93 protein-coding genes, 1 tRNA gene and 4 pseudogenes (1 of these 98 running past the window's edge) are annotated in these 94,210 nt (G+C 73.2%); 41 read left to right on the plus strand and 57 right to left on the minus strand.

Features of this window, described 5'->3' with window-relative positions:
• On the plus strand, nt 1-727 hold the 3' portion of the coding sequence (locus ACVCAH_RS13780; protein ID WP_447136501.1) for an aldo/keto reductase. The gene continues 260 nt to the left of window position 1, outside the view; only the last 727 of its 987 coding nucleotides appear in the window; its start codon lies beyond the left edge, outside the window; its stop codon occupies nt 725-727.
• Between the two features lie 7 nt (nt 728-734).
• On the opposite strand, the gene thpR is transcribed toward ACVCAH_RS13780, so the two are convergent.
• From thpR to ACVCAH_RS13805, 5 genes are all read right to left on the minus strand, one after another.
• Nucleotides 735-1,313: an RNA 2',3'-cyclic phosphodiesterase gene (gene thpR / locus ACVCAH_RS13785; protein ID WP_447136502.1), complete on the minus strand. Its 579-nt coding sequence runs from the start codon at nt 1,311-1,313 to the stop codon at nt 735-737.
• 7 nt (nt 1,314-1,320) lie between these two features.
• Nucleotides 1,321-1,830 (minus strand): hypothetical protein, encoded by a 510-nt coding sequence (locus tag ACVCAH_RS13790; RefSeq protein ID WP_447136503.1) that lies wholly within the window; start codon nt 1,828-1,830, stop codon nt 1,321-1,323.
• Nucleotides 1,831-1,952: 122 nt separating this feature from the next.
• Nucleotides 1,953-3,236 (minus strand): MFS transporter, encoded by a 1,284-nt coding sequence (locus ACVCAH_RS13795; protein WP_447136504.1) that lies wholly within the window; start codon nt 3,234-3,236, stop codon nt 1,953-1,955.
• Nucleotides 3,237-3,310: 74 nt separating this feature from the next.
• Entirely contained in the window at nt 3,311-3,760 is a 450-nt protein-coding gene (locus ACVCAH_RS13800; RefSeq protein WP_447136505.1) for a MarR family winged helix-turn-helix transcriptional regulator, read from the minus strand.
• A 117-nt stretch (nt 3,761-3,877) separates the two neighbouring features.
• A complete protein-coding gene (locus ACVCAH_RS13805) occupies nt 3,878-5,356 on the minus strand; it encodes an NCS2 family permease (RefSeq protein WP_447136506.1) in 1,479 nt (492 codons plus the stop codon).
• A gap of 88 nt (nt 5,357-5,444) precedes the next feature.
• On the opposite strand from ACVCAH_RS13805, the gene ACVCAH_RS13810 reads away from it, so the two are divergent.
• A complete protein-coding gene (locus ACVCAH_RS13810) occupies nt 5,445-5,696 on the plus strand; it encodes a DUF2530 domain-containing protein (protein WP_447136507.1) in 252 nt (83 codons plus the stop codon).
• 22 nt (nt 5,697-5,718) lie between these two features.
• Here ACVCAH_RS13810 and ACVCAH_RS13815 read toward each other — a convergent pair whose 3' ends face one another.
• Nucleotides 5,719-6,558, minus strand: a complete 840-nt coding sequence (locus ACVCAH_RS13815; RefSeq protein WP_447136508.1) for a DUF3027 domain-containing protein — start codon at nt 6,556-6,558, stop codon at nt 5,719-5,721.
• An 86-nt stretch (nt 6,559-6,644) separates the two neighbouring features.
• Between ACVCAH_RS13815 and ACVCAH_RS13820 the strand changes: the two genes are divergently transcribed.
• Together ACVCAH_RS13820 and ACVCAH_RS13825 are read left to right on the plus strand one after the other, a co-directional pair.
• Nucleotides 6,645-8,258, plus strand: coding sequence for an MFS transporter (locus ACVCAH_RS13820; protein ID WP_447136509.1), 1,614 nt, complete (start codon nt 6,645-6,647; stop codon nt 8,256-8,258).
• Entirely contained in the window at nt 8,255-8,905 is a 651-nt protein-coding gene (locus tag ACVCAH_RS13825; protein WP_447136510.1) for a futalosine hydrolase, read from the plus strand. Before ACVCAH_RS13820 ends, ACVCAH_RS13825 begins: the two co-directional genes overlap by 4 nt.
• Before the next feature lie 19 nt (nt 8,906-8,924).
• On the opposite strand, the gene ACVCAH_RS13830 is transcribed toward ACVCAH_RS13825, so the two are convergent.
• A complete protein-coding gene (locus tag ACVCAH_RS13830; protein WP_447136511.1) occupies nt 8,925-9,767 on the minus strand; it encodes a helix-turn-helix domain-containing protein in 843 nt (280 codons plus the stop codon).
• Between the two features lie 514 nt (nt 9,768-10,281).
• Between ACVCAH_RS13830 and ACVCAH_RS13835 the strand changes: the two genes are divergently transcribed.
• Complete coding sequence (locus tag ACVCAH_RS13835) at nt 10,282-11,130, plus strand: 1,4-dihydroxy-6-naphthoate synthase (RefSeq protein ID WP_447136512.1); 849 nt, start codon at nt 10,282-10,284, stop codon at nt 11,128-11,130.
• Here ACVCAH_RS13835 and ACVCAH_RS13840 read toward each other — a convergent pair.
• Together ACVCAH_RS13840 and ACVCAH_RS13845 are read right to left on the minus strand one after the other, a co-directional pair.
• On the minus strand, nt 11,091-11,477 hold the full coding sequence (locus ACVCAH_RS13840) for a cold-shock protein (RefSeq protein ID WP_446218034.1): 387 nt from the start codon (nt 11,475-11,477) through the stop codon (nt 11,091-11,093). The two genes, ACVCAH_RS13835 and ACVCAH_RS13840, sit on opposite strands and share 40 nt — an antisense overlap.
• Nucleotides 11,478-11,505: 28 nt before the next feature.
• Nucleotides 11,506-12,129 carry an HAD family hydrolase gene (locus ACVCAH_RS13845; protein ID WP_447136513.1) on the minus strand — a complete coding sequence of 208 codons (624 nt, stop codon included), beginning with the start codon at nt 12,127-12,129 and terminating at the stop codon, nt 11,506-11,508.
• An 83-nt stretch (nt 12,130-12,212) separates the two neighbouring features.
• Between ACVCAH_RS13845 and ACVCAH_RS13850 the strand changes: the two genes are divergently transcribed.
• The gene (locus tag ACVCAH_RS13850) at nt 12,213-14,690 is read left to right on the plus strand and encodes a helicase-associated domain-containing protein (protein WP_447136514.1); all 2,478 of its coding nucleotides are present in this window, start codon (nt 12,213-12,215) and stop codon (nt 14,688-14,690) included.
• A gap of 7 nt (nt 14,691-14,697) precedes the next feature.
• Here the strand turns inward: ACVCAH_RS13850 and ACVCAH_RS13855 are convergent, their stop codons facing one another.
• Both ACVCAH_RS13855 and ACVCAH_RS13860 read right to left on the minus strand, forming a co-directional pair.
• Complete coding sequence (locus ACVCAH_RS13855) at nt 14,698-14,934, minus strand: hypothetical protein (protein WP_447136515.1); 237 nt, start codon at nt 14,932-14,934, stop codon at nt 14,698-14,700.
• Nucleotides 14,935-15,062: 128 nt separating this feature from the next.
• Nucleotides 15,063-15,941 carry a L,D-transpeptidase family protein gene (locus ACVCAH_RS13860; RefSeq protein WP_447136516.1) on the minus strand — a complete coding sequence of 293 codons (879 nt, stop codon included), beginning with the start codon at nt 15,939-15,941 and terminating at the stop codon, nt 15,063-15,065.
• Between the two features lie 176 nt (nt 15,942-16,117).
• Between ACVCAH_RS13860 and ACVCAH_RS13865 the strand changes: the two genes are divergently transcribed.
• Nucleotides 16,118-17,797, plus strand: a complete 1,680-nt coding sequence (locus ACVCAH_RS13865; RefSeq protein ID WP_447136517.1) for a DNA repair helicase XPB — start codon at nt 16,118-16,120, stop codon at nt 17,795-17,797.
• Between the two features lie 92 nt (nt 17,798-17,889).
• Here the strand turns inward: ACVCAH_RS13865 and ACVCAH_RS13870 are convergent, their stop codons facing one another.
• The 4 genes from ACVCAH_RS13870 to ACVCAH_RS13885 all read right to left on the minus strand — a co-directional run bounded on the left by ACVCAH_RS13870 (nt 17,890) and on the right by ACVCAH_RS13885 (nt 22,886).
• Nucleotides 17,890-20,796, minus strand: a complete 2,907-nt coding sequence (locus ACVCAH_RS13870; protein ID WP_447136518.1) for a hypothetical protein — start codon at nt 20,794-20,796, stop codon at nt 17,890-17,892.
• A 153-nt stretch (nt 20,797-20,949) separates the two neighbouring features.
• On the minus strand, nt 20,950-21,294 hold the full coding sequence (locus tag ACVCAH_RS13875) for a type II toxin-antitoxin system HicB family antitoxin (RefSeq protein ID WP_447136589.1): 345 nt from the start codon (nt 21,292-21,294) through the stop codon (nt 20,950-20,952).
• Complete coding sequence (locus tag ACVCAH_RS13880; RefSeq protein WP_447136519.1) at nt 21,294-21,560, minus strand: toxin HicA; 267 nt, start codon at nt 21,558-21,560, stop codon at nt 21,294-21,296. Before ACVCAH_RS13880 ends, ACVCAH_RS13875 begins: the two co-directional genes overlap by 1 nt.
• Before the next feature lie 366 nt (nt 21,561-21,926).
• Entirely contained in the window at nt 21,927-22,886 is a 960-nt protein-coding gene (locus tag ACVCAH_RS13885; RefSeq protein ID WP_447136520.1) for a zinc metalloprotease, read from the minus strand.
• Between the two features lie 292 nt (nt 22,887-23,178).
• Here ACVCAH_RS13885 and ACVCAH_RS13890 point away from each other — a divergent pair, with 292 nt between their 5' ends.
• On the plus strand, nt 23,179-23,406 hold the full coding sequence (locus tag ACVCAH_RS13890; RefSeq protein WP_447136521.1) for a hypothetical protein: 228 nt from the start codon (nt 23,179-23,181) through the stop codon (nt 23,404-23,406).
• Nucleotides 23,407-23,432: 26 nt separating this feature from the next.
• Here the strand turns inward: ACVCAH_RS13890 and ACVCAH_RS13895 are convergent, their stop codons facing one another.
• From ACVCAH_RS13895 to ligD (ACVCAH_RS13920), 6 genes are all read right to left on the minus strand, one after another.
• Nucleotides 23,433-24,188, minus strand: a complete 756-nt coding sequence (locus ACVCAH_RS13895; protein ID WP_447136522.1) for a TIGR03089 family protein — start codon at nt 24,186-24,188, stop codon at nt 23,433-23,435.
• Between the two features lie 125 nt (nt 24,189-24,313).
• Nucleotides 24,314-25,198 (minus strand): hypothetical protein, encoded by an 885-nt coding sequence (locus ACVCAH_RS13900; RefSeq protein WP_447136523.1) that lies wholly within the window; start codon nt 25,196-25,198, stop codon nt 24,314-24,316.
• A gap of 6 nt (nt 25,199-25,204) precedes the next feature.
• Nucleotides 25,205-25,723 (minus strand): SigE family RNA polymerase sigma factor, encoded by a 519-nt coding sequence (locus tag ACVCAH_RS13905; protein WP_447136524.1) that lies wholly within the window; start codon nt 25,721-25,723, stop codon nt 25,205-25,207.
• A 53-nt stretch (nt 25,724-25,776) separates the two neighbouring features.
• Complete coding sequence (locus ACVCAH_RS13910; protein WP_447136525.1) at nt 25,777-26,646, minus strand: GNAT family N-acetyltransferase; 870 nt, start codon at nt 26,644-26,646, stop codon at nt 25,777-25,779.
• A gap of 79 nt (nt 26,647-26,725) precedes the next feature.
• Nucleotides 26,726-27,643: a non-homologous end-joining DNA ligase gene (ligD, locus tag ACVCAH_RS13915; RefSeq protein WP_447136526.1), complete on the minus strand. Its 918-nt coding sequence runs from the start codon at nt 27,641-27,643 to the stop codon at nt 26,726-26,728.
• The gene (ligD, locus tag ACVCAH_RS13920; RefSeq protein WP_447136590.1) at nt 27,633-28,574 is read right to left on the minus strand and encodes a non-homologous end-joining DNA ligase; all 942 of its coding nucleotides are present in this window, start codon (nt 28,572-28,574) and stop codon (nt 27,633-27,635) included. Before ligD (ACVCAH_RS13920) ends, ligD (ACVCAH_RS13915) begins: the two co-directional genes overlap by 11 nt.
• A gap of 84 nt (nt 28,575-28,658) precedes the next feature.
• On the opposite strand from ligD (ACVCAH_RS13920), the gene ku reads away from it, so the two are divergent.
• The gene (ku, locus tag ACVCAH_RS13925) at nt 28,659-29,675 is read left to right on the plus strand and encodes a non-homologous end joining protein Ku (protein ID WP_447136527.1); all 1,017 of its coding nucleotides are present in this window, start codon (nt 28,659-28,661) and stop codon (nt 29,673-29,675) included.
• Between the two features lie 17 nt (nt 29,676-29,692).
• On the opposite strand, the gene ACVCAH_RS13930 is transcribed toward ku, so the two are convergent.
• Nucleotides 29,693-30,085 carry a PPOX class F420-dependent oxidoreductase gene (locus ACVCAH_RS13930; protein WP_447136528.1) on the minus strand — a complete coding sequence of 131 codons (393 nt, stop codon included), beginning with the start codon at nt 30,083-30,085 and terminating at the stop codon, nt 29,693-29,695.
• Between the two features lie 108 nt (nt 30,086-30,193).
• Between ACVCAH_RS13930 and ACVCAH_RS13935 the strand changes: the two genes are divergently transcribed.
• The 8 genes from ACVCAH_RS13935 (at nt 30,194) to ACVCAH_RS13970 (ending at nt 35,668) form a co-directional block, all read left to right on the plus strand.
• Entirely contained in the window at nt 30,194-30,586 is a 393-nt protein-coding gene (locus tag ACVCAH_RS13935) for a MerR family transcriptional regulator (protein WP_447136529.1), read from the plus strand.
• Nucleotides 30,556-30,906 carry a thioredoxin gene (trxA, locus tag ACVCAH_RS13940; protein WP_447136530.1) on the plus strand — a complete coding sequence of 117 codons (351 nt, stop codon included), beginning with the start codon at nt 30,556-30,558 and terminating at the stop codon, nt 30,904-30,906. Before ACVCAH_RS13935 ends, trxA begins: the two co-directional genes overlap by 31 nt.
• A gap of 63 nt (nt 30,907-30,969) precedes the next feature.
• Complete coding sequence (locus ACVCAH_RS13945) at nt 30,970-31,614, plus strand: DUF4241 domain-containing protein (protein WP_447136531.1); 645 nt, start codon at nt 30,970-30,972, stop codon at nt 31,612-31,614.
• Nucleotides 31,615-31,797: 183 nt separating this feature from the next.
• On the plus strand, nt 31,798-32,439 hold the full coding sequence (locus ACVCAH_RS13950; RefSeq protein WP_447136532.1) for an FKBP-type peptidyl-prolyl cis-trans isomerase: 642 nt from the start codon (nt 31,798-31,800) through the stop codon (nt 32,437-32,439).
• Between the two features lie 185 nt (nt 32,440-32,624).
• The gene (locus ACVCAH_RS13955; RefSeq protein ID WP_447136591.1) at nt 32,625-33,449 is read left to right on the plus strand and encodes an SCO6745 family protein; all 825 of its coding nucleotides are present in this window, start codon (nt 32,625-32,627) and stop codon (nt 33,447-33,449) included.
• A 128-nt stretch (nt 33,450-33,577) separates the two neighbouring features.
• Complete coding sequence (locus ACVCAH_RS13960) at nt 33,578-33,838, plus strand: YciI family protein (protein ID WP_447136533.1); 261 nt, start codon at nt 33,578-33,580, stop codon at nt 33,836-33,838.
• A 27-nt stretch (nt 33,839-33,865) separates the two neighbouring features.
• On the plus strand, nt 33,866-34,519 hold the full coding sequence (locus ACVCAH_RS13965; RefSeq protein ID WP_447136534.1) for an HAD family hydrolase: 654 nt from the start codon (nt 33,866-33,868) through the stop codon (nt 34,517-34,519).
• 135 nt (nt 34,520-34,654) lie between these two features.
• A complete protein-coding gene (locus ACVCAH_RS13970; protein ID WP_447136535.1) occupies nt 34,655-35,668 on the plus strand; it encodes an NADPH:quinone reductase in 1,014 nt (337 codons plus the stop codon).
• A gap of 51 nt (nt 35,669-35,719) precedes the next feature.
• On the opposite strand, the gene ACVCAH_RS13975 is transcribed toward ACVCAH_RS13970, so the two are convergent.
• Both ACVCAH_RS13975 and ACVCAH_RS13980 read right to left on the minus strand, forming a co-directional pair.
• A complete protein-coding gene (locus ACVCAH_RS13975; protein ID WP_447136536.1) occupies nt 35,720-36,142 on the minus strand; it encodes a DUF1801 domain-containing protein in 423 nt (140 codons plus the stop codon).
• A gap of 290 nt (nt 36,143-36,432) precedes the next feature.
• On the minus strand, nt 36,433-38,082 hold the full coding sequence (locus ACVCAH_RS13980) for a fatty acid--CoA ligase (RefSeq protein WP_447136537.1): 1,650 nt from the start codon (nt 38,080-38,082) through the stop codon (nt 36,433-36,435).
• An 83-nt stretch (nt 38,083-38,165) separates the two neighbouring features.
• Between ACVCAH_RS13980 and ACVCAH_RS13985 the strand changes: the two genes are divergently transcribed.
• The gene (locus ACVCAH_RS13985) at nt 38,166-38,657 is read left to right on the plus strand and encodes an NUDIX domain-containing protein (RefSeq protein WP_447136538.1); all 492 of its coding nucleotides are present in this window, start codon (nt 38,166-38,168) and stop codon (nt 38,655-38,657) included.
• 141 nt (nt 38,658-38,798) lie between these two features.
• Here the strand turns inward: ACVCAH_RS13985 and ACVCAH_RS13990 are convergent, their stop codons facing one another.
• Nucleotides 38,799-40,475 carry an MDR family MFS transporter gene (locus ACVCAH_RS13990; protein ID WP_447136539.1) on the minus strand — a complete coding sequence of 559 codons (1,677 nt, stop codon included), beginning with the start codon at nt 40,473-40,475 and terminating at the stop codon, nt 38,799-38,801.
• 123 nt (nt 40,476-40,598) lie between these two features.
• Nucleotides 40,599-41,147, minus strand: a complete 549-nt coding sequence (locus ACVCAH_RS13995; protein WP_447136540.1) for a type 1 glutamine amidotransferase domain-containing protein — start codon at nt 41,145-41,147, stop codon at nt 40,599-40,601.
• Between the two features lie 154 nt (nt 41,148-41,301).
• Between ACVCAH_RS13995 and rfaE2 the strand changes: the two genes are divergently transcribed.
• Both rfaE2 and ACVCAH_RS14005 read left to right on the plus strand, forming a co-directional pair.
• Entirely contained in the window at nt 41,302-43,107 is a 1,806-nt protein-coding gene (rfaE2, locus tag ACVCAH_RS14000; RefSeq protein WP_447136541.1) for a D-glycero-beta-D-manno-heptose 1-phosphate adenylyltransferase, read from the plus strand.
• Nucleotides 43,104-43,982: a glycosyltransferase family 2 protein gene (locus ACVCAH_RS14005; protein ID WP_447136542.1), complete on the plus strand. Its 879-nt coding sequence runs from the start codon at nt 43,104-43,106 to the stop codon at nt 43,980-43,982. Before rfaE2 ends, ACVCAH_RS14005 begins: the two co-directional genes overlap by 4 nt.
• 22 nt (nt 43,983-44,004) lie before the next feature.
• On the opposite strand, the gene ACVCAH_RS14010 is transcribed toward ACVCAH_RS14005, so the two are convergent.
• The 3 genes from ACVCAH_RS14010 to ACVCAH_RS14020 are packed head-to-tail and all read right to left on the minus strand — an operon-like array spanning nt 44,005 to nt 46,178.
• The gene (locus tag ACVCAH_RS14010) at nt 44,005-45,126 is read right to left on the minus strand and encodes a glycosyltransferase family 9 protein (protein WP_447136543.1); all 1,122 of its coding nucleotides are present in this window, start codon (nt 45,124-45,126) and stop codon (nt 44,005-44,007) included.
• A gap of 9 nt (nt 45,127-45,135) precedes the next feature.
• The gene (locus tag ACVCAH_RS14015) at nt 45,136-45,675 is read right to left on the minus strand and encodes an Hsp20/alpha crystallin family protein (RefSeq protein WP_447136544.1); all 540 of its coding nucleotides are present in this window, start codon (nt 45,673-45,675) and stop codon (nt 45,136-45,138) included.
• Nucleotides 45,672-46,178, minus strand: coding sequence for a DUF2231 domain-containing protein (locus ACVCAH_RS14020; protein ID WP_447136545.1), 507 nt, complete (start codon nt 46,176-46,178; stop codon nt 45,672-45,674). The genes ACVCAH_RS14015 and ACVCAH_RS14020 overlap by 4 nt, the downstream gene beginning before the upstream one ends.
• Before the next feature lie 182 nt (nt 46,179-46,360).
• Between ACVCAH_RS14020 and ACVCAH_RS14025 the strand changes: the two genes are divergently transcribed.
• The 4 genes from ACVCAH_RS14025 (at nt 46,361) to ACVCAH_RS14040 (ending at nt 50,039) form a co-directional block, all read left to right on the plus strand.
• The gene (locus tag ACVCAH_RS14025; protein ID WP_447136546.1) at nt 46,361-46,978 is read left to right on the plus strand and encodes a pyridoxamine 5'-phosphate oxidase family protein; all 618 of its coding nucleotides are present in this window, start codon (nt 46,361-46,363) and stop codon (nt 46,976-46,978) included.
• Nucleotides 46,979-47,066: 88 nt separating this feature from the next.
• Nucleotides 47,067-47,771, plus strand: a complete 705-nt coding sequence (locus ACVCAH_RS14030) for a winged helix-turn-helix domain-containing protein (protein ID WP_447136547.1) — start codon at nt 47,067-47,069, stop codon at nt 47,769-47,771.
• Nucleotides 47,768-49,075 carry an MFS transporter gene (locus ACVCAH_RS14035; RefSeq protein ID WP_447136548.1) on the plus strand — a complete coding sequence of 436 codons (1,308 nt, stop codon included), beginning with the start codon at nt 47,768-47,770 and terminating at the stop codon, nt 49,073-49,075. The genes ACVCAH_RS14030 and ACVCAH_RS14035 overlap by 4 nt, the downstream gene beginning before the upstream one ends.
• 43 nt (nt 49,076-49,118) lie before the next feature.
• Nucleotides 49,119-50,039 carry an alpha/beta fold hydrolase gene (locus ACVCAH_RS14040; protein WP_447136549.1) on the plus strand — a complete coding sequence of 307 codons (921 nt, stop codon included), beginning with the start codon at nt 49,119-49,121 and terminating at the stop codon, nt 50,037-50,039.
• On the opposite strand, the gene ACVCAH_RS14045 is transcribed toward ACVCAH_RS14040, so the two are convergent.
• Nucleotides 49,978-50,550 (minus strand): CGNR zinc finger domain-containing protein, encoded by a 573-nt coding sequence (locus ACVCAH_RS14045; protein WP_447136550.1) that lies wholly within the window; start codon nt 50,548-50,550, stop codon nt 49,978-49,980. The genes ACVCAH_RS14040 and ACVCAH_RS14045 overlap by 62 nt on opposite strands.
• Before the next feature lie 111 nt (nt 50,551-50,661).
• Between ACVCAH_RS14045 and ACVCAH_RS14050 the strand changes: the two genes are divergently transcribed.
• The 5 genes from ACVCAH_RS14050 (at nt 50,662) to ACVCAH_RS14070 (ending at nt 54,754) form a co-directional block, all read left to right on the plus strand.
• Nucleotides 50,662-51,705, plus strand: a complete 1,044-nt coding sequence (locus tag ACVCAH_RS14050) for a LacI family DNA-binding transcriptional regulator (protein WP_447136551.1) — start codon at nt 50,662-50,664, stop codon at nt 51,703-51,705.
• A 115-nt stretch (nt 51,706-51,820) separates the two neighbouring features.
• On the plus strand, nt 51,821-52,330 hold the full coding sequence (locus ACVCAH_RS14055; protein WP_447136552.1) for a SigE family RNA polymerase sigma factor: 510 nt from the start codon (nt 51,821-51,823) through the stop codon (nt 52,328-52,330).
• Nucleotides 52,327-53,163, plus strand: a complete 837-nt coding sequence (locus ACVCAH_RS14060; protein WP_447136553.1) for a hypothetical protein — start codon at nt 52,327-52,329, stop codon at nt 53,161-53,163. The genes ACVCAH_RS14055 and ACVCAH_RS14060 overlap by 4 nt, the downstream gene beginning before the upstream one ends.
• A 68-nt stretch (nt 53,164-53,231) precedes the next feature.
• Nucleotides 53,232-53,966 carry a hypothetical protein gene (locus ACVCAH_RS14065; protein ID WP_447136554.1) on the plus strand — a complete coding sequence of 245 codons (735 nt, stop codon included), beginning with the start codon at nt 53,232-53,234 and terminating at the stop codon, nt 53,964-53,966.
• Nucleotides 53,967-54,049: 83 nt separating this feature from the next.
• Nucleotides 54,050-54,754 carry a permease-like cell division protein FtsX gene (locus ACVCAH_RS14070; RefSeq protein WP_447136555.1) on the plus strand — a complete coding sequence of 235 codons (705 nt, stop codon included), beginning with the start codon at nt 54,050-54,052 and terminating at the stop codon, nt 54,752-54,754.
• 60 nt (nt 54,755-54,814) lie between these two features.
• On the opposite strand, the gene ACVCAH_RS14075 is transcribed toward ACVCAH_RS14070, so the two are convergent.
• The gene (locus tag ACVCAH_RS14075) at nt 54,815-55,378 is read right to left on the minus strand and encodes a winged helix-turn-helix transcriptional regulator (RefSeq protein ID WP_447136556.1); all 564 of its coding nucleotides are present in this window, start codon (nt 55,376-55,378) and stop codon (nt 54,815-54,817) included.
• Between the two features lie 88 nt (nt 55,379-55,466).
• Between ACVCAH_RS14075 and ACVCAH_RS14080 the strand changes: the two genes are divergently transcribed.
• Entirely contained in the window at nt 55,467-55,970 is a 504-nt protein-coding gene (locus ACVCAH_RS14080; protein WP_447136557.1) for a dihydrofolate reductase family protein, read from the plus strand.
• A 952-nt stretch (nt 55,971-56,922) separates the two neighbouring features.
• Nucleotides 56,923-57,139: pseudogene (locus ACVCAH_RS14085) on the plus strand (helix-turn-helix domain-containing protein); the annotation flags it as partial.
• Nucleotides 57,140-57,157: 18 nt separating this feature from the next.
• Here ACVCAH_RS14085 and ACVCAH_RS14090 read toward each other — a convergent pair.
• The gene (locus tag ACVCAH_RS14090) at nt 57,158-57,562 is read right to left on the minus strand and encodes a hypothetical protein (RefSeq protein WP_447136558.1); all 405 of its coding nucleotides are present in this window, start codon (nt 57,560-57,562) and stop codon (nt 57,158-57,160) included.
• Between the two features lie 385 nt (nt 57,563-57,947).
• Nucleotides 57,948-58,373, minus strand: coding sequence for a VOC family protein (locus ACVCAH_RS14095; RefSeq protein ID WP_447136559.1), 426 nt, complete (start codon nt 58,371-58,373; stop codon nt 57,948-57,950).
• 190 nt (nt 58,374-58,563) lie between these two features.
• Between ACVCAH_RS14095 and ACVCAH_RS14100 the strand changes: the two are divergent.
• A pseudogene (locus ACVCAH_RS14100) lies at nt 58,564-58,767 on the plus strand (tyrosine-type recombinase/integrase); the annotation flags it as partial.
• 94 nt (nt 58,768-58,861) lie between these two features.
• On the opposite strand, the gene ACVCAH_RS14105 reads toward ACVCAH_RS14100, so the two are convergent.
• Nucleotides 58,862-58,938, minus strand: a tRNA-Thr gene (locus ACVCAH_RS14105).
• A gap of 135 nt (nt 58,939-59,073) precedes the next feature.
• On the opposite strand from ACVCAH_RS14105, the gene ACVCAH_RS14110 reads away from it, so the two are divergent.
• The gene (locus tag ACVCAH_RS14110; protein WP_447136560.1) at nt 59,074-60,807 is read left to right on the plus strand and encodes a metallophosphoesterase family protein; all 1,734 of its coding nucleotides are present in this window, start codon (nt 59,074-59,076) and stop codon (nt 60,805-60,807) included.
• A gap of 116 nt (nt 60,808-60,923) precedes the next feature.
• Here ACVCAH_RS14110 and ACVCAH_RS14115 read toward each other — a convergent pair whose 3' ends face one another.
• The 6 genes from ACVCAH_RS14115 to tmk all read right to left on the minus strand — a co-directional run bounded on the left by ACVCAH_RS14115 (nt 60,924) and on the right by tmk (nt 67,098).
• Nucleotides 60,924-61,763, minus strand: coding sequence for a PSP1 domain-containing protein (locus ACVCAH_RS14115; RefSeq protein ID WP_447136592.1), 840 nt, complete (start codon nt 61,761-61,763; stop codon nt 60,924-60,926).
• A gap of 393 nt (nt 61,764-62,156) precedes the next feature.
• Nucleotides 62,157-62,840, minus strand: coding sequence for a hypothetical protein (locus tag ACVCAH_RS14120; protein ID WP_447136561.1), 684 nt, complete (start codon nt 62,838-62,840; stop codon nt 62,157-62,159).
• A complete protein-coding gene (locus ACVCAH_RS14125; protein ID WP_447136562.1) occupies nt 62,840-63,145 on the minus strand; it encodes a hypothetical protein in 306 nt (101 codons plus the stop codon). Before ACVCAH_RS14125 ends, ACVCAH_RS14120 begins: the two co-directional genes overlap by 1 nt.
• Nucleotide 63,146: 1 nt before the next feature.
• A complete protein-coding gene (locus ACVCAH_RS14130; RefSeq protein WP_447136563.1) occupies nt 63,147-63,476 on the minus strand; it encodes a YbaB/EbfC family nucleoid-associated protein in 330 nt (109 codons plus the stop codon).
• Nucleotides 63,477-63,637: 161 nt separating this feature from the next.
• Entirely contained in the window at nt 63,638-64,852 is a 1,215-nt protein-coding gene (locus tag ACVCAH_RS14135) for a DNA polymerase III subunit delta' (RefSeq protein ID WP_447136564.1), read from the minus strand.
• Nucleotides 64,852-67,098, minus strand: a complete 2,247-nt coding sequence (gene tmk / locus ACVCAH_RS14140; protein WP_447136565.1) for a dTMP kinase — start codon at nt 67,096-67,098, stop codon at nt 64,852-64,854. The genes ACVCAH_RS14135 and tmk overlap by 1 nt, the downstream gene beginning before the upstream one ends.
• A 148-nt stretch (nt 67,099-67,246) precedes the next feature.
• On the opposite strand from tmk, the gene ACVCAH_RS14145 reads away from it, so the two are divergent.
• Entirely contained in the window at nt 67,247-68,452 is a 1,206-nt protein-coding gene (locus ACVCAH_RS14145) for an amino acid deaminase/aldolase (protein WP_447136566.1), read from the plus strand.
• Nucleotides 68,453-68,623: 171 nt separating this feature from the next.
• Here ACVCAH_RS14145 and ACVCAH_RS14150 read toward each other — a convergent pair whose 3' ends face one another.
• Nucleotides 68,624-69,199, minus strand: coding sequence for a TetR family transcriptional regulator (locus ACVCAH_RS14150; protein WP_447136593.1), 576 nt, complete (start codon nt 69,197-69,199; stop codon nt 68,624-68,626).
• Nucleotides 69,200-69,424: 225 nt separating this feature from the next.
• Between ACVCAH_RS14150 and ACVCAH_RS14155 the strand changes: the two genes are divergently transcribed.
• Both ACVCAH_RS14155 and ACVCAH_RS14160 read left to right on the plus strand, forming a co-directional pair.
• Nucleotides 69,425-70,741 (plus strand): D-arabinono-1,4-lactone oxidase, encoded by a 1,317-nt coding sequence (locus ACVCAH_RS14155; protein ID WP_447136567.1) that lies wholly within the window; start codon nt 69,425-69,427, stop codon nt 70,739-70,741.
• Nucleotides 70,742-70,856: 115 nt separating this feature from the next.
• A complete protein-coding gene (locus ACVCAH_RS14160; protein WP_447136568.1) occupies nt 70,857-71,825 on the plus strand; it encodes a DUF559 domain-containing protein in 969 nt (322 codons plus the stop codon).
• A 79-nt stretch (nt 71,826-71,904) separates the two neighbouring features.
• Here the strand turns inward: ACVCAH_RS14160 and topA are convergent, their stop codons facing one another.
• The 6 genes from topA to ACVCAH_RS14190 all read right to left on the minus strand — a co-directional run bounded on the left by topA (nt 71,905) and on the right by ACVCAH_RS14190 (nt 80,078).
• Nucleotides 71,905-74,715: a type I DNA topoisomerase gene (topA, locus tag ACVCAH_RS14165; RefSeq protein ID WP_447136569.1), complete on the minus strand. Its 2,811-nt coding sequence runs from the start codon at nt 74,713-74,715 to the stop codon at nt 71,905-71,907.
• Nucleotides 74,716-75,077: 362 nt separating this feature from the next.
• Nucleotides 75,078-75,917 (minus strand): hypothetical protein, encoded by an 840-nt coding sequence (locus ACVCAH_RS14170; protein ID WP_447136570.1) that lies wholly within the window; start codon nt 75,915-75,917, stop codon nt 75,078-75,080.
• The gene (locus ACVCAH_RS14175; protein WP_447136571.1) at nt 75,908-76,450 is read right to left on the minus strand and encodes a hypothetical protein; all 543 of its coding nucleotides are present in this window, start codon (nt 76,448-76,450) and stop codon (nt 75,908-75,910) included. The genes ACVCAH_RS14170 and ACVCAH_RS14175 overlap by 10 nt, the downstream gene beginning before the upstream one ends.
• A gap of 147 nt (nt 76,451-76,597) precedes the next feature.
• Nucleotides 76,598-78,970, minus strand: coding sequence for a sodium-translocating pyrophosphatase (locus tag ACVCAH_RS14180; protein ID WP_447136572.1), 2,373 nt, complete (start codon nt 78,968-78,970; stop codon nt 76,598-76,600).
• Nucleotides 78,971-79,287: 317 nt separating this feature from the next.
• Nucleotides 79,288-79,725 carry an ATP-binding protein gene (locus tag ACVCAH_RS14185; protein ID WP_447136573.1) on the minus strand — a complete coding sequence of 146 codons (438 nt, stop codon included), beginning with the start codon at nt 79,723-79,725 and terminating at the stop codon, nt 79,288-79,290.
• Complete coding sequence (locus ACVCAH_RS14190) at nt 79,722-80,078, minus strand: STAS domain-containing protein (protein ID WP_447136574.1); 357 nt, start codon at nt 80,076-80,078, stop codon at nt 79,722-79,724. Before ACVCAH_RS14190 ends, ACVCAH_RS14185 begins: the two co-directional genes overlap by 4 nt.
• Nucleotides 80,079-80,220: 142 nt before the next feature.
• Here ACVCAH_RS14190 and ACVCAH_RS14195 point away from each other — a divergent pair, with 142 nt between their 5' ends.
• From ACVCAH_RS14195 to ACVCAH_RS14205, 3 genes are all read left to right on the plus strand, one after another.
• Nucleotides 80,221-82,560: a DEAD/DEAH box helicase gene (locus tag ACVCAH_RS14195; RefSeq protein ID WP_447136575.1), complete on the plus strand. Its 2,340-nt coding sequence runs from the start codon at nt 80,221-80,223 to the stop codon at nt 82,558-82,560.
• 141 nt (nt 82,561-82,701) lie between these two features.
• On the plus strand, nt 82,702-82,908 hold the full coding sequence (locus ACVCAH_RS14200; protein ID WP_447136576.1) for a hypothetical protein: 207 nt from the start codon (nt 82,702-82,704) through the stop codon (nt 82,906-82,908).
• A 136-nt stretch (nt 82,909-83,044) separates the two neighbouring features.
• The gene (locus tag ACVCAH_RS14205) at nt 83,045-83,623 is read left to right on the plus strand and encodes a hypothetical protein (protein WP_447136577.1); all 579 of its coding nucleotides are present in this window, start codon (nt 83,045-83,047) and stop codon (nt 83,621-83,623) included.
• Between the two features lie 177 nt (nt 83,624-83,800).
• On the opposite strand, the gene ACVCAH_RS14210 is transcribed toward ACVCAH_RS14205, so the two are convergent.
• The 7 genes and pseudogenes from ACVCAH_RS14210 to ssd all read right to left on the minus strand — a co-directional run bounded on the left by ACVCAH_RS14210 (nt 83,801) and on the right by ssd (nt 89,348).
• Nucleotides 83,801-84,241 carry an Rv3654c family TadE-like protein gene (locus tag ACVCAH_RS14210; RefSeq protein ID WP_447136578.1) on the minus strand — a complete coding sequence of 147 codons (441 nt, stop codon included), beginning with the start codon at nt 84,239-84,241 and terminating at the stop codon, nt 83,801-83,803.
• The gene (locus tag ACVCAH_RS14215) at nt 84,238-84,594 is read right to left on the minus strand and encodes a TadE family type IV pilus minor pilin (RefSeq protein ID WP_447136579.1); all 357 of its coding nucleotides are present in this window, start codon (nt 84,592-84,594) and stop codon (nt 84,238-84,240) included. The genes ACVCAH_RS14210 and ACVCAH_RS14215 overlap by 4 nt, the downstream gene beginning before the upstream one ends.
• On the minus strand, nt 84,591-84,719 hold the full coding sequence (locus ACVCAH_RS14220) for a DUF4244 domain-containing protein (RefSeq protein ID WP_208418639.1): 129 nt from the start codon (nt 84,717-84,719) through the stop codon (nt 84,591-84,593). Before ACVCAH_RS14220 ends, ACVCAH_RS14215 begins: the two co-directional genes overlap by 4 nt.
• 62 nt (nt 84,720-84,781) lie before the next feature.
• Nucleotides 84,782-85,565, minus strand: a pseudogene (locus tag ACVCAH_RS14225) (type II secretion system F family protein).
• Nucleotides 85,565-85,891: pseudogene (locus ACVCAH_RS14230) on the minus strand (hypothetical protein); the annotation flags it as partial. The pseudogenes ACVCAH_RS14225 and ACVCAH_RS14230, both read right to left, overlap by 1 nt.
• 1,145 nt (nt 85,892-87,036) lie before the next feature.
• The gene (locus ACVCAH_RS14235; RefSeq protein ID WP_447136580.1) at nt 87,037-88,248 is read right to left on the minus strand and encodes a TadA family conjugal transfer-associated ATPase; all 1,212 of its coding nucleotides are present in this window, start codon (nt 88,246-88,248) and stop codon (nt 87,037-87,039) included.
• Complete coding sequence (ssd, locus tag ACVCAH_RS14240) at nt 88,245-89,348, minus strand: septum site-determining protein Ssd (RefSeq protein ID WP_447136581.1); 1,104 nt, start codon at nt 89,346-89,348, stop codon at nt 88,245-88,247. Before ssd ends, ACVCAH_RS14235 begins: the two co-directional genes overlap by 4 nt.
• A gap of 213 nt (nt 89,349-89,561) precedes the next feature.
• On the opposite strand from ssd, the gene ACVCAH_RS14245 reads away from it, so the two are divergent.
• Nucleotides 89,562-90,041: a variant leucine-rich repeat-containing protein gene (locus ACVCAH_RS14245; protein ID WP_447136582.1), complete on the plus strand. Its 480-nt coding sequence runs from the start codon at nt 89,562-89,564 to the stop codon at nt 90,039-90,041.
• A gap of 47 nt (nt 90,042-90,088) precedes the next feature.
• Here the strand turns inward: ACVCAH_RS14245 and ACVCAH_RS14250 are convergent, their stop codons facing one another.
• The gene (locus tag ACVCAH_RS14250) at nt 90,089-91,114 is read right to left on the minus strand and encodes a DUF6461 domain-containing protein (protein WP_447136583.1); all 1,026 of its coding nucleotides are present in this window, start codon (nt 91,112-91,114) and stop codon (nt 90,089-90,091) included.
• A 1,007-nt stretch (nt 91,115-92,121) separates the two neighbouring features.
• On the opposite strand from ACVCAH_RS14250, the gene ACVCAH_RS14255 reads away from it, so the two are divergent.
• A complete protein-coding gene (locus ACVCAH_RS14255; RefSeq protein WP_447136584.1) occupies nt 92,122-92,925 on the plus strand; it encodes an HAD family hydrolase in 804 nt (267 codons plus the stop codon).
• A gap of 183 nt (nt 92,926-93,108) precedes the next feature.
• On the opposite strand, the gene ACVCAH_RS14260 is transcribed toward ACVCAH_RS14255, so the two are convergent.
• Together ACVCAH_RS14260 and ACVCAH_RS14265 are read right to left on the minus strand one after the other, a co-directional pair.
• Nucleotides 93,109-93,855: an oxidoreductase gene (locus tag ACVCAH_RS14260; RefSeq protein WP_447136585.1), complete on the minus strand. Its 747-nt coding sequence runs from the start codon at nt 93,853-93,855 to the stop codon at nt 93,109-93,111.
• Between the two features lie 61 nt (nt 93,856-93,916).
• Nucleotides 93,917-94,210, minus strand: a 294-nt coding sequence (locus tag ACVCAH_RS14265; protein WP_447136586.1) for a hypothetical protein, incomplete at its 5' end; no start/stop codon positions are given.

Consider the following 94,210-nt stretch of genomic DNA (forward strand, 5'->3'; position numbering starts at 1 on the left):
CGGCAAGATGGGCGACTGGCCCAACGAGCGGGGCCTCTCCGCCCGGCACATCGTCCGGGCCTGCGAGGACTCGCTGCGCCGGCTGCAGACCGAGACCATCGACCTCTACCAGATGCACCACATCTCGCGGAGCACGCCGTGGGAGGAGATCTGGCAGGCGATGGAGACCCTGGTCGCGCAGGGCAAGGTGGTCTACGTCGGATCGTCCAACTTCGCCGGTTGGCACATCTCGGTCGCCCAGGCGGCGGCCGCGCGGCGCAACTTCCTCGGCCTCGTCTCCGAGCAGTGCATCTACAACCTGCTCACCCGGCACGTCGAGCTGGAGGTGATCCCGGCCGCCGAGCACCACGGCCTCGGCATCATCCCGTGGTCGCCGCTGCACGGCGGGCTGCTCGCCGGGCTGCTGCGCAAGATGGCCGAGGGCGGCGCGGCGCGGGGCACCAGCGGCCGCTCGGCCGAGGCGCTGGCCGCGCACCGGCCCACCATCGAGGCGTACGAGAAGCTCTGCGCCGACCTCGGCCACGACCCGGCCGATGTGGCGCTGGGCTGGCTGCTCTCCCGGCCCGGGGTGACCGCCCCGATCATCGGTCCGCGCACCGTCGAGCAGCTCGACCGCTCCCTCGGGGCGCTCGACGTCCGGCTGGACGAGGCGACCCTGAACCGCCTCGACGAGCTCTTTCCCCCGCTCGGCAACGGCGGTCCCGGCCCCGAGGCCTGGGCCTGGTGAACCGGGGTCACAGCGGCCAGGCGGCCAGCCGGTCGTAGGTCGGCCGGGGGCCGGGGTGGCTGCGCATCAGCACCATCTCGGCCGCCGGCCAGGCCGGGCCCTGGTAGCCGTGCAGCGTCTCGACGTCGGCCGCGACGTCCTCCGCGGGCACCCGGTCGCCGGGGCGGGCGATGGTCAGGTGCGGGCGGAACGGTTTGTCGTCGTGCGGCAGGCGGGCGTTCCGCAGCCGGGAGCGGATCAGCCGGGCGAGCACCTGCAGCGCCTCGACCTCGCCCCGGACGTCCACCCAGAGCACGGTGAACCGGTTCTGCCCGAACCGGCCGCCGCCGCCCAGCCGGAGTCGCGGCGTCGCCGCGCGTCCGTCCCGGGACCATTCGGCGGCCAGCCCCAGCGAGCTCTCCACGTCGACCAGCCGGTCGGCCTCCACGTCGCCGAGGAAGGCGAGCGTGACGTGCGCCTGGGCCGGGTCGGCGAGCCGGACGTTGATTCCGGCGGCGGCCGCCGCGCCGACCCGCAACCGGGCCACCTGCCCGGTCAGGTGGTCGACCGCCTCGGGTGGCGGGTAGACCGCGACGAAGAGCCTCAACCGCCGCTCACCGGTGGCGCTGGCGGTTGTCGGCCCGGGCGGCCGGCAGCGTCAGCCCGGCGGCGTGCAGCAGGCCCTCCACCCGGACCCGCTCGATCTCCAGGTCGACGCCGGTCAACTCGGTGAGGTGCTCCGGGATGCCCAGCGCCCGGCAGGCCCGGCGGAGTCGGTCGTCGTAGGCCTGGAGCACCGCGCCGTGCCAGACCATCGAGCGGCCACCCACGCCGATCCGTTGGCGGCCGAGGCGGCGCAGGTCGGCGGCGAGTTGTTCCAGCGGACGGCGGTCGGTGCGGTCGAAATCGCTGAGGTCGATGTCGCGGGTGAGCGCGTCGGCCTCGATGGCCCGGTCCAGCCGGGCGATGGTGCGCCGCTCGCGCCGCCGTTCGCGCCACTCGGCGATGCCGCAGACCACCCGGTCGATGATCTCGTCGGCGCAGAAGAGCAGGGCGATCGCCGCCGGCAGGCTGGCCACCGCGAGGAACGCCAGCGCCAGCAGCAGCACGCGTCCTAGCTCCACACATAGACGCTAGGCCGCATCCTGCCGGCTCGCCACCGGTTTGGCGGCATTCGCGCCCCATCCGGAGAACGGGACGGATCGGCCGGGCCCCGTGGGCACGCGCCCACGGGACCCGGTCCGGCTCAGCAGTCGGCGGAGGTGACGTAGAACCGGGGCATCGGCAGCACCCGGAACCGGAGCCGGGCGCCGGAGCGACGCAGCTGCCAGGTCAGCGCGAGCAACGCGGTGGCCAGCGAGATCAGCCCGCCGATCCAGATGCTGGCGCCGGCGCCGTAGGTCTCCGCGACCCAGCCGATCACTGGTGCGCCGACCGGGTTGGTGCCGAGGAACACCAGCACCCAGAGCGCCATCACCCGGCCGCGGAAGGCGGCGTCGGTGCCGAGCTGGATCCGCTGGTTGGCGGCCTGGGCGAAGAACACCATGAAGAACCCGGTGGGCAGCAGCAGCGCCACGACCAGCCAGTACGCGGGCGCGAGCCCGACCAGGGTGCCGAAGGTGGAGCAGGCGACGGCGGCGCCCAGCACGAGCCAGACCGACGGCCGGCTGCGCCGTCCGGTGCCGGAGAGCGCCCCGGCGAGCGCGCCGATCGCCAGCGCGCTGCTGAACAGGCCGAACGAGGCCGCCCCGGTGTTGAAGACGGTCTTGGCCAGCGCGGCGAGGGTGAGCTGGAAGTTGAACAGCGAGGTCGCGATGATCGAGATCATCACCATCGGCAGCAGCAGGTCGGGGCGGCGCCGGACGTAGCGCAGCCCGTCGATCACCTTCGCCTGCGCCCGCTCGTCGCGGGGCAGGAGCGCCTCGCGGTGCAGCTCGGCCGGGCGCATCCGGACCACGTTGACCAGCGGGGCGATCGAGCTGAGCGCGGTGACCAGGAAGACCGGCCCGACGTCGAACGCGGCGATGGCCAGGCCGGCGACGGCCGGCCCGACGATCCGGGCCGAGTTGAAGGTGGCCGCGTTGAGCGAGAGCGCGTTCGGCAGCAGCGAGGTGCCGACCAGTTCGGAGACGAACGCCTGCCGGACCGGGGTCTCCACCGCGTTGGCCGTACCGAGCAGGGCGGCGAACGCGAAGACGTGCCAGAGCTCGACCAGGCCGGTGATGACGAGCAGGCTCATGGCGAGCGCCAGCACGGTCCAGAACGTGTTGGCGACGAAGAGCAGCATCCGCTTGTCGTAGCGGTCGGCGAGGCGCCCGGAGAGCAGGGTGAGCAGCAGCACCGGGGTGAACTGGAGTGCGGTCACCACGCCGAGCGCGGTGGCGGAGTTGTCGGAGAGCTCGAGGACGAGCCAGTCCTGGGCGATGAACATCATCCAGACGCCGATCAGTTTGATCAGCTGCCCGGACGCGAATAGCCGGTAGTTACGGACCTGTAGGGACTGGAACATCGTGCTCAGCTTCGCCTGCACTCTTGGTGCGCCTCCTCGCCGTGGTACGCGTCATCGACGTCGGACGGCGCGGGCGGCGGTGGCGCTGAGCGCGGTCAGCCGCGGGCGATCTGCTGGAGGATCTCCGCAGCCTGCTGCAGGGTGTCCCGTTCGGCCTCGGTGAGTTCGGCCAGCCGGTGGGCCAGCCACTCGTTACGGGCCCGCTCGAACTGGTCGAGCACCGCCCGTCCCCCCTCGGTCGCCGCCAGGATGACCTGCCGGCCGTCGGTCGGATGGGGGGTGCGCTGCACGAGGCCGCGCTCCTCCAACTTCGCGACGATCTTGGTCATCGTGGGCGGCTGCACCCGCTCGATGTCGGCCAGTTCCCGCGGCGTCAGCGCGCCCGCCAGCTTGAGGCTGGTGAGCGCGGAGAGCTGAGTGACCGTCAGGTCGCCGACCGGCCGGGCCTGGCGGACCCGTCGGTTGAGCCGGGTGATCGCATCACGCAGCTGCGGTGCCAGCTGCGCCGGTGGCACGCGTTTCGCCGTCACCGTCCGCTCCGTCACAATAGTTAGCCTAACTAATAAGCCTGGCTAACGACACCTGATATGACCACGCTCACGAGAAGTTCGCCCTGCTCCGAGCCGGGTGTCCCATCTGGTCACCCGGCCCGGAGCGGAGCCTCAGAGCAGCACGGACTCGATCGGCCCGCGCAGGAAGTACAGCACGAAGAGCGCGGCCACGGCGTACAGCAACGGGTGGATCTCCCGCGCCTTACCCTTGGCCAGCTTGACCACCACGTACGTGATCAGGCCGGCGCCGATGCCGTTGGAGATCGAGTACGTGAACGGCATCAGCACGATGGTGAGGAACGCCGGGATGGCGATCTCGTAGTCGGCCCAGTCGATGGTCCGGACCGCGGTCATCATCAGGAAGCCGACCACCACCAGCGCGGTGGACGCCGCCTCGAACGGCACCACCACCACCAGCGGCGCCAGGAACATGGCCAGCAGGAAGAGCCCGCCGGTGACCAGGTTGGCCACGCCGGTCCGCGCGCCCTCCGCCACACCGGCGGCGCTCTCGATGTACGAGGTGTTGCTGGAGGTGCTCGCCGCGCCGCCGGCCGCCGCCGCGATCGAGTCGACCAGCAGGATCTCCTTGGCCCGCGGCGGGGTCCCCCGCTCGTCGAGCATGCCGCCCTCCTGGCCGACCGCGACCATCGTGCCCATGGTGTCGAAGAAGTCGGTGATCAGCAGGGTGAAGACGAACATCAGCACGACCACCCAGCCGGCCCGACCCCACGAGTCGAGCACGTTGAAGTTGCCGAGCAGCGACAGGTCCGGCACGTCCACCACGGTCTTCGGCAGCTCCGGGACGTTCAGCGACCAGCCCTTCGGGTTCGGCTTGCCGTCGACGAAGGACGGGCCGATGTTCCCCACCGCCTCGACGATCAGCGCGAGCACGGTGGAGGCCAGGATGCCGATCAGGATGGCGCCCTTGACCCGGCGCACCACCAGCACCAGGGTCAGCAGCAGACCCAGCACGAAGACCAGCATCGGCCAGCTGACCAGCTTGCCGCCGATGCCCAGGCCGACCGGCACGGTGGTGTTCGCCTCGTCCGGGATCCGCCGGACGAAGCCGGCGTCGACCAGGCCGATGATGGTCAGGAAGAGGCCGATGCCGACGCCGATCGCGGTCTTCATCTGGGTCGGCACCGAGCGGAACACCGCGGTCCGCAGACCGGTCAGCACCAGCACCGCGATGATCACGCCCTCGATCACCACCAGGCCCATCGCGTCCGCCCAGGTCATCTCCGGGGCGATCTCGTACGCGACCAGCGCGTTGACGCCGAGGCCGGCGGCGAGCGCCAGCGGGAACCGGCCGACCACTCCCATCAGGATGGTCATCAGGCCGGCGACCAGTGCGGTCGCCGCGGCCAGCGCGGGAATCGGGAGGGACTTGCCGTCGCCGTCGACGGCACCACCGAGGATGAGCGGGTTCAGGACCACGATGTACGCCATCGTGAAGAAGGTCGCCAGGCCACCGCGTACCTCGCGGCTCATCGTCGAGCCACGGGCGGAGATCTCGAAGTACCGGTCGAAACCGTTACGCGGGTGAGCGGGGTCGGGTGGTGTGCCGTTCTCGGGCGGCTCTACTGCCATCAGGTCCTCGCAGGTGATCTTCCGTTTGTCGCGCGCATCGTCGCAGATCACCGGCGGGCAGGGAAAGCCGGTCGCGTACGCTGGCCGGGTGCCGAAGCAGCAGCCGCCGCGGCCGGAGCCGCTCGACCCGCCGATGGTGCCGTTCGCCCTCGCCGGGATGGCCGTCTGGGCGGTCGTCGGGCTGGTGCTGCTGATCTTCTTCCGCGACTGGCTCACCGAGCACGGGCGTCAGAACTGGCTCTGGATCTGCCTGGCCGGTTTTCTGTGGGGTATCCCCGGTCTCGCGGTGATGATGCGGCACGACGCGCACCGGCGCCGCCGCCGGGCCGCCGCCCGCTGAGCGGCGGCCGTCGCCGGACCCGTCAGGGGTGCCCGTACGGCTCCGCCGGCTCCGCCGCCTCGACCGAGCCGGGCGCCCGGCTGACCGACACCGTCTCCACCGCGCTGTCGTCGTAGACCGTGGGCATCTCGTCGACCGGGGTCTCGGCGGCCTCGATCAGGGTCTCCGAGTGCGCGCCGCAGCCGTGGTCGGCGCTGACCACCCGGCCGTCGTCCGGGGCGTAGAAGTTGCCGCAGACGCCGAAGCACCGCCGCAGGGCGCCGGCGAGCGGCAGGTAGAAACCGCAGGTCCCGCAGCGGGCCGCGGCCGGCGCGGCGGTGGAGATGGGCGCGGACGGGCCGTGGTCGCCCTCGTACCAGCGCTGGGCGGCCTCGGTGCGCCCCTCCCGGGACAGCACCCGGGCACGGCCGAGGCCGAGCTCCCACGCGGTCTCCTCGACCGCCGGGTCGTCAGAGAGGAGGTAGCCGGGCTGGAGCCGCTCGTCTTCGGGCGGCGTGGGGAGCAGGTCACCGGGGCCGAGGTCGCCCGGCTTGAGCCGCTCCTGCCAGGGCAGCCAGCCGGGGGCGAGCAGCGCGTCCGGGCCGGGCAGCAGCACCGTCTCGCAGACCGTCACGTGCCGGCTGCGGGGCACCCGGGTGACGGTGACCGCCCAGCGCCACCCCCGGTAGCCGTCGAGCCGGCACTCGAAGTAGTGCGTGACGAGCCGGTCGCCCTCGGCCACGGCCTGGAGGTGGTCGCCGACGTCGGCCGGCTCCACCTCGGTGATGGCGTCGCGCGCCAGCTCGACGGCGGCGGCGCAGACCTGGTCGAGACGGGCGGCACGGGCGGAGGCGGGCCTGGTCACCCCACCATTGTTCCCCATGGGCACGGCCGGCTGTCAGGCACTCCCCGAGGACGTTCTCGGCAGTGGTGCGGCGTGTGCCGGGCCGATGGGCGAGGATGGTGCACATGCCGCTGTTCTCCCGCTCCGAGCGGTCCCTCCTCGGGCGGACCGTCGGCACCGGCATCAAGGCCGTCCGCCTGCTGCTGCGCGGCTCGTTCAGCGGTGGACGCTGGATGACCCGGCGGGCCGGCCGGGCCCGGGCCCGGGGCGCCGGCGGCGAGGTCGGCATGGTCCGGCTCTTCGACCTGCACGCGATCTCCTGCGCCGGGGACACGCTGATCGCCATCGGCCTGGCCGGGACGATCTTCTTCAACGTCCCGCTCGGCGAGGCGCGCAGCAAGGTGGCGCTCTACCTGCTGGTGACCATGGTGCCGTTCGCCATGCTCGCCCCGGTGGTCGGGCCGCTGCTCGACCACTTCCGGCACGGCCGCCGGTACGCGCTGGCCGCCACCATGCTCGGCCGGGCGTTCCTGGCCTGGCTGATCTCCGACTACATCCACGGCTTCGGGCTCTACCCGGCGGCCTTCGGGGTGCTGGCGCTCTCCCGCGCGTACGGGGTGGCCCGCTCGGCGGCCGTGCCGCGACTGCTGCCGGAGGGGCTCGGCCTCTCCCAGGTGGGTGCCCGGGCCAGCGTCTACGGCACGGTCGCCGGGGCGCTGGTCGCCCCGATCGGGCTGGCCGCCTTCTGGTTCGGGCCGCAGTGGCCGCTCCGGGTCGCCTCGGTGATCTTCCTGGTCGGCATGGTGATCTCCCTGCGGCTGCCGCCGAAGGCAGACTCGGAACCGCCGGAGCGGGTGCCCCGCCCGCTACGGGCGCTGTACGGCCGCAACGGGGACCGCCCGCTGGGCCGGGGCCGGCCCGCCGGCCGGCTGGTGATCGCCACCCTGATCGGATCCGCGGGGCTGCGCGCGATCTACGGCTTCCTGCTGCTCTTCCTCGCCTTCGCCATCAAGGCCGGCGACCTGACCACCGTGGTGTTCGGCCGCGACCTGGGCGCCGAGGGCGCGCTGGGGCTGATCGGCGGGGCGCTGGCGGTGGGCACCTTCCTGGCCACCGCGGTCGGCACCCGGCTGCACATCCACCGCCCCACCGCCATCCAGTCCAGCGGCATGATCATCGTGGCCGGGGTGGCGGTCCTCGCCGCGCTCAAGTTCTCGCTGCCGATGGTGGCCCTGCTCTGCCTGGTCGCCGCCCTGATCAGCGGCATCGCCAAGCTGGCCGTGGACGCCTCGATCCAGGAGCGCATCCCGGAGCGGCTGCGGGCCAGCTCGTTCGCGCACTCGGAGACGGTGCTGATGCTCGCCTTCGTCGCCGGCGGCGGCCTGGGGCTGGTGCCGTTCGAGGGCCGGGTCGGGATCGCGGTCGCGGCCGGGGTGGGCGCGCTGGCCGCCGCCCGGGGCGTCGTGGTGGCCGGGCGGCTGCGCGCCGAGCGGCTGCACGGCCGGCCGCTCACCGCGGACGAGCTGACCGAGGACGAGTCCGACGCCGACGACCGGGACCGGGCCGGCCGCCCGGCGGACGCCGCTCCCACCTCGCCGGCCCCCACCCAGGGCGGCTTCCTGGACGACCCCGGGCTGGCCCCGCCCGGCTACCACATCTACCGCCCGTCGTCGGCGGTGGGCGGGCCGGGCGGGACCGACGACGAGACCCGGCGGGAACCACGGGGGCCGGTGTCGTGACCGGTCTGCTGGTGGTGACCGCGGTGCCGGCCGAGGCGGAGGCGGTCCGGGCCGGTCTGCCGGAGCCCGACGTGGCCGTGGTGCCGGTGGGCGTGGGCCCGGCCGTCGCCGGCGCGGCCACCGCCCGGCTGCTGGCGCTCGCCGAGGCCGCCGGGCGGCCGTACCAGGGCGTGGTCAGCGCCGGGGTGGCCGGGGGCTTCACCGGCCGGGTAGCGGTCGGTGGCACCGTGCTGGGCAGCCGCGCCGTCGCCGCCGACCTGGGCGCCGAGTCACCGACCGGGTTCATTCCGATCGACGAGCTCGGCATGCCGCCGGAGCTGCTCGGTGGCGGCATCGCGGTCGCCGCCGACCCGGGCCTGCTGGCCACCCTCCGGTCGGCCCTGCCCACGGCCACGGTGGGCGCGGTGCTGACGGTCAGCACGGTGACCGGCACCGCCGTGAGCACCGAGGAACTGCTCCGCCGGCACCCGGACGCGGTAGCCGAGGCCATGGAGGGGTACGGGGTGGCGGTCGCCGCCGCCCACGCCGGCCTGCCCTTCGTCGAGCTGCGTACCGTCTCGAACCCGATCGGCCCCCGCGACCGCGACGCCTGGCGGATGCGCGACGCCCTGGCCGCGCTCACCACCGCCGCCGCGGCCCTGGTCTGAGCTCGGCCGCAGCCGCCGGTCAGCGGCCGCGAGGCAGGTCGAATCGCAACGCCGACGGCCGGGAAGCCTCCAGCTGGTAGCCGCAGGCCAGCAGGAAGTCGACGCCGCACCACTCAGCCACCGTGCGTGCCGTCCGGATACCGGCCCGCCCCATCTCCTCGCCGAGCATCACGACGAGCCGGCGGCCGATGCCCAGGTACCGCAGCTGCGGCGCGACCACGACACCGTCCAGCACCATCACCCGCTCGTCTCCCAGGTCGTCACCGAGCCGCAGGTCCTCGCTCCGTTCGTGGGCCCGCAACTCGCCGACCAGATCACCACCGGGCAGTTCGGCGACGAGCCGCCAGCAGCCGGCCGGCACCTCCTCGGTCACCCGGCGGAACCCGACGACGTCGCGGGCTTGCTCCCGCAGGCGCCGCTCGTCGCGACGCCGCCGGTCGAGGTCGTACGTTCTCTCGGGCACCCGCACCGGCCACCGCTCCGGCGGCACGTACCAGTGCCGCCACCACGCGGCCGGCCAGTCCTTCAGCGTCCGGACCTCGCGCACGTCCAGGTGCGCCGGATACCGGCGACCCGCCTCGTCCCGGCACTCGTCGTGCGGCACCCCGCCGACCAGAGCCTCCGGCTGGTCCCAGACACCGGCGACATTCCGGGCACCCACCACCAGCTCCCCGCCGGCGGCTCGGACCAACCGCTCGACCGTCCGAAGCCGCGGATCCGCCCCCGGATCCGACTCGATGCGCGCCACCGTGCTCTTGGGCACGCCGGAGCGCCGGGCCAGTTCCCGCTGGCTCAGATCCGCCCGTCGCCGCAGCGCGCTCAGCGCGGCGCCCACGTCGATCGCCCCGGACCGTTTCGTCACCCCTCGATGGTTCCGGTCTGGAAAGCGGACTTCAACAGCCACCCGCCGACTGTGGAAAACCTTGTGGAAAACCGCCTCGCCGGTACCGGACGGGTCGTGGTCGGGACACTGTCGAGCTGCCCCATCCAGAGGACCGCGACCCGCCAGAGGACCCGGACCGGCCAAAGGACCAGGACCCGCCAAGACCGGAACCCGCCAGAAGACCCGAACCCACCAGAGAACCCGAACCCGCTCGGGCGACAGACGCAAGGGGGAGAGTGGTCGCCAGACCGTGCCCCATCTATGAGGACAGCTCGACAGGGGCCGAAATGACACCGGCAACTGCCCTCTACGTCACCGTTGCGACGCGGGCCACCTCGACGGCTGGCTTCGCACCACGCGACCGCACACCGCGGCACCCCACACCGCGGCACCCGACACCGCGCTACCGCACGGCGCGACGCAGCAGGGGGCGCGTCACAGTGGCGGGGACCGGGTGGGGCCGGGGCGGCGCGGGCGGGGCTACGGTGGGGGCGTGGCGCTCTCGCTGGCGATCTCGCCCTGCCCCAATGACACGTTCGTCTTCCACGCCCTGGTGCACGGTCAGGTGCCCGGCGCCCCGCCGGTCGAGGTGACCTACGCGGACGTGGACGTCACCAACACCGCCGCCGAACGCGGGGCGTTCGACCTGGTCAAGGTGAGCTACGCGGCGCTGCCCTGGCTGCTCGACGACTACCACCTGCTGCCGTGCGGCGGCGCGCTCGGGCGGGGCTGCGGGCCGCTGGTGCTCACCCGGGGCGACCGGGCCGGCGGCCCGGACCGCACCGACCTCACCGGCGCTACCGTGGCGGTGCCGGGTGACCGGACCACCGCGTACCTGCTCTTCCGGCTCTGGTCGGCCGGCCGGCCGCCGGCCCGGGTCGAGGTGGTGCCGTTCCACGAGATCATGCCGGGCGTCGCCGCCGGCCGGTACGACGCGGGCCTGGTCATCCACGAGGCCCGGTTCACCTACCCGCGGCACGGCCTGACCGCCCTGGTCGACCTGGGCGAGTGGTGGGAGGCCGACACCGGCCTCCCGATCCCGCTCGGCGCGATCCTGGCCCGGCGGGGCGCCGTCGACCCGGAGGCTGCCGCCGGGTGGATCCGCGACTCGGTACGCCGCGCCTGGGCCGACCCGGCGGCCAGCCGCGACTACGTGCTGGCGCACGCGCAGGAGATGGAGCCCGACGTGGTGGACCGGCACATCGGCCTCTACGTCAACGAGTTCACCGCCGACCTGGGGGACGCCGGGTTCGCCGCCGTCGAGGCGCTGCTGGGCCGGGCCGCCGACGCCGGGCTGGTGCCTCAGACCTCCAGCTCGCGGGCGACCGCGTGGACCAGCTGAGCGATCTTCTGCGAGGTCTTGCGGTCCGGGAAGCGGCCCCGGCGCAGGTCCGGCTGGACCTTCGCCTCCAGCACCTTGATCATGTCTTCGACCAGGCCGTGCAGCTCCTCCGCCGGCCGGCGGCGCAGCTCGGCCACCGAGGGCGGGGCCTCCAGCAGCTTGACCCCCATCGCCTGGGCGCCCCGGCGGCTGTCCACCACGCTGAAGTCGACCCGCTGACCACCCTTGAGGTCGGTGACGCCCGCCGGTAGCGCGCCCTTCGGCAGGAACACGTCGCCACCCTCGTCACTGGTGACGAATCCGTATCCCTTGGCCGCGTCGTACCACTTCACTCGACCCGTAGGCACCTGAGATCCCCTGCTTCGCTTGAACCGTCTACTGCTCCAAGGCTAGCCGGATCATGCCGTCGAGCGCCGCCGGGAATCCGGTGAGATCATCGAGCACCAGTTCGGCGCCGGCCGCGCGCAGCTCGTCGGGCGAGCACGGGCCGGTGGCGACGCCGATCCCGGGCACCTCCGCGGCCCGCGCGGCCACCATGTCGGCCACGTGGTCGCCGACGTAGTGGGTCGCCCCGTGCGCCCGCAAAGCGGTCGCCTTCTCCTCGGCGAACAGGTCGCCGGCAACCTCGTCCACCGCGATCCCCAGGTGGTCGAGGTGCAGCCGGGCCAGCCGGCCCAGCTTCGAGGTGACCACCAGGACCCGACCGCCGAGTCCGCGTACCGCCTCGACCGCGGCGAGCGCGCCGGGCAGCGGGACGGTGGGCGTGATCGCGTACGCCGGGTAGAGCTCGCGGTAGGTGTGGACGGCCGCGTCGACCTGCTCGGGCGGGAACCAGCGGGCGATCTCGGTGCGCAGCGGCGGGCCGAGCCGGGACACCGCCGCCTCGGCGTCCACCGGCACGCCAGTGCGGGCGGTCAGCGCGCGATAGGCGGCGGCGATGCCGGGGCGCGAGTCGACCAGGGTCATGTCGAGGTCGAAACCGACCGTTGGTGCGGGCATGCCGAGAACCTACCCGGTCAACCCGGCCGAGCCGGACGTCCGAGGGGCGCGACGGCCCCCCGCCGGGCTAGCGTGGAACGACGATGACCACCTCACTCGCCGACCACCTCCGGTCGCTGCCCGACGAGTCGCTCGCCGCCCTGCTCCAGCTGCGGCCGGACCTCGTCGTACCCGTGCCGGCCGACGTCTCCGCGCTCGCCATCCGGGCCCAGTCGCGGGTCTCGGTGGCCCGCGCCCTCGACGGGCTGGACCAGTTCACCCTGCAGATCCTGGACGCCGCCCGGCTGACCAGGGACCCGGCCGACGGCACCACCTCCACCGAGGCGGTGCTCGCCATGGCGACCGCCGGGCCGCACCCGCCCGCACCGACCGCCGTCCGGGCCGCGGTCAACCGGCTGCGCGCGCTCTTCCTGCTGTACGGCCCGGAGAGCGGCCTCCAGATCGTCGGCGGCATCGACGAGCTCTCGCCGTACCCGGCGGGGCTCGGCCGGCCGGCGGCGGACCTGGACCCGCGGACGGCGGCGCTCTGCGCGGACCCGGCGAAGCTGCGGCGCACGCTGCTGGCCGCGCCGCCCTCGGCCCGGGCGATCCTGGACCGGCTGGCCGCCGGCCCGCCGGTGGGCAGCGTGCCGCCCGGCGCGCTCCAGGCGCCGCCGGTCGGCGCGGAGGACGCGCTGCCGCCGGACCCGACCAACGGCGGGGCCCCGACCGGCTCGCCGGTGCGCTGGCTGGTCGACCACCGGCTGCTGGTCCGGGTCTCCGGCGGGGCGGGCGGCATCCCCGGCACGGTCGAGCTGCCCCGGGAGATCGGCCTGCTGCTGCGGCGGGACAGCGGCCCGCTCGGCCCGCTGCGCACCAGCCCGCCGCCGGTGGCCGCCGCGCCCCGCGAACCGAAGGCCGCCGACTCCGCCGGAGCCGGCCAGGCCATGGAGGTGGTACGCCTCGCCGAGGCGCTGCTGGAGCAGCTCGCCGCCGAGCCGGTGCCGGTGCTCCGCTCCGGCGGGCTGGGCGTCCGCGAGCTGAAGCGGCTGGCCCGTACCGGCGGGGTGGACGAGTCGACGGCGGCACTGCTGCTCGAAATGGCGTACGCGGCCGGTCTGATCGGCGAAGTCGAGCTGCCCGGCGCCACCACCGCCCGCTACGGCGCCGACCAGCAGGTGCTGCCGACGGCAGGCTACGAGGTGTGGCGGGCGAGTTCGCTGGCCCAGCGCTGGGAGCAGCTGGCCCGGGCCTGGCTGACCATGACCCGGCAGGCCGGGCTGGTCGGCCAGCGCGACGACCGGGACCGCCCGATCACGGTGCTCTCCGCCGAGGCGGAGCGGGTCGGCGCACCGGCCGCCCGGCGGGCGGTGCTCGGCGTCCTCGCCGACCTGGAGCCGGCCACCGCGCCGACCCCCGAGGAGGTGCTGGAGCTGCTGGACTGGCGGGCGCCGCGGCGCAGCCGGGGCCGGGAGGCCGCGCACCGCGAGGTGCTGGCCGAGGCCGCCACGCTCGGCGTCACCGGCCTCGGCGCGCTCACCTCGTACGGGCGGCTGCTGCTGTCCGACGTCACGGCGGGCGACGAGCGCGGCGCGGACGACCCGCTCGGGCTCCGCCTGGACGCCGAGGAGGGCGAGCCGTCCACCGCCGTACGGGCGCTGGACGCCCTGCTCCCCGCCCCGGTCGACCATTTCCTGGTGCAGGCCGACCTCTCCGTGGTGGTGCCCGGCCCGCCGGACCCGGCGCTCGCCGCCGAACTGGAGGTGGTGGCGGAGCTCGAGTCGGCCGGGGGCGCCAGCGTGCACCGGGTCACCACGGCGAGCGTGCGCCGCGCCCTGGACGCCGGCTACTCCGCCGACGACCTGCACGGGCTGTTCCGGCGGCGGTCCCGCACCCCGGTGCCGCAGGGGCTGACGTACCTCATCGACGACGTGGCCCGCAAGCACGGCGGGTTGCGGGTCGGCTCGGCCGGCGGGTACGTGCGCAGCGACGACGAGGCGCTGCTCGCCGAGGTGCTCGCCGACCGGCGGCTGGAGGCGCTGGCGCTGCGCCGGCTCGCGCCGACCGTGCTCGCCACCCCGTACCAGGTGGGCCGGATGCTGATCGCGCTCCGCGACGCCGGCTACGCCCCGGTGCCGGAGGACGCCAGCGGGGCGGCCGTGCTGTCCCGGCCCAAGACCCGCCGGGCACCGGCCCGGGTGTCGGTGGCCACCCGGACGCTGGACCCGCTGGCCACCCCGAAGCTGTCCATGCCCCGCCTGCTCGGGGTGGTGGAGCAGATCCGGCGCGGCGACGCGGCGGCCCGGGCGGCTCGGCGCGCGCCGGCCGTGGTGCGGGGCGCCGCGCCGACCGGTCCGGTGGCGGTGCCGAGTCACAGCGACGCCTTGGCGGTGCTGCAACAGGCGGTCCGGGACAAGGCGCTGGTCTGGGTCGGGTACGTCGACGCGCACGGGGCGACCGCGTCCCGGCTGGTCCGGCCGGTGTCGATCGGGGCCGGCTACCTGCGCGCCGAGGACGAGCGGACGGAGATGCTGCACACCTTCGCGCTGCACCGGATCACCGCGGCGGTGCTGGAGGACTGAGCCGGGGTCAGCGCCGGCTGCGCCGCACCGTCCCGACCACGGAGACGATCAGCAGCAGCGCGAAGCCGGCGCCGGCCGACTCGCCGACCGAGTCGACGAAGCCCTGCCGGAGCACCAGCCAGCCGAAGAGGAACCACCCGACGAGGATCACCGCGGCGACCACGTACGCGACCACGGTGGCCGTGGAGACCTCGTCGGCCGGCGCGTCGTCGTGCTGGGGGATCGCTTCACGGTCGACGGTCATCCTCCGCCCCTCCCCGTCAGGTCCGGCCCTGCCGTCCCAGCGTGGCACCAGGGTGGCCGGAGTGACAGGGGATAAATCCCCGATCGGACGGGTTGTGCGACCCCGACGACCTCAGGGGGCCGGGTGGCTCAGGTGCCGGGGCGGCGGCCGACCAGCACCACCCGGCTGCCGACCTTGCCGAGTTCCCAGTACCGGACCGCGTCGGCGTGCAGCAGGTTGACGCAGCCGTGCGAGCCGATCGACTTGTTGTGCAGGTAGGTGGTGGTCTCGTGGAAGCCCATCCCCTGGGTGAAGTGCTGCCAGTAGGGCAGCCAGACCTCGTACGGGTTGGACCACTCCTTGATGTTGCGGTAGTTGATCGTGAAGGTGCCGGCCGGGGTGCGGTAGCCGGGCATGCCCGTCCGGGTCACCGTGGGCTTGACGATCACCTTGCCGTTGCGCATCACCCAGGTGGTCTGCCGGGTCAGGTCGATGCAGAAGGTGGTGCCCGAGCCGGCCTTGCACCGGGCGGTGTCCGTGGTCGCCAGCCGCTTCGCCACGTCGTACGTCGTCGGCCCGGCGCGGCCCTCCGCCGGGCGGATGTCGTACCGCTTCTGGAACTTCTTGATGGCGGCGCAGTCGGCGGCGGACTGCCGGCCGTCCACGGTCAGGGTGCCGAAACCGCCCAGCCGGGCGAGGTAGGTCTCCACCGCGCGCTGGTGCTCGCCCTGCGGGCAGCCGGTGAAGGACGGCGACCGGGTGGCGGTGGGCTTCGGCGGGGTGCTCCGGGTGGGTTTCGCCGTAGGGGTCGGTTTCGCGGTCGGCTTCGGCGGCGCCGTGGTGGGCCGGACACGCTGGTCCGGCCCGGGCGCACCGCTCGCCCCCGTTACCTGTTCCGCCGCACCGGCCGGCACGGGCTCCCCGCCCCCGCCCCTGCCAGCCTGCGGATCGAACGCACACGCACCGACGCCGACCAGCGTGACCACTGCCAGGGCGACCAACCGGGTGGTGAACCGGACACGCTTCATGAGCCCTCCCCTGGACAGCCGTCCCCTTGATAGACGTTCGCGAGTGCCGCGACGGTTGCGTGCGGTGGGCATTTTTCTTCAGTCATCCGGGTGCGTGCAACACTGGATGGTCGGCCTGGGGCGGGTATGCACGTCTCCCATGGCGGCCGACGATCGGCCGGAGAGAGGACGCTGGCGTGAGCGGTGGACCACTGATCGTGCAGTCGGACAAGACCCTGCTGCTGGAGATCGACCACCCGGACGCGCAGGCCTGCCGGATGGCCATCGCGCCCTTCGCCGAGCTGGAGCGCTCCCCGGAGCACGTGCACACCTACCGGCTCACCCCGCTCGGGCTGTGGAACGCCCGAGCCGCCGGCCACGACGCCGAGAGCGTGGTCGACGCGCTGATCAAGTACTCCCGCTACCCGGTGCCGCACGCGCTGCTGGTCGACGTGGCCGAGACGATGGACCGGTACGGCCGGCTCCAGCTCGCCAACGACCCGGCGCACGGCCTGGTGCTGCGGGCGCTGGACCGGCTGGTGCTGGTCGAGGTGGCCAAGAGCAAGAAGCTCGCCGGGATGCTCGGCAACAAGATCGACGACGACACCATCCAGGTGCACCCGTCCGAGCGGGGCCGGCTCAAGCAGGCGCTGCTCAAGCTCGGCTGGCCGGCGGAGGACCTGGCCGGCTACGTCGACGGCGAGGCGCACCCGATCGAGCTGGCCGAGGCCGGCAAGGAGGGCCGCAAGCCGTGGACGCTGCGGTCGTACCAGCGGGAGGCGGTCGAGGCGTTCTGGGCCGGCGGCTCGGGCGTGGTGGTGCTCCCCTGCGGCGCCGGCAAGACGCTGGTCGGCGCGGCGGCGATGGCCGAGGCGAAGGCGACCACGCTGATCCTGGTCACCAACACGGTGGCCGGACGGCAGTGGAAGCGTGAGCTGATCGCCCGCACCTCGCTGACCGAGGAGGAGATCGGCGAGTACTCGGGTGAGCGCAAGGAGATCCGCCCGGTCACCATCGCCACGTACCAGGTGCTCACCTCGCGGCGCGGCGGCGCCTTCACCCACCTGGACCTGTTCGGCGCCCGCGACTGGGGCCTGGTCATCTACGACGAGGTGCACCTGCTGCCCGCGCCGATCTTCCGGTTCACCGCGGACCTCCAGGCCCGCCGCCGGCTCGGCCTGACAGCGACGCTGGTCCGCGAGGACGGCCGGGAGGGCGACGTGTTCAGCCTGATCGGCCCGAAGCGGTACGACGCGCCGTGGAAGGACATCGAGTCGCAGGGCTGGATCGCCCCGGCCGAGTGCATTGAGGTACGCGTGACGCTGACCGACGCGGAGCGGATGGCGTACGCGACGGCGGAGGCCGAGGAGCGCTACCGGATGGCGGCGACCGCCCGCACCAAGCTGCCCGTGGTCAAGGCGCTGGTCGACCGGCACCCGGGCGAGCAGACGCTGGTGATCGGCGCGTACATCGACCAGCTGCACCAGCTCGGCGAGTACCTCGACGCCCCGATCGTGCAGGGCTCGACCACCAACAAGGAGCGGGAGCGGCTCTTCGACGCGTTCCGCTCCGGCGAGCTGCGCACGCTGGTCATCTCCAAGGTCGGCAACTTCTCCATCGACCTGCCCGAGGCGGCGGTGGCGATCCAGGTGTCGGGGACGTTCGGGTCGCGGCAGGAGGAGGCGCAGCGGCTGGGGCGGGTGCTGCGGCCCAAGGCCGACGGCCGGCAGGCGCACTTCTACACGGTGGTCTCCCGGGACACCATCGACACCGAGTACGCGGCGCACCGGCAGAGGTTCCTGGCCGAGCAGGGGTACGCGTACACGATCGTCGACGCCGACGACGTCCTCGGCCCCAAGCTGCCAAGCGTGGACTGAGGCTGACTGCCAGGGTGCCCATGCCGAGGGCTGACGCCACTCGACGCGGTGGGCCGCCCCATCCGAGGACGGCCCACCGCGTCAACGCCTGGTCAGGAGAAGTCGACCAGGAAGTAGTAGTTCGTCGTGTCGGTCCAGACCCCGTCGGCCGTACGTCCGCGCACCCTCATGGTGTGCGAGCTCGTCGAGGTCGGCGTGTAGCTCGCGGTGGCGACCCCGTCGGCATTCGCCGGCACCAGCACCGGCTGCCCGCCGTTGACCGTGTACTCGAACTCCACCACGCCCGGACTGCCCTGGGTGAAGGTGAAGCCACCCGGCACGCCCACACCACCGGCCCACTGGCCGGCCGGGTAGGTACTCGACGACACCAGCGGCGCCGTGCCGACCAGGAACGGGTAGTCCGTCTGCGGCGTGTACTCGCCGGCCGCGGTTCGGCCCCGCACCGAGAAGACGTTCGCGCCGTTGCGATCCATGGTCACCGAGATGTCGGTCACCGACGCGTTGGGTGTCTTCGGCACGCTCTGCCAGGCGCCGCCGTTGAGCTGGTACTCGAAGGTAGTCACCTCGCTGATCTCGGTGTAGACCCCGAACCTGCCGACCGCGCCGATCCCGCCGCGGGGGGTGTACTCGTCGTACGCGCTACTGACGTTCACGCGCGGGTCACGTACGCGGAAGTAGTACCGCCGCTCCGCGCTGACCGTGCCATCGGCCGCCCGGCTGGTGACCGTCAACAGGGTGTACCCGGGATGCGTCGGCGTGATCTCGATCGTGGCCTTACCGTCCGTTCCAGCGGCTACCACCTGCTCTTCGCCGCTGTACTCCAGCACGTAGCGGTACTCCACCACTTCGGGGCGGCCCGGGTTGAAGGTGAACCTCCCCGGCTGGCCGGGCTGACCGGCGGCGTTGTTTTCGGGGTAATCGCTGGACGTCACCACCGGTGCGTCGCTGACCTCGAACGTGTAGGTCCGCGTCGATGAGAAGGACCCGTCCAGGAAACGCGTGCGCACCGTGAGCGTGTTGCTGCCGGAGCGGTCAGGCGTCAGCGTCACGTAAGCCCAGCTGTACTCCGGGTCGACGATCTGCTCGGGCCCGTCGTTGAGCCGGTAGAGGAAGGCGTCCACGTCCGGCATCGCGGTGTCGAAGGTGAACTCGCCGGGGATGCCCACGCCGCCCCACGCGCCGTACTCGTAGTACGTGCTGGAGTAGACGGTCGGCTTGATGTCGACAACGTTGAACTCGTACTGCTGGACCTCGGAGATCGTGCCGTCGGCGCTGATGCTCCGCACGTTCAGCACGTACCAGTTCGGCTCCGTCGGCGTCCAGCGCAGCACCGCAGTACCGTCCGCTGCCGCGTCAATGCGTTGCATCTCGTCGTAGAGGAACGCGTACTCGTACGCCACCACCCCGGTGCGGCCGGGTCGGAAGGTGAAGCTGCCGGGACGATCGACCACGCCGTCGTGGTCCGGGAAGGCGAAGTCGTTCGACTCCACGAACGGGGTGTCGCGAACCCACACGTCCTCGGTGTACGCGCCGACGAGCTCGTTTCCGACGTAGCTGCGCACCTGGACCTTGATCGCACCAGTCTGCGTGAACACCACCGGCACGTCGGTCGTGCCATCGGCGTCCGCCGGAACTCGGACCTCGTCGCCGTCACCGACCTTGTAGCCGAACTCGGTGACCCCCTCGACACTGTTCGAGATCGCCAGTTGGCTCGGCAGGCCGACACCACCCACTGTCACCCGCACTCCCGGTGCCGTAGATCGCACGAAGAAGCGGTACTCGGTCACCTCGGAGGAGTTCGAGGCGCTGTCCACGCTGCGCACGCTGAGGTACTCGACGAACGAGGTGGGCGTGTATTCGAGGGTGACGTCCGCGCCCGGCTCCGGCGCGGCGATGTAGTGGTGCGTCTCGCCGTAGCGGCCCCAGTAGTAGCCGACCACGTCCGGCGATCCGCTCGCCTTGAACGTGAACGTGCCCGGAACTCCCGCACCACCATGCGGCTCGCCGTCATTCGGGTACTTCGCCGAGGTGACCACGGGTGCGGCCGGCCGCTCCCCGTCCACCTTCACGTAGCACGGCTCGGCCCACGCCGAGTAGTCGTGACCGTCGTAGGCACGGGCGGTCCAGGCCACCACGGTCCCGTGCGGGTACTGCGACATGTCCCAGCCGACCTTGGAGAGGGCGCCCCCGTAACTCGATCCGAACTGCTCGGAACGCTGGTCCTCCTGGCCGACCGGCCAGGCGGCGAACTGCCCGTTGAAGTTGTGATCGTGGAGGTCGGCGTCCGCCCCCCGGACCATCAGGCTGTAGTAGCGCGCCCCCACGGGCTGCGGGTTTTCCTTGGTGCCGCAGGACCACGCCGGATAATCGAGCCCGATCTGGGCCACCGTCGGCGCGTGGTTGGCCACACTGCGGATCGCCGGGAACGGGCGGAGCTTGCGGCCGTGGGAGAGCTTGCCTTCGTAGCCGTGCGGCACGCGGATCTCGACGGTGAGGATCCGCTCGTCCTGGTTCGCCAGCTTCTGCAACGCGGGCATGATGTCCCACGCCAGATAGCCAGGGCAGGTGGCCGCGCCGCCGGCTTGGACGGTGCCGAGCAGCTCACGGTGGCGCGGCGTTGACTCCCAGCTCGTGGTCGCCGTGATCGGATCGGTGCGCCAGAGCTCGACCGGCTGGGCCGACGCGCAGTCAGCCGCCGATCGCTCCGCGATGACCAGGTCCGCCTTGTGGATGACGGCTCCACGGAAGCGCGAGATGTCGAAGGTGAAGTAGGACCGGGACTTATGCTTGTTGCCGTCCGCATCTGCCCACGCGCCGATCGGCGCGTCTCCAGAGGGGTTGAAGAACGACTGGTTCGGCAGGTGAGAGTCCGTGTAGGCCCAGCCGGACTTGCTCACATCCCAGTGCTCGTAAGCCTGTGCCGGCATGGCGGTGACGCTGACCAGGCCCGCACCAAGCATGATCCCGAGTGATGCGGCCAGCAATCTTCGTGCGCGCACGATCGATGCACCTCCCCCCGTAGGCGATGGCGCGCATCGCCATCGAGGGGCCAGAGGATATCGAGGTACAGCAAGCTTTCAGGTACCCGATTTCGCGTTGCCTCCGACCGTCAACCGACCCGCCCGCGCCGGCGTGGACTGGCCCGCGTTTGGTCAGGCAGCCTTGAGCTTCCGCAGGATGTACTGGTTGAGGCTCAAGCCATCCTCGGCGGCTTGGATGGCGAGCTCGCGGTGCAGGCTTTCACCGATGCGCAGGTTGAACTTGCCCGAGTAGCTGCGCTCAGCGAACGGCTGCGGTACCTGCTCGCCCTGCTCCTCCATGTCCGCGATCACCTCGCGCAGCAGGTCCTGGAGCCCTTGCAGAGCCTCGATTTGCGAGGACGCCAGCCACGAGAGAGACGGAAACTCGGCGCAGGTGGCGAGGAACTCCTTGTCCTGGGCCGACCAGGTAACGCGATAGGTGTAGTGGGACACGTCGGGGTAAGGATCGGTCTGCATCACATGGCCTCCTTCTTGTCGATCGCCTTGAGCACCTGCCGGACCTGGTACGCCTTCGCCTTGCCTTTGTCGTTCTGGATGTTGACGCGCGGGTCGCCCGCCCAGGGCATCTTGAACACCGCATGAGAGGTGCCGGCTTGCCGCGGCTTCCCGAAGTAGTGCTCGCACACCCGGTAGAGATCGTTGTAGGCGATGCTCTGCTGGTTCTTCCGCATCGCCGCAACGAGCTTGTCTATGGACGGCACGTCGTCAATAGTACCAAACACGGTACCATCGACGCCATGCTCAACTGGCCTGGTCCGACGGCCCACGCTGGTTCCGGGTCGAGCCGGGTGGGGTCACCGTCTCGGCCGAGGAGCAGCAGGGCGTACGCCACTGGGTCTTCTGCGACCGGCCGCTGCCCGGCGGCGCGCGGTGTGCCCTGCCGGTCGACCACACCGCGCCCTGCGCGCGCCGCGCCCGGAACCTCGTTCCCGGCTGGCGTCCCCGACGATGAAGGCTCGGGTCGCGATGTGGCGGTATCCCCGTCGCCCGGTTACCGCCATATCGGCGACATGGAGTGGATCAAGCGAGTCAGAAAGGGTTGACGGGCCGCTCAATGCGCGACCCGTCAACCCCCGGCAAAGATCGCGTTACCCGGCGCCGCCGGCGCGGAACGCCACCCAGGCGTCGCTCATCCGGTCCGCCTGTCCCGCGGTGAACATGTTCATGCAGGAATCCTGCGTGTAGTCCATGAAGTTGTGGATCGGGTCCAGCCCGGGTGCGGTGCAGGTGTCCGCGCCCACCGGGCAGTTGAACTGCGGGTGCGCCTCGCGCGGAGTGTCCTCCACGAAGTCGCCGGAGGCGGAGCAGCCGTGCGCGAAGGTGTGCTCCAGCATCAGCCAGTGCCCGACCTCGTGCGTCAGCGTGTCACCGAGGGCGTACTTGCCCGCCGTGCCGCCCGGCATCGACTCGTCGAGGATCACCACGCCGTCGATGAAGTCCCGGCCATTGTTGTAGCCCTTCGGGAAGTACGCCCAGCCGAGGAGCCCGCCGCCGATGTTCGCCGCGTACACGTTCAGGGTGCGGGAGTCGCCGGTGTACAGCGCCTTCTTCATGTCGCGCTCGTTCTTGCCGGGCACGACGGTGTACCAGTCGCTGTTCACCGTCCACGTGGTGTCGACCAGGTCGAACCGGAACGGCGTGTCGGAGGCGTTCGCCGCGGTGCGGCCCGCGAACGAGTCGTTGAGCACCTCCATCTGGTCGGCGATCAGGGTGTTCCACCTGGTCGTCTCGGCCGCGGTGAGCGGGTGGTCGGAGATCATGTGGAAGACCGTCGGCACGGTGACGCTGCCGTTGGCCAGGCGCGGCGAATCCTTGATCACGCCGTAGGCGTTCGCCTCGTTCTTGGAGTACAGCTCCGGCTCCTGGGCGGTGGCGCCCTCGGCGACCCGGGCCACGCTGTGCTCGTCGGCACCCGGCTCACACGCCGCGACGCCCGGGGAGACGGTCACGGGTGCCGCCGCCACCGCGCCGTAGGCGCCACCGGACGCCAGGAACGTCGCGGCGGAGGCGGTGAGGACTGCCAGTCGGAAGATCGGTCTCCTGTGCATCGGTGCACCTTTCGGAGGATGGAGGCGGTGCGGAATCGACGCGGGGTTGCCATTGATCAGGTCAATGACGTCGTCTTCCCGGTATAAGAGCACGTCGGCGACGCCGACAAAAGAGCTGTAACGGCAGGGGGCCGAGGGGCGCTGTTCATGGGCACCCGGACGAGCCACGTGACCGGACCGGTCAGGAATCGAGAAGCATCGGGCACCGAGCCGCACCTAGCGTGACCGGCATGGACATCCCGCCCGGCAGGTCGCCGGGGGCTGGGATTGCTCGTCTTCTCAGGAGGTCCCGATGAACTGGAACAAGTGGGTTCGGCAGATCCACCGCTGGCTGGCCATCGCCTTCACGGTGACCGTGATCGTCACCTTCATCGCCCTGGCACAGGAGGACCCGCTCATCTGGGTGTCCTACGTGCCGCTGCTCCCGCTCGCCCTGCTTCTCTTCACCGGTCTGTACCTGTTCGCGCTGCCGTATCTCACCAAGCGGCGCAGCGGACGAACTATCACCCGCGAGGGCTGACCCCGCGGCGGCGCTGACGAGAGACCTCAGAGGACCCGGGTGACCTGCTCGGCGGCGATCCGCGCGTCCCGCCGGGCCGGGTCGAGGTTGGCACAGACGACCACCGACGCGCCGACGCTCAGCGGGGCGAGCAGCCACTTCAGCGGCTGCTCGTGCTCGCCCGCGTCGACCAGCAGCCGGTCGCCGGCGCGCAGGTCGAGCTGGTCGGCCAGGGCCAGGGCGACCCGCCCCCACTCGTCGTAGCTGGTGCCGTCCGGGCTGGCCGGATCCGTCGCGCGGATGGCGGCGTGGTCGGGCGGGGCGTCGGTGTGCCGGAGCACCTCGGTGGACCAGTCGAGCCAGCCCACGGGCACCTCGGCCAGCCGGCCGGGCCCGGTGCCGACGAGGTAGCGGTGCGTACCGTCCGGCACGTCCTCCAGCCAGTCGTCGAGGCGTTCCGGGGTCACGAACACCGCGTCGTACGGCCGGTCGGCGCCCGGTTCGAGCACCGGCAGCCCGGCGGTGGCCCGCGGCCGGTACGACACCGCCAGCCCGACCGCCCAGGCGCCCAGCAGCACCGCGGCGGTACGCCAGTGCGGCGGCAGCAGCACCGCGACCCGGTCGCCGGGGCGCAGCCCGCAGCCGTCCCGCAGCAGGCCCGCGCAGCGCGCAGCCCAGTCGCCGAGCTGCGTCGCGGTCAGGTCGACCCGCTCGCCGGTCGCGTCGTCGCAGTAGCTGAGCAGCGGAACATCGGCCGTGCGCACCGCGTCGGCCGCGACGGTGACGGGCGTACTGGCAGCCATCGGGCGCTCCTCCCTGCCGGGTGCGTCCACCCTAACCACCGTCGGCCGTGCGGCCCGCCCCGGACCGTGACCGGAGGGTGCCCGCGACCGTCGGGCCGCGGGCACCTCGTCGCTCCGGTACGCGACTACTCCTTGACCATGACGACGTCGGTCGGGCGCTTCACCGTCACCTGCACGCCGTAGTCGAAGATTTCCAGCGTCGCGTTGGCCGTGCCGGTGTCCAGCCGGCCCTTGGCCGTGGACTGCCATGTGCTGCTGAGCACCACCTTGGCGATCCGGCCGTCTGCGTCGAGGGTGATGTCGCCGGACGTGCTGGTCGACCCGTCCCGGTACTGCGTGGCGTACTCGAAGTGCAGCGTGCCGTCCGGGTTCTCGCTGATCGTCGCGTTCGCACCCTTCATCGCCTTGAGCAGGGCCGCCGGGTCGGGTGCGGCGGCACGCAGGACGCCATTGAAGTCGTCGTACAGCGACAGCCGGTCGTACTTGCCCGGGTACTGCCCGTATCGGCCGTACGTCTCACCCGGGCCCTTGTCGGCCAGCAGCTTGCCCAGCGGCCGTTCCGCGCCCTCGTACCGGGTGCCGTTGATCAGCAACTCGGTCATGACCGAGTCGTCCTGTGGTGCACGGACGTACCCGGTCGCGGTCCTCGGGTCGAACGCGCCCTCGTACGTCAGCCCGCCGTCGGTGTAGGTCAGCCGCATCCGGTAGCTGATGTTCTCGCTGGCGGTGACCGCCGCGACCAGCTTCATCTGCGGCGAGGCCGGGGCCGGCCGCGGCGCTTCCTGGGCCGTGCCGGCCGGACGGCCCGACTCCGGCATCGTCGCCACTGTCGCCGCCGAGGCGACGCCCAGCGCCAGCAGCGCGCACGTCGCGCTGACCATCGTGGTGGTCCGGCGCCGGCGGGACCGTCGGCCGCGGTCGAGCAACGCCCCCACCGGGGGTACGGAGTCGGGTTCGCCGTCGACCATGTCGTGCAGTTGGTGGGCGAGTCGCTCATCGAGCGTGTCCATGGCTGATCACCTGCTTACCTGGTAGGTGGGTTCATCGAGAAGGTGGCGAAGCTTGGCCAGCGCCCGGGCGTTCTGGCTCTTGACCGTGCCCAGCGAGCAGCCCAACGCCTGGGCGACCTCGCGCTCGCTGAGATCCTCGTAATGGCGGAGCACCACGACCGCGCGCTGCTTCGCCGGTAGCGACATCAGCGCCCGGCGCAGGACGACGGCGTCCGGGCCGATGTCGCCGGACGGGGCGGCCCGGTCGGGGACCTCCCCGACGAGGCTCTCGCGGCGACGCCGCCGCCAACCGGACGTGTGGTTGTTGACCAGGGCGCGGCGCAGGTAGGCGTGCGGGTCGTCGAGCCGGGACAGCCGCCGCCACCGCTCGTACACCTTGACCAGGCTGTCCTGGAGCAGCTCCTCGGCCCGCCACCGGTCGCCGGTCAGCAGCATGGCCAGCCGGATATGTCGCTGCCAGGCCACCTCGACGAACGCGACGTACGACCGGTCCGCGGTGGAGAGCCGTTCTGTTTGGTCGGTCACGCCCCTAACACGTGGCGATGCCACGGAAGGTTGTCACCGGCCGCGGAACTTCCTCAGCGGCGGCGGAGCAGGTAGCGGGCGCGGCGGCCGGCCTCGGCGAAGCCCAGCCGGCGGTACAGCGCGCCGGCCGGGTTGTCGTCGTTGACGCAGAGCCAGGCTTCCCGCGCGCCCTCGGCGGCGAGCGACCGCAGTGCGGCGGCCACCAGGTACGCCCCGACCCGCCGCTTCCGCCAGCCGGGCACCACGCCGACCTGGTCGACCCAGGTGCCGATGACGTTGACGAAGCCGACCGGCTGCCCGTCCGGGCTGCGGGCCAGCAGCGACAGGTCCGGCCGGTACTCCTCGTCCTCGGCCAGGTCGCCGAGCCACTCGTCGGCCGTCGGCGCGGCGAAGCCGGGACGGTCCGCGAACGACGCGTGATAGGTCGCGAAGAGTTCCGGGCCGATCTGCGGGGTCACCGGTTCGGTCCGCACCCCGTCGGGCGGCGCGACGGCCGGGAGGGCGGCCAGGTCGTGCCGCAGCACCGACTCGGCGAAGGTCCGGTTCAGGCCGTGGGCGGTGAAGAGCCGGTCCGCGTCGGGGCTCCACGACTCGGTGGTCACCACCAGGTCGGCGTCGCCGGCCTGCTCGTCCGCCCAGCTCAGCAGCCGGGTGCCGAGGCCGCGCCCCCGCCAGTCCGGGTGCACCATCCCCGTGGCGGTGGCCGGCTCGCCGCCGGTGCCCACGCCGACCGCCGCGACCAGGCGGTCCCCGTGCCAGGCGGCGAGGGTACGGGTCTGCAGCAGGCGCGCCCGCAGCAGCGGCGGCCGGGCGAACAACGGCAGTCCCCCGTCGGCGGCGAGGCACGCCTCGGCCAGCACGGTCAGCGCCGGGAGGTGCTCCTCGCCGAACTCGTGCCAGCTGAGCGTATCGATCTGATCCACCGTCGCTCTTCCTCGTCCCTGCCGCGGCCGTACCGGCCACCCGTCGGTGGCCCAGTAGGCGCCGGGACCGGCGACGGTGTCAACCGGATTCGGGCAGCTCCGGGCCGCCGTCCAGCAGCGGGGCGAGCAGGTCGCCGGACTTCTCCACCCGCGTGAGCACCTCACCGGCGGTGTACGGCTTGCTCGCCGGCCGCTTGCCCGCCGCACCCGCCTCGACCTCGTCCCAGGTCAGCGGGGTGGACACCGACGGCACCGACTGGGCCCGCAGCGAGTACGGCGCCACCGTGGTCTTCGCCGCGTTGTTCTGGCTCCAGTCGATGAAGACCTTCCCGGGCCGCAGGTTCTTCGCCATCTTCGACACGATCAGCTTCGGGTGCGCCCGCTCCAGCTCCTGGGCGATCCGCTTGGCGTAACCGGAAACGAGGTCGGAGTCCTGCGTGCCGGCGATCGGGCAGCAGAGCTGCATGCCCTTCTTGCCGGAGGTCTTCGGGTAGCTGTCGATGCCGTCGTCGGCCAGCCGGTCGCGCATCAGCAGCGCCACCTGGCAGCACTGTTTCAGCGCCGCCGGCGCGCCCGGGTCCAGGTCGACGACCATCATGTCCGGGTGTTCGCCGACCTTCCACTGCGGCGTGTGCAGCTCCAGCGCGGCGAGGTTGGCCAGCCAGACCAGGGTGGGCAGGTCGTCGGCGACCACGTAGTCGATGGTCTCCCGGCCCTTGGTCGACCCGGGGGCGGGCAGCGTCTCGACCCGCACCCAGTCGGGGGTCGAGGCGGGCTTGTTCTTCTCGAAGAAGGACTTGTCGTCCACCCCGTTCGGGAAGCGGATCCGGGTCAGCGCCCGGTCGCGCAGGTGCGGCAGGAGCACCGGGGCGATCCGGGTGTAGTAGTCGATCACCTCGCCCTTGGTGAACCCGGCCGCCGGATAGAGCACCTTGTCCATGTTGGACAGCTCGAGCGGGCGTCCCTCGACGTCCACCCGGAGCCGGTCAGCCGGCATCCTCGACCTCCTCGGCGGGCTTGTCCGGTCGCAGCCGGAGCACCCGGGGGAACCGCAGCCGCCCGTCCGGAGTGCGCTGGCCGTACTTCACCTCCACCACGACCCGGGGTGTTACCCAGATCGCGCCCCGGGCATCCTCCCGCGGCACGTCGCCCGCGAACGGCGACCCGCCGGTGCGCAGCGGCTCCAACTCGCGCAGCAGTTCCCGTTCCAGGGCCGCGCCGATCCCGCCGCCGACCCGGCCCCGGAAGGTGAGCCGGCCGTCCGGGCGGGGCACCCCGACCAGCAGCCCGCCGATCTTGCGGGCGCCCGGCCGCCAGCCGCCCACCACGAAGTCGCCGGTGACCTCCAGCTTGACCTTCAGCCAGTCCGCCGAGCGCACGCCCGGCCGGTAGACCGATTCGACCCGCTTGGCCATCACCCCCTCCAGGCCGTGCTCGCCGGCCGCCTCGTAGGTGGCCGGGCCGTCGGGAAAGACCGGCGGCACCGCCCACCGGGCGCCGCCGAGCGCCAGGCCGTCCAGGGCCTCCCTGCGGCGGGCGTACGACCACCCGGTCAGGTCCTCGCCGTTCAGCCGGAGCAGGTCGAAGATCATGTACGTCACCGGCATGACCGCCGCCAGCCGGGCGGCCTTGTTCCGGTCGCGCACGTGCATCCTCTCGGCCAGCGCGGTGAACGAGGGCTGGCCGGTCTCGCCGAGCAGCACCACCTCGCCGTCGAGCAGCGCGTCGTCGACCTGCTCGCGCAGGGTGGCCAGTTCGGGGTACGCGGCGGTGATCTCCACGCCGGAGCGGGCGTACAGCTGCTGGCGCCCGCCGGAGATGTCGGCGAGCGCCCGGACCCCGTCCCACTTGAACTCGTATGCCCAGCCGGCACCCGCCGGGAGCTGCCCGGTCATCGCGAGCATCGGCTTCAACGGCGCGCCGGGCACCTTCTGACTGTAGTTGCCGGCGGAAGCGCTCGCGCCCGCTTCGATCATTTGCGATCCTGGCTGTACCGGGGAGAGGAGCACGGGATGCGAGCCATCTGGAAGGGAGCGGTCTCGTTCGGGCTGGTCTCGATCGCGGTGAAGCTCTACTCGGCCACCGAGGAGAAGGACATCCGGTTCCACCAGGTGCACCGGGACGACGGCGGCCGGATCCGCTACAAGCGCACCTGCCAGGTCTGCGGCGAGGAGGTTAGCTACGACGACATCGCCAAGGGCTACGACATCGGCGGCGGCGAGATGGTGATCCTCACCGACGAGGACTTCGCCGAGCTGCCGCTGACCACCTCGCACGCGATCGACGTGCTGGAGTTCGTCCCGGCCGAGCAGGTCGACCCGATCCTCTACAACAAGGCCTACTTCCTCGAGCCGGAGAGCGCCGCCACCAAGCCGTACGTGCTGTTGCGCGACGCGCTGACCGACTCCGAACGGGTGGCCATCGTCAAGGTGGCGCTGCGGCAGCGGGAACAGCTCGCCACCCTGCGGGTCCGCGAGGGCGTGCTGCTGCTCAACACCATGCTCTGGCCCGACGAGATCCGTAAACCCGACTTCGGCTTCCTGGACGAGGACCTGAAGGTGCGGCCGCCGGAGCTGGCGATGGCCAGCTCGCTGATCGACTCGATGGCCGGGGAGTTCGAGCCGGACGCGTTCACCGACGACTACCGGGCGGCGTTGCAGGAGGTCATCGACGCCAAGGTGGAGGGCCGCGAGGTGGTCCAGCCGGAGGAGGTCGAGGAGGCCCCGGCGGCGGCGGTGGACCTGATGGCGGCGCTCAAGGCGTCCGTGGAGCGGGCCAAGGCGGCCCGCGGCGAGGCGCCGGCCCGCGCCGGCGCTGCCGAGCCGACCCCGATCTCGGCGGCCCGCTCGGCGAAGAAGGCGGCCGAGAAGAAGGCCGCCAAGGCGCCGGCCAAGAAGGCCGCTGAGAAGAAGGCGGCCCCCAAGAAGGCGGCGGCGAAGAAGGCCGCGCCGAAGAAGGCCGCCGAGGCGGAGAAGAAGACCGGGGCCAAGAAGGCCGCCGCGAAGAAGGCCGCCCGCAAGACCGCCTGACCCCGGTCCGCGCAGCGTCAGGCCCGGCCGAGCTTGTGGGTCGGGGTGATCCGGACGATCACCCGCTCCTCCCCGGCCTGCCGGAACGGGTAGGTGTCCTGCCCGAGGTACTTCTGCGCCATCTGGTCGATGTGCTCGTCGGCCCCCTCCTCGACCAGTTCGGCGGTGCCCTTCACCCACAGGGTGCGGAAGTCGTTCGCCTTGTCGGCCACGGAGACCGCGACCGTCGGGTTGCGCCGGATGTTCTCGTACTTGACCCGCCCCTTCGCCGTGTTGAACAGGATGTGCTGGCCGTCGGTGTCCACCCAGACCGGGGTCACGTGCGGCGAGCCGTCGGCCTCGACGGTGGCGACGTGGGCCAGCTGTGGTTCGGCGAGCAGGGCAAGGTCTTCGTCGGTGAGGATCGCCATGGTCGGAATCTACCGGCGGAACCGCCCGCCCACCCGGCATCCGGACGTTGCCTTGACGTCGGCGGCAAGGTCTAGCGTTGGCCGCGACGCCACGGCGAGGGAGGTCGGATGCTGATCGGCGAACTGGCTGAGCGCGCCGGCACGAGCACGCGCGCGCTGCGCTACTACGAGACGCACGGGCTGGTCCGGCCGGCCCGCTCCGCCAACGGCTACCGGGTCTACGACGAGGCCGAGCTGGTCGTCGTACGGGAGATCCGGTCGCTGCTCGCGGTGGGCTTCGGCCTCGACGACATCCGTCCGTTCGTCGCCTGCCTGCGGGCCGGCAACACCGCCGGCCACGTCTGCCCCGACTCGGTGGCCGTGCTGCGCCGCAAGCTGGCCGAGGTCGACGCCGGCCTCGACCGGCTGCGGGAGGTCCGGCAGGAGTTGCAGGACCAGCTCGCCCACGCCATCGCCCAACGGGAGGAAACATGCCTGAGGTTGCGTCGAGCGGCTCGCTGACCACGGTCACCGACGCCACGTTCGCCACCGCCGTACTCGCCGCCGACCGGCCGGTGGTGGTCGACTTCTGGGCGGACTGGTGCCCGCCGTGCCGGGCCATCTCCCGCAGCCTTGAGGAGCTGGCCGCCGAGTTCGCCGGACGGATGGAGATCACCACGATCAACTCGGACGAGAATCCGGACACCACGCGCCGGTACGGTGTGCTGTCCCTGCCCACCCTGCTCGTGTTCGACCGGGGCGAACTGGTCGGGTCGATCGTCGGGGCACGGCCGAAGAACCACCTGCGGGCGGCGCTGGGCCGGCACGTCGGCGACGCCTGACCCGGGGGTGTCGGCGCGGCCGGTTAGGCTCCGCCGGCCGACCGCCGCCCCTGGAGGAAGTCCATGCCGTACGCCCCCGACCTGCACCGGCTGCTGACCGCCGGCGCCCACTACGCCGACGAGCACGGCACGTACGTCATCGAGGCGCATCCGGTCGACGACGTCGTGCTGCCCACCGGTCAGGTGGTCGGGTGCGACCCGCTGGTCTGCCCGGAGGCCGAACCGTTCACCGTCGCCGTGCCGCCCGGCCGTTATCCGGCCCGCGCGTGGGTGGCGGTGGTGCTGCGCGACGGCGCCGAGGCGGACCGGCGGGTGGCCGCCCTGGAACTGGTGGTGCACGACGAGCCGGCGGTGCGCTGGGAGATGGCGCTGGTGGGCGACCAGGACGCCGCGACCCTCGACGACGACGGCTACTTCGGCTTCGGGGTGGACGCCGGCACGGCCACGCTGGCCGACCCGACCGCCCTGGAGGCGCTCTCGTCGTGGGAGTACGACCGGATCGAGGACGTGTTCATCCCCGCTCGGCTCCCCGAGGCCCCGGTGCCGGGGTTGATCACGGCCGTGCTCGACGAGGCGTCCGGCGCCAACGTGGTGAGCGTTTCCTCGGGCTGGGGTGACGGCTGCTACGGCACCTGGATCGGGCGGGCCGCCGACGGCCGGATCACCTCGCTCGTGACCGACTTCATGGTGGTCCCCGACCCGTCCTGACCACCACTGGCGCCGGTGCGCCCCGCGCCGGTGCGCCCCGGTCCGGCGCCGGCGTCCGGTCCGGCGCCGGCGTCCGGTCCGGGTGGTGGAGGCGGCACGGTGGGCGTCCGGCCGGGTACCGTGTGCGTCGGCTTTCCCCCCGGCAGCGATGCCGGCCACCACCTCGCAGCAGGGAGTCGACGAGTGAGCGAAGGCACGCAGAACCGGTCGAAGTCGGAGCGGCGGCTGGCCGCCCAGTTGGCGGCGCAGAAGGCGGCCGAGGCGAAGCGTCGCCGGCAGGCGTGGCTCGGCGGGCTGGCCGGCCTGGCCGTGGTGGCCGTGCTGATCACCGTCTTCGTGATCGTCGGCCAGGGTGACGACGACCCGGCCCAGCAGGCGGGCGGCACCCCCTCGGCCTCCGCCTCGGCGGACGGCGCCGCCGCGCCCGGCGCCCCGCAGTTGCCGGAGGGCGCCGACCCGGCGCTGGCCAGCAAGCCGACCGTCGAGCCGGGCAAGGGCGAGCTGACCAAGCTCACCGTGACCCCGCTGATCAAGGGCACCGGCCCGGCGGTGCAGGCGGGCCAGACCATCACGACGAACTACGTGGGTGTGTTCTACAAGGACGGCAAGGAGTTCGACTCGTCGTGGGAGGGCGGCCAGCCGGCCAGCTTCGCGATCGGGGTCGGGCAGGTCATCAAGGGCTGGGACCAGGGCCTGGTCGGGGTGACCGTGGGCAGCCGGGTGCAGCTCGACATCCCGGCCGACCTGGCGTACGGCAACGACGCCTCCGGCGGTCGCCCGGCCGGTCCGCTGCGCTTCGTCGTGGACGTGCTCGCCGCGCAGTGACCCGACCGGTACGCCCGGCTTGTCACCCGGGATCGATGCAGTTGCCCACACAGGGCTTCCGAGCCGTCACTTCTCGGCAGTAGGTTCAGCGTCACCCCGGGCGGCCCGCCGTCCGGGGTGACACCGGACCGGACGCGGAGGGGCACGTGACGGCGCTGGACGACCCGGGGCGGACCGCCCGGCTGATGTGGACGCACTACGAGCCCGTGCACGCGGTCACCTACTTCCATCCGCGCGCCCGCGCCGCGTACGAGGCGGTCGGGCTGCGCGGCTACTGGCGTGGTTACTTCGCGGGCCGGGCGGCCCCGCTGGGCCCGACCGACGCCGCTCCGGTGATCGCCGCCTTCTTCAACTTCGCCCCGCACATGGTGGCCCGGGCACTGCCGGCCGTCTGGCGGCTGGCCATCCCGGCGGAGGCGCTGCGCGCCCGGCTCACCGGTGCGGTGCAGGCGCTCGCCGAGCTCACCTACGAGCTGCCCGAGTCGCACCTGGCCGAGGCCGCCGACCTGCTGACGGAGGCGGCCGGCGCGGTGGAGCCGGCGGGCCGGGTGCTCGGCGCGGCCAACGCGGCCCTGCCCGCCGGCGAGTACCCGCTGGCCCGGCTCTGGCAGGCCGCCACCACGTTGCGCGAGCACCGCGGCGACGGGCACGTGGCCGCGCTGGTCGCCGCCGACCTCGACCCGGTCGAGACGCTGGCCTGGCGGGTCGCGGTCGACATGGGCGCGCAGAACCTGCTCGGCCGGGGCTGGTCGGAGGAGCAGTGGGCGGCGGCGCGGGAACGGCTGGCGGACCGGGGCTGGCTCACCCCCGACGGCGAGCCGACCGAGCACGGCCGGGCCCGCTTCCAGGCCGTCGAGGACGCCACGGACGCGGCCGCCGCGCGCCCCTGGCGGGTGCTCGGCCCGGACCGCACCGACCGGCTCCGCGAGCTGCTCGACCCGATCGCCCGCGCCGGCCACACGGTGATCCCGGCGGACAGCCCGATCGGCCTGCCCGCGCTGCCGGCCTGACCGGCCGGCCGACCCGCCCGTCCGCCCGTCACTCCGTCGCCCGGATCGGCGTGCCGCGGCGCCGGGATGTCGGCGATCCGCACCCCTTGCTACCGCGGCCGCGCCGGGTTGCGCCTATCGTGCCCCTCATGTGGATCGTGGAACTCGCCTTCACCGAGGCGCCCGAGCGGCTGGCCGCCCGTCCCGCGCACCGGCAGCGGTTGACCGCCCTGCACGCCGAGGGGCTCGTCCGGATGTCCGGCCCGCTGGCCGACGACTCCGGCGCGGTGATCGTCTTCGACGTACCCGACCGGGCGGCGCTGGACGCGCTGCTGGCCGAGGACCCCTACTACTCGACGCCCGGGGTGCGGGTGGTCGGGGCGCGGGAGTGGGCACCGTTCCTCACCTGACCCGGGCCCGTCCGGCAGGATGGGCACGTGGTGGATGCGGTGGTCTTCGACCTGGACGGCGTGATCGTGGATTCCGAGCCGGTCTGGGAGGAGGTCCGGCGGGCGTACGTGGCGGCGCACGGCGGGACGTGGCAGGCCGACACCCAGCGCCGGCTGATGGGGATGAGCACCGGCGAGTGGTCCCGCTACCTCAGCGACGAGTTGGGCGTCGACCGTGGCCCCGAGCAGGTCGCCAGCGAGGTGGTGGACGAGATGACCCGGCGGTACGCCGCCCGCGTACCGCTGATCGACGACGCGCCCGACGTGGTGCGCCGGCTGGCCGCGCGGTGGCCGCTCGGCCTGGCCAGCTCCTCGCCGACCCGGCTGATCGCGGCGGCGCTGGCCGCCACCGGCCTGACCGACGCGTTCCGGGCGACCCTGTCGACCGAGGAGACCGCGCGGGGCAAGCCGGCGCCCGACGTCTACCTGGCGGTGGCGGAGCGACTCGGCGTCGACCCGACCCGCTGCATCGCGGTCGAGGACTCCTCGAACGGGGTGCGTTCGGCGGCCGCCGCCGGGATGACCGTGGTGGCGATCCCGCACGGCGCGTACCCGCTGGACGAGGACGCGACCCGGCTCGCGGCCGTGGTGCTCGGCTCGATCGACGAGCTGACCCCGGAGACCGTCGACCGGCTCGGCTGACCATTCTCTCCCCCGGACCGTCCGGTTGTACGGTTTGCGGGGCCGCGGCGGCCGGCATGAGCGTGGACCGGCCGGGTACCGCAGCCGACGGCGCGCCGAGCCGGGCCGCCGGGCGTCGGAGGTGAGGGGACGGCGATGAAGGCGATCGTGTACGAGCGGACCGGCGACGTCTCGGTGCTGGAACTGGTGGACCGGCCGGTGCCGGAGCCGGGGCCGGGCGAGGTGCTGGTGCGGGTGGCCGTCTCCGGGGTGAACCCGACGGACTGGAAGGCCCGCCGGCAGTGGCCGCTGCCGGCCGGCTGGCAGACCCCCGGGCAGGACGGCGCCGGGGTGGTCGAGGCGGTCGGCGAGGGGGTCGACCAGGAGCTGATCGGCGAGCGGGTCTGGCTCTGGGAGGCCGCCTGGCAGCGTCCCTGGGGGACGGCCGCCGAGTACACGGTGGTACCGGTCCGGCAGGCGGTACGCCTCGGCGACGCGTCGTTCGACCTGGGCGCCTGCCTGGGCATCCCGTTCCTCACCGCGCACCGCTGCCTGACCGCCGGCGAGTACATGCCGCAGCGGCTGCACGCCGGCGCGCTCAGCGACCACACGGTGCTGGTGCAGGGCGGCGCGGGCGCGGTCGGCAACGCGGCGATCCAGCTCGCCCGCTGGTCCGACGCCTGCGTCATCGCCACGGTCAGCAGCGCGGAGAAGGCGCAGCTCGCGGCGGCGGCCGGCGCCTCCTTCGTGGTCAACTACCGGGAGCAGGACGTGGTCGAGGAGGTCCGGAAAATCGCGCCCGACGGGGTGCACACGATCGTCGAGGTCTCCGCCGCACGCAACGCCGCCACCGACGTCCAGCTGCTGCGCAACGGCGGCGCGGTCTGCGTGTACGCCGACGACGGCGGGGACGAGGTGACCCTGCCGATCCGGCCGTTGATGGTGCCGAACGCGCGCTGGCAGTTCGTACTCGTCTACACCGAGCCGAAGGCGGCCAAGGCGCAGGCGGTCCGGGACGTCGCCGCCGCGGCGGCGCAGGGCGGGATCCGAGTCGGGGCGGAGGCCGGCCTGCCGCTGCACCACCATCCGCTGTCGGCGACCCGGGCGGCCCACCGGGCGGTGGAGAACTCCGTGGTGGGAAAAGTGCTGATCACCACCAGCGCGCAGTGACGGCCGGCCGGGTGGCGCTGGCCGGCGCCCGGCCGGGCGCGGACGGGCGGGTCAGCCGGCGGGCTGGTCGGCGCGGGCCTGGGCGACCGCGGCGCGGACCAGCTCGGTGAGCACCTCGACGTCGACGTCGGCGAGCCGCTTGACGTAGAGGCAGCCCTTGCCGACGGTGTGCCGGCCGAGCCGCGCCAGCAGCTCCTGCTTGCCCGGGAACTCCTCGGGCAGGTAGAGCGTGGTGGCCGCCTTGCGCGGCGAGAAGCCGACCAGGAACCAGTCCAGCTCGCGGCCGGTGGCGTAGCGCAGCCGCCGCTGCCCGAAGCCGACGATGGCGTCCCCCCACATCGTCGGCGGCTCGCCGGTGACCTGCCGCATCAGGTCCCGGACCACCGTCGCGTCGCGCCGACGCGCGTCGTCGGGCACGGCGGCGAGGAAGTCGTCGACGCTGGCGGCGGTCGGGGCGGTCTTGAGGGTGGCCATGGGAGCCTCCTGCGCGGTCGGCCGGCGGGCCCGGCTCGCTGCGCCGGGGCATTCCCCGGATGGTAGGACGACACCGACAGGCCGGGTGGCAGGCCGCTGAACTGCGAAAATCCGATCGCATTTCGCCGTCGACGGGACAGAGGCGAACATGTTTCGCAACAATGACGGTGCGGGTCGCCCCGCATGGAACGGGCGGCCCCGGCGCGGTGCGAACGCCGGGGCCGCCCCTGGGGAGGGATGTCTCTCAGGAGTGTGTCCCTACCCAAGAGGCGACGGTGCGCCGGAAAACGTTACGGCGCTGTCAGTTCCCGGACATCGAGCTCACCCTCGGCGTAGCGGGACCGGACCACCTTCTTGTCGAACTTGCCGACGCTGGTCTTGGGCACCGCGTCGATGAAGGCCCAGCGTTCCGGCAGTTGCCAGCGGGCCACCGACCGGCCCAGGAACTCCCGCAGCTCCTCCACCGTGACGCTCGCCCCCTCGCGGACCACCACGGTGGCCAGCGGCCGCTCGTCCCAGCGCTGGTCCGGTACGCCCACCACGCAGGCCTCCAGCACCGCAGGGTGGGCCATCAGCGCGTTCTCGAGCTCGACCGAGGAGATCCACTCGCCGCCGGACTTGATCACGTCCTTGGCCCGGTCGGTGAGGGTGATGTACCCGTCGGCGGAAAGGGTGCCGACGTCGCCGGTACGCAGCCAGCCGTCGCGGAACTTCTCCTCGTCCGGGGTGTCGTCGCCGACGTACCGGGCGGTCACCCACGGCCCCCGCACCTCCAGCTCACCCACGGACGTGCCGTCGGCGGGCAGCGGCTCGCCCAGCGGGCCGACGATCCGCGCCTGCACGCCGGCCGGCACCCGGCCCTGCGTGTAGCGGTAGCGCCAGACCTCGTCCCCGGTCACCCCGGCGGGCGGTCGGGAGACCGAGCCCAGCGGGGACATCTCGGTCATCCCCCAGGCGTGGATGACCTCGATGCCGTGCCGCTCGGCGAACGCGTGCATCAGCGCCGGCGGGCAGGCCGACCCGCCCACGATGACCTCCTTGAGCGAGGAGGTGTCCACGTCGTGGGTGTCCAGGTAGGCCAGCAGGTCGGTCCAGATGGTCGGCACCGCGCCGGCCAGCGTGGGCCGCTCGGCGGCGATCATCTCGGCGATCGGCGCGGCCTGGAGGAACCGGTCCGGCATGATCAGCGACGCGCCGGAGAGGAACGCCGCGAACGGCAGCCCCCAGGACATCGCGTGGAACATCGGCACGATGGCCAGTTCCCGGTCGGTCGGGCCGAGCCCGAAGCCCTCCGGCATGCAGACCTGGAGCGAGTGCAGGTAGATCGAGCGGTGCGAGTAGGCCACGCCCTTCGGGTTGCCGGTGGTGCCGGAGGTGTAGCAGAGCGCTGCGGCGTCCCGCTCGTCGAGCTCGGGCCAGGCGTACGTCTCCGGCCGGCCGGCCAGCAGCTCGTCCCAGTGGTGCACGGTGATCCGGTCGCCGGCCGCGGCGACCAGTGGGGCCGGGTCGCCGCCGCCGACCACCACCACGTGCCGCACCGTACGCAGCTCGCCGATCACCCTGGCCAGCAGCGGGATCAGCGTGGTGTCGACCAGCACCACTCGGTCCTCGGCGTGGTTGGCGATGTAGGTGACCTGGTCCGGGAAGAGCCGGATGTTGAGCGTGTGCAGCACCGCGCCCATGCTCGGCACCGCGAAGTAGGCCACCAGGTGCTCGTTGTTGTTCCACATGAACGTGCCGACCCGCTCGTCGCCGGTGACGCCGCACTCGTCGCGCAGCGCGTGGGCGAGCCGGGCCGCGGTCCGCCCGACCTCGGCGTACGTCATCCGGCGGGGCTCGGCGCCGGTCCAGGTGACCACCTCGGCCGTGCCGTGCACGGTGGAGCCGTGGTCGAGGATCCGGGAGACCTGGAGAGGGGCGTCCATCATCGTGCTACGCATGGGTAACAAGCTAGTGTCGCCGGTCACACCTTGGGAACCCTGGAAAACCCGTCCGCCCCCGGCCGGCCCCGTAAATTGTCCGGGTGAGCATCTCCTGGGCCGATTCGTACGTGGGTCAGCTCCGCGCCCTGGCCGGTGACCGGACACTGATGTTCGTCGGCGCCCGCGCGGTGGTGCGGGACAACGCCGGGCGCGTCCTGCTGATCCGCCGCTCGGACAACGGCCAGTGGGCGATGCCGGCCGGCGCGATGGAGCTGGGCGAGTCGATCGCCGACTGCGCGGTCCGCGAGGTGCGGGAGGAGACCGGGCTGCGGGCGCTGCGGGTCTGCGCGTTCGCCCTCTACACCGGCCCGGACCGTACCCACACCAACATGTACGGCCACACGTACCAGATCTTCACCACCGCGTTCCGCGTGGAGGAGTGGGACGGCCAGCTCGCCCGGGTGACCGACGAGACCATCGACGCCGCCTTCTTCCGCCGCGACCAGTTCCCGGCCCCTATCTCGGCCAGCGTCACCGAGACCCTCGCCGACCTCGACGTCTTCGAGCAGACCAACCGCCTGATCCTCAAGTGACCGGCGCGGCCGTGGGCGGCGGTCCCTCTGCCCGGCCCCTTTGCTCTGCTTCAACCCACGCACAGGTTCGGCGCCACTTCTGTTGCGTCCGTTGAAGCAGAGTAAAGGGCGCGGTGCGGGGACCGGCCCGCCCGGGTCGGATCAGAGCAGGGTCTGGCTCTTCGCCTCCATCTCGGCGGCGGCCTCCTCCTTCGACTCCCGGGACAGCGGCTTGCCGCCGGGGGCGGGCGCCTCGCCGCCGAGGCCGTCCGTGCCGCCGGTGGCGCCCTGCGGGCCGGTGCCGCGCAGCCGGTCGTTCGGCAGCGCCAGGGTGACCAGCACCGCCAGGATGGCGATCAGCCCGGCGGTCAGGAAGACCCGGTCCAGTGACTCGACGAAAGCCGTCTGGACCGCGGCGCGGACCGGGGCGGGCAGCGCCATGATGGTGGCGGGGTCGTTCACCGAGATGTCCGCGCCGCCGCTCGCCGCTACCGCGGCCTGCTCCGCCGGGGGCAGCTGGGCGATCGCCGCGGGCAGCCGGTCGGCCAGCCCGGAGGTGAGCCGGGCGGAGAGCACCGCGCCGAGCAGGGCCACCCCGAACGAGCCGCCCAGCGACCGGAAGAAGGTCGCCGCGGAGGTCCCGGCGCCCAGGTCCCGCATCGAGACGGCGTTCTGCACGGCGAGGATCAGCGACTGCATGCAGAGGCCCAGCCCCACACCGATCACCACCATGAAGCCGAAGGCCACCCAGAGCGAGGTGTCCACGTGCAGCCGGGTGAAGAGCAGCATGCCCACCAGCAGCACGACCGAGCCGGTCACCGGGAACCACTTGTAGCGGCCGATCCGGCTCATCGCCCGGCCGGTCAGCACCGAGGTGACGATGATGCCGGCCATCATCGGCAGCATCAGCAGACCGCTGCGGGTGGGCGAGGCGCCCTTGACGATCTGCAGGTAGAGCGGGATGAAGATGATCGACCCGAACATCACCAGACCGAGCACGAAGCCGGCGCCGTTGGCCAGGGCGAAGGTCGCGCTGCGGAACAGTCGCAGTGGCAGGATCGGCTCGGCGACCCGGGTCTCCTGGAGCACGAAGAGCACCCCCAGCACGGCCCCGGCCACGAACAGCCCGATGATCACCCCGGAGCCCCAGGCGAACTCGTTGCCGCCCCAGCTCAGCGCGAGCAGCAGGGAGCTCACCCCGGCGACCAGCAGCCCCGCGCCGAGCCAGTCGATGGCGTGCTCACGGCGGGTGAACGGGACCAGCCGCATCACCCGGGAGCAGACCAGGATGGCCAGGATCGCCAGCGGCACGTTGATGTAGAAGATCCACCGCCAGTCGGTCTCCGCGAAGTAGCCGCCGACCAGCGGGCCGGCCACCGAGGAGATGCCGAAGACGGCGCCGAAGACACCCTGGTAGCGGCCGCGCTCCCGGGGCGGCACCACGTCCGAGATGATGGTGAACGCCAGCGTCATCAGGCCGCCGGCGCCGATGCCTTGGATGCCGCGGGTGACGATCAGCTGGGTCATGTTCTGCGACAACCCGGCCAGCAACGAGCCGACCAGGAACGTGCCGATCGAGAAGAGAAAGACCGGACGGCGCCCGAACAGGTCGGCCATCTTCCCGTAGAGCGGGGTCGAGGCGGTCGACGCGAGCAGGTAGGCGGTCACCACCCACGAGTAGTGGTTGATCCCGCCCAGCTCGCCGACGATGGTCGGCAGCGCGGTGCCGACGATGGTCTGGTCGAGCGCGGCCAGCAGCATGCCGGTCATCAGACCGAACATCAGCAGGCGGATCTGGCGACTGTTCAGCGCCGGCGCGGCATGCTCCTCCGTCGTCATCCCCGCTTCTTTCCCGCCCCTCCCGGAACATGCCCCGCTCCGGGGAACTCGCCGCGTTGATCATGAGGTTGGCGGCACTGTCGGAGATCGAGTTCGCCGTCAACCTCATGACCAACGGGCCAGTCAGCGGGCGGGGGCGGCGAACTCCTCGACGATCTTGGTGCAGAAGGCGGGGAGGTCGCCCGGTTTGCGGCTGCTGACCAGGCCGTTGTCGGTGACCACCGGCTCGTCGACCCAGGTCGCGCCGGCGTTGGTGAGGTCGGTGCGCAGGCTGGGCCAGGAGGTGATCCGGCGGCCACGCACCACGTCCGCCTCGACCAGCGTCCACGGGCCGTGGCAGATCACCCCGACCGGCTTGCCGGCGTCGAAGAAGGCCTTCACGAAGCGCACCGCGTCCGGGTCGGCCCGCAGGAAGTCCGGGTTGGCCACCCCGCCGGGCAGGACCAGCGCGTCGTACCGGTCCGGGTCCGCGTCCGCAGCGGTCACGTCGACGTCGTACGTCTTCGACTGGTCCAGGTGGTTGAAGGACTGGATGGTGCCGGGCTTGAGCGAGACCAGGTCCACGGTCGCGCCGGCCCGCTCGACCGCCTCGCGGGGCTGGACGTACTCGACCTCCTCCACGCCGTCGGCGGCCAGGACGGCGATCCGCTTGCCCTGAAGTGTCGCTGCCATGGGTACTTCTCCTTTTCCGGGTTACCGGAGTCCCTTCCCCGGCCGTGGTGCCCGAAACGCCGGCTCACTCGCTCACGTCCGTCGATCAGCCGACGTCCCCTCGGGCCGGGACCGGGCAGGTTTGACCCGCCGGACCGGGGGGACCCGGAGGGGCATGGCAGGAGCAGCAGCGGAACAGCGCCGGCTCGCCACCGTCGTGGAGAGCTGGTCGGGTCGTCCCGTCCTGGTGATCGGCGACGCCATGCTCGACGAGTGGCGGTTCGCCGAGTCCGACCGGCTCTGCCGGGAGGCGCCCGCCCCGGTCCTCACCCTGCGCCGGCGGATCTCCGCGGCCGGCGGGGCCGCCAACACCGCGGTGAACATCGCGGCGCTCGGCGGCCGGGCCGTACTGGTCGCCCCGGTGGGCGCCGACGTGGCCGGCGACGAACTGCACGACTGTCTCGACCGGGCCGGGGTCTGGGACCGAACGGTCAACCAGCCGGGCCGGCCGACGCCGGTCAAGCGGCGGATGCTGGCCGGCAACCAGATCCTGCTGCGGGAGGACTCCGGCGACCCCGACGACCCGCTCAGCGACGACGGGGTCGCCCGGCTGCTCACCGCGCTGGACTGCGCCACCGAGGAACTGCGCGCAGCCGCCGGCGGCGCGGCGCCGACGCTGGTGGTCTGCGACTACGCCCTGGGCGCGCTGCCCGCACCGGTACGTGCCTGGCTGGTCGCCCAGCGGGACCGGTACGCCACGGTGGCGCTGGACGCGCACGACCTCGCCGACTGGCGGGGCCTCGCCCCCACCGTGGTGACCCCGAGCTTCGCCGAGGCCACCCGGCTGCTCGCCCGGGCCGCCGGCGGCCGTGCCCGCTCCGTCGACCTGCACCTGGACCACCCGGACGGGGACCCGGCGGAGGGCCCCTCCGAGCTGAGCGTCGGCACCGCTCCCGGCGGCGCCGGCCTGCCCGACACCGCGGCCGGCGCGGTCGGCCTGGCTCCCGGCGCCGGCCCGACCGGGGAACCGACGCCCGGCGAGGACCGGGTGGCGATGACCGGTGACGGGCTCAGCGTGACCGGCACCGGGGTGACCGTGAACGCCACCGCCGGGGAGGGGGTGGACCGGGCGGAACTGGCCGAGTCGCGCCTGGCCGAGCTGCGCGCGCACACCGGCGCGGACGTGGTGGCGGTGACCCTGGACACCGAGGGGGCGGTGGTCGGCGGGGTCGACGGCGAGCCCCGGCGCAGCCACAGCACCCCGGTGCCGGCCAGCCACGCGGTGGGCGCGGGAGACGCCTACCTCGCCGCGATGACGCTGGCCCTGGCCGCCGACGCGCCGCTGTCGACCGCCGCCCAGCTGGCCCAGCTCGCCGCCACCATCACCGTCTCGGACACCGGCACCTGCGTGTGCCGCCGGGAGGACCTGCTCACCGCGCTGGACGTGCCGGCCGCCGACGCCGGGCACCCGGTGCTGGTGGGCGCCGACGAGCTGGCCACGATCGCCGCCGAGCACCGCGACGCCGGCCGCTCCATCGTCTTCACCAACGGCTGCTTCGACGTGCTGCACCGCGGCCACGTGCGCTACCTGGAGCAGGCCCGGGCGCTCGGCGACCTGCTGGTGGTGGCGGTCAACTCGGACGGCAGCGTACGCCGGCTGAAGGGCGCGGACCGGCCGGTGAACCCGGTCGAGGACCGGATCGCGCTGCTCGCCGCGCTGTCCTGCGTGGACCATGTGGTGGTCTTCGAGGAGGACTCGCCGGCCTCGCTGATCGAGACGGTCCGCCCCGACGTCTACGTCAAGGGCGGCGACTACCCGCCAGAGATGGTGCCGGAGGCCCCGCTGGTGCGGCGGCTCGGCGGCCAGGTCCGCACCCTCGGCTACGTGCCGGACCGGTCCACCTCGGCGATCATCGACCGGATCCGGGCGCACAGCCAGGACCGCGAGACCGACCCGTCGCTGACGAGCAAGCGGTCGTGAACCGGCCGCTCGACCCGGGCTCGGCCGGGCAGTTCCGCGCCGACCGCCTGCTCGACGTGCTGATCCCGACCCGTAACCGGGCGGCCGAGCTGGCGGTCACCCTCTCCGGGCTGTCCGCCCAGGAGGGCGTACCGGGGTTCGGGGTGGTGGTCAGCGACCAGTCCGACGACGATCCCGCCTTCACCCACCCGGCGGCGGCCACCATGGTCCGGGTGCTGCGCCACCGGGGGCACCCGGTGCTGCTGACCCGCCGGCTGCCCCGGCGCGGCCTGGCCGAGCACCGGGCCTACCTGCTGGCCGCCTCGTCCGCCCGGTACGTGCTCTGCCTCGACGACGACGTCTGGCTGGAGCCGGGCACCCTGCACCGGCTGGTCACCGCGATCGGCGAGCTGGGCTGCGGCTTCGTCGGCAACGCCGTGCACGGCCTCTCCTACCTCGACGACGTCCGCCCGGAGACGCACCGGCACTACGAGGAGTGGATCGGCCCACCCACCCCGGAGCGGATCCGGCCCGGCACCCCGGAGTGGGACCGGGCGCAGATCCATCCGGCGGCGAACCTGCTGCACGTGACCAGCCAGCTGAACCTGCCGCCGGGGGCGTGGCGGGCGTACAAGGTCTCCTGGATCGGCGGCTGCGTGCTCTACGACCGGGCGAAGCTGGTCGACTCCGGCGGCTTCGACTTCTGGCGGCGGGTGCACGAGAAGCACCAGGGCGAGGACGTCGCGGCCCAGCTCGCGGTCCTGGCCCGGTACGGCGGGGCGGGCATCCTGCCGAGCGGGGCGTACCACCTGGAATCGCCGACCACGGTCACCGAGCGGGACGTGGAGGCGTGGGAGGTCGTGCTCACCGACTCCGACACCCCGCAACCGGCCTGAGCCGGCACGGCGAGGGCTGCGGTCAGGGCGCGCCGGGCTCCGGGCGCAGCAGCTCGCGGGCGGCCTCCACCACCTCGACGGCCGGCACGTCGGTGACGAACGAGTCCCGGTGCGGGCACTCGCCGTCGCCCGGGCGGTGCGGATAGATCCCGGGCGTGCAGTCCACCCCGCAGACCGGGCAGTGCACCGTCCAGGAACTGATCGGCCGGTGCCGGCCGCGCAGCAGGTTCGCCACGTTGATCAGGTTGCCGACCCAGAAGATGCCGACCGTCGCGGCGCCCACCGCGGCGGCCAGGTGCAGCGGGCCGGTGTCGTTGGAGACGACCAGCTCGCAACCGGCGTAGCAGCCGGCCAGCCCGCCCAGGCTGAGCGTGCCCACCTGCGGGCGCAGCGGCACCCCGGCCGCCGCCACCACCCGGTCCACCACCTCCTGCTCGGCGGCGGTGCCGGTGACCAGCACCTCGTACCCGTCACCGACCAGTTCCCGGGCGACCTCGGCGAACCGCTCGGCAGGCCAGCGCCGCCGGGTGTCGGTGGCGCCCGGGTGCAGCGCCACCCGCGGCCGTTCCGGTGGGCCAAGCACCTCGGCCGCCTCGGCCCGGTCGGCATCGGTCACCGCCAGCGCCGGGACGATCGTGGTGGCCGGGGCACCGACCAGCGCCGCCACCTCCAGGTAGCGGATCACCTCGTGCTGGTAGTAGACGTACCGGATCCAGCGGTCCAGCGGCGCCGCCTCCTCGGTCCGCAGCCCGGCGGTGATCCGGGCGCCGAGCCGGCTGACCAGCGGGTTGGAGTTGGCGCCGCCGCCGTGCACCTGCAACGCCAGGTCGAAGCGTTCCTTGCGGGCCGCGGCCAGGAAGTCGTCCATCGCGGACTCCGGCTCGCCCGGCTCGGGGTAGCGGATGCCCGGGGCGGGCGGCACCACCAGCACCCGGTCCACCGGGCCGGGGCGGTCGCGCCAGAGCTTCGCGTGCCACGGCGCGCCGAGCAGCACGATCTCCGCCTCGGGGTACGCGGAGCGCAGCGCGTCCAGCGCCGGCAGCACGAAGATGAAGTCACCGAGCGCGTTGGCGCGCAGCACGGCGATCCGCTCGACGTCGGGCACGAGCTCGGCGGGCGGGCCGAGCAGGGCCGGGGTGACCACTCGACCCCGTTACGGCTGGTCGAGCCCGCCGGCGGCGGTGTCCGGGTGGTGCAGCTCCCGGTCCGCGGCCGGGTCGATCGGCGTACCGCCGCCGACGGCGCGCGAGCCGGTGCGGCCGACGGTGATGGTGCGCGGCGCGGGCCGGGCGGCCCGGGGCAGCCGCACCCGGAGCAGGCCGTGGTCCATCACCGCGTCGATGGCGTCCGGGTCCACCCGGGCCGGCAGGTCGACGCGGTACTCGAAGCCGCGGGTCTCGAAGCCGCCGGGGATGCCGTGGTCGGCGTTCACCTCGGCCTCGGAGCGGGCGCGGACGCAGAGTTCCCGGTCGTCCAGCTCGACCGCCACCTCCTCCGGCGCCACGCCGGGCAGCCGGACGACGACCTCCCAGCCGTCGGCGGTCTCGCTCAGGTCGACATCCGGCGGCCCGGACCGGCCGCCGACCAGTCGCCGCAGCTCGGAGCGGAGTGACTGCAACTCGCCCATCGGGTCCCAGCCCTGCTGCCGGCCCCGCCAGCCCCGACCGATGCCGCCGCCGCTCTGTTCGCTCATCGCACCTCTCCGATCCGCTGGGTGGCCGCCGGGGGCCGCAGTGAGCTGGGAGCATCCAGGCCGGCCTCCCGGTCGACCCCGACGCCGAGCCGGTCGACCAGTTCCCCGCCGAGCCAGGCGCTGACGCCGAGGATGGCCAGCGCGACCACCTCGATGGCGATCAGCGCGCCGCCGGCGGCCCGGGACTCGGCGTTGAGCCGGACCACCCAGATCGCGGCGAAGAGCAGGATCACCGCCGCATTGGCGGCGGCGTGGGTGAGCGCCACCCGCTTGGCGCGGGTGCCGGTCGGGATCGCCAGCAGGTCGAACACCCCGGCCGTCGCGGCCAGCAGGCCGCCGACCAGGCCGACGGTGATGTTCCAGTACGCCACCTCGCCGAGGAAGTCCGGGCCGCCGACGGTGTCGACGATGTCGAAGAGCACCGCGGTGACCAGCAGTCCGACGGGGAACATCACCAGCATCGGATGGACGGGATGGCCCAACACCTTGAGTCGGCTCTCCATCTCCGGGCCTCCACTGCTCGGTCTCTCCGGGCGCGTCGGGTGAGGCGGTACCCCCGGGTCGGGAGGGCAAACCTCGCGCTGGTGGCACCCGCCTAGGCTGGCGGGCGGCGGCTCGTTCGCCGCGCCGCCCGCCCGCGGCACGGCTGCCCCGCCATCCAGGTCAACGGTCGGGGGAGGATCACGTGACGGTGGAGATCACTTCGCAGGCGGAGCTGCGCGAGCTGCTCGGCACGCCGAACGCGCGGGCCGCCGCCAAGGAGCGCACCCGGCTGCACGACCGGGACCGGCAGTGGCTGGCGGCCTCACCGTTCTGCCTGGTCGCCACGGCCGGCGCGGACGGCAGCTGCGACGTCTCGCCGAAGGGCGACCCGCCCGGATTCACCCTGGTGCTGGACGACCGGACCATCGCCATCCCGGAGCGGCCGGGCAACAAGCGGGCGGACGGCTACCGCAACATCCTGGAGAACCCGCACGTCGGGCTGATCTTCCTGATCCCCGGGCGCACCGACACGCTGCGGATCAACGGTCGGGCCCGGCTGGTGCGTGACGCGCCCTGGTTCGACGACCTGGTGGTCAAGGGGCACCGGCCGGTGCTCGCCGTGGTGGTGGAGATCGAGCAGATCTTCTACCACTGCGCGAAGGCGTTCCTCCGGTCCGAGCTGTGGCGGCCGGAGACCTGGCAGCCGGACGTGCTGCCGTCCCGGGCCCGGCTGGTCAAGGAGGTGGAGTACCCGGCGGCGAACCTCGCCGACCTGGAACGCCACTACGGCCCGGACTACATCAAGACCATTTACGCCTGACCGCGGTCGCGCCGCCGGGCCCCACGGCCGGGGCCCGGCCCAGCACGCTCACTTGCTAAAGACATCTTTATAAAGATAGCTTTAGCATATGTCGCTGTCCCGGGTGAAGCTCTCCGATCCGACCGCCCTGCGGGGGTACGCCCACCCGCTCCGGATGGCCCTGGTCGGCCTGCTCCGCCAGCAGGGCCCGATGACCGCCACCCAGGCCGCCGCCCGGCTCGGCGAAAGCGTGCCGAACTGCTCGTTCCACCTGCGCCAGCTGGCCAAGTACGGGCTCGCCGAGCGGGTCCCCGGCGCCGACGCCCGGGAACGGCCCTGGCAGGCCACCGCGATGGTCACCTCCTGGGACGACGCCTCCGACGACCCGGTGCTGCGCGCCGCCACCGACGAGTTGAACGCCACGCAGCTGGCCCTCTACGTTCGGCGCGCCGAGGAGTTCCTCGCCAGGCGGGCGGACGAACCCGCCGCGTGGCGGGCGGTCACCGGGTTCAGCGACATGACGCTGCACCTCACTCCCGACGAGCTGCGCGACCTGACCCGCCGGATGGACGCCCTCCTCGACGAGTACCACGACCGGCTCACCGATCCCGCGAAGCGGCCGGCCGGCAGCCGGAAGGTCGGCCTGATCAGGCTCGCCCTGCTCGCCGAGCCCACACCCGACGCCGGCGCTTCCCCGGCATCCGGCGGCGATCCCTTGGTCACCGGCGCACCAGCCGACGCCGATCCCGCCATGCCGGCCGCCGGAGGCGACGACCGGCCGGCGGCCGGCGGGGAGCCGGGTGACCCCCGATGAGCGGCGAGGTGAGCACCGCACCGCCCGTTGCCGCGCCCACCGGACCCGCCCGGTCCGGCCGGCTGCCCCGGCTGCTGCGCGAGAGGGCGTTCCGCCGCTACTGGTCGGCGCAGACCGTGTCGTACTTCGGCGACGAGATCTCCACCCTGGCGCTGCCGCTGCTGGCCGTGCTCGGCACCGGCGCCGGCCCCGCCGAGATGGGTTACCTCACCGCCGCCGCGCTCGCCCCGAACCTGCTCTTCTCCCTGCTCGCCGGCGCCTGGGTCGACCGGTACCCGCACAAGCGACGGCTCATGATCCTCACCGACCTCGGGCGGGCGCTGCTGCTCACCGCGGTGCCGGTGGCGTACCTGCTCGACTGGCTCGCCCTGCCACAGCTCTACGTGGTCGCCTTCGCGGTCGGCACGCTCGCCGTGCTCTTCGAGGTCGCCCGCGGTCCGCTCTTCGTGTCCCTGGTGGAGCGGCGGGACTACGTCGACGCGAACACGCTGATCAACGGCAGCCGGGCGATGTCACTGGTCGCCGGACCGAGCATCGGCGGCCTCCTGGTGCAGGTGCTCACCGCGCCGATCGCCCTGCTCGCCGACGCGCTGTCGTACGTCGTGTCCGCGTACTTCCTGACCCGGATCCGGCCGACGGAGCCGGCGCCGGCGCGCGGCGACGGCCTGGGGATCGGCGCCGGCATGGGCTTCCTGGCCCGGACGCCGATGATGCGCGCGATCCTGCTCGGCACCACGACCGTCAACCTGTTCAACTTCATGTTCGCCGCGCTCTTCGTGCTCTACGCGACCCAGCACCTGCACCTCAGCCCGGGCATGCTCGGCGCCGTGCTCGGCGCGGGCGCGGTCGGCGCGCTGTTCGGCGCGGCGGTCACCGGCCGGCTGACCCGCCGGTTCGGCATCGGCCCGACGCTGGTGGCCTCCTTCGTGCTCTTCCCGGCTCCGTTGCTGCTCATACCGCTCGCCGGCGGGCCCACCCCGGTGGTGCTCGGGATGCTCTTCGCAGCGGAGTTCCTCGCCGCCGTCGGGGTGATGGTGCTCGACATCGTCGGCAGTTCGGTGCAGACCGCGATCATCCCGGAACCGCTGCTCGCCCGGGTGACCGGCGCGCGGCGCACGGTCAACTACGGCATCCGGCCGATCGGCGCGCTGCTCGGTGGCGCGCTCGGCGCCACCCTCGGCGTCCGCGAGGCGCTCTGGATCGCCACGGCGGGCGCGCTGACCGGAGTGCTCTGGGTGCTCTTCTCCCCGGTCCGTCAGCTGCGCGACCTGCCCGACCGGGCCGACGGGCCCGAGCCCGCGTAGGGCAGGGCCGCGGCGGGGTGCGCTCCGTGCTTGACTGCCGGGCATGGAGCTGACCATCGAGGTCGACGGCGTACGGCTCCCAGCCACCCTCGACCTGCCCGCCGGATCCGTGCGCGGGGCGGTGGTCGTGCTGCACGGCGCCGAGGCGGGGCACCGGTCGTACTTCTGCTACACCCACCTGGCCCGGCTGCTGCCGGGCGCCGGTGTCGCGGTGCTCCGCTTCGATCGCCGGCCACGCATGCACAATCGGGACGTGCCGTTGATCCGGCAGGCCGACGACGCAGCCGCGGCCGTCCGGCTGCTCCGCCGGCACGTCGGCGACGTCCCGATCGGACTGTGGGGCTGGAGCCAGGGCGCCTGGGCGGCCCCGGTGACCGCCACCCGCCACCCCGACCTGGTCGCCTTCCTGGTCCTGGTCTCCGGCAGCGGGGTCAGTCCCGCCGCGCAGATGCGCTACGGCACCGCCGAGCAGCTGCGTCGGCACGGCTTCGCCGACACCGACATCGCCGAGCTGGACCGCCTTCGTACCACCGTCGAGGACTACCTGCGCGGGCGCGTCGACCGGGAGAGCGCCCAGCACGCCGTCGACCGCGCCGCCGACCGGGCGTGGTTCCCGCTGGCCTGGCTGCCCCGCCAGCTGCCCGACCAGCCCGGCACCTGGGCCGACATGGACTTCGACCCGGTGCCGGTGTTCGCGCAGCTCACCTGCCCCGTGCTGCTGTTCTACGGCGCGACCGACGCCTGGGTGCCCGTCGACGCCAGCATCGCCGCCTGGCGGCGCGCGACGGCCGCCAGCCCGGCAGGACTGAGCATCTGCCGGCTCGACGGTTGCGACCACCTGCCCACCCTCGACGGCCGCGAGGACCTGGCCGGCATCAGTGCGCAGTACAGCGAGACCCTACTCAGCTGGCTGTACGCCCGGCTGCCTTCCGCCGCCGGACGGCGTACGCCCGGCGCATCTTGACGTAGTTGCCGCAGCCGGCCATGGAGCACCAGCGGCGGGCCTGGTTCCGGGAAGCGTCGTAGTACGCCCAGCGGCAGGTGTCCCGAACGCACGCCTTCAACCTCGCCCAGCTCTGCTCCTCGCCACACTGCCGGACGGCGTCCAGCAGGGCGGCCAGGCCGTGGTCGAGCGCCGTGTCGCGGGCGGCGACGAGGCGGGGTCCGGCTTCGGTAAAGGTCATCCGGACAGGTACCCCGGCCAGGGCCTGGTCGAGCCGGCGCAGCTCGGCGGGGTCAGCGGGGTGGCCGGCGTGGCCGAGCAGCACCGCACGCAGGCCCTCGCGCACGGTGCGGGCGACGGCGAGGTCGGCCGCCCGCAGCCGGGCATCGGGCGGGAGCAGCCGCCGTTCGGCGAACCAGTCCCGGAGCCGGTCGGGGGCGGTGAGGGTTTCCTCGTCGACCTGCGGCTCGAAGGTGTTGACGAAGTCCCGGATCAGGCGGGCGGCGGGCGGGATCACGTCCTCCTCGCTCATCACCACCCCCTCACATGACACCAGCGTATCGCCTTGACAGGTGTAACTGCTCCTGTACACCATCAAAGTGCTTTTGCTGGTGTAGCACGGATGCGACCGGGGGAAGGCGCGATGTCCAACACGCTCCGCGACGTGGCGCAGTTGGCCCAGGTGTCGGTGAAGACCGTCTCGAACGTGGTCAACGGGTACCCGCACGTCAGCGACGGGATGCGCCGCCGGGTCGAGGCCGCCATAGCGGCGCTGGACTACCGCCCGAACCGCGCCGCCCGCACGCTGCGGACCGGCCGGACGGGGGTGCTCGCCCTGATGGTGGCGGAGGCCGACCTGCCCGGGGTCGGCGTGCTGGCGCGGGCGGTCGTGCGGGCGGCGGCGCGGTGCGGCTACCGGGTCGTCATCGACCCGATCGACCCCGGGGGCGCGGGCATCGCGAGCCCTCCGCTGCCGGTCGACGGCTGCCTCCTGCTCACCGATCTCCCGGCCGAGCCGCGCGCCGGCGGGCTGCCCCTCGTCCGGCTCGGCCAGCCCACCGCCGGCGGTCACGCCGACCGGGTCGGCATCGACCACGCCCGCGCCAGCCGGGACGCCGTCGACCACCTCCTGGCCACCGGTCGACGGCGGATCGCCGCCATCGGCGTCGGACCGGACCAGCCGTCCGGCATCCAGGGGTACGCGGACGTGCTCCGCGCCGCGGGCCAGGCCCCGCTGCCCGGTCAGGTCCAGCAGGTCACGTCACACCAGCGCGCGGACGGCTACCGGGCCGCCCGCACTCTGCTGAGCCAGCCCCGGCGACCGGACGCCGTCGTCTGCGCCTCGGACGCCCTGGCGATCGGCGCCATGTGCGCCGCACTCGACGCCGGCGTACGCGTTCCGGAGGACCTCGCGGTCATCGGCGTCGGCGGCAGCGAGGAGGGTCGCTGGACGCGGCCGACACTGAGCACGGTCGCCGCCGACACCGCGTTCCTCGCCCGGCAGGCCGTCGCCCGGATCGTCGCGCGGATCGCCCGCCCGGACACCGCCCCGGTCACCGTGACGGCACCGCACACCCTGCTGCCCCGCGAGAGCACCCGGACGCCGACGGCTACGGAACGGTCCGCGCCCGCAGCCGGTTGCCGTCCGGGCTCCCCGGGCGGCAACGAGGTGCTCAGCCACGGGTAGGCCCCGATCCGTCTCCCGAGCCCACGGAGCCTGGTGCCGGAAGATTTCGCTCCGGGAGCAACCCCCGGAGCCGGACCCAGCGTGACTATCTCGAATCGGGGCATCGGAGGCTTGCATGGGCGATCGCGACGCTGCTTTCGCGGAGTACTTCACGGCCAGGTCGGACGCGATGCGTGGCACGGCGTACCTGCTGTGCGGCGACTGGCATCGGGCGGAGGACCTGGTCCAGACCGCGTTCGTGAAGCTCTACCTGGCCTGGAACCGGGTCTCCCGGCACGAGGTGCTCGACGCCTACGTGCGCCAGATCCTGGTCCGGACCTTCCTCGACGAGCGGCGCCGAGGCTGGTGGCGGCGGGAGCGGGTCGGCGGGAACGACGCCGAGCAGCCGGCACCGCCCGACGCGCCGGAAGGCCGGTTGGTGATGCTCCAGGCACTGGCCGCCGTACCGCCCCGCCAGCGGGCCGTGCTGGTTCTCCGGTACTGGGAGGACCTGTCGGTCGACGAGGCCGCGGCACTGCTGGGGTGCTCGGCCGGGACGGTCAAGAGCCAGGCGGCCCGCGGCCTGGACACACTGCGCGGCCTCCTGCAGCCCGCGCACAGCGGGATCGAGAAGGGGGAGCGATGAACGGAGAAGAGTTGCGTGAGGCGCTGCGCAGCACGATGGCGGCCACAATTCCGCCGCCGCCGCTGAGTACGACGGCCACGCTGGGCGCCGCTCGGCGGGCGCGGGTCCGCCGCCGTACCGCCTGGGCCTGCACCGGATCCGCGGCCGTGGTCCTGGCGGTCGCCGGCGCCACGGCCATCGGCACGCCGGGTGCCGGCGGCTTCAGCCCGGCGGGTCCGGGGCCGCAGGCCATCCCGCACCCGTCGGTCACGCAGCCGTGGCCGACCGGACCGGACGGCCGCCCGCAGGAGGACCGGACGGCGCGGGCGGGTTCCCGGCACGACCAGGGACGCCGGCTGCTCGACGAGGTCGTCTCCGTCGTGCCCGCCGGCTACACGACGCCCGAGAACCCGGCGAACCAGCCCGCTGACCAGTTCCCGCTGCGGGACCACCAGGCGCAGTTCGTGGACCGGGTCAACGGCGTCGACGTGTGGAGTTACACGTCATGGGCCGTGCTGGCCCAGGGGGAGCGGACGGGGCGCCTGCTCGTCGAGGTGCACACCGCAGGCAACACGCTGGCGGCCGAGCCGTGCCCGCTGGCCCGGCAGTTCTGGGGCATGCAGGGCGAGTGCGAGGTGGTGACCGTCGGAGCGACCCAGGTCGGCGTGGTGGTCCGGCCCGGCCACGACGACCGGTTCGACCAGTGGGCGGCGTACCGGCACCCTGACGGTGTGGTGGTCTTCGTCGCGCAGGTCGCGGACCTCGGCCACGAGCGGACGGGGTTGACGACGCTGCCGTTCTCCGTGCCGCAGTTGGCGGCCCTGGCCGTCGACGAACGGTTCCACCTGCAGTGACTCGGCGGCGCATCGGCTGCCGGCCCTCGGGCTGGTAGCCGATGCGCCGGCCTGAGAAGATCGCCCGCATGCCGGGCAGTTCGGTGAATCCCCACAGGGCGACCCCTCGCATCGTGCGGGACGAGGACCTCGCCGGCTTCACGGCCGGCCAGTTCCTGGAGGTGACGAAGGCCCTCACGGTGATCCTGACCCTGCCCCAGTCGGCCGCCGACCACGTCGACGCACTCGTCGTACCCACCGGCCAGGGCGAAGAATGGCGGCTCACCCAGGCGATCCGAAGGTGGGAGGCGAACGCGGACCTCCGCTACCTTCTGGTGGCGAACGGCAACCCGGCTGAAAAGACCTATGTCGAGATCACGCTCGACTACCTGCGGAGCCTCGGCCTCCGGCGCATCGACGGGGTCCACCTCCAGGCCGAGCCGGCTCCCAACACCGGCCTGCAGGCCGCCTGGATCGTCGACCAGGTGCACGCCCTCGGCATCGCCAGCCTCGCGCTCACCGTCTCCCCGTATCACCTGGCCCGGGTCTACCTCACGGTCCTCAAAGCATTCACCAGGAGGGGCATCGGGCTGCCCATCATCCCGCTCCCCGTGGCCGTCCCGCCGGACACACCCGTCCCGGAGACCGGAGCGACCGCCTACGACCTCGTGCCCGGGGAGGTCAGACGCATCCTCACCTACGTGCGTGAAGGATGGGTCGCCACGCCCGAGGAACTACAGCAGTACCTGCGGTGGCTGTGGAGCCAGCACCAGTCCCTCCTCGTCGGAGCCCGGTCCGAGGCACACGGCCCACCCTCCCGATAGGGCGTCGACTCCGACCCCTGACGCGCTCACGCACCTGCCTGCCACCCCGCCCGGTGCCGCACGATCCCCTACGATGTCGCCCCATGCGTCGAGTCGCGCCGATACTGGCATTCCTGCTCCTGCTGGGCCTGCCCGCCTGCAGTTCCGAATCAACGGAGACCGCGGACACGTCGTTGGCCGTCTTCCTCGACAACGACGCGACGGCAGAGCAGAAGAGCGCCGTGGAGCAGCGGCTGCGGTCGATGCCGAGCGTCGAGGGGGTGGCCCTCGAAACCCGCGATCAGGCGTACGAGCGCCAGAAGGAGGCGCTGAAAGACCGTCCGGACCTGCTGGCGGAGCTGAAGCCGGAGTTCATGCCGGAGTCGTTCCGCGCCACGGTCACCGACGCCTCGATCGCCGAGGCGGTCGAGTTGGTGATGGCTGGGGTCGACGGCGTCGAGGACGTGGCGCTCAGCAGCCCACAGATCGACCCTCTCCCGTCGCAGATCGGGGTCATCGTCCGGCTGAAGTCGACGGTGACCGGCGAGCAGCGAGCCGCCGTGGAGAAGGCCGTCCGGGCACTGCCGCACGCGGAGTCGGTGTCGTTCGAGGACCGCGACGCCGCGTACGAGCGCCTGCGCGAGCAGTGCCGGGGCAAGGGCGAACTGGCCACGCAGCTCGACCCGCAGATGACGCACGCGTCGTTGCGGTTCCGGGTGCCGCTGGAACCAAGGGAACGGGGAGTGTCCGAACTTATGAAACTCGACGGGGTCGACGTTGTACGACTGGTGCCGGTAGCGATGCTGTAGTTGCCTGTCCTGAAGGCGACATCTCACCACTTCTCGGCCAGCGGGCGACCTCGTCCGGGCTCAGGGCTCGACCTCTTGCGAACTGGATGAGGATTGAGGCAGGTCAGCGGTAGCCGCAGCGCGCTCGTAAGCCAGGGTGAGCTCGGCGAGGACGCCGTCGGCTAGTTGCGGATGACCTTCGAGGTGAATAGCGCGGAGTTCGTCCATGAACCTCTGCCACATTTCCGGACCGCCGTTGGCGAGCAGTTGGGCGCGGATCGACAGCTCGGGTGATGTCGGGAGCCATCGGGAGCCCCAGGCGCCGAGATGCGCCATGACCGGCACGAGTTCGATCGCCGCCTCGGTGAGGCGGTAGTCGATCTTCTGTCGGTGGCTCGGGTCATCGTGCCGACTGAGCAGGCCCGCGTCCACAAGCTTCGACAGGCGGCTGGCGAGGATGTTCGACGCGATGCCCTCAATCGAATTCGTGAGTAGTTCGCGAAAGTGCCGGTGACCGCCAAATATGACGTCCCGTAGCACGACCAAGCTCCATCGGTCGCCCAAAAGTTCGGCGGTCAGATTGATCGGGCACCCTGACTTTCCCTCGGGCACGGGCAGGCGAACAGCCCCTACTGCTTGCGACATGCAACCAGTGTAGTAGGGTCCCTACCGGCCCTTCGGCCACGCCGACCCCACTCCCCTGTTCTCCTGGCGCGCCGCTACCGCCAGCTTCGTGTACCGCACCGAACCCGGCGGCACTCGCGGCCTGGACGACTACATGACCCGCGACTACGACCACAACATCGGCGCGGAGATCATGGGTCGAAACAAGTTCGGCCCCCAACGTGGCCCCTGGGAGAACCACGAGTGGCAGGGATGGTGGGGGGACAACCCACCGTTCCACACGCCGGTCTTCGTCCTCACCCACTACGAACGCCCGTCATTCACCCTGTCTGACACCACATTCCACTTCCTCAATGCCAGCCCGGCCGAGGCGCTGGCACGCGCCAAGCAAGCCGCCGCTGGTCGGGACGTGCGCCTCGGTGGTGGAGTCGCCACCATCCGCGAGTTCATCGAGGCCGATCTGGTCGACACCATGCACATCGCCGTCGCACCCGTCGACCTCGGCCGAGGCGAACGGCTGTGGGACAGCCACACCGATCTTCTCGACCGCTTCCACCTCGAGTCAGTGCCGAGCCCCAGCGGAGTCACTCACCTGCTGTTTTGGAGACGATGACCACCGATCTGCGCGATGGCTGCACATGCCGCAGGTCGATGAGCCCGTGGGGCTGACACCCGGACCTTCGGCACAAGTGGCCAATCTCCTCGTCGGGCAGTCGTAGACCGTCCAGCCTCCCCGGACGGCGCGCCGGGACGAGCTGGTGTTCACTGCGCCCGACGGCGGACCCCTGCGCAACACGAACGTCCGGACGCGAGTGTTCGGGCCGGCCGCGGTCGAGCTGACCGGGCCAACTCCACAGGACCTGCGGCACCCGGCGGCGAGCCTGGCCGCGGCGGCGGCGAATGCCAACGTCACGGCGGGGCACGCTAGGGCGTCGACGACCCGGACGTGTACGCGGGCCTGTTCGGTGACGACCTGGACGCCGTCGCCAACCGCTCGGACGAGGCGGTCGCGGCTCGTGATGCGGACCAGTTGCGGACCGGCACCACGGACGACGTGATCGACAAAACGGCGAAGCCCAGGCCGTTGACCTGGGCTTCTGTACCGAGCCGCCTGACGGAATCGAACCGTCGACCTACGCATTACGAGTCAGCCGCCCAGGGCTGGTCCACCGCCTGGTCCTCCCGCCCAGCGGGTGTCCCGGTCCGTCATCGTCCGCCGACGATCGCTGGTTTGGCTGCTCGCTTGGCTGCTCAACCCCATCAGCCAACCGACCTCCCTGTCGTCTCTGTGGCGGCCCTCCGGGCTTCCCCGCTGTCCGCGCCAGCCGCCGGGCGTGAGGCGTGACGGCCGCAGAGCGACAGCGGTAGCGGCCGGCGCGCGCCCAGGCGGCGGCGCGTGCGGCCCGTTGCGGGCCGCCTTGAAGACGTACAGAAAGTTTGAACCGTCTGCCGGCAGCGGGCTTGTCCTGCGCCGGTTGATGGTTGACACTGCGGCCTCGGTTGACTTTTGACACCCGGTCGGCCCGGACCTCTTTTCGTCTGTAGCCAGGCGGGAGGAGCACCGGGTGGGACTGACGGAGTTGAACGTCATGGCAGCGGTTTCACGCCGTGATGGAGTGCCTGGGCGGCACGCCGAAGACGGAGGTCGCCGCCCGGTATGGGGTTTCCCGGCAGACGATCCACAACTGGCTGGCCCGGTATGCCGCCGAGGGCGTCAAGGGCTTGGAGGACCTGTCGCATCGTCCGCATGTCTGCCCGCGCCGGGTAGACCCCTCGACGGAGGTGGGACCTGCGTACTGATCACGTAAGGCAACAGCGCAGAACCGGCCGGACGCTGAGCAGTCCTATGGCGGTCACCGAGATCGCGATCATCGGGAGGCCCACGAACAACATCGAGACGAACACCATGCCGGGGTCCGTTCCCTTGATCCCCGCAGTGTCGATGTACACCCAGGCGATGGCAGCAATCCACGCGAATATCAACGCCGCGTTGACCGCCACCGAGCCGCACCAGGCCCATCTTCGTCCGGGCGTCAGGCGAGCAGCCGACAGTACGGCCAGGCCGCTAAGCGATAGCCCTCCGGCTATGAACCATAGGTCGCTCCAGTAGGCCGGACGGGACATGGGCGCGATCAATATGATCACGTCGAATAACGCCGCGAGGCCGACTGGTACCGCCTGAAGGAACGTGATTGCCCTGGCCACCTGAGCCTGCCACGGCAGCGACCACCCACTCCGACCTGTCATAGATCTATTCATGCTGGTGGGAGTCTCGCCGCCATCGCGCCGTGGTAACAGGGTGGCGTTAGTCGATCTGGCAACAGCGTGGGGTTAGTCGATAGCGACGCCAATCGATCACGGTCTGGTGTCAAGTAACCTGCGACGCCGTTCCGTCAACCATCATGCGAGACCAGGCATGCCGGCAGCCGGCAGCCGGCTGTGTCGTACTCCGGTTGATGCGTTACACGGTGACTTCAGTTGATGGGTTACACGGGCCTTGAGCATGCCGGATACGGACCGTGACGCCGACTGTCCACGACGGCTGGTGTGCCAGGCATCCGCTTCTGCCGATGATCGGTCGGCGGGTTCCTCAGGTGAGACAGAACTCGTTGCCCTCGATGTCCTGCATGACCATGCACGCGTCGGTGCCGTCGTACAGCAGTCGCTCGCGTCTCGCGCCGAGTGGGACGAGCCGAGCGCACTCGGCCTCGAGGGCGGCCAGCCGCTCGTCGCCCTCAAGGTCATAGGCGACCCGCACGTCGAGGTGGACGCGGTTCTTGGCCACCTTGCCTTCGGGCACGCGCTGGAAGTACAGACGCGGGCCGACCCCCGAGGGATCGACGCAGGCGAACCACGAGCCCTGCTCCTCGGGCGGCATTGAGTGCTGAAAGTCGTCCCACGTTGCGAAGCCCTCGAGAGGCGGCACGACGTACCCCAGCACCTCGCACCAGAACCGACCGACGCGCTCGGGTTCGATGCAGTCGAAGGTGACCTGGACCTGCTTGACCGATGGCATGGGCCGACACCCTACCGCCGCCTGCTACCACCAGACTGGGTGGGGCGCTAGCGGCATTCCGCCGCCACCAGGAACGCCAGGCGGCGGAACGGTTCGACGCTGACAAGTGGGCCGATCCGGGCGTGGTCTTTGCCACCACCGTCGGCACGCCCATCCACCCGCGCAATGACTACCGGTCGTCCGGCGGGCCGGCCTTCGGCAGGTTCGTCTTCACGACCTGCGGCACACGGCGGCCGGTGTCCTCCTCGCCCAGGGCGTTCCCGCCCGAGTGGTTATGGAGATCCTCGGCCACTCGCAGATCAGCGTCACCCTCAACATCTACGCGCACGTGGCTCCGGAGATCGCGCGGGAAGCTGCGTCACGACTGGAGGGGGCGCTGTGGTCGGGTGGGTGACGTTTGGCTGCTCGCTTGGCTGCTCGGCCTCGCAAGCGTAAGCAAAAGGCCCAGGTCATGATCGGCGATCAAGCCGGTGACCTGGGCCTTCCTATGGAGCCGCCTGACGGAATCGAACCGTCGACCTACGCATTACGAGTGCGTCGCTCTAGCCGACTGAGCTAAGGCGGCAACGATCGTCAAGTGTACGGCACCCGGCCCGCCCCAGCCGAACGGGATACCCACCCGGAGGCGACCCGGACATCCGGCACGATCCGTACGTTCGCCGGACAGCGGTGCTCGCCGGGCGGGACTACGCTGCGGCGGGTGACCGACGATCACCCCCCGGTGCCGGGCCCGCACTCCGGCGAGGCGGCCGGCGGTAGGCCGACGCGCCGGCCGCGTTCGACCGATCCCCTGGAGCTGGGCTTCACCCCGCGCAAGCCGGTTCCGTGGCTCGCGCCGTTCCTGCTGATCAGCACCGGCATCCGTACGCTGCTGGCGATGCTCTTCGGGGCGTACCTGGACAAACGGGAGCTGCAGAACTCGCTCGAGGCCCGGATCGAACGGCAGGTCGGGCCGGACGGCGGGCTCTGGCTGGACTACGTGGCCGACCTGGGAGACGGGTTCAACGCCACCTACTCGGTGGCGTACCTGCTCGCCCAGCCGGAACTGGAGGTGGACGGGCACCGGCTGCCCCGGGCGCAGACCCTGGTGATGGGCGGCGACCAGGTCTACCCGTCGGCGGCCTTCGAGGCGTACGAGGACCGCTGCAAGGGCCCCTACCAGGCCGCGCTGCCGGGCACGCCGCCCGAGCGGCCCACCCTCTTCGCGGTGCCCGGCAACCACGACTGGTACGACGGCCTGACCGCCTTCCTGCGGCTCTTCGTCCGCTCCCGGGACCGGCACTTCGGCGGCTGGGCGACCGGCCAGTCCCGCTCGTACTTCGCGGTCGAACTGCCCGCCGACTGGTGGCTGCTCGGCCTCGACGACCAGTCCGGCTCGTACCTGGACGACCCGCAGCTGACCTACTTCGACACGGTGGCCGAGAAGCTTGGCCCGCAGAGCAGGGTGATCCTGGCCGTGCCGGCGCCGACCTGGGTCAAGGCCGTCGACCATCCGACGGCGTACGACTCGATCGACTACTTCATCCGGACCATCGTGGCGCCGACCGGGGCGCAGGTGCGGCTGCTCATCTCCGGCGACCTGCACCACTACGCCCGGTACGCCGGTCCGGACCGGCAGCTGATCACCTGCGGCAGCGGTGGCGCGTACCTCTACCCCACGCACAAGCTCCCCGAGCGGATCGAGGTGCCGCCGCGCGACACCCTGGCCCGGCGCGCCAGCCCGAGCCGCCCGTACGACCTGGCGGGCCGCTACCCGGACGCGGCCCGCTCCCGGCGCTACGCCTGGGGCATCTTCCCCCGGCTGCCGTTGCGCAACCCGGGCTTCACCACCCTGCTCGGCACCCTGCACACCTTGCTGATGCTGGCCATGGCCGGGGTGGTGGAGAACCCCAGCGGCACCGAGCAGCGGCTGTTCAGCCTGCCACTGGTGGTGATGCTGCTGGTGACGCTGGTCGGCGCGGCCTTCTTCGCCAAGCCGCCCAGCGCCGGCGGCAAACGGCACGCCCGACACTGGATCCTCGGCGTGGGCCACGGGCTGGCGCACCTCGGGCTGGCCGCCGCCGGCACCTGGGCGTGGCTGGCGCTGCCCTTCCACGACTGGCCGTGGCCGCTGCCGTTGGTCGCCGCGGCGGTGCTGTACGGCCCGGTGAGCGGGCTGGTGGCGAGCCAGTTGGTGGCGGCGTACCTGCTGGTGGCAGGGGCGTTCGGGGTGAACGTCAACGAACTCTTCGCCGGCCAGGGCATCGAGGACGCGAAGGCGTTCCTCCGGCTCCGCATCGACCCCGACGGCACGCTCACCGTCTACCCGATCGCGGTGGACCGGGTAGCCCGCGACTGGCAGGTCAACCCCGACCAGTCCCCCCAGTCCTCCTGGCTCACCCCGAAGGATCCCCTCACCCCCCGCCTGGCCGAACCCCCCATCACCCTCCCCTGACCCCGCCCATCCCGGCGCGTTGATCATGAGGTTGGCGGCACCATCCGCGATCAACTTCGCCGCAAACCTCATGATCAACGGCGGTGTCCGGGGGCCGGGGCGGGGCGGGGCGGGGGTTAGGGGTTGTAGTGCTGGTCGTGGGCTTGGCGGGGGGCGCAGACGGAGGCGCGGGAGCAGGAGCAGCGGGAGCCGTCGGCGTCCAGACGCACCGTGACCGAGTCGCGGGGGACGCTGTGGCCGACCACCCGGCCCTCACCCTCGGGCGTCGACACCCGCGCGCCGACCGCCGGGGCGGACTCCTGGAACCGCTGGTAGAGCGGATGCTCGTACTTCAGGCAGCACATCAGCCGACCGCACGCGCCGGAGATGCGCAGCGGGTTCAGCGGCAGGTCCTGGTCCTTGGCCATCCGGATGGTGACCGGCTCGAAGTCGGTGAGGAAGGTGGCGCAGCACAGGTCCCGGCCGCAGGAGCCGATGCCGCCCTGCACCCGCGCCGAGTCGCGGGCGGAGAGCTGGCGCAGCTCGACCCGGCAGTGCAGGGTCGCACCGAGGTCACGGACCAGCGAGCGGAAGTCCACCCGGTGCGGGGCGGTGAAGTAGATGGTGCTCCGTTCGCCGCCGCCCTCACCGCCGCCGAGCACGTGGTCGACAGCCACCACCTTCATCGGCAGGCCGTGCTCCCGGATCAGCCGCTTCGCCGCGACTTTCGCCTCGGCCTTGCGCCGGCGCAGCGCCTCGTCGCGGCGCAGGTCCTCCTCCTGGGCCAGCCCGGCCAGCTGGGGGAAGCCGGCGGTCTCCTCGGAGACCCACTGCGCGGCCCAGACGCACTCGGCCACCTCGGGCCCGTCGTCGGTGGGGACGAGCACCTTGTCGCCCACCTGCGGGCGCAGCTCGCCGGGGTCGAGGTAGTAGAGGCGCCCGTACCGCTGGAAGCTGACCGCGCAGAGCATGCCCATGTCTCTCACCCTACGACGGTCGGCCGGTCCCGGCCCGCCCGGGCGTCGTCACCCGACTACGCCGTGCAGCCATCCATGTTCGTCGACTCGACCGATGCCCCGCCCACCTCGTCGTGCCGTTGATCCTCGCCCGGACGGCTGAATCCGGCCGCCCGGAGGCGACAAACGCCCGTCGAAGGCGTTGAGTGAAGGCAGACCTGCGGGGGGTGCAGGGGAAAGGCCACGGCGTCGCTGCCGGAGCCGGATGAGGCTCCCGAGCGCGACGCCGTGTGCCGTGTACCCGGCAGCCCCCGGCGACCGGCATCGCGACCGCCGGGCCCGGAGCCGACCACCGGACCGGGCGGGGGTGACCTCCGGACGGCCGACGACACTTGCCGCGACCGGTCGGGATCGCTACCAGCCGACCCGGGTTGGGCTGTCGTAGCGGGTCCGCTCGACCACCGGCGCCCGCCAGCGGGACTCGGCCAGGCTCGGCCCCCACTGGCGCAGCAGCGTCTCCGCCCCGTCGTACGCGACGCAGAGCACGGCGAGCACCCGGGCGGCGATCTCGGCGGCCGCCACCCCACCGGGACCGGTCGGCCGGGGCGGGGTGACCGCGCCGGGCATCGTGGTCGCCGCGACGACGGCCACCGCCTCGGCCGAGCGGAGCACGTCGGCCAGGGCCCGGGCCAGCGCGAGCCGGCTGCCCTCCACCCAGTCGGCCAGCGCGTCGGCGTAGCCGGCCGTCGACTCCAGCCGCCCGACGAGGCTCTCCGGCCCCTCGTCCAGGTGGCGCAGCAGAGCCGTCCGCGCCTGCCCGTACGCGCCGGCGGCCGGCCCGGACCAGACGACCGGATCGGTCAACGCGGCACCGACCTCGTCGTACGCCCGGACGTGCCGGCGCACCGCGTGGCCGGCGGCGGCCAGCGGCGCGGGACGCAGGTCGAGGAAGCCGCGGACCGCCTCCCCGGGAAGCACCTGCATCCGGCGCAGCAGCGGCCAGACCCGGTGCCCCTCCGGCGCCCCCGCGGCGAGCAGCGTGTCGACCCGGCGCAGCAGGTCGAGGCCGGGCTCGGCGAGCCGGTCCAACGCGTCCATCACGCCTCCCCGGCCAGCCGGCGACCGGCCGAGTCGTCGACGGCGGCGTAGCCGTCCGCGGCGTCCCGTAGCGCGGTGGCGGCGGCGGCCAGCCGGGCGGCGGCGGCGTGCGCCTCGCGGGCGCGGTCGCCGGTGGCGGCGGCCCACTGCCGGTGCAACGCGCGCCCGATCTCGCCGGGGCGGCCGGGTGCGTCGACGCCGAACGCGGCCTGCGGCGGGTCGCCGGCGGTGACCGTGCGGGAGAGGGCGGCCAGGGTGGCGCCCGCCTCGTCGAGGCGGGCGGCGAGGGCGCGCAGCGTCTCCATCTCAGGCCCCCGCCAGCGGCCGGTAGGCGGTGAACGTCTCGTTGTGCAGCCTCTCCCGGGCCCACTGGGCCGCGTCGGCCGCCGCGGTGACCGCGGCCTGCACGGAACCGGCGACGTCGCGCGGGTGGCGGGTGTGCAGCGGGCCGAGGAAGCGCACGTCGGTGATCCGCCCACCGGCGGTCACCACCACCTCGACCAGCCCGTCCGGCGACCGGACGGTGACCTCGACCGTCGACACCGCCTGGTCGAACTCGGCCTGCAGGGACTCGATCCGGCGGTAGCGCCGCACCGCCTCCTCGATCCAGGCTTCGTCGATCTCCCCCCGTGGCATCGGCGGGCTCCTCCCCGGACAGTCATCACTCTGCGTGCCGCCACCGTCACGGCACACCGGACCGTACCGCACAGCAATTGCGCCTGTCGATGCCTGTGGACGACCGGTCCGGCGCGCGGGACCTCACCGGGGCGAGGTCATGCGGGGACTCGGCGGGGAGGTCAGCCCTTCCAGAGGGCGAGCATCATCGCCTCGACGGCGATCCGCGGCTTGACGTTCGCCTCGATCGCCGCCCGGCAGGCCAGCACCGCCTCCAGGCGGCGCAGCGCGCCCTCGGCGTCCCACTTGCGCGCGCCGGCCTCGGCCATGGCGGCGGTGTCGGTGTGCACCGGCGCCACGGGGGCGCCCAGCGCCTTGGTGAGCGCGTCCCGGTAGAAGCCGGCCAGGTCGACCAGCGCCCGGTCCAGCGCGTCCCGCTGGGCCCGGGTGGCCCGCGACTTCTGCCGCTTCTCCAGCTCCTTGAGCTGCCCCGCGGCACCCCGCAGGGCGCCCGCCGCGCCGCGCCCGGTGCCGCCCGCGCCGAGCGCGGTCTCCAGCGCCGACCGTTCGGCCGCGTCGGCCTCGGCCACCGACGCTTCGGCCTCCGCCTCGGCCGCCTCGATCAGCGCCGACGCCGCGTCGAAGGCGGCGCCCACTCCGGTGAGCCGGCGCGGCACCGCCAGCACCGCCTCCCGACGGTTGCGGGCCTCCGGGTCGCGGGCCAGCCGCCGGGCCCGCCCCACGTGCCCCTGGGCGGCGGCCGCCACCCAGGCCGCCACGTCGGGCGCGATGCCGTCCCGGCGGACCAGCACCTCGGCCACCGCCTCGGCCGGCGGCTGCCGCAGCGGTACGACCCGGCAGCGCGACCGGATGGTCACCGAGATGTCGTCCGGGTGGGTGGACGGGGCGCAGAGCAGGAAGACCGTCCGCGGCGGCGGTTCCTCGACGGCCTTGAGCAGCGCGTTGCCGGCCGCCTCGGTGAGCCGGTCGGCGTCCTCGATGATCACCACCTGCCAGCGCCCGCCGGACGGGGTGCTGGCCGCGCGCAGCACCAGCGCGCGCATCTCGCCGACGCCGATGGAGAGCCCCTCCGGCACCACCAGCCGCACGTCGGCGTGGGTGCCGGCCATGGTGGTGTGGCAGCCGGGGCACTCGCCGCAGCCGGTGCCGTGCACGCACTGCAGGGCGGCGGCGAAGGCGCGGGCGGCCACCGACCGCCCCGAGCCGGGCGGCCCGGTGAAGATCCAGGCGTGCGTCATCCCGGCCCCGGACGTGCTCTCCGCGGCTCCGGGCGCGACGGCGGTACGGCGCAGCACGGCGGCCGCCGCGGCGGCGGCCCGGCGCAGCGTGTCGACCGCCTCGTCCTGCCCGACCAGGTCGGCGAAGACGTCCGGCATCAGGTCCGATGCTCCATCGTCACCAGCTCCGATTCGGATAACTCCGGCTGCACCGAGGTGTCCGGTCCCTGCGCGGGGCACGGGTGCACGATGCCGCCGGGGGCGCCGAACAGCTCCTCGACCCGCCGGGCCACCTGCTCGGTGATCTCCTCGGCCGGCCGGGACGCGTCCAGCACCAGGTAGCGCTTCGGGTCGGCGGCGGCGAGGTCGAGGAAGGCGTACCGGACCCGCTCGTGGAAGGCGACCGACTCGGCCTCCAGGTGGTCGGTCTCCTGGTTGCGGGCGGCCACCCGGGACAGGCCGGTCCGCGGGTCGACGTCGAGCAGCACCACCAGGTCGGGCTTGAGCCCGCCGGTGGCCCAGGAGGAGAGCCAGGAGACCTCGTCGACCGGCAGCGTCCGCCCCGCCCCCTGGTACGCCAGGGACGAGTCGACGTACCGGTCGCTGATCACCACGGCGCCCCGGGTCAGCGCCGGCCGGACCACGGTGGCCACGTGGTGCGCCCGGTCGGCGGCGTAGAGCAGCGCCTCGGCGCGCGGCGACGGCACGTCGGAGCCGGGCGCGCCGAGCAGCAGCGAGCGGATCCGCTCGCCCACCGCGGTGGCCCCCGGCTCCCGGGTGACCACCACGTCGCGCCCCTTTTCGCGCAGCCGTTCGGCGAGCGCGCCGAGCTGGGTGGACTTGCCGGCGCCCTCGCCGCCCTCGAAGACCACGAAGAGCCCGGCGGAGACGAACGGCTCGGCCGGCATCAGCGGGCGGCCCCGGATCGAGCCCCAGAGGTCGGCCAGGACCGGCACGCCCTTCTTGTCGTCCATCTGACCGAAGGCGCTGATCCCGGCGAAGATGCCGGCGGCACCGGCGGCGAGCAGCAGCAACCGGGTGGAGGAGATGGAGACGCCCAGGTCGGCGATCTCCAGCGTCCGGGAGCCGCCGACGCCGGCGAGCAGGCTGCTCAGGCCGATGGCCAGGATCAGCACCAGCCGGGTGCCGATCTGCACCACCGCGAAGACCCGGCCGCGCACCTCGTCGGCGATCTCCCCACCGAGCAGCGTGGTGCCGGAGAGGAAGGCCATCCCGGCGCCCGCGCCGACCAGGATCGCGCCGACCATCGCCATCGACAGGTGGATGGCGAAGGCCAGCGTCATCACCGCGGCGCTGGCCAGCACGATGCTCATGCCGAACCAGCGGCGGCGGGACATCTCCTTGACGATCATCGGGCCGAGCCCGATGCCGAGCGCGAGGCCGATGAAGATGGCGCCGAAGAGCAGGTAGAAGGCGGCGTCACCGGCGCCCAGCGAGGCGGCGAAGAACCGGGCCGTGCCGATCACGATGCCGCCGCCGGCGAACGCGCCGAAGATGCCGAGCACCAGGCCGCGCACCAGCCGGGTCTGCGCGATGAACCGCCACCCTTCGGCGAACTGCCGGGTCATGCTCTGCTCGGTGCGCTTCCGCTCGCTGGCCTGCGCCTGGCTGATCTCCTTGATCCCGAACGCCACCACCAGCGCGGTGGCCAGCCGGGAGAACGCGTTGAACCAGAGCGCCAACTGGGCGGGCTCGGCCCAGTTCGACGCCGCTCCCCCGGTCGCCGCCCGCACGGCGGCGTCCAGCGCCGCGGCGACCAGCGCGGCGAGGATCGGGGTGAGGCCGTACGTGGTGATCAGGGTGAGCTGGTTGGCGGTCTCCAGCTTGGCCCGCGGGATCAGGTTGGGGACCGCGGCCTCCTTGGCCGGGATCCACATCAAGGTGATCGTCTCGATCAGGAAGGTCGCGATGGTGGCCCAGCCGACCACCACGCCGCCGCTGGCGCCGAGCAGCGCGACCAGCGGGATGGACGCGAAGAGCAGGAAGCGCAGCACGTCGCAGATGACCATCGTCCAGCGCCGGTCGAACCGGTCGGCGAACACGCCGGCGATCGGGCCGAGCAGCAGCGCGGGCAGCAGCCGGATGGCGATGACGATGCCGAACGCGGCACCCTTCGCCGTGCTCCCCTCGACCTGGGAGGCGGCGAAGACCGACGTGGCGAGCAGGCCGAACCAGTCGCCGAAGGAGGCCGCGCCGAGCACGATCCAGAGCCGGCGGAACGGTCGGATGCGCAGCACCGAGCGGATCGCGCCGTAGCCGGACCGGTCGGCCTGGGCGCCGGCCGGGCCGCCGGGGTTGTTCCGGGACGGCGACACGCCGGGCGACTCGCCGTTGAACTGGCTTTCGATGGCCGTACCTCCACGTGCCGGCCCATCGCTGGGCATCCCCGGTGGAACACTCTAGTCCCGGTGGGACACCGTCCCGCCGATGACATTCTCCTGCTCGCCGAGCCTAGGCTGCCGGCACGACGATGTGCAGCCGGGCGGATGCGAGGGTATTTCGCATTGACCGCCGGACAGTTAGCGTGCACACGTGGCCACCGAAAGCGACAAACTGCGCGAGCGCCTCGATCGGGCGACCGCCCACCTCGACCCGCCGTACGCGGTGGTCGACCTGACCGCCTTCGACGCGAACGCGACCGCGCTGGTCGACCGCGCCGCCGGCAAGCCGGTCCGGATCGCCAGCAAGTCCGTCCGCAGCCGGGACCTGATCGGCCGGGCGCTCGGGCGGCCGGGCTGGCACGGGGTGATGGCGTTCACCCTGCCCGAGGCGATCTGGCTGGTTCGCCAGGAGGTGAGCGACGACGTGCTGGTCGCGTACCCGACGGCCAACCGGGGCGCGCTCGCCGAACTGGCCGGCGACCCGGCCCTCGCCGCCGCGATCACGCTGATGATCGACAGCACCGACCAGCTCGACGTGGTCGACGCCGTGCGCGCCCCGGCCCATCGGCCCGAGCTGCGGGTCTGCCTCGACCTGGACGCCTCGTGGCGGCCGCTGCGCGGGGTGCACGTCGGGGTCCGCCGCTCGCCGGTGCACAGCGCCCGGGCCGCCGGCGCGCTCGCCGCCACCGTCGCCGGCCGCGCCGGCTTCCGGCTGGTCGGCCTGATGGCGTACGAGGCGCAGATCGCCGGCCTGGGCGACGCGCCGCCCGGGCAGGCGGTGCTCGGCAGCGCGATCCGGCTGGCCCAGCGTGGCTCGTACCGTGAGCTGCTGGCCCGCCGGGGCGCGGCGGTGGCCGCGGTCCGCGAACACGCCGAGCTGGAGTTCGTCAACGGCGGTGGCACCGGCAGCGTGGCGGCGACCAGCGCCGATCCCGCGGTCACCGAGGTCACCGCGGGATCGGGCCTGTACGGGCCGACGCTGTTCGACGCCTACCGGGCCTGGCGGCCCACCCCGGCGGCGTTCTTCGCCTGCGCGGTGGTCCGCCGACCGGCGCCGGGGCTGGCCACCGTGCTCGGCGGCGGGTGGATCGCCTCCGGCCAGGCCGCCGCCAGCCGCCTGCCCCGGCCGTGGCTGCCGGCCGGGCTGAAGCTGATCGGCACCGAGGGCGCCGGCGAGGTGCAGACCCCGCTGGCCGGTACCGCGGCCGCCACCCTGCGGGTGGGCGACCGGGTCTGGTTCCGGCACGCCAAGGCCGGCGAACTCTGCGAGCACGTCAACGAGCTGCACCTGGTGGAGGGGGAGGCGGTCGTGGCGACCGTGCCCACCTACCGGGGCGAGGGCCACGCCTTCCTCTGAGCCACCGGCCCCGCACACCGCGGGGCCGGTTCGCACCATCTCCCGGCGCACCCCGGGCCGTCCGTCTTTCGCACCTTCACCCGGTCGCACCCCGGGCCAATCGTCGTCGCACCACCGCCCGGCGCACCCCGGGCCGTTCGTCGCCGCCCACGCACCGGGGCGGCCTGCCGGTCAGCCCGACTGCGCGGCGTTCACCGGACCGTCGACCTGCTGGTGCAGGTACTCCCGGATCAGCGCCTTCGCCTCGGCCAGCACCCGCTCGTCGCCGTCCGGCTGCCGACGGAACGCCAGCTTGATCAGCGCGTCGGCCACCTCCACCGCGATCTCCAGATGGAAGCGCAGCTCGGGCACGTCGGTCAGCCCGAACCGCTCGGTGAGGACCCGGGCCAGCTGGTCCGCGATCACCCCGTTGTTGTCCCGCTGCTCATCGAGCAGGTGCAGGTCGACCACGTCGCCGAAGTGCAGGGTACGGAACCCCGGAACGGTGCGGTGCATCGTGATGTACTCGTCGATCCCCGCGTCGACGCCGTCCCACCAGTGGGTCAGGTCGTCGGAGGCGAACCGCTCGTCGAGCCGCTGGAGGTAGGACTCCATCGTGCGCAGGGTCAACGCCTGCACGATCGCCCGCTTGTCCGGAAAGAACTGATACACCGACCCGATCGCCACCTCGGCACGCTCGGCGAGCAGGGTCGTGGTCAGTCCTTCGTACCCCACCTCGTCGACGAGCTCGGCGCAGGCGTCCAGCATCCGCTGGACCCGCGCGACACTTCGACCCTGCACCGGTACGCGGCGCAGCGGCCCGGTCGTGGCGGCTGGTGTGGACACTCGGCGCCACCCCCCTTCGACGGATGAACATATCTGCACGTCACGTGTTCGTGACTACCGGTACAACGAGCGGACCTCGATTGCGGTATTTACCAGGTACAACGTTCCTGATATGAAGTCAGTTCATATTCATGTCGAGGAGCGCGCATGGCCGCCACCGCACCGCTCACCACCGCCTGGTCCAACTGGGCCGGCAACCAGCGCAGCACCGCCACCACCATCCTGCGCCCCACCTCCGTCGACGACGTAGCCGAGGCCGTCCGGGCCGCGGCGGCGAGCGGCCAGCGGATCCGGGCGGTCGGCAGTGGGCACTCCTTCACCGCCGTCGCGGTCACCGACGGTCACCGGATGGAGCTGGACGCGCTGGACACCGGCGTCCGGGTGGACGTCGAGCGCCGGTTGGTCACCGTACCGGCCGGGATGACGCTGCGCGCGCTCAACGGGCTGCTCGCCGCGCACGGGCTGGCCCTGCCCAACCTCGGCGACATCGACGCGCAGACGATCGCCGGGGCGATCTCCACCGGCACCCACGGCACCGGGGCCGGGTACGGGTGCCTCTCCACCTTCGTCGAGGCGCTCACCCTGGTCACCGGCACCGGTGAGGTGCTGCGCTGCTCGGCCGACGAGCACCCGGACGTCTTCGCCGCCGCCCGGGTCTCCCTCGGCGCGCTCGGCGTGCTGGTCGAGGTGACCCTGCGCTGCGTGGACGCCTTCGTGCTGCACGCGCACGAGCGGCCCGCCCCGCTGGACGCGGTGCTCGGCGACCTGCCCGAGCTGATCGGGGCGCACGACCACGTGGAGTTCTACTGGTTCCCGTACACCACCCGGGTGCAGCTCAAGACCAACGACCGGGTGCCCGCCGACGACCGGCCACTGTCCCGGCTGCGCGGCTGGCTGGACGACGACTTCCTGGCCAACACCGTCTTCGCCGGCGCCTGCCGGCTGGGCCGCGCCGTGCCGGCGCTCGCCCCGGGGATCAGCGCGGTCTCCGCCCGGGCGCTCACCGAGCGCCGCTACACCGGCCGCTCCGACCAGGTCTTCTGCACCCCGCGCCGGGTCCGCTTCGTCGAGATGGAGTACGCGGTGCCGCGCGCCGCCCTGCCCGAGGCGCTGGCGGCGCTCCGGCGGATCGTGGCCGGCCTGCCGTTCAAGGTGCTCTTCCCGGTGGAGATCCGGTTCACCGCCGCCGACGACATCTGGCTGTCGCACGGCTACGGCCGCGACTCGGCGTACCTGGCGATCCACCAGTACGTGGGCATGCCGTACGAGCCGTACTTCGCCGAGTTCGAGCAAGTCGCCGCCGGCCTGGGCGGACGCCCGCACTGGGGCAAGCTGCACTACCGGGAGGCGGCGTCACTGGCGCCGGCGTACCCCCGCTGGGCGGACTTCCAGTCGATCCGCGACCGCCTCGACCCCGACCGCCTCTTCACCAACCCCCACCTGACCCAGGTCCTCGGCGCCTGAGCTTCCCATCGAGATCTTGGAAGAAAAGGGCCCCTGGAAGGGCCATTTCCTTCCAAGATCTCAGCGTTGTCCACAGGGGCAGAGGCGGAGGAGGCAGGACGGGGAGACTGGCAGGGTGGGGGCGCGGGGGAGGCTGTCGCTGGCCGCGTTGAACCGGCCACTTCCGGTTGAGGACGCCGACGAGTTGACCTGGTTGCTCTTCCGCCAGGAGGAGGTGATCAGCCTCGGTCAGGCACTGCGGCACCTGTCCCGCAAGGCGATCCGGCACCGGGTCACGACCCGCCGGTGGCGGCAGGTCCACCGCGCCGTTTTCGTCACCCACAACGGACCTGTCAGCCCGACCCAGCTCCGCTGGGTCGCCGTTCTCGCGGCAGGGCCGGAGTCCATGCTCGGCGGACTGACCGCCGCCCAGGCCGGTTGCCTGCGCGGATTCGGCAGCCGCGCCATCCACCTCCTGTTACCGGCCACCTGCCGACGGGGGCCACTGCCGCAGGGGGTGCTGCTGCACCGGACCACCTGCCTCGGACCGGAGGATGTGCTGGCCGTCGGCCAACCGCGTCGGACACTACCGGCGCGGTCGATCGTGGACGCCGCCCAGTGGGCGACCACCGACGACGAGGCCCGCTCGATCGTCGCCGCCGCCGCTTTCCAGCAACGCATGGTCGGTGGTGACGATCTGCAGCGGGTTGTCGAGCGGCTGCCCCGCATCCGGCGCCGACGGCTGATCCTCGACACCGCCACCGACGCGGCCGGTGGTGCTCACTCGCTGAACGAACTCGACTTCCTGGGTCTCGTCGGCCGCGCCGGGCTGCCGGAACCGACCCGCCAGCAGGTCCGTCGCGATTCCGCCGGCCGACGCCGCTACCTCGACGCCTACTTCGAGGAGTGGCAGGTGCATGTTGAGATCGACGGCAGCCAGCACCTCGACCCGGCGCACGCGTGGGCGGACATGTGCCGGCAGAACGCTATCTGGATCGAGGGCGACCGAGTGCTTCGCTTCCCCTCCTGGGCCCTCCGCACCCGCCCGTACGAGGTGATCGCCCAACTCCGCGCCGCCCTGCGCGCCGCAGGCTGGCCCGGCTGAAGCCGTAGCCGTCACAGATCTTGGGAAGGTTTCGGCCCCTCCAGGGGCCCTTTCCTTCCAAGATCCCGAGAACCGGACGTCACTCGGTGGGGGTGGTGGCCTTGCGGGGGGCCGCCTTCTTTGCCGTGGTCTTGGCGGTGGTGGTCTTCTTGGCGGCGGTGGACTTGGCGGCGGCGGCCGTCTTCTTGGTCGCCGTCGCCTTCTTGGCGGGGGCCTTCTTCGCCGCCGCCTTCTTGCGCGGGGCCGGACCCTTGGCGCGCTTCTCGGCGAGCATCTCGGAAGCCTCCTCGATGCTCAGCGCCTCCGGGGTCTGGCCACGACGCAGCGACGCGTTCGTCTCCCCGTCGGTGACGTACGGGCCGAACCGGCCGTCCTTGATCACCAGCGGCTTCTCGGTGAGCGGGTCGACGCCCATCTCCCGCAGCGGCGGGGCGGCGGCCCGGCGCTGGCGGGTCTTCGGGGCGGCCAGCAGGGCCAGCGCCTCGTCCAGCGTGACGGTGAACATCTTCTCTTCGGAGTCCAGCGAGCGGAACTCCTCGCCGCGCTTGACGTACGGGCCGTAGCGGCCGTTGTTGGCGAAGACCTCGACACCGTCCGGCGCCACCCCGACCAGCCGGGGCAGGCTGAGCAGCTTGAGCGCGTCGTCGAAGGTGAGCGAGTCCGGCGACTGCGAGCGCAGCAGCGAGGACTTCCGCTCGCCGCTGGCCACGTACGGGCCGAACCGGCCGGACTTGAGCAGGATCGGCTCCCCGGTGGCCGGGTCGTCGCCGAGCTTGCGCTCGCCGCCGCCGCCGAGGAACAGCTCGTACACCTTCTCCGGGGTCAGCTCGTCGGGCGCCAGGCCCTCGGGGATCGGCGCCCGGTCACCCTGGCCGCCGCCCTCCTCGCCCTCGGCGGCCGGGGCGGGCTGCTCGCCCGGCACCGCCCGCTGCAGGTACGGCCCGTACCGCCCCACCCGGACGACGACCTCGCGGCCCTCGTCGTCGGTGAAGAGCGGGATGGAGTTGACGCTGCGCGCGTCGATCTCGCTGAGGTTCTCGGTGACCAGCTTCTTCAGCCCGCCGGAACGGGCGATGTCCTGGTCGCCAGCGCCGTTGGCGCTGCCGAAGTAGAACGCGGTGAGGAAGTCGACAGCGGCGTGGTCACCGCCGGCGATCTCGTCCAGTTCGTTCTCCATGCTGGCGGTGAAGTCGTAGTCGACCAGCCGCGGGTAGTGCCGCTCCAGCAGCCCGATCACGGCGAACGCCAGGAAGGAGGGGATCATCGCCTGGCCGCGCTTGAAGACGTACCCGCGGTCCTGGATGGTCTGCATGATCGACGCGTACGTCGAGGGGCGGCCGATGCCCAGCTCTTCGAGCGCCTTGACCAGCGACGCCTCGGTGTACCGGGAGGGCGGCTGGGTGTGGTGGCCCTGCGCGGCCAGTTCCTCGGCGGTGAGCGGCTGGTCCTTGACCAGGGTGGGCAGCCGCCGCTCGGCGTCCTCGGCCTCGGCGTTCTCGTCGTCGCTGGACTCGACGTACGCCCGCAGGAAGCCCGGGTCGGTGATGGTCTTGCCGGTGGCGCCGAAGTCGGCCTCCTCCTGGGCGGAGGAGACGGCGCGGATGCGCACCGAGACGCTGGAGCCGACCGCGTCGGTCATCTGCGAGGCGATGGTGCGCCGCCAGATCAGCTCGTAGAGCTTGAACTCCTCGGCGGAGAGCTCCTTGGCCACCTCGCCCGGGGTGCGGAAGTTGTCCCCCGCGGGGCGGATCGCCTCGTGCGCCTCCTGCGCGTTCTTCACCTTGCCGGTGTAGCGGCGCGGCTCCGGCGGCACGCTGCGCTCGCCGTACAGCTCGATGATCTGCCGGCGGGCCGCCGCGATGGCGGTCTCCGACAGGTTCACCGAGTCGGTACGCATGTAGGTGATGTAGCCGTTCTCGTAGAGCCGCTGCGCGGTGCGCATCGTCTGCTGGGACGAGAACCGCAGCTTGCGGGCCGCCTCCTGCTGCAGCGTCGAGGTGATGAACGGCGCGTACGGGCGGCGGCGGTAGGGCTTCTCCTCGACCCGGGTGACGGTGAACGGCCGCCCTTCCAGACGGGCCGCGAGACCCCGGGCACCTCCCTCGTCGAGGTGGACCACCCCGGCGCCAGGCTTCACGCGCCCCGTGGTGGGCTCGAAGTCCTTGCCGGTGGCGATCCGGTCGCCGTTCAGCGCGACCAGCGTGGCGTTGAAGTTGCGCGGGCCCTCGCCGGCCCGAGCGACGGCCAGGGTGGCCAGGATGTCCCAGTACTCGGCGGTGCGGAAGGCCATCCGCTGCCGCTCGCGCTCGACCACGATCCGGGTCGCCACCGACTGCACCCGGCCCGCCGAGAGCTTCGGCATGACCTTCTTCCACAGCACCGGGGAGACCTCGTAGCCGTAGAGGCGGTCGAGGATGCGCCGCGCCTCCTGGGCGTCGACCAGGTCGCGGTCGATCTCGCGCGGGTTGGCCACCGCGGCCTGGATGGCCGGCTTGGTGATCTCGTGGAAGACCATCCGCTTGACCGGCACCTTGGGCTTGAGCGTCTCCACCAGGTGCCAGGCGATCGCCTCGCCCTCGCGGTCCTCGTCCGTCGCCAGGAAGATCTCGTCGACCTCCTTGGCCAGCTTCACCAGCTTGCTGATCTGCTGCTTGCGGTCGGCGGAGACCACGTAGAGGGCGTGGAAGCCGTTGTCGACGTCCACCCCGAGCCGCGCCCACGGCTCGCCCTTGTACTTGGCCGGCACGTCGGCGGCGTTGCGCGGGAGGTCCCGGACGTGGCCGAAGCTGGCCTCCACGACGTACCCCGGGCCGAGGTAGCCCGAGATCGTCTTGGCCTTCGCCGGTGACTCGACGATGACCAGACGGGTGGTTCCAGCGTTGCTCGGCACGTCTCTCCCCGACCTCACTCCTGCTCGTGGCCGCCCGTCCGGTTCGGGCCGGCTTCGCCCCGCCGATGCCCGGCGGTCCGGATGTCCAACGTAACGCGCCGTCCGCGTTTCGGGTTTCGCGGGCGGCAAACCGCCCCGGCAAGGGGCGGTCGCCCGCCGCCGGTGCGCGGCCGGGGTTGCCGGACGGCGCCACCGTACACCGTGGGTAGGCCCGGAAGCGGAACACTGTGACGATGGCGGACCCTCGGCCGAGGCGCCACCCGGCCGTTTTCCGCCCCAAACCGCCCCGCCCCACCCTCACTGTCGCCGACCGGACACCCGGCGCCACCTGGGCGATCACGGCACGCGCCGGGCCTGCCGGGTCAGGGCCGGGCGGGCCAGGCGGTGACCGGCGCGGTGGGTGGCCGGTCGCCGACCAGCTCGGCGAGCCGGGCCAGCCGACGACGCCCGGTGATCCGGTACGCCGGGCCACCCGCCTCCGCTGCGAGCGCCCCGGCCAGGCCGGCCGCGGCGAGCGCCGCCCCGACCGTCGCCTGGCACTCCGCGTCCGCCGCGCCGAGCCGGAGCAGGAACCCGGTCGGCTCCGCCACCCCCGCCGCGGCGAGCCAGAGCCGCAGCCGCCGGCCGTTGAGGTGGAAGCCGGCCGGGGGCCGCTTCACCGTGCCGCGCAGCCACGTCGCCGCGAGCGGCTTCAGCGCCCGGGTGTACGACGTACGCACCGCGTGCCGCTCGTCCTCGGTCGCCTCCCAGCTGGCCGGGAGGCCGCGCAGCGCCAGCTCGGCGACGAGGACGTGCACCCGCCAGGCGGCGTCCACCACCACCGAGACCCGGGCGGTGCCGCCCATCCGGACCACCTCGGCGGGCCCGGCGAGCAGGCCGGCGAGGTCGGCCACGGACGGGTCGGCCGTCTCGGCGCCGAAGAAGACCAGTTGCCGGCGGGCGTCGTCGCCGGCGGCCGGGGCGCCGCCGGCACCGGACCGGTCCGCACCGGACGGGCGGCTGCCGGGCTCGGCGGTCGCCTCGTTCCGGCCGGCGGTCGCCGTCGACCGGGCGCTGCGGGATTGCCGGCCCTGGGCCCGCCGGGCACGACCGTCATCGGGCCGACCGGGCCGCCCCCGCCCGGCGGGGGTCGGCTCGGGCACCGGGAACAGCGCCGGGGGCGGCTGCCCGTCCGGCGGCTCACCGGTCCCGCTCAGCGACACTCCGGCACCTCGGCGAAGGCTTGTTTCAACTCCTCGGAGTTGAGCCGGCTGGTGTCCAGCGCGCTCGCGTCGTACTCCTTGTTGAGGGTGTCCACGGCGGCGCGGACGCCGTCGTAGAAGACGGTGGCCTGGCCGGTGCTCAGCCCGTCGATGGTGTCCCGGGCCTTGCCGTAGGCGTCTCGCATCTTCGCCAGCGAGGTGCGGAACCCGGCGGACACCTCGGCGCCGTGCTCGGCCTCCGGGATGCCGGCCTGCTCGACCTTGCGCCGGGCCGTCTCGCTGGCCTGCTCGGCGCCGCCGAAGAGCCGCACCAGGTTCTCCTTGGCCTGCGCCGGCGTGGTCTGCGCGGTCATCTGCTGGTTGGTGCTGCTGGTCAGCTTGCTGATCTCGGCCCGCCACGGGGTCAGCGCCGAGCAGACCGACGCCGCCCAGGCCCGCGGGCTGGGGCCGCCACCACAGCCGGCGACGACGAGTACGAGCGTGGCCACGACCACCGTGAGCTTTCCGGCGGCTGCCGCCCGGCACGTACGCATGCGTTGCAGCGTACGACCTCTGTCGAGTGGCGGCACCGGTCAGGTTTGCCGCCCCGGACGCGGCTGCGGCGGCCCTGCGGCGCCGGTCCGCCACACACCGGTCCCCGGCCGGCGGCTGCCGACCGGGGACCGGGTGGGGCGAACGGATCAGGCGTTGACCGGCTCCGGTCGCTGGTCCGGGCTGCCCGCACCGGCGTCGGTGTCCGAGTCGGACATCGCGACGCCCTTGCGCTTGCTGAACACCACGGCCGCCACGATGATCGCCGTAGCCAGCACGGCGATGCCGATCCGCAGGCCGGTGTTCCGGTCGTCGCCCACGCTCCAGGCCACCACGGCCGGGGCGATCAGCAGCGAGACCAGGTTCATCACCTTGATCAGCGGGTTGATGGCCGGGCCGGCGGTGTCCTTGAACGGGTCGCCGACGGTGTCGCCGATGACGGTCGCGGCGTGCGACTCGGAGCCCTTGCCGCCGTACGCGCCGTCCTCGACCAGCTTCTTGGCGTTGTCCCAGGCGCCACCGGAGTTGGCCAGGAACACCGCCATCAGCGTGCCGGCCCCGATCGCGCCGGCCAGGTACGCGGCCAGCGCGCCGGGCCCGAGGCCGAAGCCGACCGCGATCGGCGCCAGGATGGCGAGCAGGCCGGGGGTCATCAGCTCGCGCTGCGCGTCCCGGGTGCAGATGTCGACGACCTTGCCGTACTCCGGCCGCTGGGTGCGGTCCATGATGCCGGGCAGCTCGCGGAACTGCCGGCGTACCTCCATCACCACGGCGCCCGCCGAGCGGGAGACCGCGTTGATGGCCAGGCCGGAGAAGAGGAAGACCACGGCCGCGCCGATGATCAGGCCGACCAGGTTGCGCGGGTTGGACACGTTCAGCGAGTTGAGGATCTCGCCGCCCACGTCACCCACCCCGGCGTCCGCGTACGCGGTGCGCAGGGTGTCGGTGTACGAGCCGAACAGCGCGGTCGCGGCGAGCACCGCGGTGGCGATCGCGATGCCCTTGGTGATCGCCTTGGTGGTGTTGCCCACCGCGTCCAGCTCGGTGAGGGTCCGCGCGCCGTGCTCGTCGATGTCGCCGGACATCTCGGCCACGCCCTGGGCGTTGTCGGAGATCGGGCCGAAGGTGTCCATCGCGACGATCACGCCGACCGTGGTGAGCAGGCCGGTGCCGGCCAGCGCCACCGCGAACAGCGAGAGCGTGATCGAGCTGCCGCCGAGCAGGAAGGCGCCGAAGACGCCGGCGCCGATCAGCAGCGCCGAGTAGACCGCCGACTCCAGGCCGACGCTGATGCCGGCGAGGATGACGGTGGCTGCGCCGGTCTGCGAGCTCTTGCCGATGTCCTGCACCGGGCGCCGGTTGGTCTCGGTGAAGTAGCCGGTCAGCGCCTGGATCGCGGCGGCGAGCACGATGCCGATCACCACGGCGCCGATGGCCACCAGGCGCGGGTTGCCGTCGATCGGGGTGCCGTCGTCGTTGGTGAGGCCGCCCTCCAGGCCGCCGAACGTGGCCGGCAGGTACGCGAACGCGGCGATCGCCACCAGCACCGCCGAGATCACGGCAGAGAGGTAGAAGGCCCGGTTGATCGCGGTCAGGCCGTTGCGGTCGGAGGTGCGCAGCCGGGTGATGAAGACCCCGATGATCGCCACGAGCACGCCGACGGTGGAGATGATCAGCGGGAAGACCAGGCCCTCGTTGCCGAACGCGGCCCGGCCGAGGATCAGTGCGGCGACCAGGGTGACCGCGTACGACTCGAACAGGTCGGCGGCCATGCCGGCGCAATCACCGACGTTGTCGCCGACGTTGTCGGCGATGGTGGCGGCGTTGCGCGGGTCGTCCTCGGGGATGCCCTGCTCGACCTTGCCGACCAGGTCGGCGCCGACGTCGGCGGCCTTGGTGAAGATGCCGCCGCCGACCCGCATGAACATGGCCAGCAGCGCGGCGCCGAAGCCGAAGCCCTCCAGCACGGTCGGCGCGTCACCCTGGAAGATCAGCACGACCAGCGCGGCGCCGAAGAGGCCGAGGCCGACGGTGAGGAAGCCCACCACGCCACCGGTGCGGAAGGCGATCTTCATGGCCGCCTCCCGGCCGCCCTGTCGCTCCCGCGCGGCGGCGGCGACCCGCAGGTTGGCCCGGGTGGCCAGCCACATGCCGGCCCCGCCGATGAACGCGCTGAACAGCGCACCCACCACGAAGAAGAGCGAGCGGCCGATCTTCACCGCGGTCTCGCTGCCGTCGGTGTCGTGCACCGGCAGCAGGAAGAGCAGCACCACGGCGATGACCACGAAGATCGCCAGGGTGCGGAACTGCCGGAGCAGGTAGGCCGCGGCGCCCTCCTGGACCGCCCCGGAGATCTCCTGCATGTTGGTGGTGCCCTTACCGGCCGCCAGCACCGCCTTCGTCAGCGCGGCCGCGAAGGCGAGCGCCACCAGCGCGATCACCGCGGCGATGACGACGTAGGTGACATTGGCTCCGGTGAGGGAGATCCCGCCGCCTTCGGCGGCGGCCAAGGTATCGGACATCTGTGTCCTCCTGTACCGACACTCGCGCCGGCCGGTGGAGTGCACCGACCGGCGCCTGGATGCGGACTCGCAAGCGCGCGCCAACCCACCCCGGCGGACCAGCGATGAACACCCGTTCCCGCTGGCTGCGGGATGGATCACTTGCTGACAACCCGGGTACTGTAGCCCTCTGTCGTGTCGGAGGTCACACCGAGGGGTCACCCTGTCTCGATGATCTTCGTCGCTGTGTTATGAACCGGAATCTGATATAGGAGCGGGTCCATGGCAAGCAGGCCGCGCCCCCGGTGGGGACGCGGCCTGTGTGGTGGGTGATCAGGTCAGCGGCCGACGGGCCAGACCATCCGGACCTCGGTGCCGATGCCCTCGTCGACCGGGCGCACCTGGAGGTCCTCGACGAAACCGGCGAGCAGCGCGAAGCCGACGCCGGTGGTGAGCGCCTCGTCGGTGAGCGACTCGTCGGCCAGTTCGTCCGGCGGCAGCGCGGCCAGCCCGATGCCGGCCTCGATCGGGGCGCGGTCGACCACCCGGACGGCGTACTGCCCGGCGTCGGACATCTCCACCAGCACCGGGTCGGCCAGCCCGTACTGCCGGTGCAGGGCGACGGCCCGGGTGCAGGCCTCACCGATCGCCAGGCGTACCTCGTCGAGCAGGTCCTCGCGGACCCCGGCCCGCCGGGCGACCGCGACGCCGACCAGGCGCGCGGTGCGGACGTGCACCGGCGCCGGCGAGAACGAGAGCCGGACCGTGGCCATCACGCGCCGGCGCCGGTCGGGTCCGCGGCCACCGCGGCGTCGACCGTGGGGTGCAGCGGGAAGACCTGGTCGAGCGCGGTGATCCGGAAGATCTTGAGCAGTGGCTCCTTGTCGCAGACCAGGGCGAACGAGCCGCCGGCCGAGCGCAGCCGCTTGAGCGCGCCGACCAGCACGCCCAGCCCGGTGGAGTCGAGGAAGTCCACCCGGCCGAGGTCCACCACCACGTGGCGGGCCCCGCCGTCGATCAGTTCGAGGAGCCGCTCACGCAGCCGGGGGGCGGTGTAGACGTCCACCTCACCGCCGACCTCGAGCACCGTGTGCTCCCCCACGGTGCGGGTCGCCAGCGACAGCTCCATCGGTCCTCCTCGCAAGAGCCGTAAACTCTCCTGGGCATCTAACCACTACCGCCGGTACGGCCCGACGGCTCACCGGCGAAGGCTCCCCCTTACCCAACCCCCCGGCTTTTCATTTCCGAACACCAGTGCGAGAGTGCAGGTCGTGTCGTCCGCAGTCACCGTATCCGCAGGCCCCGGCCGAGGGCGATCGCCGGGTGACCTGCTGGGCCGGCTGCGCGGGCGGCATCCGACCGACCCGGTCACCCACGTCGAGCGGGTGCCGGCCCGGCCCGGCGTGCCGGCGCCGTGGCCCGGGTGGGCCCCGGCGGAGCTGCGCGCGGCGTTCGCCCGCCGCGGCGTGGTCGCGCCGTGGCGGCACCAGGCCGAGGCGGCCAGCCTGGCGTACGACGGGCAGCACGTGGTGGTGGCCACCGGCACGGCGTCCGGCAAGTCACTGGCCTACCAACTGCCCGCGCTCGCGGCGCTGCTCGCCGACCCCCGGGCCACCGTGCTCTACCTGGCGCCGACCAAGGCGCTGGCCGCCGACCAGTTGCGCGCCGTCGCCGAGCTGGAACTCGACGGGGTACGCCCCGCCTGCTACGACGGGGACACTCCGCGCGCCGAGCGGGAGTGGATCCGGCGGCACTCCCGGTTCGTGTTGACCAACCCCGACATGCTGCACCACGGCATCCTGCCCGGGCACGCCCAGTGGTCCGGGTTCCTGCGCCGGCTGGCGTACGTGGTGGTCGACGAGTGCCACACCTACCGGGGCGTGTTCGGCTCGCACGTCGCGCACGTGCTGCGCCGGCTGCGGCGGCAGTGCGCGAAGTACGGGCGTACCCCCGTCTTCGTGCTGGCCTCGGCCACGTCGGGCGACCCGGCGGCGGCGGCCGGGCGGCTCACCGGCCTCCCGGTGGCCGCCGTCACCGAGGACACCTCGCCGCGCGGCGGGGTGACCTTCGCGCTCTGGGAGCCGCCGCTGCTCTCCTCGGCCGACACCTCGTCCGACGCGGTGGACCTCGCGCCGGTCCGCCGGTCGGCGCTGCGGGAGACCGCGGACCTGCTCGCCGACACGGTCGCCGAGGGGGTACGCACGCTCGCCTTCGTCCGCTCCCGCCGGGGCGCCGAGGTGGTGGCGGCGAACACGCGCCGGGCGCTGGACGAGGCGGTGCCCGGGCTCGGCGACCGGGTGGCCGCCTACCGGGCCGGCTACCTGCGCGAGGAGCGGCGCGAGTTGGAGCGGGCGCTGCTGCACGGCGAGCTGCTCGGGCTGGCCTCGACCAACGCGCTGGAGCTGGGCGTCGACCTGATCGGCCTGGACGCGGTGCTGATCTGCGGTTACCCGGGCACGCGGGCCTCGCTCTGGCAGCAGGCCGGGCGCGCGGGGCGCTCGGGGCAGGAGGCGCTCGCCGTGCTGGTGTCCCGGGACGACCCGCTGGACACCTACCTGGTGCACCATCCGGAGGCGCTGTTCGGGGCTCCGGTGGAGGCGACCGTGCTCGACCCGGCCAACCCGTACGTGCTCGGGCCGCAGCTGGCCTGCGCGGCGGTCGAGTCCCCGCTGACCCCGGCCGACCTGGCGCTCTTCGGCGACGGGGCGAAGGAGGCGGTGGACGCGCTGGTCGAGGCGGGGGCGCTGCGGCAGCGCCCGACCGGCTGGTACTGGCGGCACCGGGAGCGCCCCGAGGTGGACCTGCGCGGCGAGGGCGGCGCCCCGGTCTGCGTGGTAGAGGCGGCGACCGGTCGGCTGCTCGGCACCGTCGACGGCGGCTCCTCGCACTTCCTGCTCCACCCCGGCGCGGTCTACCTGCACCAGGGCGTCTCGTACGTGGTGGACGAGCTGGACCTGGCCGACGGCTGCGCGCTGGTGCATCCGGAGGAGCCGGACTGGTCCACCCACGCCCGCGACGTCACCTCGCTGTCGGTGGTGAGCGTGCGTTCCTACGTCGACGCCGGCCCGGTGGGGCTCTTCCTCGGCGAGGTCGACGTGACCAGTCAGGTGGTCTCCTACCAGCGGCGCCGGATCGCCACCGGCGAGGTGATCGACACCCGGCCGCTGGACCTGCCGGCCCGGGAGCTGCGCACCGTGGCGGTCTGGTTCACCCTCTCCCCGGAGTCGCTGGCCGCGGCCGGGGTGGAGCCGGCCGACGTGCCAGGGGCGCTGCACGCCGCCGAGCACGCCGCGATCGGGCTGCTGCCGCTGATGGCCACCTGCGACCGGTGGGACATCGGCGGGCTTTCCACCGCGGTGCACCCGGACACCGAGGCGCCGACCGTCTTCGTCTACGACGGGCACCCGGGTGGGGCGGGTTTCGCCGAGCGGGCGTACGGCACGGCGGCGGCCTGGCTGCGCGCCACCCGGGACGCGATCGCGGAGTGCGGCTGCGAGACCGGCTGCCCGTCCTGCGTCCAGTCACCGAAATGCGGCAACGGCAACAACCCGCTGTCCAAGCCGGACGCGATCCGGGTGCTCGACGTGGTGCTGTCGAACCTGCCGTCCTGAGCCGGCCGTCATGCATGAAGCCGGCGCTTGGCTGGGCAATGTCATGGGAGCGCTTCCATCGACGGTGGCCGTCGTTGGCGATTCCGCTGTTGTCGTCGTTTGTTCCCGCTGTTTGTTCGTCGTTCGCCCGGAGGAGGAGTCGTGGCCGACACCATCGCCGAGACCGTCGACCTGCTCTACACCATCGACCAGGAGAACCTCACCCTCGACCAGCAGATAGCGCTCGGCGCCGCGCTCGCCGCGCTGGCCCAGGCGGAGCGGCTGGAGCAGATCAACGAACGGCTGCGCAGCATCCACCAGGTGCTCAACGCCTGGTCGCTGCGCGCCACCGTGGACGGCGGCCGCTGACGCCCGGCCCTCGGGACCGGCGGCCGACCCCGGGCGGGTATCCGTGGCGGCTTTCGGTGCCGGCTGTCGCGGTTTCCGGGCGGCAGGGGCGACCGGGCTGTGCGAGACTCCGGCGGATTATCGGTGAGGAGACATGATGCAGCCCGACAACTTGCAGGCCCAGCAGCAGTTCCACATCCGCCAACGGGTGCGGATGATGGTCAACCAGTACGAGGTCCACGCCGTCGCGCCGGACGGCTCCGAGGGTGGGTTGCTGGCGTTCGCCCAGCAGAAGCGGCTCGCCTTCAAGGAGCAGGTGACCATCTACACGGACGACTCGAAGCAGCAGCCGCTGCTCGGGTTCAAGGCCCGCCAGCGGCTCGACCTCGGCGCCACGTACGACGTGACCGACGCCGCCGGCACCCCCATCGGCGCCTTCCGCAAGGACTTCGCCCAGTCGCTGCTCCGCTCCACCTGGCACGTCGAGCAGGCCGGCCTGCCGCAGGTGACCGGCCAGGAGCGCAGCCTGCCGGTGGCCCTGCTGCGGCGTTTCGTCGACTCGCTCTCCTGGCTGCCGTACCACTTCGACTTCACCGCGAACGGCCAGCCGGTCTTCACCTTGGTGAAGAAGTGGGGCCTGCGGGACCGGTACGTCGTCGAGATCCAGCACCCGCAGATCGACCGGCGGCTGGTGATCGCGATGGCCGTCGCGCTCGACGCCCTCCAGGCCCGCTGACGCCTCCGGGCTCCGACGGGCGCGCTCCTGACGCCCTGACGAGGGACAGCCGCGCTGGGCGCCGGGGCGTTCCACGGCCCTCGGTGAGCTCACGGCTCGCGACGACCGCCCCGAGGGACTGCCGGGCGCGGGTCATTACTGCCGGGCGCGGGTCATTTACGGGACCCGCGCCCCGGGTCAGCCTCGTACCGGGCCGGCCCGCGCGCTGGCTGTGGCGACGCGGGTCAGCCCGGGCAGCGGCGCGACGGTCACCTCCGCCGTGACCAGGACGTCGAGTCCGTCGAGCCGGCAGCCGACCAGCCGCCCTCCGTTGGCGGCGGCGATCTCGGTGGCCCGTCCGCAGGCGGTCGGATGGCCGTCGAGCACCCGACCCGCTCCCGCGAGCGCGGCGAAGTCCGCCGCCACCCGAGCCTGCTGCCGGGCCGCCCGGGCGCTTGCCACGGCGGCACCGAACAGCCCGACCACCACGAACACCAGCCCGACGGCGAGCAGGCAGATGGTCGCCCCGCCCCGCTCCCCGGCCGGACCGCCGGCTCGATGACGCACCGGACCAGCCCGCCGGCGAGCAGTGCCGCGACGGGAGCCGCTCGGTGGGCAGCGGTCGCCGCGGGCGGTCACGGTTGCGCGCCCGGAACGCCGGGTTCGACGGCGGCGACCGCGGTGGCGGCCACGGTGATCCTGGGCAGCCGGGCGCCGAGGGTGCGGACCGGAGCCCGGACCCGCTCGCCGTCGACCGCCACCGACACCTCGGCACCCGCCGGAGCGGAGCGCTGCCCGGCGGCCGTTCCGTCCTCGCCCCGGGAGGCGGCGAGCGCCGCCTCCCGGGGCGCGTCCAGGCAGCCCGCCTTCGTGCTGACCGCGTTGACCGCAGTCAGGCCGGCGAGCAGGAGAAGGACCAGCGCCGGCAGGCCGGCCGCCAGTTCGGCCGTGAAGGAACCCCGGTCGCGGCCGGCCGGCCGGCGCCGGGTCACTTCAGCGCCCGGTCGATGACGGCGGTCAACGCCGACTGCACGTTGCCCGAGGTCAGCACCTTCAGCAGGATTCCGGCGAAGGCGACGGCGGCGAGGGTGCCCACGGCGTACTCGGCGGTGTTCATGCCGGCGTCCCCGCGCAGGCGGGCCAAGAGTTTGCGCACGTGCTGTCCTTTCTCGAGGGTTCTCAGAGCACGTCGCCGAGGACGGCGACGATCACCGGCACCAGGCCGGCGAGAATGAAGGCCGGCAGGAAGCAGAGCCCCAGCGGCAACACCACGAGCACCCCCGCCCGGCGGGCGGACGCCTCGGCTGCGGTGGCCCGGTCGGCACGCAGGTCGTCGGCGAGCCGGGTCAGCGCCCCGGCCAGCGCGGCGCCGCTGTGCGAGGAGCGCATCGCCGCCGCGGTCATCCGCCCCGCGCCGGGTACCGACCCGAGCTGGGACCACGCCTCCTCCGGGCCGCCGCCGAGCAGCAGCATGCGACCGACCCGGCCCAGCCGCTGGGCGAGGGGCCCGTCGAGCGCCTCGGCCACCGCCAGCACGGACCGGTCGACCGGCGCGCCCGCCCGCATCGCGGCCGCCAGCAGGTCGGCGGCGAGGGGCAGGTCCGCGGCCTCACGCAGGGCGGTTCCGGACGGCCGGCGGCTCGATCCGGCGCAACGCCCGGTCGAGCAGCATCGCCGTCGGGAGCGCCGCGAGCAGCCCCGGCCAACCACCGACGACCACGGCCACGGCCAGGCCGCCCAGCCCCGCCGCGAGGCGGAGCGCGTCCGGGCGCCGGCCCGGCCGCGGCACCCCGTCGCCGTCCGCCGCCGGCTCGGCGGGACCGCCGGCGGCCGGTCGCCCCGGAGCGGGCGGGGCGGAGCTCAGGTTGCGCAACCGGTGCCGCGGGCGGCGCCCTACCCCGGACGTCGCGGTGAGCAGAGCCGCCCCGACCAGGCACCCGGCGGCCAGCACCGTCCGGGACATCAGCCGGCCCGCCCCGGCGTCGCGCCGAGCCGCTCGGCCCAGAGCAGCCCGGCGACCTGGAGCACGATCGCGGCGACGGCGCAGCCCCCACCGACCGGGGTGTGCAGCAGCACGGCGATCGGGTCCACGCCGATGCCGTAGCCGAGCCCGATGCCGCCGAGGGGCAGCGCCGCCAACAGCCACGCGGCCGCCCGCGCCCCGGCCGCCTGTGCCGCCGCCGCGGCCAGTCCGCGATCGGTCGAGCGGGCGTCGGCTTCGATCCGCTCCACCAGCTCGGCCAGCGGCGCGCCCGTCCGGTCCGCCAGGCGTACGGCGGCGAGCGCCAGCCGCAGGAGCCGGTCCGATCCGGTCGGCTCGTCGCCCGACCGCGCACGCCGGCCCGGCTCGCCGCGTCGCGGGCCGGCGCTACCCGCCGGCTCGACGACCGCGCTGGGACCGCCGGCGAGGAGGGCCGGGAGAGCACCTGCCAGGGGAGGTCCGGCGCTCGGCGGCGCGACCGGCAGCTGGGGGATGTGGTCCCCGCACCGGTCGAGACCCGCCCCGATGCCGCCACCCGCTACGGCACCGATGATCGACGACGGCAGCCCGCGGTCGGCGTTCGTCGCCAGCACGCCCGCACCGGCGCTGACCGCCGCCCGCTCCGGCCCGGTGTTCGTCCCGGGCAGACCGATGCCGTCGCGCGCCGGGGCCGGAGCGTTCGAGGCGTCACCGGCGACGGTCAGCCCCAGGCGCTCCGCGGCCACCAGCACGGGCAGTCCCGCGCGCAGGTCGGCGGCGAGACCGCAGAGCTGGTCCAGGCGTCGACGCCGGGCCCGGTCCGCACGCCGCGCCGCCTGCCGCCCAACCAGGGCGCGGGCACCCAACGCCCCGTAGCCACCGAGGGCCGCCCCCGCCACCGGGCCGCCGAGCAGTACCCCCAGCCCGGCACCGACCAGGCCGGCGAGGAGCAGGGTGCGCTTCGGCGACGCCGTGAGCGCAGCCGACACGCGTCGCCATCCGGCGTCCGGCGGCACCGGCCCGGCCCAGGTCGCCGGCCGTCGCCCCGTTGTCGCCGGCCGTCGCCCCACTGAGGCGGTCGGCGGCCCGACGGGCCCGGCGGGTCGGCGGGGATCCCGGCGACCGGGCGGTCGTGGCGGGCCGGCGAAGCGCGGGGCCATCGGTGTCCCGCCGGCACGGGGCGGCGGCAGGGACGGTTCGGCGGCCCGCAGCGGAGCCGCATCGTCCGGCCGGGACAGCGGCGCTCGGCCGGCCACCTGCCGGACCGGCAGCGACGGCACCCTGCCGGCCGCCCGGGCGGCGCCGTCGGTGCCGGCGATCGGGCGGCGCAGCTCCGCCACCCAGTCCACGAGCGGATCGTCGGGGGCGGCCGGACCAGTCAGGGCGCGGCGTCGGACCCGGGAGCGCCGCAGCGGCCCGGCCACCAGCACCGCGACCGTGGTCAGCAACGCCACCAGCAGCCAGTACCCGGCGCTCATGCCGGTCCCGCCGATCCGGGCCAGGGCTCGCAGAGGATCGGCGGCAGCTCAACGCCCCGCTCCCGCAGCAGCGCCCCGAGCGGCCGGGCGGCGATGCCGAACCCGCGTCCGCGTATCCAGGCGGGGACCGCGGTGACCAGCCGTTCCGGGCCTTCGGGCAGCAACAGGCAGATCGACTCCAGGACCCGCCGGCCGGAGCTGCGGCGGACCTGGAGCAGCACCTGAAGCGCGGCGGCCACCTGGGCGTGCAGGGCGGCGCGGGGCAGCCCGCCGAGCATGCCGAGCGCCTCCAGCCGGGCCGGTACGTCCGAGGGCGCGTTGGCGTGCAGCGTCCCGGCCCCGCCGTCGTGGCCGGTGTTGAGGGCGGCGAGGAGGTCGACCACCTCCCCGCCCCGGCACTCACCGACGACCAGCCGGTCGGGCCGCATCCGCAGCGCCTGCCGGACCAGGTCGGTCAGCCCGACCGCGCCGGAGCCCTCCACGTTGGCGGTGCGGGCCTGGAGCCCGACCACGTGCGGGTGCACCGGGTGCAGCTCGGCGGCGTCCTCCACCAGCACGATCCGTTCGGTCGCGGGCACCAGACCGAGCAGCGTGTTCAGCAGAGTGGTCTTTCCCGACCCGGTGCCGCCGGTGACCAGGTACGCCAGCCGGGCCGCCACGACGGCGGCGAGCACGGGTGCCACCGGTCGCGGGACCGTCCCCTGCCCGACCATGTCGTCGAGGGTGAACGGTCGCTGGCGGAAGGTCCGCAACGACAGGTAGGGCCCGTCGGTCGCCACCGGTGGCAGCACGGCGTGCAGCCGGGTGCCGTCGGCGAGCCGGGCGTCCGCGTACGGCGAGCCGTCGTCCAACCGCCGGCCCGCGCCGGCGGTGAGCCGCTGCGCGAGCCGGCGTACGTCGTCGACCGTGCCGACCGGGACGGCGACCTGGTGCAGGCCCTGACCCCGGTCCACCCAGACCCGGGTGCCGTTCACCAGCACGTCGGTCACCTCCGGGTCGGCCAGCAGCGGGGCGAGCGGACCGGCGCCGACCAGGTCGTCGTGTACCCGGTCGGCCATCCGCAGCACGGCGTTGTCCCCGAGGACGGCGGCGCCCGGCTCGGCCCGTACAGCGGAGACGATCGCGGCCGGGGTGACCGGGGTGTCCGCGGCGGCGATCCGTTGCCGGACCCGGGCGGCGAGGGTGTCGCCGTCAGCCTGCCCGGTCATGCCGCACCCGGCACGGGCACGCCGGTCAGGTCGCCGACGATCCGCTGGCAGAGCGTGGCCAACGGCCCTCGGCCGCTGGCCGCCGGCGCCTCGCCCCGTTCCAGCCCTCGGCAGAGTCCCGGCTCCGGGCGTAGCGTGCCGGCCAGCGGCAGGCCGAGCGCCCGGGCGACCTCGACGGCCCGCAGCCGGCCCGGCGCCGGGCCGCGGACGATCACCGACAGGTCGACGCAGTGCGGGGCGGCGGCGGCCACCACCCGGGCCGCGGCCGCGGTGGCCCGCAGCTCGGCGGGCACCACCACGAACGCCTGGTCGGCCGCCTGGAGCGCGGTCACCGCCGCGTCGTTCAGCTGGCGGGGCAGATCGACGACCACGAAGTCCCGGCCGCGCCGGGCGGCGTCCACGGTGGCCGCCATCGCCTGCACCGGGATTGTGAGCAGGTCGCCCCGGTCCCAGGAGAGCACCACCAGGTCACGCCGGCTGGGCAGCGACCGCACCAGCGCCGGTGCGTCCACCCGCCCGTCCGCGTCGGTGAGCGCCGGCCAGCGCAGTCCCTCCAACTGCTCCCAGCCGAGCACCAGGTCCAGCCCGCCGCCGAGCGGGTCGGCGTCGACCAGCAGCGTGCGCAGCCGGGCGCGGGCGGCGGTGACCGCGAGCCCGCCGGCGACGATGCTCGCACCGGCACCGCCGCGCCCGCCCAGCACCGCGGTGACCCGCGCCTCACCGTTCCCGGCCCGGTCGGGGCCGCACTCGGCGAACCGGTCGACCAGCCACGGTTCGGCGGCGGGCAGGGTGGCGACGTGTTCGGCGCCGATCAACTCGGCGACCTGCCAGCCGGGGTCGAGCTCACCGGACCGGCCCACCAGGACCAGCCGCGGTCGCTGCGGCAACCGCGCCCGCAGACAGGGCTGCGCCTGGTCGCAGCCGACCAGCACCAGCGGGGCGGGCAGCCAGCGGGTCCGGGCGGCGGTCGGGTCGGCGGCGAGGTCCACCTCGACGTCGCCCGCCGCGGCGAGCCGCAGCAGGTCGTCGAGAAGCTCGCCGTCCGACGTGACGACCAGCGGCCGGCGCCGGTGTGCGGAAACGGAGGTACGGGGTGGCATCGTGGCCTCCAACGGTCGGCTCGGGTTGCTGACCGGAGACTTTGCTGCCGATCCACCCCCGCCCGCCGTCCTCGCACGGCCGCCTGTGGACAACCCGGCGCCCTGTGGACAACGCCCGCGCAAGCGGTGGATCTGCTATGCGGTGCCACATCCGGCGCGCTCTCGACCAGCCGCGGCCGTCCGGCCGGCCACGACGGGCGCATCATGGTCCACGTGAATGTCGAGGCGACGATGCGAGGGCTGCGCACGCCGGCCCAGTACCGCGATCTCGCCGCTGATCCAGGTACCGACGACGCGGTGCTGCGTGCCCTGGCGGGCTGCCCGTACCCGTTCGTCCGGGAGGCGCTGGCAGCCAACCCACGCACCCCGCCGGACGTACTGGCCCGGCTGTGCGGTCAGCGGAGCAGCACCTGGAACGACAATCGACTCCTGCTGCTCGTGGCCCGACATCCGCACGCCGACCGGGCGGTCCTGCTGGAGGTGCTCGGACATCTCAAGGGCAGGCTCGCCGCCGGCGGGAGCCGAACGTACGCTGCCGTGCTCGCCCTGGCTGACCGGGCGGCGGTCGAGCCTGACGAGCTCAGCGTCCTCGCATCCGCTCCGGGTGCGTCGGCGCGCCTGCGTCGGGGGTTACGCCGACGCATCGCCGAACGCCACGGTCCGGCGCGCGACGTTCTCGAGTCGGGGCCATGAACCTCGGAGGCAACAGACCGGGGCGGGAAAGAACGGGGCCCGTACGGTCAGCCGCGGAGCAGCCGGTCGACCGCCCGGCGCAGGCGGGGCCACTCGTCGGGGACCGCGTACGTGGCCGCGTTGAGCAGGTCGAGTGGCTCGTGCGAGCCCTGGCCCGTGGCGGTCGCGGCGTGTAGTCCGTTCACGGCCGACGGACCGGCGCCCCCGTCGCCGGTGGCCCGCGAGCGCATCATCCGCGTGCGCATCTCCGGGGCGAGCGGCACGCCGCGCTCGACCGCGTCCACCGTCGCCGCCACGGCCTCTGGGTCGCTGAAGGTGAACTGCTGGGCGAGGGCCCGCGCGACGAGCGTCAGGGCGGCCCGGCGCACCGGCTCGGGCGCGGACCGCAGTCGGGCGTCCAGGTCGGGGTCAGTGCGCCCGAACCGGCCCGGCGGTCGCGGGTCCCGGGGGATGTCGCCGATCATCACGGCTGGGCCGGGCTCCTCGAAGGCGTCGACCCAGTCGGCGTCGAGCCGGACGCCGGTGCGCCGCTCGACGACCGCCATCGCCTCGGCGCCGAAGTCGGCGCCCGCCAGGTCACCGGCGTCCCACCGGCGGCGGCTCTCGCGCAGCCCGTCCAGGTCGTCGTCGAGCACGTCCGGCTGCTCGCCGTGGCGCCGGTTGGGATCGTTCTTGTCCACCCAGGTCAGGACCTCGCCGTAGACGGCGTAGCTGATGCCGCCGTTGCCGTTGATGGTCCAGTCGACGTTGTGCACCCGGGCGCCGGCGCTGAGCCAGCGCAGCACCTCCCGCCGGGCGCCCTCGAAGCCGTTGGGCTGAAACATCACCACCGCCGGGCCGACCTGGGTCAGGTACGCCACCTTCGACTCGTCGGGCATCCCGGGCCGGAAGTCGTTGACGTGCGGAAACCGGATCTCGGCGAGGTCGACTCGCGTGCCGCGCAGCCGCCGCAGGACGAGATCCTCGGTGACCGGCCCGCTGGCCGGCTGGATCACCGTCCAGCTCAGTCCCTCCGCGTACCAGGGGCGGTCGTCGAGGAACTGGTGGTAGTACTCGACCACGTCGTCGGGCATGCCGGGCAGGCTAGCGCTCTGCGCACGTCGGCCGCTGCCCGTGCGCCCTCCTCAGCAGGCATGGCAGCGCCCAATCGTCGTACGCGAACCGGGACGACCACGCGCCCGCGCACCGGCCGCCTTCGAGATGGACCACGGCCGCAGGTCACCGGAGACCTGGTTACGGAGAGCGCGTATCCCAGCCCGTGCACGACCGTTGCGTCACCGACGAACAGGCATTTACCCACCATGGGCTGACCCCCTTTCCGGACCGTTCGGCGGTGCTCAGGGCACGCTGCCGAGTTCGGGAGGTGCCGCGCTGGCCGCAGAAGGCCTCGATCGGAGGCCGACAGCGGTCGCCCGTGCTGCGCGGGCGCGTTCACCCCCGACGCCGCCGGCCTTGCCACCGGCCCGAAAGGCCGTCGGCGGGATGCCGTTCCACGATCTGAGACGCGGCTACGCCACCCGGCTGTAACGATGCCGTCCGATCAACCTGGCGCGGCGGGTCGTGGGGGACGAGCAGGCGTTGACGACGCCAAACCGTTATGCGCACACTCGACCCACCACGCCGCTTTGATCTTGGGCGCCTTCGCCGCGCCTGCTGACGATCTGCCGACTCCGGCGGCCGAGCCACCCGATGAGAGCCGGCCTGAGGGCCCGGAGAGCGGCCATGACCTGCGTCGCAGCACACATCCCGGAAAGGGACGACCCCCGTCGGGGGGAGACGGGGGTCGTCGTGAGGTTCGGCTCCGGGGGGGTCGAGCCGAACCCACTCAGCGGTCACGGGGGGTGCAACCGCCGAGGGTCTGCGAGTTGTCCGAGCTATGAATACTCGTCGTGCCGACAAGTCTGCCTGAGCGGACCTGCTCACGTCGAGTGGTGTCGCCTCCACTCCCCGCGAAATCATGTTCGCAGAGTGTGACCGCCGTCACGATGTGCGGAGGTGGTTGGGCCGGCCCGCGGGCCTGAGGGGGCATCGGACCCCGGGCACCCGCCGACCATAGACCATCGGGCTAGACTTTCGCGCCGTGGGCCGAAGTGCCGCTTTCTTCGATCTGGACAAGACCGTCATCGCCAAGTCGAGCGCCCTGGCGTTCGGGCGGCCGTTCTACCGGGACGGCCTGATCACCCGGCGTGACGTGGTCAAGTCGGCGTACGCGCAGCTGATGTTCCGGCTGGGCGGCACCGACGAGCAGACCATGGCCAGGACCAGGGACTACCTCGCCGCGCTCTGCAAGGGCTGGCAGGTGGAGCAGGTCCGCCAGATCGTCGCGGAGACGCTGCACGAGCTGATCAACCCGTACGTGTACGCCGAGGCCGCCGCCCTGATCGAGGAGCACCAGGCGGCCGGCCGGGATGTGGTGCTGGTCTCCGCCTCCGGCGAGGAGATGGTCCGGCCGATCGGCGAGCTGCTCGGGGTCACCGACGTGATCGCCACCCGGATGGGTGTGGTGGACGGCCGCTACAGCGGCGTGGTGGAGTTCTACGCCGCCGGGCCGAGCAAGGTCGACGCGGTCGGCGAGCTGGCCACCGCGCGCGGCTACGACCTCGCCAACTCGTACGCCTACTCCGACTCGTACAGCGACCGCCCCCTGCTCGAGTGCGTGGGCCACCCGACGGTGGTGAACCCGGACCGGCAGCTGCGCAAGCTGGCGGCGGAAAACTCCTGGCCGGTGCTGGAGTTCCGGCACCCGATCCCGCTGGGCCGCCGGCTGCGCGAGCGTCCCGCCGTCCCGGTCGCCGCGGCCGCGCTCGGCGTCGGCGTCGGGGTGGCCATCGGCATCGCCTGGTACGGCCGGCACCGCCGCACCCGCACCGCCCCCGCCGCCTGACCGCGCCCGTCGCGGCCCCGGCGCCCCTCAGGCCGCTCGCACGGCTCCTCTCAGCCGGCAGCGCGTAGGCACCACTCAGCCGGCAGCCCGGACCGTGCCTGCGGCCCAGGCGGCGGCCCGGACGGCGGGGCTCAAACGGCGGCCCGGACGGCGGGGCTCAGGCAGTCGCCCGGATCGCGCCGCTCAGGCGGCGGCGATGATCTCGTCGCCGATCGTGGTGAGCTGGTCCGCGCCGACCTCGGCAGCGGCCATGTAGTGGCGCAGCCAGGAGCGCAGCCCGTCCGGCGTGCCGGTGGCGAAGGCGCCGGCCGAGCCGACGTACTCGGGCTCGCGCTCCCGGTGCCCCACGTCGACGGCGAGCAGGCCGCGCGGGTCGAGGCCGCTGGAGAGCAGCACCAGCCGGGCCGCGCCCCGCGCCACCAGCCCGGACGGCCCGGCGAACGGGCGCAGGTTCAGCAGTTCGCCGTGCACGACGGCGGCCAGCACCAGCGGGGAGACCTTCGTGCCGCCCGCGACCAGCCCGGCCAGCCCGTCCAGCCGCGCGGCCACCACCGGGTCGTTCACCGGACGGCCCAGCTCGGCCTCGGTGACCACGTCCCGGGCGGCCAGCACGTGCAGCTTGGCCAGCGCCTGCCGGGGCGCCTTCGGCCAGAGTTCGCTCAGCCCGGGCAGCGCCCCGGCCACCCGCAGCGCCCCCTGCAGCACCGGCTCGGTGACCGTCCCCGCCCGGACGGCCTCGCGGTCGTGGGCGTACCCCTCCAGCGCCGCGCTGGCCACCGCGGAGCGGAGGCTAACCTCGGCCGCGACCTGGCCCCCGTGCCGGCGCAGGGCGCGGTGCCGGAGCGCCTGGTCGAAGCGCTCGCGGGCCCGCTCGACGGCGGGGGCGATGTCGGCGAGCTCCAGCAGCGGGGCGAGCGGGTCGGTGGTCACCCCGTCACGCTAGTGCGGTGTCCACTAACGTTCACCGGGGGTCCGGTGGTGTTGTGGATCCTCACCGTTCAGGGTGAGCGACTCCCCACCGGGCGGTGGGGCGCCTCCGCGGGCCAACTGATCCTCGCGCCGCCTGGTGTGGGCGGCGGGGGTCACGTCGGGACTGTCCGGCGCCGGGGAGGTGCCGGCCGGCTCGACGGTACGTGACCACCTCCGGCAGCACGACAGCTGTCGAGGTGGTGGGTCCGCCGCCCGGAGTGCGGGTGGCGATGCTGGCGGCCGCGACCAGGTCACGGTGCCCGGAAAATGCGCAGTGCGGGCAGGTCAGCGTCCGCCCACGAGGTTTCGGCACCCG

The organism is Micromonospora sp. LZ34, assembly GCF_052981855.1.

Bases quoted from the DNA above. Each gene is read 5' to 3' on its own strand.
- ACVCAH_RS13805 (WP_447136506.1), bottom strand. From the start codon at position 5,356: ATGGCAGTAGAGCCGCCCGAGAACGGCACACCACCCGACCCCGCTCAC.
- ACVCAH_RS13815 (WP_447136508.1), bottom strand. From the start codon at position 6,558: ATGGGGAACAATGGTGGGGTGACCAGGCCCGCCTCCGCCCGTGCCGCC.
- ACVCAH_RS13820 (WP_447136509.1), top strand. From the start codon at position 6,645: ATGCCGCTGTTCTCCCGCTCCGAGCGGTCCCTCCTCGGGCGGACCGTC.
- ACVCAH_RS13845 (WP_447136513.1), bottom strand. From the start codon at position 12,129: ATGCCCGCACCAACGGTCGGTTTCGACCTCGACATGACCCTGGTCGAC.
- ACVCAH_RS13850 (WP_447136514.1), top strand. From the start codon at position 12,213: ATGACCACCTCACTCGCCGACCACCTCCGGTCGCTGCCCGACGAGTCG.
- ACVCAH_RS13855 (WP_447136515.1), bottom strand. From the start codon at position 14,934: ATGACCGTCGACCGTGAAGCGATCCCCCAGCACGACGACGCGCCGGCC.
- ACVCAH_RS13860 (WP_447136516.1), bottom strand. From the start codon at position 15,941: ATGAAGCGTGTCCGGTTCACCACCCGGTTGGTCGCCCTGGCAGTGGTC.
- ACVCAH_RS13875 (WP_447136589.1), bottom strand. From the start codon at position 21,294: ATGCAGACCGATCCTTACCCCGACGTGTCCCACTACACCTATCGCGTT.
- ACVCAH_RS13885 (WP_447136520.1), bottom strand. From the start codon at position 22,886: ATGCACAGGAGACCGATCTTCCGACTGGCAGTCCTCACCGCCTCCGCC.
- ACVCAH_RS13890 (WP_447136521.1), top strand. From the start codon at position 23,179: ATGAACTGGAACAAGTGGGTTCGGCAGATCCACCGCTGGCTGGCCATC.
- ACVCAH_RS13895 (WP_447136522.1), bottom strand. From the start codon at position 24,188: ATGGCTGCCAGTACGCCCGTCACCGTCGCGGCCGACGCGGTGCGCACG.
- ACVCAH_RS13900 (WP_447136523.1), bottom strand. From the start codon at position 25,198: ATGGACACGCTCGATGAGCGACTCGCCCACCAACTGCACGACATGGTC.
- ligD (WP_447136526.1), bottom strand. From the start codon at position 27,643: ATGCCGGCTGACCGGCTCCGGGTGGACGTCGAGGGACGCCCGCTCGAG.
- ku (WP_447136527.1), top strand. From the start codon at position 28,659: ATGCGAGCCATCTGGAAGGGAGCGGTCTCGTTCGGGCTGGTCTCGATC.
- ACVCAH_RS13930 (WP_447136528.1), bottom strand. From the start codon at position 30,085: ATGGCGATCCTCACCGACGAAGACCTTGCCCTGCTCGCCGAACCACAG.
- ACVCAH_RS13935 (WP_447136529.1), top strand. From the start codon at position 30,194: ATGCTGATCGGCGAACTGGCTGAGCGCGCCGGCACGAGCACGCGCGCG.
- trxA (WP_447136530.1), top strand. From the start codon at position 30,556: ATGCCTGAGGTTGCGTCGAGCGGCTCGCTGACCACGGTCACCGACGCC.
- ACVCAH_RS13945 (WP_447136531.1), top strand. From the start codon at position 30,970: ATGCCGTACGCCCCCGACCTGCACCGGCTGCTGACCGCCGGCGCCCAC.
- ACVCAH_RS13955 (WP_447136591.1), top strand. From the start codon at position 32,625: ATGTGGACGCACTACGAGCCCGTGCACGCGGTCACCTACTTCCATCCG.
- ACVCAH_RS13960 (WP_447136533.1), top strand. From the start codon at position 33,578: ATGTGGATCGTGGAACTCGCCTTCACCGAGGCGCCCGAGCGGCTGGCC.
- ACVCAH_RS13970 (WP_447136535.1), top strand. From the start codon at position 34,655: ATGAAGGCGATCGTGTACGAGCGGACCGGCGACGTCTCGGTGCTGGAA.
- ACVCAH_RS13975 (WP_447136536.1), bottom strand. From the start codon at position 36,142: ATGGCCACCCTCAAGACCGCCCCGACCGCCGCCAGCGTCGACGACTTC.
- ACVCAH_RS13980 (WP_447136537.1), bottom strand. From the start codon at position 38,082: ATGCGTAGCACGATGATGGACGCCCCTCTCCAGGTCTCCCGGATCCTC.
- ACVCAH_RS13990 (WP_447136539.1), bottom strand. From the start codon at position 40,475: ATGACGACGGAGGAGCATGCCGCGCCGGCGCTGAACAGTCGCCAGATC.
- ACVCAH_RS13995 (WP_447136540.1), bottom strand. From the start codon at position 41,147: ATGGCAGCGACACTTCAGGGCAAGCGGATCGCCGTCCTGGCCGCCGAC.
- rfaE2 (WP_447136541.1), top strand. From the start codon at position 41,302: ATGGCAGGAGCAGCAGCGGAACAGCGCCGGCTCGCCACCGTCGTGGAG.
- ACVCAH_RS14015 (WP_447136544.1), bottom strand. From the start codon at position 45,675: ATGAGCGAACAGAGCGGCGGCGGCATCGGTCGGGGCTGGCGGGGCCGG.
- ACVCAH_RS14020 (WP_447136545.1), bottom strand. From the start codon at position 46,178: ATGGAGAGCCGACTCAAGGTGTTGGGCCATCCCGTCCATCCGATGCTG.
- ACVCAH_RS14030 (WP_447136547.1), top strand. From the start codon at position 47,067: ATGTCGCTGTCCCGGGTGAAGCTCTCCGATCCGACCGCCCTGCGGGGG.
- ACVCAH_RS14035 (WP_447136548.1), top strand. From the start codon at position 47,768: ATGAGCGGCGAGGTGAGCACCGCACCGCCCGTTGCCGCGCCCACCGGA.
- ACVCAH_RS14040 (WP_447136549.1), top strand. From the start codon at position 49,119: ATGGAGCTGACCATCGAGGTCGACGGCGTACGGCTCCCAGCCACCCTC.
- ACVCAH_RS14045 (WP_447136550.1), bottom strand. From the start codon at position 50,550: ATGAGCGAGGAGGACGTGATCCCGCCCGCCGCCCGCCTGATCCGGGAC.
- ACVCAH_RS14050 (WP_447136551.1), top strand. From the start codon at position 50,662: ATGTCCAACACGCTCCGCGACGTGGCGCAGTTGGCCCAGGTGTCGGTG.
- ACVCAH_RS14055 (WP_447136552.1), top strand. From the start codon at position 51,821: ATGGGCGATCGCGACGCTGCTTTCGCGGAGTACTTCACGGCCAGGTCG.
- ACVCAH_RS14060 (WP_447136553.1), top strand. From the start codon at position 52,327: ATGAACGGAGAAGAGTTGCGTGAGGCGCTGCGCAGCACGATGGCGGCC.
- ACVCAH_RS14065 (WP_447136554.1), top strand. From the start codon at position 53,232: ATGCCGGGCAGTTCGGTGAATCCCCACAGGGCGACCCCTCGCATCGTG.
- ACVCAH_RS14070 (WP_447136555.1), top strand. From the start codon at position 54,050: ATGCGTCGAGTCGCGCCGATACTGGCATTCCTGCTCCTGCTGGGCCTG.
- ACVCAH_RS14075 (WP_447136556.1), bottom strand. From the start codon at position 55,378: ATGTCGCAAGCAGTAGGGGCTGTTCGCCTGCCCGTGCCCGAGGGAAAG.
- ACVCAH_RS14095 (WP_447136559.1), bottom strand. From the start codon at position 58,373: ATGCCATCGGTCAAGCAGGTCCAGGTCACCTTCGACTGCATCGAACCC.
- ACVCAH_RS14115 (WP_447136592.1), bottom strand. From the start codon at position 61,763: ATGGGCATGCTCTGCGCGGTCAGCTTCCAGCGGTACGGGCGCCTCTAC.
- ACVCAH_RS14120 (WP_447136561.1), bottom strand. From the start codon at position 62,840: ATGGACGCGTTGGACCGGCTCGCCGAGCCCGGCCTCGACCTGCTGCGC.
- ACVCAH_RS14125 (WP_447136562.1), bottom strand. From the start codon at position 63,145: ATGGAGACGCTGCGCGCCCTCGCCGCCCGCCTCGACGAGGCGGGCGCC.
- ACVCAH_RS14130 (WP_447136563.1), bottom strand. From the start codon at position 63,476: ATGCCACGGGGGGAGATCGACGAAGCCTGGATCGAGGAGGCGGTGCGG.
- ACVCAH_RS14135 (WP_447136564.1), bottom strand. From the start codon at position 64,852: ATGCCGGACGTCTTCGCCGACCTGGTCGGGCAGGACGAGGCGGTCGAC.
- tmk (WP_447136565.1), bottom strand. From the start codon at position 67,098: ATGCCCAGCGATGGGCCGGCACGTGGAGGTACGGCCATCGAAAGCCAG.
- ACVCAH_RS14150 (WP_447136593.1), bottom strand. From the start codon at position 69,199: ATGCTGGACGCCTGCGCCGAGCTCGTCGACGAGGTGGGGTACGAAGGA.
- ACVCAH_RS14155 (WP_447136567.1), top strand. From the start codon at position 69,425: ATGGCCGCCACCGCACCGCTCACCACCGCCTGGTCCAACTGGGCCGGC.
- ACVCAH_RS14175 (WP_447136571.1), bottom strand. From the start codon at position 76,450: ATGCGTACGTGCCGGGCGGCAGCCGCCGGAAAGCTCACGGTGGTCGTG.
- ACVCAH_RS14180 (WP_447136572.1), bottom strand. From the start codon at position 78,970: ATGTCCGATACCTTGGCCGCCGCCGAAGGCGGCGGGATCTCCCTCACC.
- ACVCAH_RS14190 (WP_447136574.1), bottom strand. From the start codon at position 80,078: ATGGAGCTGTCGCTGGCGACCCGCACCGTGGGGGAGCACACGGTGCTC.
- ACVCAH_RS14205 (WP_447136577.1), top strand. From the start codon at position 83,045: ATGCAGCCCGACAACTTGCAGGCCCAGCAGCAGTTCCACATCCGCCAA.
- ACVCAH_RS14220 (WP_208418639.1), bottom strand. From the start codon at position 84,719: ATGAACACCGCCGAGTACGCCGTGGGCACCCTCGCCGCCGTCGCCTTC.
- ACVCAH_RS14235 (WP_447136580.1), bottom strand. From the start codon at position 88,248: ATGACCGGGCAGGCTGACGGCGACACCCTCGCCGCCCGGGTCCGGCAA.
- ssd (WP_447136581.1), bottom strand. From the start codon at position 89,348: ATGCCACCCCGTACCTCCGTTTCCGCACACCGGCGCCGGCCGCTGGTC.
- ACVCAH_RS14250 (WP_447136583.1), bottom strand. From the start codon at position 91,114: ATGCCCGACGACGTGGTCGAGTACTACCACCAGTTCCTCGACGACCGC.